The organism is Variovorax sp. LjRoot84 (genome assembly GCF_964254305.1).
In the GTDB taxonomy this organism is placed as follows: Bacteria; Pseudomonadota; Gammaproteobacteria; order Burkholderiales; family Burkholderiaceae_C; genus Variovorax.
In genome coordinates, this window is sequence record NZ_CAXUTE020000001.1 from 6,010,896 (window position 1) to 6,118,308 (window position 107,413).

Genomic DNA, 107,413 nt, shown 5'->3' on the forward strand with positions numbered 1-107,413 from the left:
CATGGCATGCATTATAGGCACTTAACACGTTCCACAAAACGCATGCCGGCCGCGGCCAAGTTCACGCCCGCCAGCGGCCCGACGGCACGGCAATCAAGGTCATGCCCTTCGGATCGCTCGGCCAGATGAACGACACAGACATGCAGGCGCTCTACCTGTACCTGAAGAGCCTGCCGCCCGGTCCGCGGGGCTAGCGTCCGGCGAGCGCCTCGCCGATGGCGCGCGCGAAGCCGTGGCGCAGGTCGTCCGGCAGATCGGGCCGATGGCACAGCGCGTAACCGAGGCTTGGCGCCTCGCCGGCCAGCGGCACGAAGCGGATGTCGGGCCGCGCGATGCAGCGCAGCGACTCGACCACCAGACCGATGCCCACGCCCGCCGCAACCAGCCCGACCAGCGAGATCGAGGAGGTGGCGCACTGGCCGATCTGCGCCGTGACGCCGGCGCGCGAGAAGTAGCCGACGATGCGATCGAAGACCACGGGCCCGACATCGCGCCGGACGCCAACCAGGGTTTCCTTGCGCAGGTCAGCCGCCCCGATGGAGGCCGCATCCGCCAGCGGATGCGCGGCCGGGACCACGGCCACGAAGCGCTCGCGCGCCACCTCGCGCACCACGAGGTCGTCGCGCGAGGAGGGCGGATGGACAAGCGCGAAGTCGAGCCGGCGATGCGCTACCGCTTCCTCGAGCTCGTCCGACAGGCCTTCGGTGAGCGCCAGCGCCACGCCGGGCTGCGCGGCCGCGAAGGCGCGCACGGCATCCGGAAAGAACGACAGCGCCGCGATCAGCGTGACGCCGATTTCCAGCCGATCGAAAGCACCGCGGCCGATGGCCCGCGCGGCTTCCTCGGTTTCGGCGGCGCGCGACAGCAGCTGCTTCGCATGCTGCAGCAGGCGGGTGCCGCTTTCCGTCAACCGCACGCCGCGCGCCTGGCGATCGAAGAGCGCGTAGCCCAGCTCTTCCTCCACGCGCTGGATTCGCACGCTCAGCGCGGGCTGCGACAACGCGAGCAGCGAGGCCGCACGCCGGATGTTGCCGATCTCGGCCAGCGTGACGAAGCACCGCCATTGCTTGAGTTCCATGCGCTGCTCACTACGTATTCGAAAAGCCGATGGCTTGCCAAAGAGGAAAGTCCATAGGCTAGCAGCCATGAACACCGTCCACCTCGCATCCACCCTGATGGCCGGCGCCTTCGCGTTCGGCGCCGCATCGCCAAGCCTCGCCACCGAAGCGCTTCCCGCCTTCGTTTCGCAGATCGACGCGAAGACCATCGCCGTGATCTCCGACGGCGACTTCCGCGCGAGCACCTACCGCGACGGCAGGCTCGCCGCGCCGTCGGCCGATCGGCGCGACCTGCTGACCCTCATCCGGCCCGGCAAGCGTCCGTCTCGCGTTGCGATCCCGGTGTCGAACTCCGTGACCGCGCCACCGGAAGTCATGGCCATCTCGCCGGATGGCCGCTTCGTCTACGTGGTCGAGCGTCTCGGCCAGCGCGGCGATTCCTCGGTGCTGATCAAGGACCTCGCGCCCGGCCGGCGCATCACCGCGATCGACATCCGCGACGCGGCGAAGCCGAAGATCGCCGGAACGGTCGAGGCCGCACCGATGCTCGAATCCGTGCGCGTCAGCCCGGACGGGCGTTTCCTGGCCGTCACCGCGAACAGCGCGCAAGACGCGATGGTGCAGATCGTTCCCACGAACGGCGGCAGGCTCGGCACGCCCCAGTCCTTCAAGCTCGGCGAGCTGGGCATCCAGCGCAAGGACGGCGCTCCGCGCGGCGGCATCGACGCCACCTTGGCGGACTGGCATCCGTCCGGGCGCTTCATCTCTGTCAACCTGAACACACGCAACCAGATCTTCTTTCTAGAAGCGATGCCGAGCGCAGACGGCAACCTGGCGCTGGCGCCCTGGGGCGCGCCGGTCGACGTGGGACGCGACCCCTTCGTCGGACGCTTCACGCCCGACGGCGGCCACTATGTTTCGGCCGACTGGGGCCGCAACTTCAAAGCCAGGGACGTGGAGGGCCGCTTGCCTGCAACGCCGTCGCGCCTGTCCTTGATCAAGCTCGCACCGCGCGAGCGCACGGGTCCCGCGGCCCGGCACGAAGTCGTGGCCAGCGTGGACAGCGACCGGTCGTCCGAGGGCCTCGCGATCAGTCGCGACGGCCGCCACATCGCGACGGTGAACATGCGCGAAACCGCCTTCGCACCCGATTCGCCGCGCTACACCAAGCAGGCTTCGATCAGCTATTTCAGCTTCGACCCCGGCCGCAGCGCACTCGCCAAGGTGGGCGACTATTCCTTCGAGGGCGTGCTGCCCGAAGGCGGCAGCTTCGATGCCGCGGGCCGGCATTTTCTGGCGACGGTCTTCGAATACGCGAACGGCAGCACGCCTGCCGGCGGCATCGAAGTCTGGCGCGTGGGCGATGCCGGCAAGCCGGGGCTGACGCACCTGGGCCGCATCATGGTGCCGCACGGCGCGCACCACATCGAGCTCACGCCCTAATCGACCTTCGCGCCCGAGGCCTTGACCACCACGCCCATCGCGTCCCAGTCGGCGCGCAGCAGCTTCTGGAAATCCTCGGCGCCGGAACTGCGCGGCTCGACGCCGAGGCGAGTCAAGCGCTCCTGCATCGCCGGCTCGGCGATCACCTTGTTGAGCGCCGCATTGATCTTGTCGACCTCGGCCTTGGGCGTGCCGGCCGGTGCGAGCAGGCCGATCCACGAATCGAACTCGTAGCCCGGCAGGCCGCTCTCCATCGCGGTCGGCAGCTTGGACAGGAAGGGGCTGCGGACCCTGCCGGTGGAGGCCAAGAGCGTGATGCGCGCGTCGCCCTGCAGGCCGATCACGCCGATGCTCGACGAAGTCACCGCCTGCACGCGGCCGGCCAGCACCTCGTTCACCGCCTCGCCGGTGGACTTCATCGGGATGTGCGTCATCTGCAGACCGGCCTTGGCGAGGAAGGAGGCCATCGCGAGGTGCGTGGCGCTGCCGTTGCCGGCCGAGGCGTAGTTGTACTTGCCCGGATTCGCCTTCACCTCGCGAATGAACTCGGCCGCGTTCGACACCTTCATGTCGCTCGCTACCGCGACCACGTAGCCGGCGTTGCCGATGCTGGCCACGCCGACGAAGTCCTTGAGCGGGTCGTAGGGCAGCTTGCTGTAGAGATGGCCCGCGATGTGGTGGCTGGCCGCTGCCAACACCAGCGTGTTGCCGTCGGCCGGCGCCTTGGCGACGATCGCCGCGCCCACCGTACCGCCCGCGCCCGCGCGGTTCTCGACGATCACGCTGGCATTGAGCGCCGTGCCCAGCTCGTTGTTGAAGGCGCGCGCCACCGTGTCCTGCACGGCGCCGGTGCCGAAGGGCACCACGATGCGGATCACGCGCTGCGCATGCGCGGGCGCCGCGGCCGCCAGGGCCAGCAGGCCGGCGGCCGCGAAGGCGGCCAGGGAACGTCGGGTGAACAGGTGGGACATCGCAGCGGCCGCTTTCGTCATGGTTGTTCTGGAAGTTCAGGCGCCGGCCGGAAGCCAGCGCTCCACCAGCTTCACGAAGTAGCTGGCGCCGATCGGAATGATCTCGTCGTTGAAGTCGAAAGACGTGTTGTGGATGATGCAAGGACCGGGCCCGTGGCCTTCGAGCCGGTGGTCGCCGTCGCCGTTGCCGAGGAAGGCATAGCAGCCCGGCCGCGCGAGCAGCATGTGGGCGAAGTCCTCGGCGCCCATCACTGCGGGGAAGTCGTCGGTCACCATGTCCTCGCCCACCACCTCGCGCATCACGCTCGCCGCGAACTGCGCCTCGGCCTTGTGGTTGACCACCGGCGGCGAGGCGCGCACGAAGCTCACCTCGGCCGTGCATTCGTGTGCCTGCGCGATGCCCTGGGCCAGCGTGCGCAGGCGCTCCTCGATGCGGTCCAGCGCGGGAATCGAGAAGGTGCGCACCGTGCCGCCCAGCGTGGCGACGTCGGGAATCACGTTCGGCGCGTCGGAGCCTTGCAGTTGCGTGACCGCGAGCAGCGCGCGCTCGGTGCTCGCGATGGTCTTCGGCACCAGGGTCTGCAGCGCCTGCGCCAGCGCGACGACGGCACCCACCGGGTCGATGCCCGTGTGCGGCATCGAGGCATGCGTGCCGCGGCCGCGCATCGTGATCTTGTAGGTGTTGCTCGAGGCCATGAGCGCGCCTTCGTTGAGCGCGAAGCGGCCGACCTCGCCCACGGGAAAGTTGTGCAGCGCAAACACCGCGTCACACGGGAAGCGCTCGAAGAGCCCGTCCTGGATCATCTTCTTGGCGCCCGCCTTGCCCATCTCTTCGGCCGGCTGGAAGATGAAGTTCACCGTGCCGTCGAAGCGGCAGCCCTTCTGCGCCAGGTGCCATGCGGCCGCCAGCAGCATCGTCGTATGGCCGTCGTGGCCGCAGGCATGCATGCGGCCCGCGTGGGTGGACTTGTGGGCGAACTCGTTGGCCTCGGTCAGAGGCAGCGCATCCATGTCGGCACGCAGGCCGATGCTGCGCGTGCTGCGGCCCTGGCGCAGCACGCCCACCAGGCCGGTGCCGGCGATGCCGCGGTGCACCTCGATGCCCCATTCGGCGAGCAGCTTGGCGACCTTCTCGGAGGTGCGGTGCTCTTCGAAGCCCAGTTCGGGATGCGCGTGGATGTCGCGGCGAATGTCGACGAAGCGGCTGACGTCTGCAAAGGAATCGGCGAGGTTCATGGCGGCGGTCGTGGGGAAGAAGCCACGGATTCTGACGCAGCTTGGCCCGGCGCGCGTCCCGGCCTAGGATGGCGCATCACCGATCCGATGAAGGCCCGCCATGAGCAACGAGCTGCGCAGAAAACTGCACGAGCTGCAGGAGCTGTCGAACAACGCGCCCGACCCCCAGACGCGCGCCATCATCGAGGCCCTGCGGCTTCAGACCGCGATCCTCAACGAGCGCCTGTTCGCCATCGAGCTGCAGCTGGCCGAGCTCGGCAAGGGCGGCCTGCCGCAGCCGGAACCCTGAGCGTCGCGCTCAGGCGCGTGCGGCGTTGCGCTTGCGCGTGGCGGCGGCCTTCTTCGCCGAGGCCGAGCGCTCCGCGGCACTGCGGCTGGCGGAGGCCGAACCGCCGATGCGGCCGCCCTTGCGCGAGGGCGCATGGCTCTCGGCCTTGCCGCGGCCCGAGCCGCTCTTCTTGCCGCCGCCGGTCTCGGCGTTCACCGTGACCCATGCGCGCCGCTCGGCTTCACCCTTCGCGACGCCGCGTTTCTCGTAGCCTTCCTCGATGTGCTCGGCCTTGCGTTTCTGCTTGTCCGAGTAGGAGGATTTGTCACCCCTTGGCATGACGATTCCTTTCGTAAGCCCTGGAATACGGCAAGGCTGCGCTTCACGAATCACCCGTAGCGCAGGCCGGCTTACCGCCTCTGCGTAGGCGATGGCTCACCGGGCTCGACGCGCCCGAACAAGGGCTGCACATGCCACCAGCCCGGCAGCAGCGCGCGGATCTCCTGCTGCGCGAAGCGGTCGTCGAGCAGGTACAGCACGCCCGCGTCCTCTTCGCTTCGAATCACGCGTCCGGCGGCCTGCACCACCTTCTGCAGCCCCGGATAGACATAGGTGTACTCGTAGCCGTCGCCGAACAGCGCCTGCATGCGCTCGCGCATGATCTCGTTGGCCTCGTTGTGCTGCGGCATGCCCAGGCTGGCGACGAAGGCACCGACCAGCCGATCGCCCGGCAGATCGATGCCCTCGCCGAAAGCGCCACCGAGCACCGCGAAGCCGATGCCCTGGCCGCCGGACGCGAAGCGCGCGAGGAAGGCCTCGCGCTCGGGCTCCCGCATGCCGCGCGACTGTGCCCACACGGGCACGCCGGGGTGCCGCGCTGCGAAGGCCTGCAAGGCGCTGTCCAGGTAGTCGAAGCTGCTGAAGAAGGCCAGGTAGTTGCCCGGGCGCTCGGTGAACTGGCCTGCGATGATGTCGATGAGCGCCGCGAGCGAGCGGCCGCGGTCGCGAAAGCGCGTCGAGACGTGCATGGCCACGCGCACCGTCAATTGTTCGCTGCGAAAGGGCGAGTCGACGTCCAGCGTGGCCGTGTCCTCCGGCAGGCCCAGCGTGTCGCGGTAGAAGGAAAAAGGCGCGAGCGTGCCCGAGAAGCAGGCAGCCGACGCGCAATCGGCGAAGCGCTGTTCGAGGAAGGGCGCCGGCACCAGGTTGCGGATCGCCAGCGCCGCGTCGCCGCCTTCGCCGAGAGTGGATTCGAAGACCGAATGCGTGCCGAAGGAATCGGCCAGGCGCAGGAAGTGCAGCGCATCGAAGAAGAAGCGCTGCAGCGGACCTTCCGCTTCGTCGGGGCGGGCGGCGAAGTGCTCGGCCATGGCCGAGACCGCCTCCTGCAAGGCGCGCTCGAAGCGCTCGGCAATGGCCTCGTGCGCCTGGTAGGCGACGGCCTGGTCGCGCTGCTGCAGCGTCCACTCGCGCTGCAGCTTGCCCAGCACCGGCTTGAGGCCGGCCGGTGCATGGCGCCACGCCTCCGCCAAGGCCCCGGTTTCCAGATCTGCGCTGTACATGCCGCGCGCGCGGCCCAGCAGGTTGTGCGCCTCGTCGACCAGGAGCGCCACGCGCCACTCTTCCTCTTTCGTCAACGCGTAGAGGAAGGCGCTGCTGTCGAAGTAGTAGTTGTAGTCGCCCACGATCACCTCGCTCCAGCGAGTCATCTCCTGGGCCAGGAAGTAGGGGCAGACCTGGTGCGACAGCGCGATGCGGCGCGTGGCCTCGCGGTCCAGCCAGCCCGCTTGCGCGGCTTCGGCGCGCGCCGCGGGCAGGCGGTCGTAGAAGCCGCGCGCGAGCGGGCAGGCCTCGCCGTGGCAGGCGCGGCCCGGGTACTCGCAGACCTTCTCGCGCGCCGCGAGTTCGAGCACGCGCAGCGGCACGCGTTCGCCCGCGAGCAGGCGCAGGCTGTCGAGCGCGAGCGCCCGGCCCGAGGTCTTCGCCGTGAGGAAGAAGATCTTGTCGATGTGCTCCGAAGGCCGCGCCTTGAGCAGCGGGAACAGGGTGGCCACCGTCTTGCCGATGCCGGTGGGCGCCTGCGCCAGCAGGCAGCGCCGCGAGGCGGCCGAGCGGTAGACGGCCTGCGCGAGTTCGCGCTGGCCGTGCCGGAACCCGGCGTGCGGAAAGGCCAGTCCGGCGAGCGTTTCGTCGAGCTCCGCGCGATGACTCGCCTCCTGTTCGGCCCACACGAGGTAGCGCCCGCACAGCGCCTCGAAGTCCTCGCGAAGCGCCTCTCGCGTCCAGGTCTCGGCGAGCGCGAACTCCTCGCCGGTGGCGAGTTCGAGGTACACGAGCGCGATCTCGATGTCGGGCAGCGAACGCTCTTCGCACAGCATCCAGCCGTAGACCCTGGCCTGCGCCCAGTGCAGCGCGCGATGGTTCGAGCGGATGGCCGCGAACTCGCCGCGAAAGGTCTTGATCTCTTCCAGCCTACCGCGCCCGGCGTCGTAGCCGTCGGCGCGCCCGCGCACCTGCAGCCGGCCGAAGCGCGAAGACAGCGCCACCTCGCACTCGTAGTCGGCATCGCGCCGGCCCTGCACCAGGCGATGCCCGGCAATGCCTTCCTGCGCGCTCGGCGCGGGCACGAAGCGCAGATCGAGATCGCCCGCCTTCGCGCCGAAGGCACACAGCGACTTCACCGAGACCGCAAGGGTCGGCGCAGTGGCAGTGGAAGAAGCGGGTTCGGTGCGCATGCCGTGATCTGGATGAATATACAGTGGCCTTGGAAGGGAAGATAAAAACCATCCACTTGGATGGTGCTAGGATGGCGCCATGCCACGAAAAAGCGCCACCCTGGCCTCCGCCGCAAAGCCAGTCGACGAAAAGATCACGATCAACGTGGGCTGCGTCGATCTCGGGCAAATCGACCTGCTGGTGCAGGAAGGCTTCTATGCCAACCGCACCGACCTGATCCGCACCGCGATCCGAAACCAGCTGGCCACGCAGATCGACGTGGTGCGCCAGGTCGTCTCGCGCAAAGCCCTGGTGCTTGGCATCCAGCACTACTCCGCTGCCGACCTGCAAGCCGTTCAAGCGGCCGGTGAGACCTTGCAAATCCGCGTGCTGGGACTGGCTGCGATCGCGCTCGACGTCACCCCTGCGCTGGCGCTGGCCACCATCGAGTCCATCACCGTGCTGGGGGCGCTGCACGCGAGTCCGGCCGTGAAGGCTGCGCTCGCCGGGCGCATCGGCTGAACCCCAACCCCTCTGAAAGACCAAGATGAACCCTGACTTCAAGCATCTGATGGCGGAAGCGAGCCGGCTGACCCGGGCGGGCGACCTTCACGCGGCAACCGCTGCGATCCAGGCCGCGCTGGGCCGCATGGGAGTCGCGCAGCCGACGATGAGCGAAATGCCGGACGTGATCGACGTCGAGGCCCGGCGAGTGCCTGAGCGTCGGCCGGCGGGCGTCGATCTGGAGGCGCCGGCCGCGTACGTCGATGTACCCGCTTCGGGCAGTTTTATCGCCGGCAGCTTTGCCGACGCAGCCGGCCGCCGCGACTACAAGCTCTTCGTCCCGCCGCAGGCCGGCGAACGCGCGCTGCCATTGGTCGTGATGCTTCATGGCTGCACCCAGGATCCCGACGATTTCGCCGCGGGCACGGCGATGAACGAGGCTGCGCTGGCGCAGGGCTTCTTCGTGCTGTATCCGGCGCAGTCGCGCCAGGCGAATCCACAGGGCTGCTGGAACTGGTTCAAGCACAGCCATCAGAAACGCGGCCGCGGCGAGCCCGCGCTCTTGGCGGGCATGACACGCGATGTGATGGCGCGTCACGCGATCGACCCCCAGCGCGTCTACGTCGCCGGGCTGTCGGCGGGCGGCGCGATGGCCGCGATCCTGGGTGAAGAGTATCCCGACCTGTTTGCGGCGGTCGGGGTCCACTCCGGTCTGGCAGCGGGTGTTGCATCCGACCTGCCGGCTGCTTTGATGGCGATGAAGGCCGGCGGCGCGATCCAGGGCGATGTGGCCAGCGGCGTGCCGACCATCGTCTTCCACGGCGATGCAGACGCCACCGTCCATGCGAACAACGGCGCTCAGGTCATGGCCGCCAGTGTGGGGAAAACGACCTCCGTCGACGTCGAACATGTGCAGAGCAACGGCAGCCGCGGCGCAACCCGGCATTCGCACCGCTCGGCCGACGGGCGCGTGGTGGCCGAACACTGGGTGGTCCATGGCGGCGCTCACGCGTGGTCGGGGGGCAGCGCCAAGGGTTCCTATACGGATGGCCGGGGCCCCGACGCCAGCGCCGAGATGCTGCGCTTCTTCTTCGAGCATCCGCGGCTGCCGGCGCACTGATCGCCGGGAGCTCAGTCGATCAACCGGTTCTTCAGCGCGTAGTACGTCAGGTCGCTGTTGGAGGAGAGATTCATCTTCTCCATCATGCGCGTGCGATAGGTACTCACGGTCTTCACCGACAGCGACAGGTGATTCGCGATGTTGCCCGCGGTCTCGCCCTTGGCCAGCTTGAGGAAGACCTGGAACTCGCGTTCCGACAGCTGCTCGTGCGACGCGGCGTCGTTCTTGCGATCGAGCTGGCGCGCCAGCAGTTCGGCCACGCCGGGCGTGATGTAGCGACGGCCCAGCGAGACGAGTCGGATCGCGTTCACGATCTCCATCGGCTCGCATTCCTTGTTGAGATAGCCGCTCGCGCCCTGGCGGATCAGGTTCATCGCGTAGTGCTCCTCGGGGTAGCCGCTCAAGACGAGGATGCCGACCCCCGGCGCCTTGGCGCGGATCATCGCGATGGCATCGATGCCGCTCTGTCCGGGCATGGAGAGATCCATGACGAGCACGTCGATCTCCGTGGTGCGCACCAGCTCGATCGCCTCGCGCCCGCTGGCGGCTTCGCCCGCCACGCGCAGGTCCACGTGCTGGGAAAAAAAGTTGCGCAGTCCCGTACGCACGATGGCGTGGTCGTCCACGATGCCGATCTTGATCATCCGATTGCTCCTCGCGGGCCTCGGGAAACGCTCGAGAAGTCAAGCGCGAGGCCCTGACGGAGGATGCGGTCCAGGCTCGGGCGCGCGCGTGAGGGCACCGCCCGCGCATGCGTAGGTCGAAGCGTCGGGTTTCCGGGCATCCCGAACCCGATGCCGTCCGACATCCGCATGCCCAGGCGCTGCGTAGCTTCCGGGACATCGCTCACTTCATCTCGAGGAATACGCCATGGAATCCTCAGACCCTCGCCCCCTCGCGCTCGTGACGGGCGCCTCTTCGGGCATCGGCCTCCATCTGGCCAAGCAGGCGGCGCAGAACGGCTTCGACCTCGTGATCGGCGCCGACGAGCCGCTCGAACAGGCCGCGGGCGAGTTGCGCATGCTGGGCGCCGAGGTGACCAGCGTGCAGGCGGACTTCGCGATGCGCGAGGGCGTCGACAAGCTGTTGCTCGCCGCCGGGGAGCGCAACATCGATGCGCTTTTCGCCAATGCGGGGCACGGCCTCGGCGGCGCCTTCCTCGACCAGGACTTCGCCGCGGTCCAGCACGTGATCCATACCAACATCACCGGCACCATCTACCTGCTGCAGCGCGTGGCGCACCACATGAAGGAGCGCGGCCAGGGCCGCATCCTGATCACCGGCTCGATCGCCGGCTTCCAGCCCGGCAGCTTCCAGGCCGTCTACAACGCCACCAAGGCCTTCATCGACTCCTTCTCCTTCGCGCTGCGCAATGAGCTCAAGGACACCGGCGTCACGGTGAGCTGCCTGATGCCGGGCGTGACCGACACCCACTTCTTCGCGCGCGCCCACATGCTCGACACCAAGCTGGCCCAGCAGGAGGACAAGGCCGACCCGGCCGAAGTGGCCAAGGTGGGCTTCGAGGCCATGATGAAAGGCGAGGCCGACGTGATCGCGGGCTGGAAGAACAAGATGCAGGCCGCGCTCGCCCATGTGACGCCGTCCGACACGCTGGCCGAGCAGCACCGCAAGCTGGCCCAACCCGGAAGCGCACGCGAGCCGGAGCGCGCCGGCCATGCCGAACGGTGACGGCACGGCAGCGGCCAAGGCCGCCGCGGAGTACCTCGAAGATCACGGCCTGGTGCTGGTGACGGCCGAGTCCTGCACCGCGGGCCTGATCGCCTCGCGCCTGGCCGAGGTGCCGGGTGCGGGCCAGGTGCTGGAGTCGGCCTTCGTGGTGTACGACCCCAAGGCCAAGCAGCGCTACCTGGGCGTGAGTGCCGGGACCATCGACCGCTACAACCTCACGAGCGAACCGGTGGCGCTGGAGATGGCCCGCGGCGCGCTCAAGCACAGCGACGCGAACCTGGCCATCGCCAACACCGGCGTGGCCGACGATGCCGACCCGGCGATCGGGCCCGGAACCCAGTGCTTCGCGTGGGCCTTCCGCGAAGGCAAGCGCACGCAGATTTTCACCGAGACGCAGCGCTTCATCGGCCGCCGCAACGAGATCCGCGAGGCCGCTGCGGACTACGCGCTGGAGCGCATCGCGCTCTACCACCGGCGCTTCAAGCACTGAAGAAGAAAGGCCCGCTTCCGCTCAGCCGACCGAAACGACCAGCAGCGCGAGCGAGGCGGCCGCCATCGCGGCCGTGGCGAGCCAGCCCAGCAGCTTCATCGCCCGGTGCCGCGCCGCGCTGTGGGACTTCGTCGAGTCTGCGCGGTGGACGCGGCCTTGGACGACAAGGTGCGGGACGGCTGCTGTCTACGGTGGTTTGCAGCAACCCCTCATCCGCAGGAGCACACAGCCATGACTTCTTCTTCAGATCCCGGCGATGTCGCCGTGCAACAGCGCAAGGTGCAGCGCGAACAGGACGCCAAGGACCGCGCCGCGCCCGACAAGCCCAAGAGCAAGAAGCCGGTGCAGGCCGGCCACCGCCCCGAGCCCGAGAACCCGATGCCGGCGCAGCATCTCAAGAAGCCCGGGCTCGAAGCGGAGATGGACCTGCAGCCGCGCTTCAAGGCCTCGGGCTACCTCGGCAGCGGCAAGCTCGACGGCATGGTGGCGCTGGTGACCGGCGGCGACTCGGGCATCGGCCGCGCGGTGGCGCTGCTGTATGCGCGCGAGGGCGCGGAGGTCGCGATCGTCTACCTCGATGAAGAGCAGGTCGATGCCGAGGAGACCAAGCGCTGCGTCGAGGCCGAGGGCAAGCACTGCGTGCTGATCCCCGGCGACGTGCGCGATCCGGCCTTCTGCAAGCGCGCGGTGGAAGAGACCGTGCAGGCCTTCGGCAAGCTCGACATCCTGGTCAACAACGCGGCCTTCCAGCTGCATGCGGCGAGCATCGAGGACATCACCGACGAACGCCTCGACCTCACCTTCAAGACCAACATCTACGGCTACTTCCAGATGGCGCGCGCCGCGGTCCCGCATCTGCGCAAGGGCGGATCGATCATCAACTCCGGCTCCGTCACCGGACTCGAAGGCAGCCCGCAGCTGCTGGACTACGCCACCACCAAGGGCGCGATCCATGCCTTCACCAAGTCGCTGGCGAGCAACCTGCTGGACCGCGGCATCCGCGTCAACGCGATCGCGCCCGGCCCTGTGTGGACGCCGCTGAACCCCTCCGATCGACCGGCCGAGGAGGTGCAGGAGTTCGGCAAGCACACCGACATGAAGCGGCCCGCGCAGCCCGAAGAGATGTCGCCGGCTTACGTGTTCCTCGCGGCACCGTGCTGCGCGAGCTACATCACGGGCATCGTGCTGCCGATCACCGGGAGCGTGGGCGCGGTTTAGTGTGCGGCCGCACATTGGCGCGGCGCTGGCGCCGGTACCAGCGCGAGGCCAGCACGTTGCCGAGCGTCACGGCGCCGAGCAGCAGCAGCTGGCGGATCAGCACGGCGCTGGCGCGCGCCACGCGCCGGTCGATCTCCGCCTGCGCAGCGGCCGTGCGGCCCAGCCCCGAATAGTCGGGCGGCGGCGGCGGCGTTTCGACCGATGCCACCGCCGCGCTGCCGTCCACGCGATCGGTGCCGGCCGCGTCCTCGGCCGCACTCACCTCGGTGGCCGCCACCGCCTTGACGCCCGAGACGGAACCATGCTCGTTGGCATAGACCTTGGTGAACTCGGCGCCCAGCAGGAAGATCTGCGCCGCGTAGTAGACCCAGGCCACCAGCACCACCAGCGAGCCCGCCGCGGCGAAGGATTCGTTGACGCCGCTCTTGCCGAGATAGAGCCCGATCGCGAGCTTGCCGAGCTCGAACAGCACGGCCGTGACGCCGGCGCCGATCCAGACGTCGCGCCACTCGATGCGTGCCGTGGGCATGAGCTTGAAGATCATTGCGAACAGCACGGTGACGATGCCCAGCGAAATCAGGATGTTGAGCGACTGCAGCATCAGCTCCCAGCCCGACACCAGGCCGCCGAACCAGCTGCCGAAGGCGGCCAGCGCCGCGCTCACCAGCAGCGACACCATCAGCAGGAAGGCCAGTCCCAGAATCAGGCCGAAGGACAGCAGCCGCGCGCGCAGCACGGCCCACACGCCCGAAGGTTTTTCTCTTTCGGGCACGTGCCAGATGCGGTCCAGCGCGCTCTGCAGTTCGGCGAAGACGGTGGTGGCGCCGATCAGCAGCACGACCATGCTGATCAGGCCGGCGACCAGCCCCTTGCCGGGCTCGTCGACGCTGCGCAGCAGCGACTCCACCGCGACGGCGCCCTCGCGCCCCACCAGCCCCGAGACCTGCGCCACGATCTGGCCTTGCGCCGCCTCGCGCCCGAAGAGCGCGCCGGCGATCGCGATGACGATCACCAGCAAGGGCGCCAGCGAGAAGATCGTGTAGTAGGAGATGGCCGCGCCCATGCTCGGCGCGTAGTCGTCGACCCAGGCCACGACGGCCTTGCGGCACAGGTCGAAGAGCTGCTTGGCTTTCATGGCGCGCGACTGTTGTGGTGGACGCAATGTCTTTCTCCGCGCGCCAATGCGCCATGCGCCAAGCTTGCGACTTGGAGTAGGCGGCGGCTCACGCCCCGCGCCGTCGGCGCTAGTGCTTCGACACGCCGCCCAGCACCCGCACCAGCTCGTCGTACACCAGCCGCACCCGCGCCGGCACCGGCGAACGCTGCACGCGGTAGACGTAGACCGGCCAGGGCTCCGGCGCCTCGGCATCGAGCACCGGCACCAGCGCGCCCGACTGCAGCCCCGGCCCGGCCAGCGGCGCGACGAGTTGGCTGAAACCCAGGCCGGCCAGCACGGCGGCGCATTCGGCGTCGGTGTCGTCGGTGACGAAGGCGGGCGCCGACACCGTCATTTGCCGCCCCCTGCTGAAGGGCCAGGGCCACGGGCGGCCGGAGCTGCGGTCGATCAGCGCCGTGAGCGGCAGGCGCGCGAGTTCGTCGATGCTTTGCGGCACGCCCGTGCGCGCGATGAGCGAAGGCGCCGCGACCACCCGCAGCGCCATCCTGCCGACCGGCTTGGCGACGAAGCGGCTGTCGCGCAAGGGGCCGGCGCGCACGCCGACATCGATTTGCTGGCCCACCACGTCGGCCAGCTGCTCCGAGAGACGCAGGTCCAGCGTGAGGCCCGGATGCGCTGCCAGCATCGGCGCCAGCGCCTGCGGGATCAGCCGGCGGCCGAGCACGCTGGGCGCCGCCACGCGCACCGTACCCGCGTGCTGCGACAACGCACGGCGATCGATGCGATGAAAGAGCTGGTCGACGCCGCCGACCGCTGCACGTGCGCGCTCGGCCAGCTGGCGGCCGAAGTCGGTGAGCTGCACGCCGCGCGTGCTGCGGTGGAACAGCGGCTCGCCCAGCTCCTCTTCGAGCTCGCGCACCGCGCGCGTCACCACCTGCGGCGAGACCGACAGCCGGATCGCCGCATCGCGGAAGTTCGCGGCATCGGCGGCGGTGCAGAACACGCGCAGGGCTTCGAGACGGTTGGACATGGAGTGTTCCGGATTGGCGAATTCTGAACTCGCCAGAGTTTCATTTACGGGAACGCCCGGATTTTCCACACTGAGGGCGTCTGTTCAACCCACCAAAGGAAAGCACCATGACATCCGTTCAAGACAACATCCAAGGCAAGGTCGCCATCGTCACCGGCGCGAGCAGCGGGCTCGGCGAATCGACGGCGCGCCACCTGGCCGCACGCGGCGCCAGGGTCGTGCTCGCGGCACGCCGCACCGACCGGCTCGAGCAGGTCGTCGCCGAGATCCGCGAAGCCGGCGGCGAGGCCATCGCGGTCGCGACCGACGTGGCGAAGCACGCCGACCTCGAGAAGCTGGCCGCCAAGACCATCGAAGCCTTCGGCCGCATCGACGTGCTGGTCAACAACGCCGGCGTGATGCCGCTGTCGCCGCTGGACAAGCTCAAGGTCGACGAATGGGACCGCACCATCGACGTCAACATCAAGGGCGTGCTCTACGGCATCGCGGCCGTGCTGCCGCGCATGAAGGCGCAGGGCAGCGGCCACATCGTCAACGTCGCCTCGATCGCGGGGCTGAAGGTGTTCACGCCCATCGGCACGGTGTACAGCGCGACCAAGCATGCGGTGCGGGCGATCTCCGAAGGCTTGCGCGTCGAAGTCGGCAACAGCGGCGTGCGCGTGACCATCGTGTCGCCCGGTGCCGTCGAGTCGGAACTCAAGCACGGCAGCAGCGACCCCGAGAGCGCGGCGGGCGTGAAGGCCTTCTACGACGCGAACCAGATTCCGGCGGATTCGGTGGCGCGCGCGGTGGTCTATGCGGTCGAGCAGCCGGCCAACGTGGACATCAACGAGGTGGTGCTGCGGCCGGTGTCGCAGGAGTTCTGAGCTTCTCGCCGGCATCAAGAAAAAAGCCCCAGGCCGCAAGGACCTGGGGCTTTCGCCAGTGGAGAACCGATCAGTCGAGCAGGTTCAGCTGCAGGTATCCGCCAGTGGTCACGTTGGATGCTCCCACGATCGTGAAGAGCTTCGTGTTGTAGGTCGCGAAGTAGGTGGAACCCGTGCCATCCGGGAACTGGCGCATGCCGGCAGGACCGAAGGCGCCCATGCCGCCATAGGTGTTGGCGTGCGCGGCCGTCGTTCCGTCGGCGTTGATCACGCTTCGGGTGTTGCCCGTCGCCGTCATGTTGATGCTGGCCCAGCTTCCCTTGGTCGCATCGCCGCTTGCCGCGGCGACGCGAAGTCCGTCGAGATGCGTCGTGGCCACGGGAGCGTGCCGCGGCGGCTCCGCGCGCGGCAAGGCCAGCACCGCCGCGGCCGAAAGGGCCAGCGCAAGACCGACGGCCGCCAAGGTCCTGACGGGACGCGCACGAAGAGCATGCGTTGCGTTCATGACGGCTTCCCTTTCGCTGCGGGGTGTTGGCATCGCGCTTTGGAGCGACGCGCGATGGAATGAATTTTTCTCGTCCGCAGGAGGGCTGGGAATCGCGTCTATGCGCTATCGCCAACGATCTCGCGCGCGGCTAACCGTCAGCGGCCCGTGCGGAGAATGGCCCAGGGGCAGGCCGCGATGCCCCTCGACAGGCATCCAGAACGCACGGCTCACATGCGCGCAGCAAATATGTACGGCTCAAGTCGGCAACTGCGATCAGACGCCGTGACCACGCCTGCCGGCACCAACGAGCATCACCCGATCAAGGTGAACGAAAATCTGCCCACCTTGCACTCGGCTCGCAGCACAAACTTCTCATGAAAATCCAGAAAGACTCCGTCGTCACCCTCCGCTACAAAGTAGCCGACGCCACCACCAACAAGCTCATCGAAGAGAGCCGCGACCCCATGGTCTATCTGCATGGCGGGTACGACAACACCTTTCCCAAGGTCGAGGCTGCGCTGGAGGGCAAGGAGGCCGGCTTCCAGACCACGCTGAACCTGCAGCCCGAAGATGCCTTCGGTGTGCGTGACGAATCACTGGTGCGCACCATCTCGAAAGCCGACTTCCCGCCGGGCGTCAAAGTGGGCGGCCAGCTCGAAGGCCGCAACGACAAGGGCGAGCCGCAGGTCTTCACCGTGATGAAGATCAAGGGCCCGCAGGTGATCCTCGACGGCAACCACCCGCTCGCGGGCAAGGCGCTCAAGTTCAGCGCGACGGTGGCCGGCGTGCGCGCCGCGACCGAGGAAGAGATTGCCCATCGCCATGTGCATGGCGAGCACGGGCACCGTCACTGAAGCGCGTCGCTCCTCGGCGCATCGCCGAAGTGCTTCACTCCGGGAGCTAGCGCGCTCTCGGATTCGGATCGATCCAGAGTTTCGACAATCCCGCCGCCACGCTTTCGCGGCTCTGCGGCGTCCCGGCGCTCGCGGCCTCATCCGCTGCGGCCATGCCGTTCTCCATCGTTTCTGCCTCCGTCGGCTGCGTGCTCACGGTCGGCATGACTGTGGGGTCGATGTCGGGGGGTGGGATGGCGATGGGCATGGCGTGACTCCTTTGCATTGATCGCAAAGTAGTCCTCGCCCGCCTGCGCGACCTGTAGGAAGCCGCCGTGGTCAGAACGGGCGGCCATCCTGGCTTCGTGTCAGACCCACCAGCGCCCGGCTGCCAGCGCAGCTCTTCCGCGTGCTGGACCACAGCCTCGCTCTAAAAGCTCACGCGCAGGCCGATGGTGCCCTGAACCGACGACTTCACCCGGGCGTCGCCGCCGGCGCTGGAGATGCGCCCGACCTCGCCGTACACGGTGGTCGCAGGTGTCAGCGCCAGCGAAAGGCCGGCCGCCACTTCCGTCGCGGTGTAGCCGCTCGCACCGGAGATGACGGTGCTGCCGGTGGTGCCGACGAAGGTCGCCACGTCGGTGCCTGAACTGGCACGGTAGACGCTGAAGCGCGCATAGGGCTGCAGCCGGCCCGCGCCGGTGGGGATGTCGCCCTTGATGCGCACGCCCATCCGGCCGATCCAGCCTGCTTTGGTGTCCTGATGGACTTGCGCGCCGGCGATCGACACGTCGTCGAAACGTGTTCTTTGGCGGATGAGCTGTGCCTGCGGCTCGATGCTCCAGCTCTCGGTCAAGGCGAAGGACTTGCCGGTTTCTATCGATGCCGAGAAGCTGCGCGCCTTGCCCGACACCGTGAGACCGCCGTCGGGCCGCACGCTGTAGCGGTGCCTGCCGGCTTGCAGCACGGCATCGACATACCAGCCGCTCGCATCGCGCCAGGTGGCATAGCCGCCGAGGTAGCGCGACTGGAGATCGGTGTTGCCGACTCTGCCGAAGGTGCCGCGCGCGTTGCCGTTCACGTCGACGTCCCCATCCAGCGAGCCGACGTAGAGGCCGGCGCGCCAGTTGTTGCCGGTCAGGAGGTCGGCGCCTGCCTGCAGGCCGCTCACTTGGCCCCGGCTGTGCGGGGCGACGCTGCCGTGCTGGCGGATGTCGAGGTCGGTGTAGACGGCATGCACCCAGACATCGCGGTTGGGCCCCGAATCGCCGACCCGGCGGTTCAGGTTGCCCAGCATCGCGAGATCCGCTTGGCGAAGTTGCGCCGGGAGGGCGGAGAAGAGCGCCATTTCGTTCCGATAGGCGGGTGCGACAGGGGCAGGCGCGATGGCCTTCTTGTCGGGCTCTGCGGCCGCCGCGGCCGCCGGCTCGCCCTCGGCGGCCGCCGCTGGGGCTTCTGCTGAGGGTGCCGGTGCAGGTGCCGGTGCCGGTGCAGGCGCCGGTGCCGGTGCCGGTGCCGGTGCAGGCGCCGGTGCCGGTGCAGGTGCAGGTGCAGGTGCCGGTGCCGGTGCCGGTGCAGGTGCCGGTGCAGGCGCAGGTGCCGGCGCAGGCGCCGGTGCTGGTGCCGGTGCCGGTGCAGGTGCAGGTGCTGGTGCCGGTGCCGGTGCCGGTGCCGGTGCTGGTGCTGGTGCTGGTGCTGGTGCTGGTGCTGGTGCCGGTGCAGGTGCAGGTGCTGGTGCTGGTGCTGGTGCTGGTGCTGGTGCTGGTGCTGGTGCTGGTGCTGGTGCTGGTGCTGGTGCTGGTGCTGGTGCCGGTGCCGGTGCCGGTGCCGGTGCAGGTGCAGGTGCAGGCGCAGGTGTCGAGCACTTGGCGTTGCCGACATCCTTGTCGTTGCCGCAGTTCGCCGCCGACGCGGTACCTGCGAAGGCGAGAAGCGCCACCGCCACACAAGCCTGCAGCCCCTTGGCCCGCGCAAACTCAGGCGCTTGGAGTTGCAAATCGGGAACCGGGGTGCCGGTCGCCGCCGACTTGCCGACGCCTGTTGCCAGCTCCGATGCCACGGCCCAAAGACCCTTGGCGGCATTCCAAATGATCCTGAAAACGCGGTTCATATCGTCTCCTCCATCCCCCGCTGAAGCGGTAATTGAATACTTTTGACTTTAGTACCGAGGTATTCAATTTCTAAGGAAGGAGTTCACACAATCGGTTACAGAACCGTGTCTTGGCGTCGAAAATGCTATGGTTTGGATAGCAACCAGGGCTGATCCCACGAGCATTCGTGAGATTTTTCACATTGCGAAGGGTGGCGCGCACCCCTGGAGGGGCGGCAAGAAGGGCCGGGAATGAAACCGAGCGCTCGGCCACGCGAGCGCCGCCCAAGGCGCCGGCCTGGGTGCTATGAGATCAGGCGAAAGCCGGCGTCAGACGCGCTTCGCTGACGCCGGCAAGGGTCAGGTTGTCGTCGCGCGGCTGTTTGGAGCCGGGCGCAAACCGGCGGTTGTCAGACCCACCAGCGCCCGGCTGCCAGCGCGGCGGCCAGGGCGATGGGGCTGGTGCTCTCGGTGGCACACCAGGCGAGCTGCGACACCTCGCCGCCGCCGGGCACGCTGGACGCAGCCATCAGCGCGAAGGTGCAGATGCCAAGGGCGTAGTAGCCCATCACGGCGAGGAAGGGGACGGCAAAGCCCATCACGGGGCCGCGCGCCTCGCGCTTGGCGGCGGCCAGGCTCGGCAGCGGCACTTCGGCATGCTGCTTGGCAGCGGTCCCCTTTGCGGGCTGCTCGCGCATCTCGAAATAGCTGTGTTGCAGTTGCTGTTCGGTGTTCATGCACGTCGTTGTTGTTTGTGAGGATCGATGGCTCCGCCGCGCGAATTGTGAACGGATCGGCGTAGCGTCCATCCAACGAACAGCCGGGATTTTCCCCTTCTGTTGTTCCGCAGATGGTGCGACTGCGTTCCACCGGCCGCACTTCAGGAACAGGGCGCCACCCCCACATGTGAGGGATCGCTCCTCTCGCATCGAACAGAATGAGCGCCCCGCAAGAAAGCACGCACGCCATGACCGCCACCGCCACTGCCACTGTCACCACCAGCCCCATCGTCCAGATCAAGGCCCTCGGCTTCCCGTGGGAGACCATCGACCCCTTCCTGTTCTGCGCCTACCACGACGACGCCTATCCCAAGGCCAACGCGCAGATGGGGCCCGATGCCTCGCTGGCCGGGCGCGACCTGGGCCAGGACTTCAGCCGCAAGGACGGCTGGAGCATGTACCACGGCAACCCCGTGCCGGGCTTCCCGGGGCATCCGCACCGCGGCTTCGAGACGGTGACCATCGTGCGCAAGGGGCTGATCGATCATTCCGATTCGCTCGGCGCGACCGCGCGCTTCGGCGGCGGCGATGTGCAGTGGCTCACGGCCGGCAAGGGCGTCGTGCATTCGGAGATGTTCCCGCTGCTCGATGCTTCCGCGCCCAACCCGCTGGAGCTGTTCCAGATCTGGCTCAACCTGCCGGCGCGCAACAAGATGGTCGAGCCGCATTTCACGATGTTCTGGGCCGAAGACATCCCGCGCTTCACCGCGATGGATGCCGACGGCCATGCGACCGAGGTCGCGGTCGTCGCGGGCCGTGTCGCGCCGGTGGACGGCGAGCCAGGCGCCGGCGGGCCGCTGGCGCCGCCGCCCGATTCGTGGGCCGCAGAGGCCGATGCGGACATCGCGATCTGGACGATCCGCATGGAACCCCATGCCTGCTGGATGCTGCCTGCCGCGGACGGCGAGGACACGCGGCGCAACCTGTATTTCTTCAAGGGCCGCTCGGTCAGCGTGGCGGGCCGGAAGATCGAGAACCACGCCGCCATCGAGCTGCGCGCCGACGCCAGGGTGGAGCTGATCAACGGCGACGAGCCGAGCGAGTTCCTGCTGCTGCAGGGCCGCCCGATCGGCGAGCCGGTGGCGCAGTACGGCCCCTTCGTGATGAACACGCAGACCGAGATCGCGCAAGCCATGGCCGACTACCGCCGCACGCAGTTCGGCGGCTGGCCCTGGCCCGACATGGCACCGGTGCACGGGCGCGATCCGGCGCGCTTTGCGCGGCATCCAGACGGGCGCGAAGAGAAGCCGCTGGAGTCTTAGCAACCCGCCGGCGGCTGCACGAACCAGCGCCCGCCTGCCCCTTGGTGCAGGTCCACGCGCGTAAAGAAGAAATCCCAGGCGAAGCCGATGTCGCGCATGTCGCCGGTCGAGATCGCGCGCAGGCTGAAGAGGCCGCCGGCTGTCGCGCGGCCCGCCGAGACGTGGGCGCCCGGCGCAGCGCTCACGGTGTTGCAGCTCGGGGGCGGTGGCGGTGGGGGTGGCGGCCCGCTGGTATCGGCCGCATGGCGCGAGAAGAAGTCCCAGACGATGTCGGGATAGCTCGGCCCGCGCTGCAAGACCCATCGGCCGTCGCGGCCGTTCTGGCCGCCGATCCAGTAGTGGCCGTGGTCGGTGTCGCCGGGGTCGGGCGTGACCGTAGGACCGTTGTAGAACACGGTCTCGACCAGCGAGCGGCTGCCCGGCTGGGCGTCGACGGTGTAGAAGACCTGCTGGCAGTTGTAGTCGGAGCCGTTGACCGGGGTGCAGGCACGCTCCCGCGCCTGTGCTTCGGGCGGGCTGTTGTGCAAGGCGTCGCCGTTGAGCAGCAGCTGCGCATCGCGCATGTTGCGGCCGGCGGGCTGGATCACGGTGCAGTCCTGGTTGTTCTGCAACACCATCAATGGGATCGGGTAGCTCGCATTGCGCTCGCGCTGCATGTCGGCCACCACCTGGCTCACGGCATGAAAAGTGGCGCTGCCGGGGCAGCCCGAGAAGGACACCGAGGCCGCGTCCTCGCCATAGGGCAGGCCCGAGGCGCTGGCCGCGGCCGCGAAGTACTCGTTGTGCGTGACCGAGAGCACCACCGCCATGGCGCCGCCCGATGAGAGCCCGGTGATGTAGCGCCGCTTCGGGTCGATGCCGAAGCGCGATTCGACCTGCCGCGCGATCTGGTGCAGGTCTTCGGGCTCGCCGCGGCCCTGGTGGCGGTGCTGGTCGAGCCAGAAGCCCCAGCAGTTGGTGTTGCGCAGCCCGTCGTAGCTGGTGATGAAGGGCGCGACGAGGACGAAGCGGAAGCGGTCCGCGGCCGCCACCAGGCCCCAGTCGCGCAGCACGTCGTCATGCGTCTGCTGGCAGCCGTGCAGCGCCATCACCATCGGCGCCGGGGCCGTGAGGCCGTCCGGCACATAGACCTTGTATTGCCGCTCGCGCGAGCCCGAATAGCTTTGCGGGGATAGCGTGAAGGCGCTGGTGGTGCCGGCCTCGGCCTGCAGCGCGGCGAGCAACAGCAGGAGGGCGGCGGCGACCCAGCGCATTCCTAGCCCAGAACGTCGTTCACCTGCTCGTTGAATTCGGCCTGGCTCAGCGCCGCGCCGATTTCCCGCGGCAGCGCATCGCGCACCGAGAACACGCCGAGGATCTTCGTCCCCGCCACCAGCGGCAGGTGGCGGAAACCTCGCTCGAGCATCATCACGACGGCGTCGGACACCAGCGTTTCCGGCGGCACGCAGATCGGGTTGGGCGTCATGACCTCGCGCGCCGTGGTGCGCTCCGGATCGAGCCCCCGGGCCAGCACCCGCGTCATCAGGTCGCGCTCGGTCAGGATACCCAGCAGGGTCTCCGGCGGCTCGATGATGAGCACGCTGCCGCAGTTGGCGTGCGTCATCACGCCCGCAGCGTCGCGCACGCTGGCCTGCGGGCCCAAGCAGGTCACATGCTTGCGCGAGATGGACTGGAAAACGGTACGTTCATCCATGGTGCACCCTCCTGCGGAACGCGCTATGTTGCGACGGACCTTCGCTTAGCGCAAGCTGGCGTTGAGCCGCTCCAGCGCACCGGCGCCGGGGCACAGCTCGGCGGGCCCCAGCGTGTTGAGCGGCCGCTCGCTGGTGTTGAGCGCCGTGTGCAGATCGGTGGCCAGCGGATCGACGTAGAGCAGGCCCGTCACCACTTCGCCCATTTCCTGGTGCCGCTGCATGTAGGCCATGGCGGCGTAGCGGTCGCCGGGGTTGTAGTCGGGATGCAGGCTGCGCAGCCGCAGCAGCGTGCCGTCGTGCTGGCGCACGTCCATCACTTCGCCCGGCGCCATGTCCACGGTGATTTCCTGGCGCTCATGGATGAAGTCGATGCGGCTCACCGCCTCGTTGTGTTCGCGCACGTAGTCGTAGCTCTTGGTGCTGCCGGGGTGGTTGTTGAAGGCGACGCAGGGGCTGACCACATCGATGAACGCGGCCCCGCCGTGGCTGATCGCACCCTTGATCAGCGGCACCAGCTGCGCCTTGTTGCCCGAAAAGCCGCGCCCCACGTAGCTGGCGCCCAGCTGCAGCGCCATGGCCACCAGGTCCACCGGGCTGTCGCTGTTGACGACGCCCTTCTTGCTCTTGGAGCCCTGGTCGGCGGTGGCCGAGAACTGGCCCTTGGTCAGGCCGTAGACCCCGTTGTTCTCCACGATGTAGGCCATGCGCACGCCGCGCCGCATGGCGTGGGCGAACTGGCCCAGGCCGATGGAAGCCGAGTCGCCGTCGCCCGAAACGCCCAGGTAGAGCAGGTCGCGGTTGGCCAGGTTGGCGCCGGTCAGCACGCTGGGCATGCGGCCGTGCACCGTGTTGAAGCCGTGCGAGGCGCCCAGAAAATAGTCCGGCGTCTTGGAGCTGCAGCCGATGCCCGAGAGCTTGGCTACGCGATGCGGCTCGATGTCCAGCTCCCAGCAGGCCTCGATGATGGCGGCGGAGATCGAGTCGTGGCCGCAGCCGGCGCACAGCGTGGAGATCTTGCCCTCGTAGTCGCGCCGCGTGTAGCCGACCTTGTTGGTGGCCAGCGTCGGGTGGCGCAGCTTGGGCTTGGCGAGGTAGGTCATGCGGGCTCCTTGGCGAGATGGGCGCTGATCGCCTGGACCACGAAACGCGCCGTGATGGGTGTGCCGTCGAAATGCAGCACGGGGACCAGCCTGGCCGGATCGATGCCGAGCTCGTTGACCAGCAGGCTGCGCATCTGGCCGTCGCGGTTCTGCTCGACCACGAACACTTGGCGGTGCCGCGCGAGGAACTGCGCCACGCTGTCCGGGAAGGGAAAGGCGCGCAGCCGCAGCGCGTCGAGGTGGACGCCGCGTTCGGCCAGCTCCTCCAGCGCCTCCTGCATGGCCGGGCTGGTCGAGCCGAAATAGATCACGCCCAGGTCCGTCTTTTCGGCGGCCAGCCGCAGCATCGGCTGCGGCACCAGGGTGGCCGCGGTCGCGAACTTCTTCAAGAGCCGCTCCATGTTGTAGATGTAGTCGGGGCCGCGCTCGGAATACCGCGCGTAGGCGTCGCGCGTCGTACCGCGGGTGAAGAAGCTGCCCTTGGTCGGGTGCGTGCCCGGCAGCGTGCGCCAGGGGATGCCGTCGCCGTCCACGTCCTTGTAGCGGCCGAAGTCCCGGCCCGCCTCCAGCTCTTCGGCGCTCATGACCTTGCCGCGGTCGTAGGCCCGGCTGTCGTCCCAGGCAAAGGGCGCGCACAGGCGCTGGTTCATGCCGATGTCCAGGTCCGTCATCAGGAACACCGGCGTCTGCAGCCGGTCGGCCAGGTCCAGCGCCGCCGCCGCGTGCTCGAAGCACTCGTGCGGATCCTCGGGGAACAGCAGCACGTGCTTGGTGTCGCCGTGCGAGGCGTAGGCGCAGGACAGGATGTCGGCCTGCTGGGTGCGCGTGGGCATGCCGGTGGAAGGTCCGCCGCGCTGCACGTTGATGAGGGTGACCGGAATCTCGGCAAAGTAGGCCAGGCCGATGAATTCGGCCATCAGGGAAATGCCCGGCCCCGAGGTCGCGGTGAAGGCCCGCGCGCCGTTCCAGCCGGCGCCGACCACCATGCCGATCGAGGCGAGCTCGTCTTCCGCCTGCACGATGGCGAAGCGGTTCTGGCCGTTGGCCGGATCGACGCGGAATTTGGTGCAGTACTTCTGGAAAGCCTCGGCCACCGACGACGAGGGCGTGATCGGATACCAGGCCGCGACCGTGGCGCCGCCATACACGCAGCCCAGGGCCGCGGCGCTGTTTCCGTCCACGAAGATCCGGTTGCCCACCCGGTCGGCGCGCCGCACCTGCAGCCCGAGGGGCTCGCCGCGCAGATGCTCCCTGGCGAAGTCGCAGCCCAGGTGCAGCGCCTGGACATTGGAGGCCAGTAGCTTTTCCTTGCCCTTGTACTGCTCGCCGAACAGCTTCTCGACCACCTCCGGCTCGATGCCCAGCAGGATGGCCAGGGCGCCCACGTAGACGATGTTCTTGAACAGCTGGCGCTGGCGCGGATCGTGGTAGACGGCGTTGCAGATCTCGGTCAGCGGCATGCCGATCACGCGGATGTCGTCGCGGAATTTCGACGGCGGCAGCGGCCGCGTGCTGTCGTAGAACAGGTAGCCGCCGGGCTCCAGCTCGGCCACGTCGGCGTCCCAGGTCTGCGGGTTCATCGCCACCATCATGTCGGTGCCGCCGCGCCGCCCCATGTGGCCGCGCTCGGTCACGCGCACCTCATACCAGGTCGGCAGGCCCTGGATGTTGCTGGGGAAGATGTTGCGCGGGCTCACCGGCACGCCCATGCGCAGGATGGCCTTGGCGAACAGCTCGTTGGCCGAGGCCGAACCCGAGCCGTTGACGTTGGCGAACTTGATGACGAAATCGTTGACCGCCTCGATTTGTGGGATGGCCCCCACGCTCGCCACTTCGTGTGCTTCGCTGCCCCCCGAGGGGGCTTTCCCGCCTTCGGGCGGCCGTGCTGCGGGAATGGCGCTCATGCCGTCACCTCCTGCCCTGCGGGCGTCATCTTCAGCAGGAACTTCTGCATGTCCCAGGCCCCCGTGGGGCAACGCTCGGCGCACAGGCCGCAGTGCAGGCAGACGTCTTCGTCCTTGACCATCACCCTGCCTGTCTTGAGCCCGCCGGAGACATACAGATCCTGCGCCAGGTTGAGCGCCGGCGCCTTCAGCCGGGCCCGCAGTTCGCTCTCCTCGCCGTTGGCGGTGAAGCTGATGCAGTCCATCGGACAGATGTCCACGCAGGCATCGCATTCGATGCAGGCGGCCTCGGTGAACACGGTCTGCACGTCGCAGTTCAGGCAGCGCTCGGCCTCCTTGAAGGCGGTGGCGGCGTCGAAGCCCAGTTCCACCTCCACCCGGATGCTGGCCAGCGCCTTCTCGGCCTTGGCCCAGGGAACCTTGTAGCGCAGGTCGTTCGAGGTGTCGTTGTCGTAGCTCCACTCGTGGATGCCCATCTTCTGCGACACCAGGTTGGTCATGGGCGGCGGGCGGACAGTGACCGGCTGGCCATGCAGCAGCCGGTCGATCGACACCGCGGCCTCGTGCCCATGGGCCACGGCCCAGATGATGTTCTTGGGGCCGAAGGCCGCATCGCCGCCGAAGAACACCTGGGGCACCGTGGACTGGAAGGTGTTCTTGTCCAACGTGGGCAGTCCATGGTTGTCGAAGTCGATGCCGCAGTCGCGCTCGATCCAGGGGAAGGCGTTTTCCTGCCCCACCGCCACCAGCACCTCGTCGCATTCGAAGAAGGCGTCCGGCTCGCCGCTGGGCACCAGCGTGCGGCGGCCCTTGTCGTCGTACTCCGCGCGGACGATCTCGAAGCGCATGCCCAGCAGCTTGCCGTTGTCGTGGACGAAGGCCTTCGGTACATGGAAGTTGATGATGGGAATGCCTTCGTGCTGGGCGTCCTCCTTTTCCCAGGGCGAGGCCTTCATCTCCTCGAAGCCGCTGCGCACGATGACCTTCACGTCGGTGCCGCCCAGGCGGCGGGCCGAGCGGCAGCAATCCATCGCCGTGTTGCCGCCGCCCAGCACGATCACGCGCTGGCCGATGCTTGTCACGTGGCCGAAGGAGACGGAGTTCAGCCAGTCGATGCCGATGTGGATGCCGGCCGCCGCCTCCTGGCGCCCGGGAAGTTCGAGGTTGCGCCCGCGCGGCGCGCCGCAGCCGACGAAGATGGCGTCCCACCCCTGCGCCAGCAGGGCCTTCATCGAGTCGATGGGCTCGCCGCCGCGGAACTCCACGCCCAGGTCCAGGATGTAGCCCGTCTCCTCGTCGATCACCGACTCGGGCAGGCGAAAGTGCGGGATCTGCGTGCGCATGAAACCGCCGGCCTTGGCGTCGCTGTCGAACACCGTCACTTCATAGCCCAGCGGCGCCAGGTCGCGCGCGACGGTGAGCGAGGCCGGCCCGGCGCCCACGCAGGCGATGCGCTTGCCGTTCCCGGGCGCCACCGCCGGCATGCGCGAACGCACGTCGTCCTTCATGTCGGCCGCCACGCGCTTGAGCCGGCAGATCGCCACCGGCTCGGGCTTGCTGGCGTTGCTCTCCTCCACCCGCCCACGCCGGCAGGCCGGCTCGCAGGGCCGGTCGCAGGTGCGCCCCAGGATGCCGGGGAAGACGTTGGAGACCCAGTTGATCATGTAGGCGTCGCCGTAGCGGCGCTGCGCGATCATGCGGATGTATTCGGGGACCGGGGTGTGCGCCGGACAGGCGTACTGGCAATCGACGACCTTGTGGAAATAGGCCGGGTTGGCAATGTTGGTTCGCTGCAAAGCGTGTCTCCTGTCTGCCGCCCGGGGCTCCCCGGGGAGGGGCCGGCTCGGGTCTGCCGCCAGTATGCGCCGCTCAGGACGGCGCAAATCCTTGGTGAAATCCCGCACCACGCCAGGGCCGATCGAAGTTCAGTTCGCCGCCATCGCAGGTGTCATGAACTTCAGACGCTCCTTGGCGTAGCGCGCGACGGCCGCAGGCGCAAGCCGCCGCCCGCAGAGCGCGACATGGCCGTCGGGACGCACGAGATAGAAGGAAGGCCGCGCAATCTTCTGGCGCTCCAGTTCTGCATCGTTGACCGGATCGGCCGGGATCACGTGCACCCGCAGCAACTCGCCGAGGCCCGTCGCGCTGCCCGCAGGCAGGTCCTGCCCGAACACGAGCAGATGGAAGTGCGTGTCCGCGAGCTTGTCGAACGAATCCTCGACCGGCCCGTCCGCGGCAAAGCGCAGATACAGCCAGGGGAAGCGATCGCCGGCGCTCGGCGCATCGGACGGCAGCGCGTCCAGCGCTGCCGACAACGGGCCCGCGCGGTAGTGGATGCCGGTCTGCGAGACGGTGCGGAACGCGAGCTTCTGCACGCGTTCGCGGCCCATCGCGAAGGCGGCGAGCCGGGCCAGCACCCGCGTGCGCAGCAGGCCGGCGAACGGCGCGTCGGAGACCACCACCCTGAAGCCCCGGTCGGTCGTCTCGAGCAGGCGCCGCGCGACGGGGAGGCGCTCGGCCTCGTAGGAGTCGAGCAGCGTCTCGCCGGCTTTGCCCTCGACCACCAGCGCGATCTTCCATGCCAGGTTGTAGGCATCCTGCAGGCCGGTGTTCATGCCCTGGGCGCCCACCGGGCTGTGGATATGGGCCGCATCGCCGAGCAGGAAGCAGCGGCGATCCCGGAAGCGCGACGCGCTGCGGTGGTGGATGCGGTAGGTGGAGAACCAGGTGCACGCCTTGGAAGACAGCCCGGTGCCGGCCTCGGCGTGCAAGGAAGGAATCACGTCCTCGAAGCGCGCGTCGTCCTTGCCGCGCAGCTCGGGCGGCAGGATGCCGACGATGCGCCAGTGGTCCTTGCCGCGCATCGGGAAGAGCAGGTGGAAGCCTCTCTTCCACAAATACACGTTGACCTCGTCGGGGACCATGCCGCCCGTCATCTCCACGTCGGCGACGAAGAACACGTGTTCGTAGGGGGCGCCGGGAAAGCCGATGCGGTTCATCTCGCGCACCGCGCTGCGCGCCCCGTCGCAGCCGGCCATCCAGGTGGCGTCGATGCGGCGGATCGTGCCGCCGGCAACTCGGAGCGTCGCCGTCACATGGCCGGACTCCTGAGCGAGCTCGATCATCTCGGTGTTCCAGTGCACCGCCAGGCCCCAGTCGCTCAACCGGTCGCCCATGATCCGTTCGTTGTCGTCCTGGCCGAGGATCAGGATGTACGGGTACGGGGTCACGCGTGCGCCGGCTTCGCCCAGGGGCACGCGCGCCATCTTCCGCCCTTCGGCCCACATGTTGGCGCCGGTGCCGCGCTTGCCGAGTTCGAGCGCGCGCTCTGCGATCCCGAGCTGGGCGTAGATCTCCAGCGTGCGCGCCTGCACGCCGAGCGCCCGGGTCTGCAGCGAGGGCCCGGCGTGCCGGTCGATGATCACGGTGCGAACGCCGCGCCGGCCGAGCTGGTTGGCGAGCATCAGGCCGGTGGGGCCGGCGCCGACGATCAGGACATCGCAATCCATGGCGGTCTCCTTGTTCTTTTGAAAGTCGTCATCGTGCGAGCTAGCCATTGAGCACCCGAAGGTCGTCATCGCGCAACTCGCCGGCGGCGCGCTACGATCCACATCGCGCGACACGCGTTCGGCAGGAGGTGGTATGGCAACGGCAGCAAGGTCGGATGGCAGCGGCACCGCGGACTTCGGCGCGGGGCGTTCCTCGTGGTGGAACTGGCCCCTGCAGCAGTGGCCATGGCCGGCTGGCGCGCCGCAGCAGCTGAGCCAGCCGATCAACTCGGGCTGGTCACTGGTCAGCGTGACCCACAACAACTCGTCGGCACCCGACATCGAGCGCGACGTGCTCCAGCAGCACAGTTATGGCCGCCAGATCGGCCGACTGATGGACGCGGTCTCGGCGCTGGCCGAAAAGCTGCCGCCCAAGGAGAAATCCGACAAGCGCATCGCAGATTTCGAGACGCTGGCGCGCGAGGTCGAGCGCATCAAGCAGAGCGCGCGGCAGCCGCGCGTCGAGCGGCTGCAGAAAGAACTCGACGCGCTCAGGCGTGAGGATCCGAACGCCTACCGGCAGTTGAAGGCGAAGCTGCCGTAAAGCCTGATCGTCCGGGAGGCCCTAGCTGAGAACGTCGAAGCTGCGCAGGATCCACGACAGCTGGTAGACCAGATTCGCCGCTTGTGGCGCCCAGGGTGCTGGACGAAACATCAGCGCACGATAGCAAAAGCAGGTGCGTATGCGTGTGCGGAGAGCATCGCCGCTACGTCAGAATGCAGCTCCCATTTCTCATCACCCGTGCCGCAGGAGCTCCTGTTGTTTTCACATGTCTTTGTGAGCGTGACCGATTTCGAGCGCGCGTTGACCTTCTACGGCGCCGTCATGGACAGCCTCGGCATCGAGCTTCGGTTCTGCGAGCGCGAGAAGCCATGGGCGGGCTGGCACAGCGCCGGGCGCGCGCGGCCGTTCTTCGTGATCTGCAAACCCTACGACGGCCAGCCGCATGAGGCCGGGAACGGTCAAATGATTGCCTTCGCTGCCGCCGACCGGGCCAAAGTCCACGCTGCACATCAGGCAGCGCTGGAACAGGGCGGAAGCTGCGAAGGACCGCCCGGGCTCAGAGAGCAGTACCACCCGAACTACTACGGCGCCTACTTCCGCGACCCGGATGGCAACAAGCTCTGCGTCGCATGCCACGAACCCGCGGGGAGCTAGCGGTCCGCTGCTCCATGAGCCTTCCATCACGCGCAGCCCGCATGCTCGGCGCGCTTGCGCTGCCGTTGTGCTGCGGCCTGACGGGCATCGCCGTAGGTCCGGCCCATGCCAACCCCGGCCAAGGCCCGAGCTGGGGCGCGATCGCGTCCGTGCACGGGTGGTACGGCTACTCGATCAACCACCCATCCCGCGGCGCTGCGGAGCTTGCGGCACGCGCCCAGTGCGATCGCGCGGCGGGCCGCTCGGGCCCCTGTGTCGTGCGCGCGTACTTCGATCGCTCCTGCGGCGCTCTCGCGACGGGCAACTTTGGCGAATGGGGCACGGCCATCGCTTCCACCGCAGCCGCCGCGGGCAAGGCGGCCGCCGGGCAGTGCGACAGCCATCTGCCGACCGAGCCTTGCAAGGTGGTCGTCAGCGTCTGCTCGTCGCGCTGAGCGCGGCCTCGCGTGAGCCGGGTCGAAGCGTCATTCAGAGCTTTTCTCACCTGCTGCTGAAGGAGGCCTGAATTTCTTCGATTGTTTGTTTTGGGTCTTGGAGATGCGGATAGTGCCCGAGACGGGGGAGAAGAGTGAATTCGATATTGGCCTTCTTGGCGAACTCGACGCCCATCTCCTTGTTGATATAGAAATCCTTCTCACCCCAGATCACCTTGACGGGCGTCTTGAGCCTCGCCAGATGGGACTCGAAATACTCCTGATCCCTGGTGAAGTGTGAGTAGTAGTGATAGAAGGCATCCGCCGAGGTGAGGCCGTCTTGACTCCATCCGCGCAGCATGTCGTCCTTGAGTTCCGGGGACAGGTCGAACTGCTCATTCTTTGGCAAGCCTCTTCTGAAAGCGTTCTCCAGAATCTCGTCGCGATTCCTGTTCATCGAGGCATGAATCAAATCGGACGATGGCTTCGACTTGAGGCCCTGCAGGTTCTCGTGCATGTACTGAGGCCTGTCGAATGGCGCAAAGTCGCCCACGATGATCGTCCTCGCGATACCCGGCTCTTCCAAGGCGAGAAGAAGCGCCGGCAGGGCACCGATGTCCGTGGCGTAGATGACCAGCCTGGATCTATCGATGCCTGCCTTGTCGATGTATGCCTTCAGCACACGCGCATAGTCTTGCGGCGCGTAAGAGAACTTGTCCGCCGGCAGTCTTGATGAAAGACCGTAGCCCGGCCAGTCGAAAGCATGGACTTCGTAGTCCTTGCCGAGCACCAAGGAAATATCCTTCCAGGCATGGAGAGTCTCCGGAAAGCCATGCAGAAAAAGCACGACGCCTTTCGGCCTTGCAGGTTGAACGACCATCCGCCTGAGCTTGATGTCGGAAGTCGCCTCTATGAATCCGATTTCTGCTTTTGAAGCTTGCTCGCGAGCATGTCGGGTGCATCCAACGAGAACTGAAAAGCCAAGCGCAAGAACAGCGATCAGTACTTTCTGCATGGATGCTCGCGACATACGCAAGGTCCTTCTTGAAGCTGGCCTCAACCCGGCGCAGGCGAAGCGCATCAAAGATAGCGCACCTCGGCCACGACCGGCGCATCGGACTGGTTGGTGTCCGCGTTGGCGTAGGCGCCGCCCTGGCGGAACCAGTAGCGGCATCCGGTGCGGCCCAGCACCTTCACGCAAGTCTGCCCGTCGTCACGGATGCTCCAGGTGCCCGCGGCCCGGCCGAGCCCGCCCACGGCTTCCACCGTTCCGTCTGCGCGGAATTCCCACTGGGAAAGCTTTCCGCTCGCGATGTTCTTCGACACCACCGTCTTGCCGAGCAGGCTGGCCTCGATCTCGGTCTTGCTCAGGTAGGTGCGCTCTTCGGCGAGGGCCGCGCCCGGCAGCAGGATGGCGAATGTCGCGAGTGCGGCGAAGGCGAACCGGATGTAGGAGGAACTGCGCATGATGTCGGCCTTTCGTCGATCGGAACCCGTGTCGCAATCGGGTTCGCCATGGCCGCTAATTTTGGGGATTCGCCTCCTTCGGCACGAGTAAGCAGCGCACGCGTGGCATGTGACGCGGTTCACATGGGGTGAGGTCGCACGCGCATGCCTCAGGGACAACCCTGCTCATTCAGCAGACAGTTGTCGATGTTTCAGGCAGTTGATTTGTCCGCATTTCCAACACTGTGCGGCCATGCCTTCGCGAGCCTCCGGGAAAGGAGGGTGCACGAGCGCAGGCACGGCATGTGCACTGTCAAGCGGCATCCGTTGCCACCCGCCCGCCCATGCCACAAGCAGAACCGTCCAGCGAAACCCTTCTCGACGCCGACATCGCGATCCTCGGCCTTTCCTTGCGAGCCTCCAACGTGCTGCGGCGCCACGACCTGAACACAGTCCGCGACGTGACGCGCGTATCGCCCCGGAAGCTGTTTGTCATGACGCGACTGGGACGCCGGTCGGTGGCGCAGATCGCTTCGAGCGTGGAGCGCCGCGGGCTGCGGCTTGCGGACGATGGGAGGAGGGAGCCGGGCGCCGTTACCGGGGCTGCGCAGCGGTGAGCGACGGGGTTCGGTCGCGGCCACCGCCTGCGCGCACTGATCAAGTCGGTCGCACGACCGAACATCCACCTGTTGCGCATCGACTTCGCACGTTCTGTATCTGTTCTTCCCCGCACTGCGCGACGAAGATAGAACCCCGTTCAAACGAGAGGTTCCATGACAGCACTGACCCGCAGCCAGATTGCCGATCAGATCGCGGCCGAACTGGGGCATGGCTTCGACGGTGAGATCCGCATCGGCGGCCACTACGTGTCCGCCGTGCGCGATGGCCGCACGGTCTACATCAGCGGCCAGGTGCCGCGGGTCGGCAGCACGGTGATGGTGACCGGCCGCGTCGGAGAACAGGTCTCGCTCGATGAGGCGCGGAAGGCTGCGCAGATCTGCGCGCTGCGCGCCCTCGCCATCCTGCGCCAGACCCTCGGCTCGCTCGATGCGATCGAGAAGATCCTGCGCATCGGCGTGTTTGTGCAATGCACCGCCGACTTCACGCAGCAAAGCGAGGTGGCCGATGCAGCCTCGGATCTGATGCACCGTGTCTTCGGCGAGGCCGGTGTGCACACCCGCACCTCCGTCGGCGTCTACGCCTTGCCGAAGAATGCAGCCGTGGAACTGGACATGATCGTCGCCGCGCGCGATGCACTCTAGGACGTGATCCGGCCAACGAAGAATCAAGGTGTGTGCATGAATGATCGAAGCGCGGTGGTGATCGGGTGCGGAATCATGGGCTGCGATATTGCGGCCATCTTCCTGGCCGGCGGATGGTCGGTGCAGCTCGTGGGGCACAGTCCCTCGAAGTGGGTGGGTGCGCAGGAGCGCATCGCGAAGTCTGTCCAGCAACTGGGCTCGCAGCGAGAGTCCGGATCACTGGTATTTCACTCCCGGATCGAAGACATCTCATGGGCCAACGTCCATATCGTGCTGGAGTCGGTCACGGAGAATATGGAGATCAAGAAGTCGATTTTTTCGACCTTGGACAGGCTGGCTCCTGCGGGCGTTCCAATGGGGTCGAATAGCTCCAGCATGCGCATCACCGACATCTGTGCGGGCCTGAAAACCGCAGAGCGCATGGCGAACACCCATTTCTTTCAGCCCGCGCATCTGGTCCCCTTGGTGGAAATCGCCAAAGGCGAACGCACCGAAGCATCGACATTGGATGCGCTCCACCAGGTGTTCCGCTCGCTGGGAAGAGCGCCGGTGCGCGTGAATCGCGACGTTCCAGGCTTCCTCGCCAACCGCATCCAGCACGCGCTGATGCGGGAGGCTTTTGCCGTCATCGACGAGGGGCTTGCGACGGCCGAGGACGTCGATGTCGCTGTTCGGTTTGGATTCGGATTCCGCTATGCAGCTGCCGGCCCGATGTTGCTCAAGGAGTTCGCGGGCTTCGATACCCAGCACGCGGCGGCGACCGTCATCTATCCGTCGCTCTGCAATGACAGCGCCCCCGGAAAAACGCTGACGGATCTGGTGACGCGCGGGCGCTTGGGCGTCAAGGCGAAGAAAGGCTTCAGGGATTGGACGGACGAGGCCATCGCCGAAGAGCGCCAGCGGTATGAGACCGCACTGATGCAGGCGGCCAACATCCTTGTTCTCAGCAGGCCGCACGCCGTTAGCGGCTCTCGCACTTGACCTCTTCCTTGAACACCTCGCGGCTGGCCTCGAGCTTGACCTTGCACGGGCCATCCCGGAACTCCTCCTTCCAGTCCCCGCGCCACGTGGCTCCGATGCCATCCTTGCACTTGACCTCCCGCTTGAACTCCCCTCGCTTTGACTCCTGCTTGACTTCGCAAGGCCTAGGCCAGCGGTCCTCGCGCCAGTCGCTGCGCCAGTCGTTGCGCCGCCAGCGCTTCTTTGAGTCGTCGTCATCGGCGAGAGCGCACGGGGCGGCGATGGCGGAGAACAGCAAGAATGCTAGAGCAGCTCGAATGGACATTTCGTACTCCTTGACTCGATACGGATGTGCGGGCGGCGGTCGTCGCTTGGCCCAGAACCTGTCACCAGACCGAGCGGCGCCTCTCGCCGCATGCAACGATAACGCGCTGACATCAACGCCGAGCGCGGAAATCGGGGGATCGAGCCACCACCGCCCTGATCTCTTGCATCAACGCTCGCGCGCCCGGTGAGGGGAATGCGCCCAGACGCTGCGTGAGACCGATCTCGCGGCGCGTCCGGTCAAGGGGGAAGTTCAGTACGACCAGGCTGCGGTCGCGAATCTCGTAGCGCAGCTGGTGCGCCGAGATCGCGGTCAGCATGTCGCTTTCCAGCAGCAAGCCGCGCAGCACCGCGAGATCGCCGGTCTCGACGGCAGGCATCGGCGGCGCCTGCCGCGCCTCCGAGAAGAAGCGCTCGAGCAACTCGCGCGACGGCGAGCCGTGCCGCGAGAGCGCCCATCTCGCCTGGCGCAACGCATCGAAGTCGATGCGCGCGGCGCGTGCGAGCGGATGGCCGGCGCGTGCGATCACCGAAATGCGATCCTCGAACAGCGCTTCCTGCTGCAGGTCCTTCGCCTCGTCGGCGCTGCGCAGTGCGCCGAGGATGAAGTCGATGTCGCCGCTGCGCAGCGATGCTGCCAACGCGTCGTATGGGCTCTCGACCGTCGCAACGTGCAGTCCCGCGTGACGCACGACCAGCGAAGCGATCGCGAGCGGCAGGATCTGTGTACGGCCGAGCGGAAGCGCGCCGACGTTCACGCTCCCCTGCAGCGTTCCTTCGCTGGCGGCGATGTCCGGGCCGATGTGGCGCAGTTCCGCAAGCACCCGCTTGAAGTGGAACGCGACGATCTCGCCCGCCGGCGTCGGCGACAGCCCGCGCGTCTTGCGATCGAAGAGCGCGACACCGAGCCCGCCTTCGAGGTCCTTCAGCGCGCTGCTGATGGCCGGCTGCGTGATCCCGAACTCGCGCGCGACCGCAGGCATGTTGCGCTTCTCGACGAGACTCGCGACCACCGCGAGACGTCGGCCGTTCAGTATCGACGTGAACAGCGGGTGGAGGTCGGCGGACGCGCCGATGCCGCCGCGTGCGACGAGCCGGGCTCGTGCGTCTTCGAACTCGCGCTCGACGCGGTGCGCACGCGCCAGCACCAGCTCGCCGTACGAATTCAGCGCCATTCCGCGCGGGCGTCGATCGAACAGCGGCCTGCCCAGCCCGCTTTCGAGTTCAGAGATGGAGCGCGTGACGCCCGAGGCCACGCGGTACAGCTCATCCGCGGCCCCCGCGATGCTGCCGGCCGCGGCCACAGCCGAGAACGCGCGCAGGTGCCGCAGGTTGATGCCGAGCGCGCCGCTGTGTGCCCTGTCGATAACTTTGTGTCTCTGATGGTCGGGCTTCACCGGCAAATCTTCTCTCTCCAAAGGAGTTGATGAATCTCAGTGTAAACCCTAGCAGATAAAGAAGTCTGATGGCAAGGCAAGCCGAATTCACGCCACGCAGCGGCGCCGGCAACCACACTTGGCGCAATGACGTAATCAACCGACTGGATTGCAAATGATCATCGACTGCCATGGCCACTACACCACTGCTCCCAAGGCGCTGGAGAACTGGCGCAATCAGCAGATCGCGGGCATCAGGGATTCCGCGCTGAAGCCCCGTGCCTCGGATTTGAAGATCAGCGACGACGAGTTGCGCGAGTCGATCGAGGGCAATCAGTTGCGCCTCATGAAGGAGCGCGGCAGCGATCTGACGATCTTCAGCCCGCGCGCGAGCTTCATGGCGCACCACATCGGCGACTTCGAGATTTCTTCCGCTTGGGCGGCCCTATGCAACGAGCTGTGCTTTCGCGTCAGCCAGTTGTTCCCTGATCACTTCATCGGCGCGGCCATGCTGCCGCAGTCGCCGGGGGTCGATCCGCGCACCTGCATCCCGGAGCTGGAGCGCTGCGTGAAGGAGTACGGCTTCGTCGGCCTCAACCTCAACCCCGACCCTTCGGGTGGCCACTGGACCAGCCCCCCACTGTCCGAGCGCCACTGGTACCCGCTCTACGAAAAGATGGTGGAGCACGACATCCCGGCGATGGTGCACGTGAGCACGAGCTGCAATGCCTGCTTCCATACCACCGGTGCGCACTACCTGAATGCCGATACCACGGCCTTCATGCAGTGCCTGACGTCGGACCTCTTCAAGGACTTCCCGACGCTGCGCTTCGTGATCCCGCACGGCGGCGGCGCGGTGCCCTACCACTGGGGCCGGTTCCGCGGCCTGGCGCAGGAAATGAAGAAGCCGCTGCTGAAGGACCACCTGCTGAACAACATCTTCTTCGACACCTGCGTCTACCACCAGCCGGGCATCGATCTGCTGACGCGCGTGATCCCGGTCGACAACATCCTGTTCGCCAGCGAAATGATCGGCGCGGTGCGCGGCATCGATCCGGAGACCGGTTTTCCCTACGACGACACGCGGCGCTACATCGACGCCACGCCCATGCTCGACGACGCGGCGCGCCACCAGATCTACGAAGCCAACGCGCGCCGGGTGTATCCGCGCCTCGACCGCGCCCTCAAAGCCAAGAGCCTTTGACCATGACCACACTCCATCAACTCGGCGTCGTCCACCGCAGCGTCACGCGCGCCGACCCGGCCGCTGTCGAAAAGCTCTCGCGCTTCGGCGTCTCGACCGTGCACGAGGCGCTCGGCCGCCTCGGCCTGATGCAACCGCGCATCCGCCCCATCTATCCCGACGCGCGCTTCTGCGGTCCGGCCGTCACCGTACTGCTGCAGCCCGGCGACAACTGGATGCTGCATGTCGCGGCAGAGCAGATCCAGCCCGGCGACGTGGTGGTCGCGGCCTGCACCAGCGACAGCACCGACGGCTTCTTCGGCGATCTGCTGGCCACCTCCTTCAAGGCGCGTGGCTGCAAGGGCCTGGTGATCGACGGCGGCGTGCGCGACGTGCGCGATCTCACAGGGATGAACTTCCCCGTGTTCAGCCGCGCCATCCATGCGAAGGGCACGATCAAGGCGACGCTGGGCTCGGTCAACGTGCCGGTGGTGTGTGCCGGCGCCCTGGTGCATCCGGGCGACGTGGTGGTGGCCGACATCGACGGCGTGGTGGTGGTGCCGGCTTCGCGCGCGCAGCAGGTGGCCGACGCGGCCGAAGCCCGCGAGTCCAACGAGGATGCGAAGCGCGCGCGTTTCGCCGCCGGCGAGCTGGGCCTGGACATGTACGCCATGCGCGAGCCGCTGACCAAGGCCGGCCTGCGCTACATCGACTGAGCGCAGACTCATGGCTCGCATCATCGGCGCCGTCGCCTGCTCGCATACGCCCACCATCGGCTTCGCTCTCGACAAGAGCAAGCAGCAGGACCCGGTCTGGGCACCCATCTTCGAGGCCTTCGAGCCCGTGCAACGCTGGCTGGAAGAGCGCCAACCCGACGTGCTGTTCGTCATCTACAACGACCACGTCAGCTCCTTCTTCTTCGACCACTATTCGGCCTTCGCACTCGGCGTCGGCGAGCGGCACGAGGTGGCGGACGAGGGTGGCGGCGCGCGCGATCTGCCTGCTCTGGCCGGCCACCCGGCGCTGGCGCGGCACATCGGCCGCTCGCTGGTGGCCGACGAGTTCGACATGTCCTTCTTCCAGGACCGGCCGCTGGACCATGGCGTGTTCTCGCCGCTGTCGCTGCTGTGCCCCCGCGAGCCGGCATGGCCGACACCGGTCGTGCCGCTGCAGGTCGGCGTGCTGCAGTCGCCCGTGCCATCGGCGCGGCGCTGCTGGCGCCTGGGGCAGGCATTGCGGCGCGCGATCGAAAGCTATCCGGAAGACCTGAAGGTGGCCGTCGTTGCAACGGGCGGCCTTTCGCATCAGGTGCACGGTGAGCGCGCCGGCTTCAACAACATAGCCTGGGATGCGCAGTTCCTCGACCTGATCGAGAACGACCCGGTCCGGCTCACCGAGATGACCCAGGCCGAGCTGGCGACCCTGGGCGGCCTTGAAGGTGCGGAAGTCATCATGTGGCTGGTCATGCGGGGCGCCCTTTCGTCCAACGTCCGCAAGACGCACCAGAGCTACTACCTGCCTTCGATGACCGGCATCGCCACCGCGATCTACGAGAACCTGGCGAGCCCGCCGGTCGCCGGCGAGGCGAAGCGGCATCGTCGCCGCATCGATGAGCAATTGGCCGGCGTGGAAGCGCTGGAGGGCACCTATCCGTTCACGCTGGAGACCAGTGTGCGCGCCTTGCGTCTCAACAAGTTCCTGCACGGCATGACGCGCCCCGAGCATCGCGCCCGCTTCCTGGCTGACGAAGAGGGCGCGTTCGAAGCGGCCGAGCTGACCCTGCAAGAGCGCGAACTCGTACGCCAGCGCGACTGGCGCGGATTGATCCACTACGGCGTCATCTTCTTCGTGCTCGAGAAGCTCGGCGCCGTGCTCGGCGTTTCCAACCTTCACATCTACGCCGCCATGCGCGGCCAATCGCTGGAAGCGTTCCAGCAAACCCGCAACGCGCCTGGCGCACTGTATTCGGTGGCCGGCAAGGACGCGGCGCCCCAAACCTGGAACAAGTCATGAAGATGCTTTCTCGCCGCCACCTGCTCGCCCTGGCCGGCCTGCTGGCGATCGGCGCGCCATTCAGTGCCGGCGCCGCCGATGCCTACCCGACCAAGCCCATCAAGATCATCGTCGGTTACAGCGCCGGCGGCGCGGTCGACCTGATCGCGCGCTCGGTCGGCCAGCGCATGGTCACCATCCTCGGCCAGCCCGTCATCGTCGAGAACAAGCCGGGCGCCGGCACCAACATCGCGGTCAAGGCGCTCACCGCCAGCCCGCCCGATGGCTACACCCTGATGCTGGCAGCCAACGCACTGGCCGTGAACCCCACGCTGTTCCAGCCGGCGCCCTACGACCTGGAGCGCGACGTGACGCCGGTGTCCTTGGTCGCGCGGGTGCCGGTGGTGGCTGCGGTGCGCGAGGACTCGGAGTGGAGGACCCTGCAGCAGCTGGTGACCGCTGCCAAGGCCAAGCCCGGTACCCTGAGCGTCGCCACGCCGGGCAACGGTTCCACGCCGCACCTGGCCATGGAGCTGTTCCAGCACACCGCCGGCGTATCGCTGCGCCACGTGCCTTACAAGGGCGGCGCACCGGCTATCACCGATGTGATCGGCGGGCATGTGGACGTGGTCGCGGTCAATGCGCTCGAAGCCTCGCCGCTGGCGAAGGCCGGCAAGCTGCGCGTGCTGGCACTGATGAGTCCCGAGCGCGCAGCGGTGCTGCCCGGCGTGCCGACGGTCGCCGAGTCGGGCTATCCAGGCTTCGAAGCCAGCGTCTGGTACGGCTTCGTGGCACCGGCAGGCCTTCCCAAGCCGGTGCTGACGAAATTGCATGAAGCCGTGCAGAAGGCGCTCGAGTCGCCGGAAGTACGCGACCAGCTCGCCGCGGCCGGCGGTGTTCCCTTGCCCGGTGCGACCGAGCGTTTCGACAAGCTGCTCAAGAGCGACGCCGTTCGCTACGGGAAGCTCATTCGCGAGGCCGGCATCAAGCCGGATTGACATGTTCTCTCGCCTACCGGCTCGTTGGCACCCATCACCATGACGACTTCGATCCGAGGCATCTGCTCGATGGCAACGCGAGCTCTGCTGGACGAGCTGGCGTCGATGTATTCACGGCTCACCGGGGTGCCGGTCTCCTTCCTGCCGGTCGGCGGTGTCGAAGCCGTACGGCGCGTGTCCGCCGGCGAGCCCTTCGACGTGGTGGCGCTTGCCTCCGACGCCATCGACAAGCTGGTCGCCGCAGGCAAGGTCGACGCGCCCGGCAAGGTCGACTTGGCCCGCTCGGGCGTCGGCGTGGCAGTGCACGCGAGCGCCGAGCGACCCGACATCTCCACGGAAGATGCGCTGCGCAGCGCTGTGCAGGGCGCCGCGAGCATCGCTTATTCCACCGGCCCGAGCGGCGTCGCATTGATGGCATTGTTCGAGCGCTGGGGCATTGCCGGCGAGATCCGGAGCCGACTGGTGCAGGCGCCGCCTGGCGTGCCGGTCGGTTCGCTGATCGCGCGCGGCGAGGCCGCCCTGGGATTCCAGCAAATGAGTGAGCTGATCGGCATCGAAAGGATCCGATTGATCGGCCCCTTGCCACCGGAGATTCAGATCATCACGATCTTTTCGGCCGCTCCGGGCATCGGCTCCGCGCAGCCCGCCGCCGTGCGCGCGCTGCTCGATTTCATGATCTCGGCGGACAGCGCCGAATCAAAGCGCCGCCATGGCATGGATCCGGCCTGAAGGGGCTCAATACACGTCGCGCCGATAGCGGCCTTGCGCGATCAGCTCGTCGAACCCGGCCGTTCCCAGCACTTCCCCGAGAGCCGCGTCCACGCCGGGCGCCATGCCTTCGAGGCTGCCGCACACGTAGACGAGCGCGCCATCGGCGATCCAGCGCCGCAGTTCGTCCGCCGCTTCGCGCAGGCGGTCCTGCACGTACCTGCGCTCGGGCTGGTCGCGCGAGTAGACGAGGTCGGCGCGCGCCAGCATGCCGAGCGCCTGCCACTGCGCGACCTCCGCGGCGCAGAAGGCGTCGTGCGCGGACTGGCGTTCGCCGTACACCAGCCAGTTGCGCCCGTGGCCGCGCCGCACCCGCTCGCGCAGGTGCGAACGCAGGCCCGCGAAGCCGGAGCCGTTGCCGATGAAGATGCAGGGCAGGTTCTCGTCTGCGAGCGCGAAGCCGGGGTTGGCGACCAGCCGCATCTCGATGCCGGCATCGAGCGGCGCGCCGGCGGTCAGCCAGCCCGATGCGACGCCCAGGCCGTTGTCGTGGCGCGCCTGCCGCACCAGCAGTTGCACGCAGCCGTCGGCAGCGATCGAGGCCACCGAATAGCTGCGCGGCGCCAGCGGCGCAAGAGGAGGACGGGCATCGGCAGTGCCGTTCGGATGAGGCGGCAGCACCTCGACCAGCGCGCCCGGCGCCCACGCTGGCGCGCCGGCACGATGCAGCTCGATCTCGAACAGCGGATCGCCCTGGCTGCCATCGTTCTGCAGGCTGCGGCGCACGAGCCGCCAGGCTTCGAAGGGACGCTCGGCAGAAGAGGCCGGATGCGAGGGCCACGCAGCACCCCGCACATCGAAGGCCTCGGCGATCGACCGCTGCCAGCGCCCGATGGCTTCGGGATTGCCGTTGTCGACCTCGACCATCGCAAACAGCGCCTGCGCCCCCTGGCTGCGCAGGTCGTGATCGAGCTTCCGGCCGAAGCCGCAGAAGGTGGCGTAGTGCCAGTCGCCGAGTGCCAGCACGCCGTAGTGCACGTGCCGCAGCTGCGAGCCCGCCTGCTGCGCGAACTTGCGCGCGAAGGCGCGTGCGCTGTCGGGCGGATCGCCGTCGCCGAAGGTGCTGACTACCCACAGCACCTTGCGGAAGTGCAGCAGCGCATCGACGCTCAGCTCGGCCAGGGTCTTGACCACGGTGCCGACGCCCGCCGACTGCAGCGCGGCCGCGGTCTGCAGGGCGACGCGCTCGGCATGGCCCGTCTGCGTGGCGAAGGCGATCAGCACCTGCTCCGCGCCCTGCGCGGCGCCGCTTCGGCCGCGGCTGAGCCGCGCGCGCTCGGCGCGCACCGCTTGGCTTGTGCGGCGGCGGCCGAGGTACAGCATCCAGCCGGTGATCGCGAACAGCACCAGGCCCAGGCTGGCGAGCATCATCAGGATGCGGCCCGGCAGGCCCCAGTAGGTGCCCATGTGCAGCGGATAGATGCTGTTCACGAGACGTCCGGCCAGCGGCTTGTCGGCATAGCGCTCGTGCTGGCTCGCCTCGCCGGTGGCGGCGTGCAGGTAGAGCCGGTTGCGCGCGCGCTCGTGTTCGGGCGCGGCGCGCAGGTAGGTCGCCTCGACCTGCGAGGCATTGCGCGCCGGCAGGCGCAGCGTGACCTGGCTCCAGTCGCCGCCGATCGTCTGCTGGAAGGACAGCCACACGCGCTGCAGGTCAAGCCGGACGGGGGCGGCGGCATTGGCGGAACTGCCCTGCATCCGCTGCGTCCGCGCGGCGCGCCCAACGCCTGCCGCGTCGTCGACCAGCGAGCGCACCCCATCGAAGGCCCAGTAGATGCCCGTGAGGCCGGACACCAGATAGGCCAGGAGCGCGATCGTCCCAGCCACGGCATGCAGGTTCCACAGGAAAACACGGCCGCTTTGCGCGAAGTCGATCCGCAGCCAGCTGCGCCACGCGAGCGGCCGACGCGGCCAGCGCAGGTACAGGCCCGACAGCGCGAGCACCAGCAGCGCCGCGGCCAGCGTGCCGGTGACCGGCTTGCCGGTGTCGCGCGGCATCAAGAGCCAGCGATGCAGGCTTTCGACGAACTCGAAGAAGGCATCGCCGCGCGGCTCGGGCAGCAAGGCCGCGCTGAAAGGATCGACCAGGCGCGTTTCGCCGCGGCGTTCGCCGGGCGGGGGTGCGAAGTTCACGCGCGCCGGCCGGCCCGGCTCGGCGTAAAGCGTCAGCGTCAGGACGCGGCGGCCGGGCTCTGCGGCCTGGAGTTGGTCGAGCAGCGCCGCCGGGACCAGCGGCATCGCTGCGGCTTGCGCCGGCACGCGGTGCAGCGCCGGATTGAGCAGGTCGACGATCTCGGCGCGGAACGAAAGCACGGCGCCGCTCAAGCCGATGACGGCCAGCACCGTCCCGGCCGTGATGCCGATGAACCAGTGGATCTGGACCCAGATGCGCCGAAGAAGAGCCATCGCAGAAGCCACCGTCTTCTTCAGAGATCGATCTTGAGCGTCGCCTTGACGCTGCGCGGCGCGCCCACCGCCAGCCGCGTGCCGGCGGCCGCCCAGAAGCGCTTGTCGCCGACGTTGTCGACGTTGAGCTGCCACAGCGTTCGCTTGCCGAAGAGCTGCGTGACGTAGCGCGTGCCGAGGGCGAAGATCGTGTAGCCGCCGATGAAGCCCTGGTTCAGGTCGTCGATCGGGCGCCGGCCCGTGTAGTAGGCGCCGCCGTTGACCGAGAGCCCCGGCACCGCCGCGATGTCGTAGGAGAGGAAGGCGCTGGCCGTGTGCTTGGCCGTGTTCTCGGGCATCTTGCCGTTGTACTGGGCGTTGATGTCGCGGAACTCGGCGTCGAGGGCTTGCGCCGACAGCTGCCAGGCCAGCTGGCGCGTCAGGCGTCCCTGCGCCGAGAGCTCGAGGCCGCGGTAGTTCTGGCGACCGTCGGCGACGAAGGTGTTGGCGCTGTTGGTGTAGGCGCCGGGCCGCTCGATGTCGAACAGCGCCGCCGACAGCAGCGTGCCCGTGCCGGTCAGCCAGCGCAGGCCGAGCTCCTTCTGCTTGCTCACGCCCGGCGGCATGCGGTTGTTCTGGTTGGCGGTGCCGGCGGGTGCGACCTCGCCTTCCTCGACGCCTTCCGCATACGAAACGTAGGTCACGAGATCGGGCGTGAACTTGTAGCTCAGCGCGGCCAGCGGCGTGGTCTTCTTCACGTCGTAGTCGATCCGCGGCAGCGTCGAACTGGCGAACTGCGTGCTCTCGAAGCGCGTGTGCCGCACGCCCGCCACCAGTTGCCATTCCGGCGAGAAAGTGATGCGGTCGAGCGCGTACAGGCCCAGCTCCGTGCTGTCCTGCGCGCCGGTGGTCGGCTGTGTCGGCAGCGCGGTCAGCGGCAGGAAGCCGATGGCGCGCGGGAAGTACAGGTTCTGCGCGGTGGTGGCGCCGCCGTAGTTGCGCTGGAAGATCGGGTCCTGGGTCTTGTCGCTGCGCGCGACGCCCAGCGTGAGCTCGTGCTGCACGCCGCCGGTCGCGAAGGTGCCGAACAGCTCGCTGCGCAGCAGGTCGGTGCTTTGCTCCAGGTGCTGCACATTGCCGGTGATGCGGCCGGCGCCGGTGCGCACGTTGTAGTTGCCGAACATCGCGAGCCGCCGGTCGCGCTCGGCCTCGGAATGCCCGGCTTCCACCATCAGGGCCCAGTTGTCGCTGAGCGAGTAGTCGGCGCGCAGCTGAGTGTTCGTGACTTCGGCTTCGAAGGTGGCCCAGGGCGGACCGATCAGCTTGCGCGGGTCGGGCAGGGCCGGCAGCGCGATCACGCCGTTGACGGCCGCCAGGCGCGTGATGCCGGCCTGCTCGGTGATGCTCTTGCGGTAGTGCTCGAGATCGGCCTTCAGCATCAGGCGGTTGTTGACGCGCCAGTCGAATGCCGCCGACAGGAACTTGCGGTTGCCGTCGACGCCCTCGATCGGCGAGCCCAGCTGTCCGCCGGCCGCGTTGATGCGCAGGCCGTACTGGTTCTGGTCGCCGAACTGGCGGCCCACGTCGGCGAAGCCCTGCGCCGTGCCGTGGTTGTCGAAAGTCATGCCGAGCGTCGCGACCGGCGTGCTGCCGGCGCGCTTGGTCACGAAGTTGACGACGCCGGCCGGCGAGGTGAAGCCGTAGTAGAGCGCCGACGCGCCCTTCAGCACCTCGACACGCTCCTTGTTCTCCATCGGGATCTCGGACACGTTGGGAATCGCGAGCGAGCCGTTGAGCCGGTAGTTTGTGCGGTTCTCGACCGCGATTCCGCGGATCACGAGCTGGTCGAAGGTGTCGCCGCCGTTCTGCTGGCGCGTGACGCCGGCCGTGTTGCGCAGCACGTCGTAGATGCTGGCCGCGCCCTGCAGCTCGATGACTTCGCGCGTCACCGTGTTGACCGTGGCCGGCACGTCCATGATGCTGGCGCCGCGGAAGGTGCCGGCTTCGACGGTGTTGGCGACGAAGCCGTTGGTGCGGTCGGACTGCACGGTCACGGCGCGGAGTTCGTCGCCGGGATTCGAGGGAGAGGGGGCGGCCTGCGCGCAGGCCAGCTGCGCCGCCAGCGCGAGCGGCATCGAGACGAAAAACTTGTGCATGGGAACGCAAGCCGACGGGCGACGATCCCGGCGACGACATCAGGAAAGAGAGATTGAGACAGGTCGATTGTAGGCGACAGAATGAGAATTATTCTCATATCTGACACTCGAAAGCGCGTCCGGCTCGCTCGATCGGCGAGCCGTCTACAAGGCCGCGAGCTTCTCGCGCGCAGGCTGTGCCTGAGATGCCAGCGCCTGGGCGATGCGCATGTAGTGGGCGAGCGGCGGCGTGGCCTGGCCCGGCACCTTGGCCGAGTCGTCGTAGCGCCGCAGGCGCACGGCCTCGGCCGCGAAGGGTTGCGTCATGAAGCGTTGCGCTTCTTCGGGCGTATGGACGCCGCCCTGCAGCTCGAGGCTGCGCTTCGATGCCGGCGACAGCGTGTCCCAATAGCCGGAGTCGATGGCGCACAGACAGCGCTTGGCATCCACGTGCAGGCGGATCGGCTCCAGCACGGCCGGCGCGAACAGGCCGCGCAGGAAGGGCAGCGCGATGTACTGGTGCAGGTCGTCGCGCTGCTGCTGCGCACGAGCCACCTCGTCCGCGCGTTCCGCTGCGAGCAGGTGGCCGAAGTCGTGCAGCAGGGCTGCGACCACGGTCTCGGATGTTTCCTCTGCTTCTTCGGCGAGCTGCGCGCACTGCAGCGCGTGCTCGAGCTGGCTCACGGCCTCGCGCCCGTACTGGCGTTGCCCTTTGGTGCCCAGCAGGCGGGTGATCTCTTCGACGGTCAAAGCCATGGCAGTGCTAAACCAGCATCTTTCGAATGCGCGCGGACACCAGGTCGATCGCGCTGACGCTGACGACGATGATCAGCATCACCCCGCAGGTCTCGGCGTACTTGAAGCCGCGGATGATTTCCCACAGCACAACGCCGATGCCGCCGGCGCCCACCATGCCGACCACCGAGGCCGAGCGCACGTTGGATTCGAAGCGGTAGAGCGCGTAGGAGATCCACAGCGGGATCACCTGCGGGATGACGCCGTAGACGATCTCGTGCAGCGCGCTGGCGCCGGTCGAGCGGATGCCTTCCACCGGCTGCGGATCGATGGCCTCCACCGCTTCGGCGAACAGCTTGGCCAGCACGCCGGTGGTATGGACCCAGAGCGCGAGCACGCCGGCGAAGGGCCCCAGGCCCACGGCCACCACGAAGAGCATGGCGAACACCATCTCGTTGATGGCGCGGCAGCCGTCCATCAGGCGCCGCATCGGCTGGTAGACCCACCACGGCACGATGTTGGCCGAGGCCAAGAGCGCCATCGGCACGGCAGTGAGCACCGCCAGCGCCGTGCCCCACAGCGCGATCTGCAGCGTGATGACCATCTCGTCGACGTACATGCGCCACTGCGTGAAGTCGGGCGGGAAGAACTCGGCCGCGTAGGTGGCCATGTTGCCCGAGTCGCGCAGGAGCTCGAAGGGCCGCATGTCGGCGCCCTTCCATGAGGCCGCGAGCAGGATCAGCAGCAGCGCCCACGCGATTTGCCAGGCGAAGCTGCGCTTCGGCACGGCCACGGTCTGCAAGGGCGGGCGGGGTTTCAGGACCGTCGGTTGCATGAAAGAGTCGGAGAAGAAATCAGTTCAGCGCACCGAGCTTCTTGTCGATCTCGGCCAGGCGGGTCTTCTTGTCCGAATCGCTCAGCGCTGCGTCGGCCTCGATCTTGGTGCGCTGGCCGAACAGGTCGAGCTGGCGGATCGGGATCAGCTGCTTGTCGCTCGATTCCTTGAAGCCCGAGAGCTTGGAGATCTTCATGATGATCTCCTTCTCGCGCGCATCGGTCTTGGCGTAGTTGTAGAAGAAGTTCTTGATCTTGGTCTTGGTCGCTTCGGGCAGGTCCTTGCGCATCACCAGCGGGTCGAGCGGGATCAGCGGCGAGGTCCAGACGATCTTGATCTCCTTGAACTTCTCGGGCGAGCGCTCCTTCACCTTGTCCAGGTTCTCGCTGTTGTTGGTGGCCACGTCGACCTGCTTGTTGGCCACGGCCAGCGCGTTGGTTTCGTGATTGGCGCTGCGCGTGAGCTTGAACAGCGACTTGGCGTCCACCTTGTGCTGCGCGAAGGCGTAGTAGCTCGGCACCAGGAAGCCCGAGGTGGAGTTCGGGTCGCCGTTGCCGAAGCTCAGGGATTTGCCGTTCTTCAGCACGTCGTCGAGCGTGTTCAGCGGGCTGTCCTTGTGCACGATCAGGTGCGAGTAGTAGCCCTGGGTGCCGTCGGCGTTGACCATCTGCGCGAAGACTTCGCCGCCGGCGCGGTCGACCGCTTCCATGGCCGACTTGTTGCCGAACCAGCCGAGCTGCACCTTGTTGAAGCGCATGCCTTCGATGATGCCGGCGTAGTCCGGCGCGAAGAAGGCCGTGACCTTGAGCCCGGTCTGGCGGCTCATGTCGTCGATCAGCGGCTGCCAGTCCTGCTTGAGGTTCTGCGTCGCCTCGGTGGAGATGATGCCGAAGTTGATGTCCTGCGCGAAGGCGCCGGTCGTCATGCCGAGGCCAATGGCCAGGGCCGCACACAGTTTCTTGATCATGGTGGGTTCCAGGTTGGAAGGAAGAAGGAAATCAGGCCGCCGCCGCCCACGGCACCAGCGCGGGTTGCGGCAGCACGTGAACGTTGGGGTTGTCGGAAGGGGCGGCGGACAGGAGTTCGTCGGCCTCCACGCCGTAGAGCTCGCGCAGCAGCGACGCGCTGAGCGCCGACGAGGGGCCGTCGTAGACCACCTCGCCCTGCTTCAGCGCGATCACGCGCGGGCAGTACTTCATCGCGATCTCGACCTGGTGCAGCGAGACGATCACGGTGGAGCGGTCTTCGCGGTTGATGCGCGCCAGGATCTCCATCACCTTGCGCGAGGATTCGGGGTCCAGCGAGGCGATGGGCTCGTCGGCCAGCACCACCTTGGCGCCCTGCACCAGCGTGCGTGCGATCGCGGCGCGCTGCTGCTGGCCGCCGGAAAGCGTGGAGGCCCGCTGCGCATGGCAATCGGCGATGCCCACGCGCGTGAGCGCATCGAGCGCGAGCGCGCGCTCCCTGGCGGTGAAGGCGCGCGTCCAGCTGCGCCACCACGGCATGCGATGCAGCGAGCCCACGAGCACGTTGACCAGCACCGGCAGCCGCGCCACCAGGTTGAACTGCTGGAACACGAAGCCGACCTGCGCGCGCACCTTGCGGATGTCGCGGTGGATGCGCCCGCGCTGCTGCACGCAGCAGCCGTCGATCTCGATCAGCGAGTCGCTGCCACCGTCGGCCGCCACCAGGCCGGCCACATGGCGCAGCAGCGTGGACTTGCCGGAACCCGAGGCGCCGATCAGCGCCACCATCTCGCCGCGCTGCACGCTGATGTTGATGTCGCGCAGGGCGTGCCGGCCGTTGGCGAAATGCTTGTTGAGCTGGTGGATGCGCAGGGCGGTTTCCATCGTCGGTCCCGAAGTCGTCTAGACAACCGGAGTCTGATCACTGGCTGTGACGGCCTCTTGACGCTTTGACGACGCCCGTGTGTCAGCCGATGGCTTTCAGGCGCAGGCCATGTATCGTGAGGTGAGCGCGATCTCTGGCGCTGCTGGGCTGAGACATGAACCTGTCGATCGAACCCGTTTCCGAAGCGCATTTCGCGGGGCTGCGTGCTGCGCTCGACACGGTGGCGCGCGAGAAGCGATTTCTTGCATTCACGCAGGCGCCTCCTGTGGAGCAGGCCTTCGACTTCTACCGCTCCATCATCGCCAACGACGGCTGCCAGATGGTCGCCTTGCTCGACGGACAGGTGGCCGGCTGGTGCGACGTGCTGCCGAGCCATGGCCAGGCCCGGTCGCATGTGGGCATTCTCGGCATCGGCCTGATTCCATCCGCACGGCATCTGGGCATCGGCGCGAAGCTGATGCAGGCAACCATCGCGGCGGCATGGGCGAAGGGAATGACGCGCATCGAACTCACGGTGCGCGTCGACAACACGAACGCCAAGGCCCTGTACGAACGGCTCGGCTTCGAAGTCGAAGGGCTCCTGCGCCGCGCTTTCCGGGTCGACGGCGAGTACTTCGACAGCTATTCGATGGCGTTGTTGCGGGGCGCAGCCGGAGCGCCGGTTCCGGCACCGGAGATCCTTGTTCGCGCCGCCGGCCTTGATGATGCTGTCGCGGCCGCGGCCTGCGTCAATGCCGCTTTCGAGCTGTACATCGAGCGCATGGGCAAGGCGCCGGCGCCCATGCTGGCCGACTATCCTGCGCTCATTGGTGCAGACAAGGTGTGGGTCGCGGTGCGCAGCGGCCAAGTGGCGGGGGTGCTCGTGCAGTACGAGACGGAGGATGGCTTCTATGTCGACACCGTGGCCGTGGCCCCGGCGTGTCAGGGCACGGGAGTCGGACGCTCGCTCTTGCGCTTTGCCGAGGGCGAGGCGCTGCGCCGCGGTTTCGAGGCCGTCTACCTGCGCACCAACGCCAGGATGACCGAGAACCAGATCCTCTACCCGAAGATCGGCTACGTCGAGTACGACCGCAGAACCGAGGGTGGGTACGAGCGGATTTTCTATCGCAAGTCCCTTGTTCCGGCCGCGTCCTCATGAGAGCGCGGCCAGCCGAAGTCGCCGGTCTCAGGCGCGAAGGAGCGATCGTCGAGATTCGAGTGGTTGCGAGCAACGATCCAACTGCTGATTGCGCCCGTTTTCGGGCCAGGATCGGAAGTTCGTCACGACCCTCCAACCGCGCAGCTCGGTGCTGTACCTTGCAAAGATACGCCCGCTCAGGTTGTAGCCGACCGCGATGGTTGCCTGTCCGACGGCGCCACCCTGGAAACGATGTACAGGGTGGGAAGCTTGGCAATGCTTGCGGCCAACCAAGGACGGTGGGAAAGCCTGCAACGATACCGGCCAGTGCGAGGGACTCTGCAACGCCGACACGTCCGCGGGTGTGAACATATTGCTGAGCGGAAGGTGCTCTGCCATAAAGGGCCCTCAGCCGTGCGACAGAGCGTTGTACAACGCAAAGCTTGCCCCTTGCCCAGTCGAGTCGTAGCACGCCTCAAATGCGGCAGTCGGCCACGAGCAGCCGGTCAGTGCTGGCGCCCCAAAGCGGCCTGCCAACCCCGCTTTCGAACCCGACGCCTGAGCGGCACATTTTCTACGTCGAAGCGGTCCCCGGGGAACTGGCGAGATAGCTATTGATGCCTCGAACAGGTGTTGCGCTCCGCCTGCAATCGGCAGATAGTCAACTGGCCGTACTCAACGTGCGCGGCGCGCCGATCTGCTGCCAGCGTGGAGCTGGAGGTCTCGCTTTCACGCGGGCTGAGCGCGGGAAGGGGCAGGACGGTACGGAGACGACGCCCGCCGCGATCGTCGCAACCTTTGACAGGAGACAAGATCATGGCACAAGCGAATTGGCGCCTCGAAGGCGAATGGCTCAAGAACTGCACCTGCGCATACGGCTGCCCCTGCGATTTCAACGCGAAGCCGACACAGGGCTACTGCAAGGGCTTCTTGGGTATGCGCATCACGAAGGGGCATTTCGACAGCACGACGCTGGATGGACTGTGCTTCTTCGCGGTCGTCTCATTCCCCGGCCCGCTGCATGAAGGGAATGGACAGCTGCAACCCATCATTGAAGAACGCGCCACCGCGGAGCAGCGCGAGGCGCTGTTCAACATCATGTCGGGAAAGAACTCGGCCGAAGGGACGCTTTTTCAGATCTGCAGCCTCATCGTGACCAAGATGCATGACCCCATCTTCGCTCCCATCACGTTCCAGTTTGACAAGTCCGCCCGGACCGCACGCCTCGTCATCCCCGGCGTGCTCGAAACCGAGGTGGAACCTATCAAGAACCCGGTGACCGGTGCCCCCCACCGAGTCCAAATCGTGTGTCCGGAGGGGTTCGAGAACCTCGAGGGCGAGGTGGCTTCTTCCAACATCCGCAGCACCGGGGCCATCAAGTTCGAGACGCAGGGTGGACACAGCACACTTGCCCACGTCGTGCAGACACCGGAAGGTGTGGCAGCGTAGCGAGGGCTCCGCCTGCGCAGAGGTGAAGAGACCGTTGGAGGCGCCCAAGTGAATGGCGGCTCACTGATCCAGGGGGCGCTGCGGCGTGACCGCCTCCTCGTCATTTCCTGCCTGTTGTTCGTTGTCGTCTTGTCGTGGACTTATTTGCTGACCGGCGCCGGGATGATGCAAGAGATGGGCGAAATGCTGATGCCCATGAGTTCAGGGCCATGGACATTCGGCCATGCGGTCATCGTCCTCGTCATGTGGGCTGTGATGATGGCGGCAATGATGTTGCCGAGCGCCGCGCCGATGATCCTGCTCTATGCCACCATCGCACAGCGCCGCAGCGAACGAGGCGAATGCGCGACTGCTTCAGGCATCTTCGCCATCGGGTACATCGCTGTTTGGGCTGCGTTCAGCTTGGCAGCGGCAGCCCTTCAGTTTGGGCTGGAGAAAGTCGCCATGCTGTCGCCGATGATGCAGACAACCAGCATTGCGTTCTCCGGCGCAGTGCTGATCGGCGCCGGTCTTTACCAATGGACGCCGTTGAAGCACGCCTGCCTTCGGTATTGCCGCTCGCCTCTGGACTTCATCATGACGCATTGGCGCCCTGGCGCGGGCGGCGCGTTCAGGATGGGCTTGCGTCACGGCGCGGTCTGTGTGGGTTGCTGCTGGTTGCTGATGTTGTTGCTCTTCATTGGTGGCGTCATGAACCTCGCCTGGATCGCGGGCATCGCCCTGTTCGTGCTGGTCGAAAAGCTCAGCCCGCGCGGCGACTGGATAGGCCGCGGCGCAGGGGCCCTCTTGGTCGCATGGGGTGTCGCGACATTGCTCGCCTCGTTCTGAAAAGTCCGATTGGCAAAATTGGCCTCGGCCCCACGTGCGAACGGCCGCTATGCGCACCTTTGTTTGACTTCCGCTGGTCGTTCAGTGACTTCAGTGAACGTCAGCTTCTCTTAAGGGTGGAAGTCAGCAACGGGCCGGCCCGATGCGGTCCTACGCCCGTCCGAGAGGCGGACGGTCACGACCTGTGGAGCGGGCTGGCGGACTGGGCTTGCGACAGGCGCTCCGCCTTGACGTCGCTGCTGCATGGATGAAGCGGCTCGCGCGTTGGCGCCTTGTCCCTCTAGCCCGGCGCCGAACCCTGCGTGGCCGTGTAGACGGCATACAGCGACTGGCTGGCCGCCATGAACAGGCGGTTGCGCTTGGGGCCGCCGAAGCAGACATTGCCGCAGACCTCGGGCAGCCGGATGCGCCCGATGAGCCGGCCTTGCGGCGTCCAGACGGTGACGCCGCTGTAGCCCACGCTGCGGCCCGCATTGCTGGAACACCAGAGGTTGCCGTCCACGTCGGTGCGGACACCGTCGGGCCCGCACTTCACGCCGTCGACCATGAAGCTGCTGAACAGCTTGCCGTTGCCGAGCTTGTTGTCCGTCCCGACGTCGAACACATACATGTCGCCCTTGCCGCCGGCGATGGTGTCACCCGGTCCCTGCCCGGTGCTGACGACGTAGAGCTTCTTGAAATCGGGCGAGAAGCAGAGACCGTTCGGGTCAGGCACGAGATCTTCACCGGCCACTTGAGTGAGCGTTCCGCTCTTGTCCAGGCGGTAGACCGTGGTCGGCAATTCGCGCTTGTACGCGCCGATCTCAGGCGGCTGGCCGAGCTTCGGGTTCAGCCGCCCGGATTTGTTTGCGGGTCCGCCCGGGGCATCGACCGTGCCCTCGTAGAGCTGGGCGCCATACGGCGGATCGGTGAACCAGTAGCTGCCATCGGGGTGAGGGACAACATCGTTGGGCGAGTTGAGTCGCTTGCCGTTGAAGGTCGAGGCGAGAACGGTCACCGAACCGTCGAGCTCGTAGCGCACGACGCGCCGCGTGAGGTGCTCGCAGGACAGCTGCCTTCCCTGGTAGTCGAAGGTGTTGCCGTTGCTGTTGTTGGAAGGCGTGCGGAACACGCTGACGTGTCCGTCGTCCTCGCTCCAGCGCAGCTGGCGGTTGTTCGGAATGTCGCTCCAGACCAGAAAACGGCCGACCGAATTCCATGCCGGTCCTTCGGCCCACAACGCGCCGGTCCACAGCCGCTGGATCGGGGCATTGGGCTGGCGCAGGCCATCGAAGGCCGGGTCGATCGTGAGCACGTCGGGGTCGGTGAAGTAGGTGGTCGGGGCCCCTCGCCGGCTGAAGTCGCGTGGCGGCTGCGTGATGGTGCTCGGCGGTGCAACCGGTGCAGCTTGCGCGTGTGCCCAGCGCGGGACGACCATCGCGGTGCCTACCGCGGCGCCCACGCCGCGAAGAAGCTTGCGACGTAATACCGAACCATTCAATTTCGGATCGAACTCTTCTTGCGCCATGACTCACCTCATGAACAACGATGGAAGAAGCTGGAAAGAACGCGAGATCGGAAAGCCGGTCGGCATGCTACGCGCTTCTCTCCGGCTGCACCAGACGACCGCGATCAACGCGATGGCGCGAGACTTTCCTCACGCGCAGGCCAGGTTTCGGCCATCGGGAAAGGCCAGCCCGGCGGACTTTTCAGCGACGCTTAAGGATCGACGAAGAGACTGATTCCACAGCAAAGGAACAGTCCCGAGCTCCACCGAAAAGGATCAGACGCCATGAAGCCTTCTGTCGCTCCCAAGCCCCTCACCCCATCGCAGATGACGCTCGTGCTCGAGCTGCTCGAGTTGCGCCAGTTGGCGCCTCAGGAGACCGCTGCGAAGTTCAACCGCTTGACCCAGGTCGGCACCTTCTCGGAAGCCCAGCAGGAGGCCATCGAGATCCTCTTCGCGCTCGATGAAGACGAGATCCCGGATGCACTCTTCCAGTTCGCAGACGACGATGCCCGAGACATCGTTCGCGATGAGCTGGCGCACGAGGCGCGGCTCACCTTCGTGACAGCCTAGAAGGCTCAGGCAGCGCGATCACCAGGTAGCTGGCGAGGATGATGGTCAGCACCATGCCCTTGTCGGAGGTGGTGCGGACTGGAGAGATGGCTTTCACTTCTTCTGGAACACTTCCTTGGCCACCGAAATGGCGGTCACCGCGCTCGGCCAGCCGGCATAGAAGGCCAGGTGCGTGATGGATTCGATCAGCTCTTCCTGCGTGACGCCGTTGTCGCGCGCCCTGACGAGGTGAGGGCGAAGCTGGTCGGGACGGTTCATCGCGATCAGCGCGCTGACGGTCACCAGGCTGCGGTCCCGCGGCGAAAGGCCCGGACGCGCCCACACGTCTCCGAACAGCACGTTGTCCGTGAGCTCCGCGAACTTGGGCGAGATGTCGCCGAACATCTGCTGGGCCGGGGTGGCACCGCGCGCGGCCGGAGCCGGCGGGGTCGCTTGTGCCTGGGCGGGCGTGGACACCGCCCCCGCCAACGCCACGGCGACGCCGGCCAGGGAACTGGCAACTGATTTCTTCATGGCTTCTCTTCTTGGGTGATCGCTCATGGCCGGCTCCCGTACTGCGTGTCGCTGACCTTCTCCAGCCAGTCGACGGCCTTGCCATCCAATTGCTCCGTGATGGCGATATGCGTCATGGCCGTGGTCGGCGACGCGCCATGCCAGTGCTTCTGGCCCGGCGGGATCCAGACCACGTCGCCCGGCCGGATCTCTTGCACCGGGTCGCCCCAGCGCTGCACACGGCCCGTGCCGGCCGTGACGATCAGCGTCTGTCCGATCGGGTGCGTGTGCCAGGCCGTGCGTGCGCCGGGCTCGAAGGTCACGTACGAGCCCGTCGCACGCGAGGGTTCCCTGGGCTCGGGGAACAGCGGGTCGACCCGGACTGTGCCGGTGAAATAGTCGGCCGGGCCCCTGGCAGAAGGCTGGGTGCCGTTGCGCGCGATCTGCAGGCCGGTGTCCTGCGCCAGCGCGGATGCGGCCATGGAAAGGGAGATGGCGGTCATTGCCACGGATTTCATGAGGGTGTTTCTTGCAGGTCGTCAGCTCGCGAGCGAAGGCATCTTGGCGAGCAGCTTGTCCAGCGTGACCGGGTAGTCGCGCACCCGCACGCCGGTCGCGTTGTAGATCGCGTTCGCAATGGCCGCGGCCACCCCGCAGATGCCGAGTTCGGCGACGCCCTTGGCCTTCATCGGCGACGAGATCGGATCGGTCTCATCGAGGAAGATCGCCTCCTGATGGGGAATGTCGGCGTGAACCGGCACTTCATAGCCGGCCAGATCGTGGTTGACGAAGAAGCCGACGCGCTTGTCGATCACGAGCTCTTCCGTCAGTGCCGCGCCGACGCCCATGGTCATCGCGCCGATGACCTGGCTGCGCGCGGTCTTGGGGTTCAGGATGCGGCCGGCGGCGCAGACGGCGAGCATGCGTCGCACGCGCGTCTCTCCCGTTGCAGCGTCCACGGCGACTTCGACGAAGTGCGCGCCGAAGGTCGACTGCCGGTACTTCTTGTCGAGATCGCCGAACTCGATCGTGTCCTCGGCCACGAGGCCCTTCTCGCCGGCCGCCTGCGCCAGCGGCACGCTGCGTCCGCCCGAGCGGACCTGTGCGTCTGCGAACACCGCATCCGTCGCGTCGAGGCCGAGCGCCTGCGCCACCGCTTCGCGAAGCTTCACGCAAGCCGCATACACCCCTGAAGTGGAGCAGTTGGCGCCCCATTGCCCGCCGGAGCCCGCAGACACCGGAAAGGAAGAGTCGCCAAGGCGCACGACCACCTTGTCGAGCGGCACGCCCATCATCTCTGCAGCGGTCTGCGCGATGATCGTGTAGCTGCCCGTGCCGATGTCGGTCATGTCGGTCTCCACCGTCACGACGCCGCGACGGTCGAGCCGCACGCGCGCGGCCGACTTCGTGACCTGGTTGCCGCGAAACGCCGCGGCGACGCCCATGCCGATCAGCCAATGGCCTTCACGCGTCTTGCCCGGCTGCGGATCTCGCTTGCTCCATCCGAAGCGATCGGCGCCGCCGCGCAGGCACTCGATCAGCCGGCGCTGCGAGAAGGGCCGCTCGGGATTCTCGGGATCGACCTGGGTGTCGTTGCGGATGCGGAACTCGACGGGGTCGAGTCCGAGTTTCTCGGCCATTTCGTCGATCGCGATCTCGAGCGCCATCATGCCCGTGGCCTCACCCGGCGCGCGCATCGCATTGCCTTCGGGCAGATCGAGCACCGCGAGGCGCGTGGCCGTCATGCGGTTGGCGCCGGCATAGAGCAGGCGGGTCTGGTGGACCGCGCCGTCGGGCTTGCCGCTCGGCAGATCGCCCGACCAGCTCTCGTGGCCGATGGCGGTGATCCGGCCGTCGCGAGTGGCGCCAATGCGAACGCGCTGGATCGTCGCGGGCCGGTGCGTCGTGTTGTTGAACATCAAGGGCCGCGTCAGCGCAACCTTCACCGGGCGCTTCGCGGCCCGCGCGCCGAGCGCAGCCAGCAGCGCGTCGGCTCGCAGGAACAGCTTGCCGCCGAAGCCGCCGCCGATGAACGGCGAGATGAGGCGGACGTTCGCCTTGTCGATGCCGAGCGTCTTCGCCATCTCGCTCGCGCCCCAGTCGATCATCTGGTTCGAGGTCCAGAGGGTGAGCTTGTCCCCGTTCCAGGCCGCGATCGACGCAGGCGGCTCCATCATCGCGTGGGCCTCGTCGGGCGTGGTGTAGCTCTCGTCGAGCTGAACCGGCGCGGCGGCGAATGCGCCCGCGAAGTCGCCCACGGCGGTGTCCGGCGCGCCGGCGGTGATGCGCGGGGGCTTGGCCGCGGCGTCCTTGACGGCCGCGAGCTCGAACGATCCTTGTGCCTTGACGTAGTCGACGCGAACCAGCTGGGCGGCCGCGCGGGCCTGCTCGAAGCTCTCCGCGACCACCAGCGCGATCGCCTGGTGGTAGTGCTCGATCTCGGGCCCGCCGAGCAGCTTGGCGGTGTTGAAGCTGCCCTTGCCGAGCTTCCCGGCGTTGTCTGCGGTGACGATGGCGAGCACGCCGGGCGCTGCCTTGGCGCGGCTCAGGTCGATCGAGGCGATCCGACCCTTGGCAATGGCCGAGCCGACCACATGGCCATAGGCCTGGTTGGGAACGACGTCGTGCCGTTCGTAGGCATAGGGGGCGGTGCCCGTCGTCTTCAGTCGGCCATCGATCCGGTCGACGGGCTTGCCGACGACCTTGAGTTGGTCGATCGGGTTGGTGGTTGCGGGCGTGTCGAACTTCATCGCTTAAGCCTTTGCTTGTGCCAGCACCGCGCCGAGCGTTCGCTCGGCCAGCATCAGCTTGAATTCGTTGTGGGATGTCGGACTGGCGCCGGCCAACAGCTGCGCCGCGACGGCACGGGCGCCGCGTGGCATCTCCGCCTCGGCCGCCTCGACGCGCCACGGCTTGTGCGCCACGCCGCCCAGGGCCACGCGGCCGGTGCCGTCGCGCTGCACGATGGCGGCGACCGACACCAGCGCGAAGGCATAGGAAGCCCGATCGCGCACCTTGCGATAGATCTGCTGGCCGCCCACCGGCTTGGGCAGCGTGACCGCGGTGATCAGTTCGCCGGGCGCGAGCGCCGTCTCGACATGCGGCGTGGCACCGGGAAGCTTGTGGAAGTCCGCGATCGGGATGGTGCGGCGCGACCCGTTCGGGCGCGTCGTCTCGACGCTCGCATCGAGCGCCCTCATGGCGACCGCCATGTCGCTGGGATGCGTCGCGATGCATGCGTCGCTCGCGCCCACCACCGCATGCTGCCGGCTGACACCGCCGATCGCCGAGCAGCCGCTGCCGGGCTGGCGCTTGTTGCAGGCCTGGTTCGTGTCGTAGAAGTAAGGGCAGCGCGTTCTCTGCAGCAGGTTGCCCGCGGTGGTCGCCTTGTTTCGCAACTGTGCCGATGCGCCCGCGAGCAGTGCGCGCGACAGCAGGCCGTAGTCGCGCCGCACGCGCAGGTCCGCGGCAAGGTCCGTGTTGCGCACCAGCGCACCGATGCGCAGGCCGCCGTCGGACGTGCTCTCGATCTTGTCGAAGCCGAGGCCGTTGACGTCGATCAGATGGCCGGGCGTCTCGATCTCCAGCTTCATCAGGTCCAGCAGGTTGGTGCCGCCTGCGATGAAGCGCGCGCCGGGTTCGCGCGCAGCCGCCGCCACCGCCTGCGCAGGCGAGCTCGCGCGCTCGTAGCTGAAGGCTCTCATGCCTTCACCCCCGCGACTTCGGAGATCGCTTCGACGATATTGCTGTAGGCGCCGCAGCGGCAGATGTTGCCGCTCATGCGCTCGCGAAACTCGACGGTCGTGAGTTGGGGGCTGGCCGTGAGATCGGCGCTGACATGGCTCGGTATGCCCTGGGCGATCTCGCCCAGCATGCCCACGGCCGAGCAGATCTGCCCCGGCGTGCAGTAGCCGCATTGGTAGCCGTCGTGCTTGACGAAGGCCGCCTGCATCGGGTGCAGCTTGGCGGGCGTGCCGAGGCCTTCGATCGTCGTCACCTTGGCACCTTCGTGCATCACGGCGAGCGTCAGGCACGAATTGATCCGCCGGCCATCGACCATCACCGTGCAGGCGCCGCACTGGCCATGGTCGCAACCCTTCTTGGTTCCGGTCAGATGAATATGCTCACGCAGCGCGTCGAGCAAGGTCGTGCGGGTGTCCAGCACCAGGCGGCGCGTCTTGCCGTTGACGCTCAGCGTCACGGTCGAAGGGCTCGGCCCGCTGGCTGCGCGCGTGGGCGCGGCGGCGACCGCCCCCGCCATCGCGGGGACGGAGGCGGATGCCGCACCGGCCTTCAGCAGGCCGCGCCGGGAAATCGTGAACACATCGGGGGTTTTCATATGGCGTAGCACTCCTTGATGAAGGCACTTTAGGTCTGCACCTGCTAGCCGAATAGACCGCGCAACCTTGAAGGACTGACAAGTTGCTGTTGATAATCGATGGAGAAAGGGCGCTCCATGCCGATCAATGAATTGCGTTCCATCGCGACCTTTGCGAAGGCTGCCGAGCTCGGCAGCCTGCGCCAGGCTGCCGCCGCCCAGGGGATGACGCCGCAGGCGGCGAGCCAGGCCCTGGCGCAGCTGGAGCAGCACCTCGGCGTGCGGCTGTTTCACCGCACGACGCGCAGCCTGTCGCTCACCGACGAGGGCCGGCAGTTCCTCGAGGCCGCGCAGCCGGCGTTGGTCGGCATGCAGCGCGCCCTTCACATGGCGCGTCAGGCCAAGGACGAGATCGCCGGGCCGCTGCGCATCGTCGGCCCGCATTCGGTCTTCGCGCCCGTGCTGTGGCCGGTGCTCGACGAGTTCTGCCGGCTGCATCCGGAAGTGCAGCCCGACGTGCAGTTGGACGACCGCATCGGCAACTGGGTCGAAGACCGCGTCGACGTCGGCTTTCGCGTCGGGCCCTCGCCGGCCGAGGGCGTCATCGCACGCAAGCTGTTTCCGCTGCAGCTCATCATCTGCGGGGCGCCGGCGTACCTGGCCCGCCATGGCGCGCCGGACAACCTCGACGCGCTCGCCGCGCACCGCTGCAGCGTCTTTCGCCGTCCGCGCAACGGCACGCTCATGCCCTGGTACGTCAAGGTGGAAGACAGCATCGTCGAGCACCACGTGGTGCCTGCGTTGTGCGTCAACGATGAGCCGCTGGAGACCGAAGCCGTGCTGGCCGGCCACGTCCTCGGGCTCCTGACCAGCGTCGCCGCTGCGCCGCACATTCGCGCCGGCCGCCTGGTGCCGCTCTTGACCAGGCACGTGGCCGATCGCTCCAGCACCTTCATCTACTACGGAAGCCGCACCGCCCAGCCCATGCGCGTCAGGGCTTTCATCGACCTGGCTCTCAAGCGCCTGGTCAACAACCCGGCCTACGTGCTGACTGCGAAGGAGCTGCAGGCTGCGGAAGCGAAGGGGCGAAAGACGGCACGTTCCTGAACTGCGTCAGGCGCCCGGCAGCTGCTCCTCGAAGTTCGACAGCAGCCGCGCCCGCCCGGCCAATACGTGACGTTCCGCCGCCGCGCGCGCGCGCGTGCGGTTCGATGCCGCGATCGCCTCGTAGATCGCGCGGTGCTCCACGTTCGAGCGGCGCATGTTGCCCGGCGCATTGAAGTACTTGCGCCGCACCAGGTGCAATTCCTTCACGTAGTCGTCGTAGGCCTGGTAGGCGCGCCGGTTGTTCGAAAGCGTGAGGATCAGCGCGTGGAATTGCAGGTTCAGCTCGTAGTAGAGCGTGCCGTCTTCCGCATCGCAGGCGGCGTCCATCGCCGCGAGCAGGTCCTCGAACTGCTTCTTGTGCTCTTCGGTCAGATGCTCGCAGGCCCGGTCGGCCGCATAGCCGAACACGAGCGCACGCAGCTCGTAGATCTCGACCATCTCGCGCAGCGACAACTGCCGCACGTACACGCCGCGGTTGGTGACGGCATTGACGATGCCCAGCCCCGCCAGCACCTTGATGGCTTCGCGGATCGGCCCGCGGCTGGTGCCCATGCGCAGGGCCAGGGCCGCTTCGTTCAACCGCTCACCCGGCTTGAACTCGCCGGTGTAGATGAGTTGCTTGAGCTCGTTGACGATGGCTTCCGACAGGGCGGAGCCACGGGTGCTTGAAGAGGGCGGGGGCATGCGCAATCCTAACTTCTGACCTGGTCGTGGACGCTTCCCCGCGCGGCCTCTCACTCGACCTTGACGTTCGCGCTCTTGACCAGCTTGACCCAGAACTTGCCGTCCTCGGCGAGGAAGCTGTCGAACTGCTCGGGCGATGCGGAGACGGACACCTCGGTGCCGTCGCGCGCCAACGAGGCCTTGACCGAGGACTGCTGCATCGCACTGATGGTCGCGTCGTAGATCTTCCGGACGATGGCCGGCGGCGTCGCGGCCGGCACGAACATGCCATACCAGAACTCGAGGTGGTAGTCGGGCAGGCCGGCCTCCTTCATGCCCGGCAGCCCGGGCACCAGCGGCGAACGATCGCGCGTGCTGACGGCCAGCGCGAGCAGCCGGCCGCCGTTGGCCATCGGCAGCACCGAGGGCGAGGTGCCGAAGGTCAGCTGCGTGTCGCCCGCCATCACCGACTGGATCGCCAGGCTGCCGCCGCGGTACGGGATGTGCGTCATTTCCGCGCCGGTCACCTGGCTGAACAGCGCGGCGCCCAGGTGCGGTGCCGAGCCGTTGCCGGAGGTCGAGTAGTTGAGCTTGCCGGGGTCCTTCCTGGCTACCGCGATGAGGTCGGCGACCGAGCGGATGCCGGTCGCCGGGTGGACCGCCAGCACCAGCGGCGAGGTGGTCATCTTGGTCACGGCCTTGAGGTCGCGTGCCGAGTACGGCAGCTTGGCATTGAGCGCCGGATTCACCGAGATGCTGCTGGGGCTCGCGATCAGCAGCGTGTAGCCGTCGGGCGCCGACTTGGCCACCAGGTCCGCCGCGATACTCGAGCCGTTGCCCGGCTTGTTGTCGACCACCACCGGCTGCCCGAGCGCCTTGCCGAGCGCTTCGCTCATGGCGCGCGCCACGTAGTCGGCCGCACCACCCGGGGCAAAACCGATCACGAGGCGAATCGGCTTGCTCGGATAGTCCGCGGGCTGCGCCCAGGCGGCGCACGCGAACGCGCACAGACCCCATGCCAGGACGAGGCTCTTGGTTCTCATCTGCTTGTCTCCTTTGTGTTCTTGGGAATCAGGCCGCGGCCGGCATGCGCAGGACGATCTTTCCGACATGGCCGCCGGATTCCATGCGTGCCTTGGCTTCTTCCAGGCGGGCGAAGTCGAAGACCCGGTCGATCCGCGGCCTGATCCGGCCTGCTGCGATGTGCGGCAGCACCTCCGCCACGAAGGCGGGCACCGCCGCTGCGCGCTGCGCCTTGCTGCGCAGCTTGTTGGACACGCCGAACACGGTGAGCCGCTTCGCATGCAGGGCGGCGAGGTCGAGCTCGGCGTGCACCACGCCGTCGACATAGCCCACGGTGGCGAGCCGGCCTTCGAAAGCCATGGCGCGAATGTTCTCTGCGAAGACCGTGCCGCCCACCGTGTTGACGACCAGGTCCGCGCCGTGCTGTTGCGTCGCCTCCATCACCGCGGCAGCGAAGTCGGGCGCGCGCGTGCAGATGGCGACATCCAGGCCGAGCGGCTGCAGCGAGGCCAGCTTGTCGGCCGAGCCCGAGGTGCCGATGACCTTCGCGCCCAGCGCCTTGGCCAGCTGGAGGCTTGCCACCCCCACGCCCGAAGACACGCCATTGATCAGGACCCAATCGCCGGCCTGGAGCCGGCCCTGCAGCACCAGCATGTCGTAGGAAACCAGGAAGGTCAGCGCGACGCTGGCGGCCTCGTCCCACGACAGCCCGGATGGCACAGCCATCGCCTCGGCCTCCTCCATGGGCGCGAACTCGGCGAACGCGCCGGCACAGCGGCCCATGACCCGGTCCCCCGGCCTGAAGCGGGTGACTTCCGCCCCGACGGCAACGACCTCGCCGGCGCCTTCCCCGCCGATCGCCTTCCAGCTGCCGGCTGCGCCGTGCAGGCCATGGCCGGCCACGAACTCGCCGCGGTTGAGCGACGCGGCGTGCATGCGCAACAGCAACTGCTGCGGGCCCGGCTGCGGCACGGCAACCTCGCGCAGTTCCAGAAGCGTTGCCGCATCGCTCATCTGCATCCAGTACGACTGCATGGTGTCTCCTTGGTTTTTCGTGGACGGCTAGCGGCCGGTGGCTAGCGGCCGGTGAAGACCGGCTTGCGCTTCTGCATGAAGGCGGTGCGGCCTTCGGTGTAGTCGGCGCTCTCGAAGCAGCCGCGGATCAGCGATGCGCACAGGGCCTCGTCCAGCGCCGGCGAGGGCTTGAGGATCTCGCGCGTGATCGCCTTGCCCGCCGCCACGGTCAGCGGCGCGTTCTCGGCGATGGCGCCGGTGTACTCGGCCAGCAGCTTGTCGAGCACGGCCGGCGCGCTCACGCGCGTCACGAGGCCGAGCGACTTGGCCTCCGCGGCATCGATGCGCCGGGCGGTGAAGAACAGGTCCTTGGCCGCGCCCGGGCCGATCAGATCGACCAGGTTCTTCATCGCGGAATAGCGGTAGCCCAGGCCCAGCCGCGCCGCCGGAATCGAGAACACCGAGTCCTCGGACGCGATGCGGATGTCGCAACTGATCGCCACGTTCACGCCGCCACCGATGCAGTAGCCGCGGATGCAGGCCAGCGTCGGCTTGGCGAAGTCGTGGATGCTCATCAGCGCCTCTTCGGCCATCGCCTCGTAGCGCGCCACGGCCTCGCGCGCGGCGCGCATGTCCTCGAACTGCGAGATGTCGGCGCCCGAGACGAAGGCCTTCTCGCCCGCGCCGGAGAAGACGACCAGGCGCACCCGGTCGTCGTCCTGTGCCATGCGAAGCAGCCGCGGCACGGCTTCCCACATGTCGACCGAGAGCGCGTTGTGCCGCGCCGGGTTGTTGAAGCGGATGTGCAGCGTGCTGGCGTCGAGCCAGGTCTGCACGCGTTTGGTGCTGGATTCGTAGACGGGATTCGACATCAATAGACTCCGGTCGCTTTCATGCGGGCGAGATCGTCCCGGCCGATACCGAGTTCGAGCAGGACTTCCTCCGTGTGTTCTCCGCGCCGCGGGGCAGCGCGGGCAATGGTGCTGGGCGTGCGCTCCAGCTGCATCGGCTGGCCGACCAGCCGCTGGGGCCCAAGCCGGGGCGAGACCACCTCCTTGACCATGCCCAGGTGCCGGACCTGCGGCTCCGCAAAGACTTCGCGCATGTCGCTGATGAGGCCGCAGGCCACGCCGCCGGCATTGAACTCTTCGATCCAGTGGCTGCGGTCGCGCGCGGCGAGGCGCCGGTTGATCTCGGCGTTGAGCGCATCGCGGTTGAGCGAACGCCCCGCCTTGTCGTGGTAGCGCTCGTCGCTGATCCATTCGGGCGCGCCGAGGATGTTGCAGAAGCGCTCCCAGATCTTGGAGCCGAACACGGCGATGTTGAGATAGCCGTCGCGTGCCTTGTAGACCCCCGTCGGAATGCTGGTCGGATGGAAGTTGCCGGCCTGCACGCCGACTTCGCCGTCGATCAGGTAGCGCGAGGTCTGGAAGTCCAGCATGTAGACCATCGACTCCAACAGCGAGGTGTGAAGCCACTGGCCGCGACCGGAGGAATCGCGCTCGAGCAAGGCCACCAGGATGCCTTGCGCCGCGAAGATCCCGGCGCACAGGTCGGCGATCGGGATGCCGACGCGCACCGGGCCGTCGCCCGGCAGGCCGGTCACCGACATCAGTCCGCCCATGCCCTGCGCGATCTGGTCGAAGCCCGGCCGTTTCGCCAGCGGGCCGGTCTGGCCGAAGCCGGAGATGCTGGCGTAGACCAGGCCCGGGTTGTCCGCCGCGAGCGTCTCATAGTCGATGCCGAGGCGGAACTTGACGTCCGGCCGGAAATTCTCGACCACCACGTCGGCGCCGGCGATCAGGCGCTTCAGGGTGGCGACGCCTTCTTCTTCCTTGAGGTTGAGCGTGATCGAGCGCTTGTTGCGATGCGTGTACTGATAGTCGGAGCCGTCCTGCCCGCCCAGGGTGTCGTCGCCGCGCATGTGCTCGGGCATCTGGACCTGGATAACGTCGGCGCCCCAGTCGGCGAGCTGCCTGCAGGCGGTGGGGCCGGCGCGAACCTGCGTCAGGTCGATCACGCGGAATCGTTGCAGGGCGGAGGAAGCAGGCAGGTGTGGCATTCGACGGGAATTTGATGGCCTTGAATGGGGTGAATTGTTTTCATCGATCGATAAAGTGTCAACACTTTTATTGAAAGAGTGGACATATTGAAAGACACTCGTATACGATATGCCGACCTACGAAGGACCTTGCATGTTGCCCTGGCTCGCCGATCCGGCCCCTGACCGCCTCTCGACCGTGCGCGATATCCCGCTGGCCAAACTGGCCCGCGACGACATGCTTTCCATGATCCTGCGGGGCGAACTGCTACCGGGTCAGCGCATCAACGAGCCCGACGTCGCCGGCCGGCTCGGCATTTCTCGCGTGCCGGTGCGCGAAGCCCTGCGCGAACTCGAAAGCACCGGCCTGGTGGTGGCACGCAAGCACGCCGGCGTCTTCGTGCGCGAGCCGAGCGCGGACGAGGTGCGCGACCTCTACGAGATGCGCGGGCTGCTCGATGGCTTTGCAGGGCGGCGCGCGGCGCGACTCGACGCCCTGCCGCGCATCGCGCTGGCCGATGCGCTCGATGCCTCCATCGCCGCCATGAATGCCGCCGCTGCCGCGCAGGACGTTCAGCGCTACTACCGCGAGAACCTGCATTTCCACTGGGCGATCGTGGAGGCCGCGGGCAACCAGGCGCTGGCCAACACCTACCGCGGCGTGGTGCAGAAGCTGCACCTGTCGCGGCTGAAGAACCTTTCGCGGGACACCGGGATGACCGTATCGATCGCCGAGCACGTGGCGATCGCCCGCGCGCTTCGGGAAGGCGATGTCGCGCGCTGCGAAAAGCTCATGGCGCGCCACGTCGGCGATGCCTACGTCCGGCTTCAGGGTGCGGTGCGCTGAGCCGCCGAACCCTCCTTCCCAGACAACTCAAGGAGCAAACCATGCAACGACGCACCTTCGTCCTCGCCCTCCCGCCGGCCTTGATCGGGCTGCCGCGGTTGGCGCATGCCCAGGCCTACCCGAACAAGCCCATCCGCTACATCGTGCCGGTGTCCGCGGGCGGCGGCAGCGACATGGTCGGCCGCACCGTGACCGAGCGCTGGGGCAAGGCCCTGAACCAGACCTTCGTGGTGGACAACCAGGCCGGCGGCGGCGGCGTGATCGCGTCGCAGAACACCGCGCGCGCGCCGGCCGATGGCTACACCCTGATGCAGGGCTACGTCGCCACCCACGGCACCAGCCCGGCCACGCGCAAGCTGCCCTACGACGCGGTCAAGGACTTCACGCCCATCGGCATGATCGGCGGCACGCCCAACGTGCTGGTGGTCAACGCCGACGTGCCGGCCAAGGATTTCAAGCAGTTCGTTGCCTACGCGAAGGCCAATCCGAGCAAGATCAGCTACGGCTCGGCCGGCGCGGGATCGCTCACCCACCTGACCATGGAGCTCTTCAAGCAGCAGGTCGGCGCGTTCATGCTGCACGTGCCCTACCGCGGCATCGCGCCGGCCTTCACCGACCTGGTGGGCGGCCAGACGCAAGCCATGTTCCCGGGCCTGGCCGCGGCGATGCCGCACATCCGGTCGCAGCGCGTGCGCCCGCTGGCCGTCACTGGTACAACGCGCCACCCGGCGCTGCCGGACGTGCCGACGCTCGAGGAGCTCGGCCTCAAGGGCTTCGATGCCATGCAGTGGTACGGCGTGGTCGGCCCGGCCGGCATGCCTGCCGACATCGTTCGCCAGCTCAACGAATCGCTCAACGCGGTACTGAAGGCGCCGGACCTGCGGGAGAAGCTCTCGATCGAGGCCGTCGAACCCATGCCCATGAGCGCCCAGCAGTTCGGCGACTACATCCGCGCCGACATCGCGCGCTGGACCAAACTCGCCCGCGATCGCAACATCCAGCTCGACAACTAGCGCGCGCTTACCCCTTTTTCTTTCAACCACTCCGCAAGACATTTCACCCATGGCCCGCAATACCCAGGTCGCCGCCGACCACAACGCCCCGCCCGTCACGCGCATCCTCGCCGAGTACGTGGCCAACCATCCATCGCGCGGCTGGAGCGACGCGGTGGACCACGAGGCGCACCGCACCTTCCTCAACTGGTTCGGCTGCGCCGTCGGCGCGGCGCGCCACGAAGCCGTCGAAGCCGCGCTGGCCGCGGTGCAGATGCTGCAGCCCGCTGCCCAGGCCACCGTGCTCGGCCGCGCCGAGAAGGTCGACATCGCAAGCGCGGCGTTGCTCAACGGCATCAGCTCGCACACCTTCGATTTCGACGACACGCACCTGAAGACCATCATTCACCCGGCCGGCCCGGTGGCTTCTGCGGTGCTGGCGCTTGCCGAGCACACTGGCGCGAGCGGCCGCACTGTGCTCGACGCGCTGGTGCTCGGCATCGACGTCGCCTGCCGCCTGGGCAACACGGTCTACCCCGAGCACTACGACCGCGGCTGGCACATCACCGGCACCACCGGCATGCTGGGCGCTGCGGCCGGCTGTGCTCGTCTGCTGGGCCTCGATGCGGAGAAGACCGCCATGGCACTCGGCATCGCCGCCTCGCAACCGGTCGGCCTGCGCGAGCAGTTCGGCACCATGACCAAGCCCTTCCATCCCGGCGGCGCAGCGCGCGCCGGCCTGATGGCCGCGCTGATGGCCAAGCACGGCTATACCGCGAGCCCGAAGGCGATCGAGGCGCCGCGCGGCTGGGCGCAGGTGGTGTCGACCAAGTGCGCATGGAATGAAGTCACGGACGAACTGGGCGAACGCTTCGAGATCTCCTTCAACAGCTACAAGCCCTTTGCCTGCGGCATCGTGATCCATCCGAGCATCGACGCCTGCGTGCAGCTGCGCGAGCGCGGCATCGCGCCGGAGCAGATCGAGCGCATCGAGCTCAAGGTCCACTCGCTGGTGCTGGAGCTCACCGGCAAGAAGGAGCCGGCCGACGGCCTGCAGGGCAAGTTCAGCGTCTACCACGGGTGTGCCGCGGGCCTGCTGTTCGGGCGCGCGGCCGAGGAAGAGTTCGCGGACGCCATCGTGACGCGCCCCGACGTGGTCGCGCTGCGCCGCAAGGTGGTCGCGACGGTGGACGACAAGATCGACGAGGCGAGCGCCGACGTGACCGCGGTGCTCACCGATGGCCGGCGCGAGCACGTGTTCGTCGAGCACGCGATCGGCTCGCTGCAGCGGCCGATGAGCGACGAGGACCTGGCGCGCAAGTTCCACGGCCTGGCCGATGCGGTCGTCGGCGCGCAGCGCAGCTCGACGCTGCTGGCCGGATGCTGGGCGCTGGGCGAGGCAGGAGACGTTCGCACGCTCACGGCCCTGGCGCGCCCCTAGGCTGCTCGTGGCGTGGACCGGTAGTTCATTCATCAAAGAAAGAAAGAGAGAGAAGCACATGAAAAGATTCGTTTCCCTTCTTCTGGCTACCGCGTTCGCAGCCGGCCTCGCCGGGTGCGCGGGCACCGTCACGCAGGCGCCGCCGGCGCTGCAGCCCACTGCACCGGGCAGCATCGCCTCCGGCAAGGCGGAAGTCCTCTGGCTCGGGCAGTCCACCATGCGCATCACCACGCCCGGCGGCAAGGTCATCGTGGTCGACCCCTGGCTCATCACCAACCCGAAGACACCGCCTCCATACAAGCAGTTGAACGCGGTGGGCAAGGTCGACCTGATCCTCGTGACGCATGCCCACGCCGACCATTTCGCCGACGCCCCCGCGCTGGCCAGGATGCACAACGCGCCCCTCTACAACGCAGGCGGCATGGGCCAGAGCATCGTCACCCTCGGCATCTTGCCTGCGGCGCTGGTGCAGCGCTTCGGCAAAGGCGGCACCGTCGCGCCCTTCGGCGCCACAGGCCCGAAGATCACGGCGGTCCACGCCGAGCACGCCTCCGAGCTGGCGTGGAAGAACCCCGCCACGGACAAGGACGAGACGCACTACGGCGGCGAGCCGGTGGGCTACATCATCGAACTGGAGAACGGCTTCAAGATCTGGCACATGGGCGATACCGGCCTGTTCGGCGACATGCGGCTGATCGGCGAGACCTACAAGCCCGACCTCGTGCTGATCCCGATCGGCGGCCACTTCACCATGGGACCGCAGGATGCCGCCACGGCGGTGCGCGACATGATCAAGCCGAAGTACGCGATCCCCATGCACTACGGCACGTCCCCGTTGCTTCGCGGCACGCCCGCCGAGTTCTCTTCCGCGCTCGGCGCCGCGTCCGCCACCCGCGTGCTGGTGCCGGAGCCGGGCCAGAAGGTCGACTTCTGATGGCCGCCACGCGCCGCGCCTTCTGTGCCGCGAGCGCGCTGGTGCTGGCCGGCTGCGCAAGCACCCGGTCCAATCCGCCAGCGGGCGCCATCGCGCAGCTCGGCGCCACCGGCAAGCTGCGCGCCGCCATCAATTTCGGCAACCCGATCCTGGCCAGCCGCGGCCCGGGCGGCGAGCCGCGTGGCGTGTCGGTGGACCTTGCGCGCGAGGCGGCACGCCGTCTCGGGCTGGCCGTCGAGCTGGTGCAGTTCAACTCCGCCGGCAACGTCGTGGAAGCCGTGAAGGCGCAACAGGTCGACCTGGCCTTCGTGGCGATCGACCCGGTGCGCGCAGCGGACATGGAATACACCGCGCCCTACGTGATCATCGAAGGCGCCTACCTGGTGCGCAACGGCTCGCCGCTGCAAGGCAACGCGGAGGTTGACCGCACGGGCACCCGCGTCGTGGTGGGCCGCGGCAGCGCCTACGACCTGTTCCTCACGCGCGAGCTGAAGACCGCCACGCTGGTGCGCGCCCCGACCTCGCCAGCAGTCACCGACATGTTCCTGGCGCAGAACCTCGAAGTGGCCGCGGGCGTGAAGCAGCAGCTGGAAGCGGACACCAAGCGCGTGGGCGGCGTGCGCCTGCTGCCCGGGCGTTTCATGGTCATCGAGCAGGCCATGGGGGTGCCGAAGGGCCGGACCGCTGCGCAGGCCTGGCTCAGCGGCTTCATCGAGGAGATGAAGGCCTCCGGCTTCGTTGCAGACGCGCTGAAGCGGCACGGCATCGAGGGCGCCGCCGTGGCGCCGCGAAGCAGCGCGGCGAATCGCACCTAAAGCACGCGGCGCCCTTCGCGCCACACGCCGCGCACCACCGCGTGCCGCGAGCCATCCGCCAGCTCGGCCATGCGCACCTGCACCAGGTCGGCACGCAGGCCGGGCTCGATCGCGCCGCGGTCGTGCAGGCCGGTGGCCTTGGCCGGTGCGCGGGTGACGGTGGCCACCGCCTGCGGCAGCGTGAGGATCTCGTCCTCCACCAGCCGCATCACGGCACCGAGCAGGCTGCTCGGCACGTAGTCGGAGGAGAGGATGTCGAGCAGGCCGTGGCGCGCCAGCTCGGCGGCCGCCACGTTGCCCGAATGCGAGCCGCCGCGCACGACGTTGGGCCCGCCCATCACGGTGGAGAGCCCGCGCTCGCGCGCCGCGCCCGCGGCGGCCAGCGTGGTCGGAAACTCGGACATGCTCGCGCCTTCGGCATGGGCCTGCTCGACGTGCGCGACGGTGGTGTCGTCGTGGCTCGCGAGCGCGATGCCGTGCGCGCGGCAGTAGTCGACGAAGTGGCGGCGGTGCGGCTCGGCGTACTGGGCCTGCAGCGTGGCGGCATGCGCGACCTGGCGCTCGAACTTCTCGGCGCTCCAGCCCTTCTTGCCGGTGTAGTAGATGCGCGCGACCTCGAGGTTTTCCCACTGGCGCTGGCCCGGCGTGTGGTCCATCAGCGAGATCAGCGACACGCGCGGATGGCCATGGAAGGGCTCGAAGAGCTCGATGGTGTTGGGCGCCGGCAGTTCGCAGCGCACGTGCAGGTGGTGGTCGGCGCGCAGCAGGTCCTGGGCGGTGCAGTTGTCGAGCGTGGCCAGCGTCTTGGTCCAGGTGCTGCCGCGCAGGCTTTCGGTGTCGGACTCGCCGACGCCGAGCGCATCGAACACGGTGGTGATGCCTGCGGCCGCCACCTCGGCATCGTGCGCCAGGAGGGCCGGCAGCTCGGCCCACTGCACCTTGGGGCGCGGCATCAGGTGGCGCTCGAAGTTGTCGGTATGGACCTCGACCAGGCCGGGCAGCAGGTAGTCGTCCTCGAGGTCGATGGTGGCCACGCCCGTATGGCCGTTGTGCAGCGCCGCGATGCGGCCGTCCGCGACCGAGAGGCTGCCGCGCACCACCTCGCCGGGCAGGACCATGCGCGCGTTCTTGAAGACGGTGTTCATGCGGGACTCCTGAAGTCGGCGACGTTGACGCGGCGTGTCGCCACGGCGGCGCCGACCTCCGCGTCATGGAAGATGCCGACCATCGCGGCGCCGCGCGCCGCGGCTTCGCGGATCAGTTCGATCACGGTGCGCGTGTTGGCCGCATCGAGCGAAGCGGTCGGCTCGTCCAGCAGCAGCAGCGGCTTGGGCTTGATCATGTTGCGTGCGATGTTGATGCGCTGCTGCTCGCCGCCCGAGAAGGTGGCGGGCGGCAGATGCCACAGGCGTTCGGGAATGGAAAGGCGCGTGAGCCACTTGCGCGCTTCCTCGCGCGCGGCTTCGAGGGCGGCGGGGTCGTCGCCCGCATCCTCGGCCAGCGGCTCGGCCACGACGTCGAGCGCCGGCACGCGCGGGATCACGCGCAGGAACTGACTCACGTAGCCGATGGTGTCGCGGCGCAGGCGCACCAGCTCGCGCGGATCGGCCTCGGTCACCTCGACCGGCGCACCGCCCGGCGGCTGCACCGTGATGCGGCCCGCGCTGGCGCGGTAGTTGGCATGGATGAGCTTGAGCAGCGTGCTCTTGCCCAGGCCCGAGGCGCCGTCGAGCACCACGCATTCGCCGGCCGAGACGCTGAGCTCGAGGCCCTCGAACACCGAGAGCTCGAGATGGTTCTGTTGATGGAGGGTGAAGCGCTTGGCCACCCCGCGCAGTTGAAGAAGGGGCGCGGTCACGGTTGCAATACCGAGGAAACGAGAAGCTGGGTGTAGGGATGCTGCGGGTCGTCCAGCACCTGGTCGGTGAGGCCGGCTTCGACCACGCGGCCCTTCTGCATCACCATCATGCGGTGCGCGAGCAGCCGGGCCACCGCGAGGTCGTGCGTGACCACGATGGCGGCGAGCTGCATCTGGCGCGTGAGCTGGCGCAGCAGGTCGAGCAGGCGGGCCTGCACCGAGACGTCGAGGCCGGAGGTCGGCTCGTCCATGAACACCAGGCGCGGCCGGGTGACCAGGTTGCGCGCGATCTGCAGGCGCTGGCGCATGCCGCCGGAGAAGGTGCGCGGCGCATCGTCGATGCGCTGCGGATCGATCTCGACGCGCTGCAACCATTCCGATCCGGTAGCGCGCAGGCGCCCGTAGTGCCGCTCGCCGAGGCCCATCAGGCGCTCGCCGACGTTGGCGCCGGCCGAGACATCCATGCGCAGGCCGTCGGCCGCGTTCTGGTGCACGAAGCCCCAGTCGGTGCGCGCGAGCAGGCGCTGCTCGGCCTCGCTCATCGCAAAGACCTCCTGCAGGCCGCCGCTGCGCGTGTGGAACTGCACGCTGCCCTCGTCGGGCCGGCTGCGGGCCGCGACCGCATCGAGCAGCGTGGTCTTGCCGGAGCCCGACTCGCCGACCACGGCCAGCACTTCGCCGGGCCAGAGGTCGAAGGAGGCGTCGGCCAGCGCGACGCGATCGCCGTAGCGCTTGCCGATGCCGCGCACGCGCAGCAGGGGGAGGGTGGCGCTCTTCATTCGACCTCCTCCAATTGCTGTGCCGGCATCGCCGGACTCAGCGCTTGCTGCCGCGACTGGCAGTAGTCCGAGTCGGAGCACACATGCATGCGTGTGCCGCTGTCGTCGGTGATGACCTCGTCGAGGAAGCTGTCGGTGGCGCCGCACAGCGCGCAGGCTGCGTCCCAGCGCTGCACTTCGAAGGGATGGTCCTCGAAGCCCAGGCTTTCGACCGCGGTGTAGGGCGGCACGGCATAGATGCGCTTCTCGCGGCCGGCGCCGAAGAGCTGCAGCGCGGGGTTCATGTGCATCTTGGGGTTGTCGAACTTGGGGATGGGCGAGGGCGACATCACGTAGCGCTCGTTCACCAGCACCGGGTAGTCGTAGGTGGTCGCGATATGGCCGTAGCGCGCGATGTCCTCGTAGAGCTTGACGTGCATCAGGCCGTACTCGGCCAGCCCGTGCAGCGTGCGCGTGACGGTCTCGCGCGGTTCCAGGCGTTGCATGGGCTCGGGCACCGGCACCTGATAGACCAGCACCTGGCCTTCGGCCAAGGGCGCCTCGGGGATGCGGTGGCGGGTCTGGATCAGCGTGGCCTCCTGCGTGCGCGTGGTGGTCGCGACACCGGTGGTGCGTTCGAAGAAGCGCCGGATGTTGACCGCGTTGACGGTGTCGTCGGAGCCCTGGTCGATGACCTTGAGCACGTCCTTGGGGCCGATCACCGCGGCCGTGACCTGGATGCCGCCGGTACCCCAGCCGTAGGGCAGCGGCATCTCGCGCGAGCCGAAGGGCACCTGGTAGCCGGGGATGGCCACGGCCTTGAGGATGGCGCGGCGGATCATGCGCTTGGTGCGCTCGTCGAGGTAGGCGAAGTTGATGTTCGTGTCTGTCATTGGGCAACCTCCCCCAGGCTTGTCACTTCGTGTACTTCGCGCACCCCCTCCTGAAGGAGGGGGCGAGCGCCTTCGGGCGGCCGGGCGGCGCTCATTCGTCGTCTCCCCGTGCGGACGCGCTGCGCATGCGGCGCACCAGTTCCAGTTCGGACTGGAAGTCCACGTAGTGCGGCAGCTTCAGGTGCTGCACGAAGCCGGAGGCTTCGAGGCTGTCGCTGTGCGAGAGCACGAACTCCTGCATCTGCGCCGGCGATTCGACCGCCTCGCCGAGCTCGTCGGCGCGCAGCGCGCGATCGACCAGGCTCATCGCCATCGCCTTCCGTTCGCTGTGGCCGAAGGCCAGCCCGTAGCCGCGCGTGAACTGCGGCGGCTCGGTCTTGCTGCCGGCGAACTGGTTGACCATTTCGCACTCGGTGATCTCCATGTCGCCGATCGAGATCGCAAAGCCCAGCTCCTCGGGTTCGATCTCGAGCGCGACGCTGCCGAAGCGGATCTCGCCGACGAAGGGATGGCTGTGCGAATAGCCGCGCTGGGTGGAGTAGGCCATCGCAAGCAGAAAGCCTTCGTCGCCGCGCGCGAGATTCTGCAGCCGCGTCGCACGATCGGCCGGAAAGCGCAGCGGCTCGCGCGTCAGGTCCACCGGGGCCGGATCGCCCGGGGGCACGGGGCGGGTCTCGATCAGGCTTTCGTGGTTGAGCAGGTCGACCACGCGCGGCGTGACGGCGGGTGTGTCGGCAGGCGCTGCTGCTGGGGCAGCCTGGCCTGTTGCGCCGCCGCCGCTCGCGAGCAGCGTGAAGTCGAGCAGGCGCTGCGTGTAGTCGTAGGTCGGGCCCAGCACTTGTCCGCCGGGCAGGTCCTTGAAGGTGGCGGAGATGCGGCGGTCGAGCTGCATGCGCGCGGTGTCCAGCGGCACGCTGGTGCCCAGGCGCGGCAGCGTGGCGCGGTAGGCGCGCAAGAGGAAGATGGCTTCGACCAGGTCGCCCGAGGCCTGCTTGATCGCGAGCGCGGCGAGCTCGGGGTCATAGACCGAGCCCTCGGTCATCACGCGGTCGACCGCGAGCTTGAGCTGCTCGCGGATCTGCTGCACCGAGAGCTCCGGCGTGGCCGGGTCGCCGCGGCGCTGCTCGGCCAGCAGGCGCAAGCTGTGGAGGATGGCGGCTTCGCCACCCTTGACGGCAACGTACATGCTCAGTGCTCCAGCTCGATGTGGGTGGTGCGCGGCAGGCCGACGATCTGGTGCTCGGTGGCGAGGAACAGGTCGACGCCGCGCGGGAAGGCCGCCTGCTGCGCGGCGCGCTGGGCGATCAGCTTTTCGGCGCGCTCCTGCGGCAAGCCGTCGACGCACAAGCGCGTCTCCGTGCGGATGCCCGGCCCGCGCAGCGTCCAGCCTTCGGCGTCGGCGCCGTCGGCCAGCGAGGGCACGTCCACCACGCAGGTGGCCGACTGGTCGGGGTAGGTGTCGCTGCCCTGCGCGAAGCGGTCGAGTGCGGGCGCTTCGTCGCCGCCGGCGATCCAGGCGAACTGCGCCTCACCCGGATCGTCGACGATCACGCAGCCGCAATGAAAGCGCAGCCAGGCCGCGGCATCGCTCTTGGCCAGCGTTGGCGAGAGCCAGAGCTTGCAATCCGGATCGAGCAGCGCGAGCAGCAGCGCGGCCGAAGCCGCATGCCCGTGCCTGGGCACTTCGGCATCGTGCGGCAGGTCGACGATGCGGCCCGGGTGCGAGAGGGCTTCCAATGCGGCGCGGAACACGGCCTGGCTGCCGAGCGCGAGATCCGAGAAACCCACGCCGACCTTGGAGAGATCTGTGGTGGTGTTCATTGGGTAACCTCCGCGCTGTGCGCTGCGGTGCTATTCGACTTGGGAGCGGCCCGGCGTCTCATGCGTTCTCCTCTTCGTCTCCATCGGCACCGCCGGCTTCGCGCGCAACGGTGAAGAACTCGACCTTGCTGCCCTGCGCACGCGCATGGCGCTCGGCGCGCTCGCGGGCCAGGTGCTGGCGCACGGGCGCGAGCAGTTGCGCATCGAGCGCGTCCTGCTGCGCCGGGTCATGCAGCAGCGCATCGGCCACCGCCGCCAGCTGCGCCTGCCGGTGCGAGCGGCCCAGCACATAGGCGACGCCGACCGCCGCGCCTTCGTGCGCGACGCCATGCAGGCGCAGCGCACAGCGCGTGACCGCGACCTCGCCGAGGTTGAAACGCTCGCCCGTGCCGCCGGCGCGGCCCTGGACCATCATGAGGCCCGTCTCGGGCGCGCGCAGCCACTGCGGCGTGCGCTGGGCGTGCTCGCCGAGCGCCGGCTCCAGCAGCGAGAGCGGCGCCCGCGCCAGCACGGCCATCCACTGCGCGCGGCTCGGCGGCCGGCTCGAAGGGTGGTTGTCAAAGGCATGAAACATGGGGGTGTTAATCTGGGAAAGTTGTATAGACAAATCGAACAACTGGCGCCAGCTTAGGGCGCACGCATGTAGCTTTCATGACAGCCATCACGACTTCTCCCGACTCGCTTCCGGCGCGCACGGCGCGCGACAGTTTCTGGACCCGCATCGCGGCCGAGCTGGCCGAATCGATCGCCCGCGGCATCTACCCGCCGGGCGAGCGCCTGCCCTCGGAGCACGCGCTGGCCGAGCAGTTCGGCGTCAATCGCCACACCATCCGCCGTTCGCTCGCCAGCCTGAGCAGCCAGGGCCTGCTGCGCGTGACGCAGGGCAGCGGCACCTACGTGGAGGAGTTCGCGGTCGACCTGGTGCTGGCCAAGCGCACGCGTCATCACCAGAGCATGGCGCTGGCAGGCATGCGCGGCGCCTTGCGCGTGCTCGCGTCGAGCACCGTGCGTGCCACGGCCGCGCAGGCACGCGCGCTGCAGGTGCCCGCGCGCAGCACGCTGCTGCGGCTGCAGGTGCTGGGCGAGGCCGAGCAGCAGCCGCTGCACATCAGCGAGCGCTTCTTTCCGCTGCCGCGTTTTGAGCAGCTCGAAGAGGTGGTGCGCGAGACCGGCTCCATCACCGCGGCCTTTGCCGCACATGGCATCGACGACTACACGCGGCACGAGAGCCGCATCACGGCGCAGATGCCCGAGGCCGAGGTGGCGGCCCAGCTGCGGCAGCCGGCCGCGCGGCCGGTGCTCTTCGTCGAGAGCGTCAACGTGGACACCGCGGACGTGCCCATCGAGTTCGCGCGGACCTGGTTTGCGGGCGATCGCGTCACGCTCACGGTGACGCATGACGAGTGATCCCGTGCATCGCTACGCCGTCTACTTCGCGCCCCGCGCCGACAGCGCCTGGTGGCGCGCCGGCAGGCGCTGGCTCGGGCGCTGCGCCTCGCGGCTCGAGCCGTTGCCGCAGGCACCGCTGCCCGGCGTGCCCGCGCCCGAACTGCATCGGCTGACGAAGGCGCCGCGGCGCTATGGCTGGCATGCGACGCTCAAGGCGCCTTTCGCGTTGGCGCCGGGCGTCGACGTCGAGAGGCTGCGCGCCGGCCTGCACGGCCTCTGCGAGGACTTCGAGCCCTTCACGATGCCCGCATTGAAGGTCGCGATGCTCGACGATTTTCTGGCGCTGGTGCCGGAGGGCGGCAGCCGCGCGATCGACGAAGTGGCCGCGGCCTGCGTCACGCGCCTGCATGCATTGGCCGCGCCGTTGACGCCGTTCGAGATCGAACGCCGCCGCGCGGCCGGCCTCACGCAGGAGGAAGACGCGCTGCTGCAGCGCTGGGGCTATCCCTTCGTGCTGGAGCGCTTCCGCTTCCATCTCTCGCTCACGGGAACGCTGCGCGATGCGGCGCCGTCGATCGTGCAGGCCATTCAGGATGCGGCGCGCGAGCGCTTCGCCGACTTGCCCGCCTGCCGCTTCGACACGCTCTCCCTGTTCGCCGAACCCAAGCCCGGTGCCGACTTCGTGCTGGTAGAACAGATGGAGCTTGGCGCATGAAGGGGCGGCTGGTCTATGTGATGGGGCCTTCCGGCGCCGGCAAGGACAGCCTGCTGGCCTGGCTCAAGGACCATCTTCCGCCGCACATGCCGGTGCACCTGGCGCGCCGCACGATCACGCGGCCGCCCAAGGCCGACGACGAGCAGCACCACAGCGTAAGCGCGCACGCCTTCGAGCAGCTCAGCGACGCGCAGGCCTTCGCGCTCCACTGGCAGGCCAACGGCCTGCGCTACGGCGTGCGCCACGACGAGCTCTCGCCCCTGCACCTGGGCAAGTGGGTGATCGTGAACGGATCGCGCGCCTACCTGCCGCAGGCGCTGTCGAGGTTTCCGCATCTGACTGTTGTGCACGTCACCGCCAGCATCGACGTGCTGCGCCAGCGCCTGCTGGCGCGCGGGCGCGAGACGCCGGAGATGGTCGATGCCCGCGTGCGGCGCGCCTTGGCATTCAAGCCGCCGGCGCATGCCATCGAGGTCCGCAACGACGGCACGCTGGCCGAGGCGGGCGCGCAACTGCTGCACGCCTTCGAGCGTCTCTAGAAGCGCGCCTTGAGGAAGGCCGAGGGCCCTTGCAGCCTGACCTTCAGGCGCGCGGTGCTGCTGATGCTGTCGATGTCGCGCTTGAGATCGATCTCGCTCACGCCGTAGGACAGGACCAGGCCGACGTTCTTGACCGGGAACCACTCGACGCCGAGGGCCGCGTTGTAGATATGGCCGTGCAGCCCGCTGCCGCCCTTGCGCACGCCCGAGGCATCGGCGAACAGGCGCAGGTCGGGCGTGATGGCATGGCGCACGCCGATCTCGAGCAGCGGCGCGAAGGCGTCGTCGCTGTCGCGCTGGCTGAAGGTCGCGGTCGCGCCGTTCACGCCTGCGAGGGCGTTGCTGTCCAGGCTGGCCCGGTAGTACGCGACGCCGGCGCCGAGGCCCAGCACCGTGTTGCCTGAGCCGATCCACCACTTGTAGGCAAACTTGGCGAACTCCAGCTTGAGGTCGAGGTTGACGTTGCCCAGCGCCGTGATCGAGGTCGGCCCGATCGCGAAGCTGTTGGCGAAGCCGGTGCCGTAGTCGCGCTTGAAGCGGTAGTAGTCGAGCGACAGGCCCTGGCTGTCGCCCAGCAGGATGTCGGCCGTGATGCGCGGCATGGTCACGTCGCTGCCCTTGAGGTCGCCCGGGTCCAGCCGGCCGAAGGGCGTGTTCAGCGAGGCGTTGAAGGTGGGGTCGGCATTGAAGGCGCCGACCGAGAGGCTGAAGCGGTCGAGGGCCGGCGAAGGCTCGGCCAGCGCCGGGGTGGCAACGAAGAAGCCGGCGCCGGCCACGGCTGCCGCAAGGGCGCACAAACGCGTCGAAGACATGAGGCAGGATCCTGAAGTGCGGCAGTCTCGGCGTGCTTTCCGCTCTGGATCTGGCGGCCGCGATGCTCCCCTGAGCGCGAACGCGAATCTATGCGTCGCGCGCACGATGCCAATGCGCCGATGCCGACTCCGCATGTAGGACTCTCCTTGCGCGCTTCAGGCCTCCTGCATGCGCAGCCCGACGGCGCCGCCGGCCATGCCGAAATTCGCTAGCTGCTAGCGCATTTTCGGGCTCGCTCGTCGCGAGACATCTGCGCAAGATGGACAGCTATGGACAAGAACTGGCTCTGCTTTCATCCTGCCCCCTCGAAGCCGCACTTCACAGCACCGCCCGGTGCGGTGGATGCACACTGCCACGTCTTCGGCCCGGGCGCGGTGTTCCCCTATGCGCCGGAGCGCAAATACACGCCCTGCGATGCCTCGAAGGACCAGCTCTTCGCACTGCGCGATCTGCTGGGCTTCGAGCGCAACGTGATCGTGCAGGCGAGCTGTCATGGCAACGACAACCGTGCGTTGATCGATGCCATTGCGCATTCGAACGGACGCGCACGCGGCGTGGCCTCGGTCGCGCCGAGCGTGAGCGACGCCGAGCTTCGCCTTCTGCACGAAGCCGGGGTGCGCGGCGTGCGCTTCAACTTTCTCAAGCGGCTCGCCGACTTCACGCCCCGCGAGGTGCTGATGAGCATCGCCGAGCGCATCGCGCCGCTGGGCTGGCACGTGGTCGTGTATTTCGAAGCGCCGGATCTGCCCGAGCTGTGGGATTTCTTCACCCGCCTGCCGACGACCGTGGTGGTCGACCACATGGGCCGGCCCGACGTCGGCCAGCCGGTCGAAGGGCCGCAGTTCGAGCGCTTCGTGCGGCTGTTGCGCGAGCATCCGAATGTCTGGTCGAAGGTGAGCTGCCCGGAGCGCCTGTCTGTCTCCGGTCCGCCGACCTACGATGACGTCGTTCCTTTCGCGCAGCGGCTGGTCGAGGAGTTCCCGGACCGCGTACTGTGGGGTACCGACTGGCCGCATCCCAATCTCAAGACGCACATGCCCGATGACGGCACGCTGGTCGACATGATCCCCCGCATCGCGCGGACGGCGGAGCTTCAGCGCAAACTGCTGGTGGACAACCCGATGCGGCTGTACTGGGCCTGAGGCCGGCGGGGAGCTCGTCGCGGGCAATGCGAGCAAGCTCTAGACTCCTTTCCATGGACCTCAAGCAGCTGGAGTACTTCGTTCACGTCGCAGAGCTGGGGAGTTTCACCCGGGCTTCGATCGTGATCGATGTCGCACAGCCCGCGCTCAGCCGGCAGGTGCGCCAGCTCGAAGTGGAGCTGAGACAGAATCTTCTGACGCGCAATGGCCGAGGCGTCATCGTCACGGATGCAGGCAAGCTGCTGCTGGAACACGCCAGAGGCATCCTGCATCAGATCGAACGCGCCAAGGAGGACCTCGGGCTGTTGCGCGGCGCGCTGGCCGGCCGCGTCGCTGTGGGTTTGCCGCCCAGCATTTCGAAGCGCATCGCCGTGCCCTTGACCCGCGCCTTCCGTCAGCAACTTCCCGACGCCAGCCTCTCCATCACCGAGGCGCTTTCAAGCGCCATGCAGGAATCGGTGACCGCAGGCCGCCTCGACCTGGCGCTGCTCTACAACCCTGCGCCTTCCGCGGAGATCGACAGCGTTGTCATCCTGGAAGAGGACTTGTACCTGGTCGGCCCGGCGCAGCCCGCCGGCGAACCGGATGAAGAAATTTCGATGCGAGAGCTGGCCTCGAAGCCTCTGGTGATCCCGACCAAGCCGAACTCCATTCGCATGCTGGTCGAAGCGGAAATGGCGAACATCGGATGCCGTCCGACCATCGCGATGGAGATCGACGGCGTGGCCGCCATCCTGGACCTGGTGATCGACGGGGTGGGACTGGCTGTCTTGTCCTCGAATGCGGTTCTCACTGCGCCTCGCCCCGAGGCCTTTGCGATGCGCCGGATCGTGGATCCTCCGCTGCGCAGCCGGCTGGCCCTTGCGCTCAGTTCTCAAAGGCCGACCACCCTCACCCAGCAGGCCGTCCTCAAGTTGATCCAGGAGGTGGTGAGCCAGACGATGAGCGGCTCACCGTCACTCGCAAAGACTTGATGCGCCACGGGCACGTGGACGCTCATTGCTTGGGGATGCCTGCCAGGCGGATGACTTCGGACCAGCGCTGAATTTCGTCCCTGAGAAGCTCCGCCTGTTGCTGCGGAGTGCTTCCCTGCGCCTCGACGCCGAGCTGGCGCAGCCGCTCCTTGATCTCCGGCGCGGCCAGCGCTGCGTTGACCTCCTTGTTGAGCCTGGCGACGATGGCGGGCGGCGTCTTGGCTGGCACCGCAAAGGCGTTCCAGGACGCGACCTTGAAGTTGGGCGCCCCGCTCTCCGCGACGGTCGGCGTCTCCGGCAGCGCGAACGAGCGCTTCGCTCCCATGACGGCAATGGCGCGCAGCGACTTCCCGCTGATCTGACCCAGGATGGGCGCCAGGATCTCGACGCCGGCATCGATCTGCCCCCCTCGCAGCGCGGTGATCAATGCGGGCGACCCGTTGAAGGGAATCACTTGCGCGTCGATGCCGGTGCTGCGCTTGAGCAGCTCGGCCGCCAGATGCTGCGTACTGCCCACGTTGATGGTCCCGATGTTGACGGTACCGGGGTGCGCCTTCGCGTATGTCAACAGCTCCTGCATCGTCTTGAATTTCGAGTCCGCGGCGGTCACGACCGCCATATCGAAATAGCCGAGCGTCGACACCGGAGCGAAGTCTTTGACGGTATCGAAGGGCAGCTGCTTGAACAGCCCCGCGCTGACGGCATTGGCGTTGGACATCAAGAGGACGGTGAGTCCGTCCGGCGGCGCCTTGGCCACGGTATCGGACGCGACCACTCCCCCTGCGCCCGGCTTGTTGTCCACGATGATGCTTTGCCCCATGGACTGCGACATCTTCTGCGCGACGGTCCGTGCCGTGAGGTCGGCAACGCCCCCGGGGCCGAAGGGCACGACGAGACGAATCGGCTTCGTCGACGATGGTTGTGCATTCGCACTCGCGCAAATGGAGATTGCGGCAACGACGAGGGCTGAATGCCGGGCAATTTTCAGGAAGGTGTTCATGGGATTCCGATTCACTTCGAGACAAGCGTGCTGGAATTTTCAGAAGCGGTGCCGCACGCCGAGCGCCACGTTTCCTGCTCGCGCGAATCCGGTGAGCTTGTCCGAGAGGTAGACCGCGTAGAGATCCGTGCGCTTGGAGAGGAAGTAGTCATAGCCGACGGCGCCTGTGGTTCGACGAGAGTCGACGATCGGCATGTCTCTCTGCGTGCGGGAAACAGAGGCCATGACCCGGCCGGCGCCTATGGGCACCGCGAAGCCGAGCTGGGTCGTCCGGGTCTTGGTCCGGATGCCAGGCGTGTCGGTATGAAAGTACTGGCCGTAGACCTTCACCACTTCGAAGTCATACGAAAGCCCGGCCATCTGCGCCTTCTGGCTCGAGATCCGGGCCGAAAGGCCCGGGCCCACCTTGACCTGCTGGGCGGAGACCACCGCAGCGAACGGACCCTTCGCGTAGTTGAGGGTCAGGTTGAAATTGCGCTCACCAACCCGGTCCGCCACTTCGCCCAGTCCGTACGTTGCGGAAACGCGAAACCCCGCTGCTTCCGGCGACGCGTACTGGATGGTGTTGTCCCAGACGCTGTCACCCAGGATCGCACGGTTGTAGCCCGTGTTCCAGACCTGCAGCATGACAGGGCTCAGATTGGCAGACGCCAGAAAGGGGTTGAAATTGCCTGTTGCCGCATAGAGCGCATTGGTCTGTCGCCCCAGGCTCACCTGGCCGTAGGCTCCGCCGAGCCCCACATAGGAATTTCGCGAGAAGTAGGGATCGGCAGCTGTCCTGCCAAAGTTCCCGCTGTCGGCTTGAAGGAAACTTTCCAGCGCAAAGAACGATTGCAAGCCTCCTCCCAAGTCTTCGGTTCCCCGAATCCCCCAGTAGGAAGTGGTCATGCCGCCGCTGTTCAATACGGTGGCGCGGCCCGCTTGATCGCTTCTGCGAAGCGAACCCGCATACTCGTCCAGCACGCCATAAACACTGACGCTGTTCGCCGACGGACTTTGTGCAAGTGCCGGGAAGGCTCCAAGCGAAGCCGTTGCGATGCCCGCAGCAAGCCAGGCGCGATCGCGCATATCCATCTTGTCTCCTCATATTTGTTCAAGCCGCCGGTGTTCGCCCGGTGTCATGAACTATCTCAACTCGGCATACAGCCTGCTAGCTGAGGAGGACACTTTTAGATATGTCGCAGCGGCATAGCTGGCGCGCTGCGTGGACGCGGCGAGAATCTCGGCCGACACCCAAACCTCAATGACGCATGTCCAGCCTGATCCGACTCACGATCCGCCGCGCCAGGAAAGAACGCTTGGCCCAGGTCGCCGGCAGCCTGACTTTCACGACAGTCCTGTCCATCGCGCCGTTTCTCGCGGTGAGCCTCGCGCTGTTCACGCGGTTCCCGATGTTCAAGCGCTTCGAGGATGCGCTCGAGGAGCACTTGTTGAGGAGCCTGCTTCCGGCAGAGATCTCACGCACGGTGCTGAAGTACCTCCATCAGTTCGCCGCCAATGCGAGTGGCCTCACCTTGATCGGCTCATTGTTCCTGCTGGTGGCGGCGATTGCGCTGATGCTCACCGTAGAAAACGCCTTCAACCAGATCTGGAACGTGAAAAGAAATCGTCCGTTCTACAAGCGAGTGGGCCTGTATTTGTTGATGCTGGCCGTGGGGCCACCGGCCCTGGGGGTGAGTCTGTGGGCGACGTCGCATGTGCTGGGTGCGTCGATGGGTTTGATCGGAACCCTGCCACCCTCGGCCAGGTTCGTACTGAACCTGGGCCCGGTGGCGCTCTGCATGGTGGTCGTGACGAGCCTGTTCTACTTCGTCCCGAACACCAAGGTTCGGCGGCGTGATGCGATCGCGGGTGGCTTGATCGCCGGCATCGCTCTCGAGTTGGGCAAGCGCGGCTTCGCGACCTACCTTCTCAAGATTCCCACCTACAAGGCCGTTTACGGAGCCTTCGCGGTCTTTCCCGTCTTCTTGCTATGGGTGTATTTTTCGTGGCTCGTGACACTGACCGCGGCACTCATTGCCGCCAACCTGGCGCACGGAGCGCCGCGACATGCAAGCAAGGCTTCGCGTGCCTAGACGCTGACGGGCCCTAGTGGTTGTCGCGCGGAATGCCGAAGGTCGCGTGGATCTTCTGGTACTTGACCGCGGGCTTCAGCACCATGCCTTCGGAGAGCTCGTCGACGACGGCGCGCTGGATCTCCTGCCACGGCGTCTGGCTCGGCGGATACGGATAGCCGCCGGCGGCTTCGAGCTTCGCGCGACGTTTGGCAAGCTCTTCGTCCGAGACCAGCATGTTCGCGGTGCGCTTCTTGAGATCGATGCGGACGCGGTCGCCGGTCTTGAGCAGTGCGAGCCCACCGCCCGTCGCGGCCTCCGGCGAGGCATTGAGGATCGACGGCGAACCCGAGGTGCCCGACTGCCGGCCGTCGCCGATGCAGGGCAGCGCGGTGATGCCTTTCTTGAGCAGGTAGTCGGGCGCGCGCATGTTGACCACCTCGGCCGCGCCGGGATAGCCGACCGGCCCCACGCCGCGCATGCAGAGGATGCTGTTCGCATCGAGCTTCATCTTCGGGTCGTCGATGCGGCGGTGGTAGTCCTCCGGCCCGTCGAAGACGATCGCCGTGCCTTCGAAGGCCATCGGGTCCTTCGGGTTCTCGAGGTAGCGCGCATGGAACTCCGGCGTGATCACGCTGGTCTTCATGATCGCGGAGTCGAACAGGTTGCCCTTGAGGTTGAGGAAGCCGGCGTTCTTCTTCATCGGCTTGGCGTAGGGAAAGATCACCTTGCGGTCGCTCGTGAATTTGCCTTCACAGTTCTCGACCAGCGTCTTGCCGTTGGCGGTGAGGGCGGGCTGGATCTTGCCCTGGGCGATCAGCTCGGCGACCACAGCGGGCACGCCGCCGGCGCGGTAGTACTCCTCGCCGAGGTACTCGCCAGCGGGCTGCAGGTTCACGATCAGCGGAATCTTGTAGCCGTGCTTCTCCCAGTCGGCCGTCGTCAGCTCGACGCCGATGTGGCGCGCGATGGCGTTCAGGTGGACCGGCGCATTGGTCGAGCCGCCGAGCGCAGAGTTGACGACGATCGCGTTCTCGAAGGCGGCGCGCGTGAGGATGTCCGAAGGCTTCAGGTCCTCGCGCACCATCTCGACGATGCGCCTGCCCGTCATGTACGCCATCTCCTGGCGGTCGCGGTAGGGCGCCGGGATCGCGGCGCCGCCCGGCAGCGTCATGCCCAGCACCTCGGCCAGCGAGTTCATGGTCGACGCCGTGCCCATGGTGTTGCAGTGGCCGGTCGACGGCGCCGAGGAGGCCACGAGCTTCAGGAACTCCTGGTAGCCGATCTTGCCCGCGGCCATCAGCTCGCGCGCCTTCCAGACGATGGTGCCCGAGCCGGTGCGCTCGCCCTCGTACCAGCCGTTGAGCATCGGCCCCGAGTTGAGCGCGATGGCGGGGATGTCCACCGTGGCAGAGGCCATGATCTGCGCCGGCGTGGTCTTGTCGCAGCCGGTGGTCAGCACCACGCCGTCGAGCGGATAGCCGTAGAGCACCTCGACCAGCGAGAGATACTGCAGGTTGCGGTCGAGCGCCGCCGTCGGGCGCTTGCAGGTTTCCTGAATCGGATGGATCGGGAACTCGAAGGCGATGCCGCCGGCATCGCGGATGCCTTCGCGCACGCGCTCGGCCAGCACCAGGTGATGGCGGTTGCAGGGCGCGATGTCCGAGCCGGTCTGTGCGATGCCGATGATCGGCCGCCCCGACTGCAGCTCGTCGAAGCCGAGGCCAAAGTTCATCGTGCGCTCGAGGTAGAGCGCCGTCATGTCGGCATTGGCCGGGTTGTCGAACCAGGCCTGGGAGCGCAACTTGAGGGCCTGCCTCGGCTTCTTGTTGTTGTTCTTCGGTTTCATCAGGACATTCCCTTCAGGGTCTCGTTGGCGTTCGGGAGCGCGCGGCAATCGTCGATGTACTGCCGGATGATGTCCGCGAAGTTCTCGTGCGGCAGCAGGCCGAGCCGCGCGGCGCGCGCGGCCGTTGCGCCGCCGGGCCAGTTGGCCACGATGCCGGCGATGCGCTCGTCGCGCTCGAAGCGCACGCGCGCCCGCACTGCCGGGCCGGCGACCTGCTCGAGCGCGTCGAGCATCTCGCTCACGCGCACGTTGAGGGCCGGCAGGTTGAGCGCGGTGCGGCCGCAGAAGGCCTCGCGGCTGGCTTCGTAGACGGCGATCAGGCCGTCCACCGTGCGTGTCGGCGAAGACATCGGGTGCGAGACCTCGGGCGAGACCGGGCAGATCGCTTCCACGCCGGCCAGCGGCTCGCGGATGATGCCGCTGAAGAAGGACGAGGCCGCGGCGTTGGGCTTGCCGGGCCGCACCGTCACGGTCATCAGCCGTGCGGCGCGGCCATCGATGTAGCCCTTGCGCGTGTAGTCGGCGATCAGGTGTTCGCAGATCAGCTTCTGCGTGCCGTAGGAAGTTTGCGGCGCGGGCAGCGTGTCGTCGGCGACCAGTTTCGGCAGCGGCACGGCCGGATCCGGCCCGAAGACCGCGACCGAGCTCGAGAACACCACGCGCGTGACCTTGCCGCCGGCATTGACGTTGGCGCGCAGCGCATCGAGCAGCGCGCGCGTGCTGTCCAGGTTGGAACGCAGGCCGAGATCGAAGTCGAGCTCGCATTCGCCGGAGACAGCGGAGGCCAGATGGAACACGCCGTCGAAGGCCTCGGTGCGCAGCGCCTCGGTCTGCGCCAGCAGCGGACCGGTGCGCGCCTCGACGCGCGCATCCGCCAGCAGGTCGGCCGGCGGCGGCGCAATGTCGGTGAGGACCATGCGGTCGATGCGCTCGCCGGCGAGCGTGCCGCGCGCGAGCAGGGTGCGGGCGAGGCGCGCGCCGACGAAGCCGCCGCCTCCGGTGATCATCAGTTTCATCTCTTCTCCTTCAATCTTCGTTTGCGGCTGGGAATGATGCCGCCCTCGACGAGCCGTTCTTCGCCGAGGATCAGGTGCCGGGTGGCGTGGTCGTGTGCTGCGACAGGATCGCGCGCGGCGATCGCGTCGACGATGGCGCGGTGCTCCAGCTGCACCGCCTCCATGAAATCCTTGCGGCGCGCTTCGTTGCCGCGCGTGATGCGCATGCCTTCGCGCAGGTACTGCTCGAGAAAGCCGAGCAGGAGGCGGAACTGCGGGTTGCCCGTGGACTCGCCGATGATGCGGTGGAAGGCCAGGTCCTCGGCCACCCCGTCGCGCCCCTCGGCGACCGCGGTGTCGATGGCCGTGAGCGCGCGGCGCAGCGCGGCGATGTGGGCGCGGGTGGCGCGCTCGGCCGCCAGCGCCGCGATCGCGCCTTCGAGCACTCGCCGCACTTCGACCACGTGCACCACGGCCTGCACGGAGCCCAGCACGGCCGGGTCGAAGGCCAGCGGCTGGTTCTGCGGCGTGGGCGCCACGAAGACGCCCGAGCCCTGGCGCGACACCACCAGCGACCTGGACTTGAGCTGGTGCAACGCCTCGCGCACCACCGTTCGCGAGACGCCGTGCGTCGCCGCCAGCTGCTGCTCGGTGGGCAGGCGGTCGCCGGGCGCCAGCTCGCCGGATTCGATGAGGGCACCGAGGCGCAGCGCCAGGCGGTCGGACAGCCGGTCGGCTGCCGACCGCAGGGGTTCGGAGGGGGCGGGCGCCTGCGCGGGCGTGGCGGAATGGAGCACGGTGATCAGGTCATCATACAAATCATCGGGGGGTTAACGCGTACCGGTTTGCCCTGATAGCGACCCGGCAACCCAGTGCCGATACTCCGCGTCTGCGATGCAGGGGTCCCGCGTCGCCTGCGACCTTCGCGCAACTTCAGGATTCCAGTGCATGGCAAGTGTCACGATCCAGGCAGTCAAGAAGAGCTTCGGCAATGTCCCCATCCTGCATGGCGTGGACATCGACATCCAGGACGGTTCCTTCACCGTGCTGGTGGGGCCTTCGGGCTGCGGCAAGTCGACGCTGCTGCGCATGATCGCCGGGCTGGAGGAGATCAACGGCGGCGAGATTCGCATCGGCGAGCGGCGCGTCAACGACCTGCCGCCGAAGGAACGCGACATCGCGATGGTGTTCCAGAACTACGCGCTCTATCCGCACATGACGGTGCGCGACAACATGGCCTTCGCGCTGGCGCTCGCCAAGCTGGACAAGGCGACGATCGAATCGAAGGTCAAGCGCGCTGCCGAGATCCTCGGTCTCATTCCTCTGCTCGACCGCTTTCCGCGCCAGCTCTCGGGCGGGCAGCGCCAGCGCGTGGCGATGGGCCGCGCGATCGTGCGCGACCCGCAGGTGTTCCTGTTCGACGAGCCGCTGTCCAACCTGGACGCCAAGCTGCGCGTGGCGATGCGCGGCGAGATCAAGGAGCTGCACCAGCGCCTGAAGACGACCTCGATCTACGTCACGCACGACCAGATCGAGGCCATGACCATGGGCGACAAGATCGTGGTCATGCGCGAGGGCCGCATCGAGCAGACCGGCAGCCCGCTCGACCTCTACGACAACCCCGCCAACCAGTTCGTCGCCGGCTTCATCGGCTCGCCGGCCATGAACTTCCTGCCGGGCACGCTGCGGCGCAGCGCCGGCACGGCGCGCGTGGAACTGCAGGACGGCACGCAGCTCGATGCGCCCGTGCACGCCGGCGGCGTCGACGGCCAGTCGGTGGTCTACGGCACCCGGCCCGAGCACCTGACGCTCGCCGACGGCAGCGGCATCCCCGCGCGCGTGGCGGTGATGGAACCGACCGGCATGGACACCTTCGTCTCGTGCCGCCACGAGGGCGCCGAACTCTCCGCGGTGTTCCGCGAGCGCCACGACTTCGCGCCCGGCACCACGATCCACCTGCAGCCCGATCTTCAGCGCGCGCATCTTTTCGACGCAGGCACCGGCGAACGGCTGGTGTCCTGAATCCATCGGCAGTCCGTTCAAAAGCACAGGAGACAACACGAATGAATGAGTTCAATCGCCGCAAGTTTCTGGAAGGCTCTGCCGGCGTCGCCGCCGCGGCCACGCTCGGCACCGGCACCGCGCTCTTCTCCACCGCCGCGCATGCGCAGTCGATGACCTTCAAGCCCGAGAAGGGCGCCACGCTGCGCGTGCTGCGCTGGAGCCGCTTCGTGCAGGGCGACATCGACGCCTACATGGCCAACGTGAAGAAGTTCACCGAGGCCACGGGCGTGCCGGTGCGCGTGGACAACGAGACCTGGGAGGACGTGCGCCCGAAAGCCGCGGTCGCCGCCAACACCGGCGCGGGGCCGGACATCATCCTGTCGACCAACGACGACGCGAACCTCTATCCGGAGAAACTGCTCGACGTCACCGACCTGTGCACCTACCTCGGCCGCAAGTACGGCGGCTGGTACCCGGGGTGCGAGGCCTACCTGCGGCCCGACGGCAAGAAGTGGATCGGCGTGCCGCTCGGCACCGCTGGCGCGATGCTGGTGTACCGCCAGAGCCACGTGAAGGCGGCCGGCTTCGACACCTTCCCGAAGGACACGAACAGCTTCCTCGAGCTGCTCAAGGCGATGAAGGCGAAAGGCACGCCCGCCGGCTTCGCGCTCGGCAACGCCACCGGCGACGGGCTGTGGACCAACTGGCTGATCTGGTCGCACGGCGGCAAGCTCGTCGACAAGAACAACAAGGTCGTCATCGACAGCCCGGAGACCATCAAGGCGCTCGAGTACGCCAAGGAGATGTACGCCACCTTCGCGCCCGGCACGCTGTCGTGGCTGGACCCGAACAACAACAAGGCCTTCCTCGACGGCCAGATCAGCCTGACCAACAACGGCATCTCGATCTACTACGCGACGAAGAACTCCAAGGACGACAAGCTCAAGGAGATGGCGCAGGACATCAACCACGCGCCCTACCCGATCGGGCCGGCGGGCGTGCCGACCGAGTCGCACCTGTTCTTCAACCAGATGGTCATGAAGTACACGAAGTACCCGCAGGCGGCCAAGGAGTACCTGCGCTTCATGATGGAACAGGAGCAGTTCGACCCGTGGCTGCAGGCCGCAGGCGGCTACATCTCGCAGCCGCTCGCGGCCTACGAGAAGAGCGCCGCCTGGACCGTCGACCCGAAGCACACGCCGTACCGCGACTGCACGAAGAACATGCGGCCGACCGGGTATGCCGGCACGCTGGGTTATGCGTCGGCCGGCGCGGGAGCGGACTTCATCGTGACGAACATGGTGGCCGAGGCGGCCAGCGGCTCCAAGTCGCCGAAGGAAGCCGCCGAACGGGCGCAAAAGCGTGCCGAACGCTATTACAAGGTCTGAGGCCGCGACGGACGCGCCCGCGGCGGCGCGTCCGTGGACGGCGCGGCTGGCCGACAGCCGCAACTTCCTCGGCCTGCTCTTCATGCTGCCGGCGGCGGGGCTGCTGCTGCTGTTTCTCACCTATCCGCTCGGCCTGGGCATCTGGCTCGGCTTCACCGACACCAAGGTCGGCCGCGGCGGCCAGTGGATCGGGCTGGAGAACTACGAGTTTCTCTGGGACGACGCGGTCACGCGCCTCGCGCTCTTCAACACGCTGCTCTACACGGTGGTGGCGAGCGTCTTCAAGTTCGTGCTGGGGCTGTGGCTGGCGCTGCTGCTCAACAAGAACATCCGCTTCAAGACCTTCTTCCGCGCCGTCATCCTGCTGCCCTACATCGTGCCGACCGCGCTCTCGGCCATCGCCTTCTGGTGGATCTACGACTCGCAGTTCTCGATCGTCAGCTGGGCGCTGATGAAGATGGGGCTGATCGACGCCTACATCGATTTCCTCGGCGACCCGTGGAATGCGCGCTGGTCCGTGATCGCGGCCAACGTGTGGCGCGGCATCCCCTTCGTCGCCATCACGCTGCTGGCGGGGCTGCAGACCATCTCGCCCTCGTACTACGAGGCCTCGGCCATCGACGGCGCCTCGCCCTGGCAGCAGTTCCGGCACGTCACGCTGCCGCTCTTGACGCCGATCATCGCGGTGGTGATGACCTTCTCGGTGCTCTTCACCTTCACCGACTTCCAGCTCATCTACGTGATCACGCGCGGAGGGCCGTTGAACGCGACGCACCTGATGGCCACGCTGTCCTTCCAGCGCGCGATCTCGGGCGGGGCGCTGGGCGAGGGTGCAGCCATTGCAATCGCGATGGTGCCGTTCTTGCTCGCCTGCGTGCTGTTCAGCTACTTCGGCCTGCAAAGACGCAAGTGGCAGCAAGGGGGATCGGACAAATGAACGCGAAGGCCGCAACGACCGACATGGTCGGCATGAGCTATCTCGAATCGCTGCCGCGCAAGGTAGTGACCGTGTACCTGCCGCTCGTGGTCTTTTTGATCGTGCTGCTGTTCCCGTTCTACTGGATGGCGATCACCTCGGTGAAGCCCGATGCCGAGCTGCTGACGCGCGAGGGCAACCCGTTCTGGGTGGTGGCGCCGACGCTGGCGCATTTCCACAAGCTGCTGTTCGAGACCTCGTACCCGCAGTGGATCTGGAACACGCTGCTGGTGTCGGTGGTGTCGACCTTCTGCTCGCTCGCCTGCTCGGTGTTCGCGGCCTATGCGATCGAGCGGCTGCGCTTCAACGGCTCGCGGCAGGTGGGACTCGCGATCTTCCTCGCCTACCTGGTACCGCCGTCGATCCTGTTCATTCCGCTCGCGAACGTGGTGTTCGGCCTCGGTCTCTTCGACACGCGCCTGGCGCTGATCCTGACCTACCCGACCTTCCTCATCCCCTTCTGCACCTGGCTGCTGATGGGCTACTTCCGCTCCATCCCCTTCGAGCTGGAGGAGTGCGCGCTGATCGACGGCGCGAGCCGCTGGCAGATCCTGGTGAAGATCGTGCTGCCGCTCGCCGTGCCCGGCCTGATCTCGGCAGGCATCTTCGCCTTCACGCTCTCGTGGAACGAATTCATCTACGCGCTCACCTTCGTCTCGTCGTCGGAGATCAAGACCGTGCCGGTGGGCGTGGTAACCGAGCTCGTGCAGGGCGACGTGTACCAGTGGGGGCCGCTGATGGCAGGCGCGCTGCTGGGGTCGCTGCCGGTGGCCTTCATCTACTCCTTCTTCGTGGAGTACTACGTGTCGGGGTTGACGGGGTCGGTGAAGGAGTGAGAGGCCTGCTCAACGCGTGGGCGCCACAGCGTCCATCAGCAGCGTGCTTCAGGTCATCGAATCTTCAAGCGGTCGTATCCGCTCAGCTCCAGAAAACCCTCGCCCGTGGAACTTCCCGTCACCTGGACGGGCCCTTCCCAATAAATGTTCGCAGTCGTTTTCTGCGAATCGAATTCGCTGTCGGCAAAGAAGGGCTTGATGCTCAACTCGCCAGAGGGGAGCCTGATGCGCCATTCGACGGGGTAGCTGATCTTCGTGCTCGGACTCGTCCATCTGTTGACGGGCACCAGCTCGATCTCGTCCGGCTTCAATGGATGAGACCCGCGTGCATTCGAGACCGTGCCGGCTGTCATGACTTGCCGGCCAGCCGTGTCGAAAAGCGCATAGAGCATCACGTCGGAACCATCCGCCAGATGCAACGCAAACCAGTTCCATCCGAGGCTCAACACATCGAAATCGCCCCATTGATGGTCGAACCACACGTCGCCGCTGACCTGGACCGGCTTCCCTCCGATGGAGACCTCGCCTTGGGCGGAAATGCGGGGACGCGAATAGTAGTAACTGATCCCGCTCATGCCGAAATCAAGCAGACCCGGGGTTTCCGAACCTGCAGCTCGATGGGGGACAGGCTGGTGCGAATCGCTCAGGTCGAGCGCAATCGAAGCACCTCCTTCAAGAGAGGCGTGCACTGCATGAGATGGACCCGCAGCAGCGACTTGCCAGCCGTCCTGCCTGAAGTCCAGGCCGTTTGCGGCGCTCTTCGCAGGAACGCCGCCGGTACGCGTTTGGCTGGAATAGCGCTGCCCGGTCTGGAGGTCGGTCAACGCCGCGTGCATGACCGTGTGCTTGACCAGCCCGTTGGCTACGAAGACAACAACGTGAAATGCATAGCGATGGCCTGTCTTCGCGTCGAGGATTCCGTTGTAGTACCACCATTCCATGCCGGACCCATGAGGCGCGTCGTCGGCCGGCAGGTTCAGGGGCGGAAGTGCGGCCGTTCGTTCAATCGGCTTCCTGCCCGAGTCGATCGATCCGGCAGACGCCGCGGAGGCCGGCAGCGGCTCGGGCGTCCATGCATAGAGAAGGCATGCGCCGATGACCGCGAAGACGGCAACCAATGGTGCAACGTAAGGTCTCAAGCCCTTGTTGCCGGAGCGTCTGCGGTATTTCCTGGCGTGGTCGTCGGCTTTCATCTGTCCTACCGGGGATGAGGGATAGGGCCGCAGCCTAGCACCGCTCTTCTTTGCAGCGGCGCAAGCAGCCTTGCCCACCGCTCGTCGAACGCGCACCATGCACTGTGGAGCGCCGCGCCTCGGCCGGCACCGAACACAGGAGCAAGACATGAAAGATCCGCTCACCCCCGCCGCAGAACTCGCGAAGAAGGCGAAGACGCCGTTCCCGGGCGCGACGGCCGAATACGACGCCGCGCGGCAAGCGCTGCTGGCGGAAGAGATCGAATTTCGTCGCCACATGACTCGATTGGGCGAGCAGCGCCGCGCGCTGCCGCCCGGGCCGGTGATCGAGAAGGACTACCGCTTCAAGGACGAGCAGGCCTTCGAGGTCGGGCTGATCGATCTGTTCGGCGACAAGGACACGCTCGTCACCTACTTCTGGATGTACGGGCCGCAGCGTGAACGGCCGTGTCCGATGTGCACCAACTGGCTGGGCGCGGTGAACGGCAATGCCGCCGACATCAAGCAGCGGGTTGGGCTCAAGATCCTGGGGCGCTCGCCCGTGGAGCGGCAATACGCCTTCGCGCAGGAGCGCGGCTGGCGTGACCTGAATTTCGTGCAGACCATCGGCGACGACTACGCCAACGACCTCGGCATCCTGATGCCCGACGGGAGCGAGTACCCGGCGCTGAACGTGTTCAGGCGCGACAGCAGCAAGGTCCGGCTGTTCTGGGCGAGCGAGATGACCAGCGAGATGGCCGACCCCGGCCAGGACCCGCGCGACGCGCCCGACATCGCCTCGCTCTGGTCCATGCTGGACTTGACTCCGGACGGACGCGGGACCGACTGGTATCCGAAGCTCAAGTACTGAGGGGCGAACCATTGCCTCAACGGTCGAGCTTCGTCTGCCCTTTCTGCAGCGAGTCGAGCAACGCCTTCGTTTCGCGAAGATCGCTGAACCCGAACCCTTCGGTGAACCAGCCGTAGAGCGGCTGCAGCATCTGCCGCGCCTCGGTGCTTTTCCCCTGACGCTGCCAGAACCCCGCCAGGTCGCGGGCCGCGCGCAATGAAAAGAGCTTGGCGCCGCGCTCCTCGGCGATGGCGATGGCGTTCTGGTAGTGCGCTTCGGCGCCGGTGTCGTCGCCGTCGATCTCCAGAAGCCGGCCGCAAAGCCGCAGCAGTTCGGTCTCGTAGAAGCGCTCGTCGGTCTCGCCCTGGGCAGCCTGCGCCTGGGCGATGAATCGCCGTGCTTCGTCGCTTCGCCCGGCCCGCAACAGCACGTCTGCCGCCTGCGCCCCGTACTGCGAGCCTTGTTGCTTTCCGCCGGCGGACCTCCAGAGGTCATAGCCCTTCCTGAGGAGAAGGATCCCGGCCTCGACATCGCCCAGCGCAACGCTGGTCCGTCCGAGGAAAATCAGGGCGTTGGCAACCCGCGTCTGGATGCCGAAACGTTCGGACAGCTCCAGCATCTGCTTCGCTTCCGAAGCTGCCTGCGCCGGCTCGCCTTTAGCCAGCAGGACCCTGATCCAGGTTTGCCTGGCCATTGCGATCGTCGGGGGATGACCTCTGGCTTCGGCGATCTGCAACGCTTGCGCCGCGAGCGCTTCGGCCTGCTCCAGATAGCCCTGCATCCCGCGCACTCTCATGCTGATGGCGCGAATCATGACCGCCGGATCCGCCCCCGCGATGGGGTGTTCATGCGTGAGCTGCACGCTGTCGTCGAGCGCCTTGGCCTCTTCCAGGTGCGCCCACGCCTCGCCGATCTCGCCGCGCAGATAGCGGGCGCTACCGAGGACGATCGATACGCTGACGCGCAACCGCGCTTGCAGCGACGCCAGCTGCGCCGGTTCGATCTCGCGGATGCTTTCGATGATTTCGCTGTTGCTGACCGAGTTCATCGTCGGCGCCGAGCCGACCCACGCGCTCACGTAGTCCTCGACCCGTCCGAGTTCTCGCGCCAGTTCGCGCGCCCTCGCGTAGCTCTGGTACGTGGCGCTGGAGGCGTAGCCCTCCGAGACCGTCAGCGCATTGCCGAGTTTCAGCTGGAGAGCCAGCTCGAGCTCGCTGCGCGCCGGCCCGGCAGGCAAGCGGGACACGAGTGCGATGGCGGCGTTGTAGTGGCTCGCTGCTTCGCGGCTGGCGTATCGGCGCTGCGCCAGGTCGCCGGCCGCCGTCCAGTACCGGAGGGCTTCGCTGCCGTGGCCGGCTTCCTGATGATGCTGAGCCAGCAGTTCGGGATGCGCAGCGACGGTCTGCGGCTCGCTGCGCTCCAGTGCGTCCGCGATCTGCGCATGCCGCAGCGCGCGCTGGCTCCTGACCATGCTGTTGTAGGCCGTGTCCCGGATCAGCGCATGCTTGAACGCATAGCCCGCGTCCGCAGGCGTGCCGCGGCGAAACACCAGCTCGGCACGAAGCAGCTCATCCAGCGCCTGGTCGAGCTGCGCGGGCGGCATCTGCAGCACCTGTGCGAGCAGCGCATGGCTGAAATCGCGTCCGATGGCTGCTGCGACCTGTGCGATCTCCTTGGCGGGAGCCAGCCGGTCAAGCCGCGCCATCAATGAATCCTGCAGCGTCGACGGAATCGCCAGCGTCTGCAGAGGACCGTGCAGCCGGTAGCCTGCCGGTGTGTCCTCGACGAGCGCGGAGGCGAGCACGGTCTTGGTCAGCTCCTCGACGAACAGCGGTACGCCGTCGGTCTTGCGGATGATCTCGTCGATCAACTCCACAGGCAGCGACTTGCCGGCGGTGACGGTTTCGATCAGCGCCGCCGACTGCCGGTGACTCAGCCGGTTCATCGTCAACCGGGTCGAAGGGTTGCCCCAGGACGGCACGTATTGCGGACGGCAGGTCAACAGCATCAGGACGCGCGCGTCGCGCAGGCCGTCAACGGCCAGGCCGATCCATTCCTCGGTCGTCGGATCGATCCAGTGCGCGTCCTCGACCAGCACGAGCAGCGGCGCCCGACGGGAAACACCGTCGATGACGTCGATCACCGCCTGCAAGGTCGCGCTTTTCTGCTGCTGCGGCGTCTGGCCGGCCGGGGCCGGCCGGCCTCCATCCGGCAGCATCATCAGCCTGAGCAGGCAACCCAGCGCATCGGGCACGAGCGATACCCCATGGTCGCTCAGATACCGTTCGAAGCTCGCGGCGCGCTGGGCCGGTGGATCGGCCGGTGTCAGGTTCGCCGCGTTTTCCAGACCGCGCACCAGCGGATAGAGAGCGCTGTTGCTGTGAGAGGGCGAGCATTGCAGCACCATCGTCTCGCGGGCTCCGGCGGCTGTGCGTTCCCGCAGGGCCTGGGTGATCCGCGACTTGCCGATCCCCGGTTCGCCGGAGAGCAGCACGATCTGGCCCTCGCCCTCGCACGCGGTGTTCCACCGCTCGAGCAGCAGCGCCAGTTCGCTGTCGCGTCCGATCAACTGGGACAGTTGTTGTGTATGAATGGCTTCGAAACGGCTTGCGGTCCGGCGCTCGCGCAGCACTTGCCACGCATGCACCGGCGCTTCGAAGCCCTTGAGCTCCAGCAGACCCAGCGAGTCGAGTTCGAACTCTTCACCGATGAGCCGCCGGGTCCGATCTGCGATGACGATGCAGTCAGGCGCAGCCTGGCTCTGCAGCCTGGCCGCCAGGCTCGGCGTTTCGCCGCTGGCGCTCAACTCGGCCGCCGGCGTGCCGGATCCGATCTGGCCGACGACGACGAGGCCCGTCGCGATGCCGATGCGGCTGTGCAAGGCGTGCTGGCCACCCGCTGCGAGTCGGCCGACTGCAGCGATCGCGTCCAGTGCTGCATGGATCGCGCGCGCTGCATCGTCCTCGTTGGCGTGCGGGTAGCCGAAATACACGAGCACCCCGTCGCCGAGCAACTGTGCGACGTAGCCGTGGTGTGCAGTCACCGCCGCCGTCACCGCGGCATGGTAGTCGCCGATGACGGCCCGCAGATCCTCGGGATCGAGCAGGCCGGCCAATTGGGTCGAACCGACCAAGTCGCAGAACATCACCGTCAGTTGCCGCCGCTCGGCGACTTGCGCTGTCGCAGGCAGGCTAGCCGCGGCCTGCGTGATGTGGCTCGTGGGGACCTCTTGGATACCCTGCGCGATCACCGACAGGATCCGCTTGCGATCGCCCAGCGCCGCGATGCCGATTTCCTTGAGGTCTGCGTCGGTGAGGCCGGCGATGACGTCCAGTTCAATGCGCTGCGCCTCGAACATCGGCGCATAGCGCTCCATGCCGATCTCAGCAAGCCACTGGACCATTGTTTGCATTGTTCGCCACCCTCTGGAGCGAACTTGCGAGGATACGCCTTTGGTTTCTGTTTATGCGAGATTCCAGCGCTCGCCAGAAGGCGGGATGCACGCTCAGGATTGACCGATCAGCGAGGCGACCGTCTCCCGGATCCAGCGTTGGCCGCTGTGCCCGTGGCTGCGCTCGTGCCACACCATCCCCACCGCGAAGCCTTCCACCGGGAACGGACAGTCGATCAACTTCAGCTGGTCGGCACGGTCGCGTACCAGCCGTTCCGGGACCAGGGCCACGAAGTCCGACTGGGACACGATATCTGGGACGACCAGGAACGAAGCCGCCGACAGCACCACGTTGCGCTTGAGTCCGAAGGCAGCCAGGGCGTCGTCCACCGGCGTAACGAAGCCGCCTCCGTGAAGGGACACGACGACATGCTCCAGCCGGGCAAATTCCTCGACAGTGATCCCGGCCCGCAGCCGCGGGTGCTTTCGCCGGCCGATGAGCACATAGCGCTCGTCGAACAGATGCCGGGTGCGAAGACTGGGCGGCGCGGCTTGCGGCGTCATGAGCGCCAGGTCGACATCGCCGCGCGCCATCTGTGCTTCCAACTCGGGGATGTCCAGATTGCGCTGCGCCACACGCACCCCGGGCGCCTTCGTCCTGAGTTGCACGACGAGCGGCTTGACCAGCGCGGCGTGCAGGTAGTCCGTGCAGGCGATGGCGACGGTCAGCCTGGCCTTGGCAGGGTTGAAGTTGCTGTGGGCGGCGACCGTGGCACGAAGCTGATCGAGGGCCTGGCGCAGCGGGTCGAGCAGGTCGACCGCCTTGGCGGTCGGCGTCATCCCTCGCTGTGCGGGAATGAGCAGCGGGTCATCGAAGACATCCCGCAGACGGCTCAACTGGGCACTGACCGCTGGTTGGCTCAGGTGCAGGCGGGCGGCCGCCTTCGTCACGTTCTGCTCCACCAGCAAGGCCTCCAGCGTGACCAGCAGATTGAGGTCGAGGCGTTTGCTATCCATTGGATGGATGGTAGCCAAACAATTTTGCGATTTCACGGATGGCTGCGAGCGACCGAGACTTGCGTGCATGAAGAAAGTCTTGATCGTCCATGCCCACCCCGAGCCCACATCGCTGACCCGGCAGCTGGTCGAGGTCTCCCGGCAGACGCTTCGGCAGCAAGGGCATGAAGTGCTGCAGTCGGACCTGTACGGCATGCGCTGGAAGGCCGTGTTCGACGAACACGACTTCCCCGCCCGTGCCGATTCGGAGCGGCTGTCCTTCGTGGACGAGTCCGGGCATTCCTATGCCAGCGGACGCCAGGCCGCCGACATCGCCGCGGAGCAGCAGAAGGTGCTTGCCGCGGACGCAGTCATCTTTCAGTTTCCGCTTTGGTGGTACGGCATGCCGGCCATCATGAAGGGCTGGCTGGACCGGGTGTGGGCCTACGGCCTCGCGTATGGCTACAAGAACGCCGGCAACACATATCGCTACGGCGATGGCGCCTTCAAGGGCAAGCGGGCCATGCTGTGCGTCGCGGCCGGTGGGCCGGCGAAGGACTATTCGCCGCGAGGCATCAACGGGCCGCTCGAGCAGCTGCTCTTTCCCATCACGCACGGCTCGCTCTACTTCCCTGGCTTCGACGTGCTGCCGACCTTTGCGGCCTATGGCGCCGGGCGCATGAGAGGGGAAGCGCTGAGCGCGACGAAGGAAGCCTGGCGTTCGCGTCTAGCGGGCCTCTTCGAGGACGCACCCATTCCCTTCCGGCGGCAGAACGGCGGGGACTATCCGGACGGCCATGTGCTGGCAAGCCATGTCGCCGTCGGCCAGAGCGGACTGCCGGCGCATGTCGAATCTGCTTGCTAGCGAAGCGCCATCAACAGCACGCCGGTGAGGGCCAGGGCCGTGGTCCAGGCCTGGCGCGGCGCCGTGCCGCTCAGCAGGCGAGGGTGCATGGCGACGCCGCGGCACACGCCGGTGGCGATGACGCCGGTCGTGACCAGCATCGCAGCCGTGTGCACGCCGACGGCCGCCAGTGCCAGGACCAGCGAGCCCGACGCGGTGATCTCGCGCGCCGGATTGTCGCCAAGGCACAGCGGCACGAGCGCCGGCACCAGCATCAGCCCGGCCCCGTGCGCGGTGGTCATCAGGAAGGACCAGAGCGCGATGCCGGCGTGGCCGGCCTGCGTGCTGATGGGCGTGCGCTGCCCGGCGCCGCGCAGCCAACGGTAGGCCGCCGCGCCGACGAGCAGTGCGCCGGCCAGGCCCTGGACCAGCGTGCGGTCCATCGACATGCCCTGTGCAAAGGCGCAGGCCACGATCGCAACCGACACGGCATGCCCAACGGCGATGGGCATCAAGGCCCGCAGCGCCTGCGCCCGATCGCGCGAACGCAGGCCCCAGGCGGCGGCCCACATCCAGCCGGTGGCAGGGTTCAGCCCGTGAAGGGCGCCGACCCCTGCGACCGCCAGCCATGGCCAAAGGCTTGCCATGACGCATGCTCGATGTCAGTGGCAGGACGAGCCGGCCGCAGCGGCCGGCTTCGCGGCCGGTGCCGGCTCGTAGCGGTCGTGGTGGCGCACCCATGCCATGCCCTGGCCAGCGTTTTCGTCGCGGCCCTTGGGCGTGAGGTCCAGCAGGTTGTAGGTGCCCATCATCACTTCCACGCCGCGCCCGTAGGTCGAGTAGGTGTGGAAGACTTCGCCCGCGTCGTCCTTGCAGAACACGCTGATGCCGGGCCACTCCTCCCCAGCGAGGGGCCACTCGCCGTAGTTGTAGTGGAGCTTGCCCTTGGTCACTTCCTCCGGCGTGAAGCTGACGCCGAAGTCGTAGTTGAAGTCGCTGCCGTTAGAGGACACCCACTTGAACTGCCAGCCCATGCGCCGGCGAAAGCGCTCGATCTCGGCCAGGGGCGCGCGCGAGATGGCCACGAACGTGACGTCGCGATGCGCCAGGTGCACGTTCATGCCGTCGGTGTGGTCGGCCATGTAGGAGCAGCTCGGGCACCCTTGCTCCCATCCCGGGCCGAGCATGAAGTGCTGCACCAGCAGCTGGCGGCGGCCCTCGAAGAGGTCGGCGAGCGCGCGGCGGCCTTCGGGCGCGTCGAAGACGTAGTCCTTCTCGATGCGCTCCCACGGCAGCGCGCGGCGCTCGCGGGCGATCTGGTCGCGCAGGTGCGTCAGCTCCTTTTCGCGGGCCAGCAGCGTCTTGCGCTCGGCAACCCATCGCTCCTTCGACACGACGGGATGGTTCACTGTGCTTGTTTCGGTGGTGTTCATGGTGTGCTCTTTTGCTTTATGACCTGAGGCCTTTCGGACGCCGCACGGCGCGGACCTTTCCGCTCGCGCCGCCGCCGCAATAGAAGAGATCGGCCCCGTCGGACTCGAGCCCGCTGACGCCGATGCCGTGCGGCATCTCCAGCCGCTCGAGCACGGTGCCGCTCTTCGGGTCGATGCGGCGGAGTTCGCTCTCGTCGCCTTCCCATGTCCCGTGCCACAGCTCGCCGTCGACCCAGGTCACGCCGGTGACGAAGCGGTTGGACTCGATGGTGCGAATGACTGCGCCGGTCGCCGGATCGATCTGGTGGATCTTGCGATCGCGGTACTGGCCCACCCACAGGCTGCCCTCAGCCCAGGTGAGCCCCGAGTCGCTCCCCTTGCCGGGCGCCGGGATGGAGGCCACCACGTCGCCGGTGGCCGGATCGATCTTGTCGATGCGTGCCTCGGCGATCTGATAGAGGTGCGTGCCGTCGAAGGCGGTGCCGGCGTCGCAGGCGTGGGCCAGCGTGCGCGTGGGCTCGCCGCTCTCGGGATCGAAGGCGATCAAGCTGGCCCCGGTGGCGGCCCAGACGCGCTGGCCATCGTGGGTCACGCCGTGCACGCTGTCGGCCCCAGGGAAGGGACCGTACTCGCGCACGATCTCGGCCGCACGCGCCGTTGCCTGAGGTCTGTCCTTGCTGGTCTTGCTGCTCATCGTTGCTCCTTGTGGTGCGCCTCGGATCGGCGCCTGGAGACAACTCTAATCAAGCGCGAGCGCAGCGGGGAGTAACAAGATCGTCGTGAATCCGGCCAGCGGCGGCGCGAGCCAGCGCTGCGCCCGCGCCCGCCCGATAGCGCGCACCCTCCCCTCTGCCTCGAGCTCGACGAGCGCGCGCTGGACGGTGCGCTGACTGGCGCCCAGGGCCAGCGCCAGGGCCGAGGTCGACCAGGCCGCGCCGTCGGAGAGCAGCGCCACCAGCGATGCCTGCTCGCCGTCGATGGGCGGCGCCAGGACGACGACATCGCGCGCGTCGCGCGGCCTGAGGACGAAGCCGCGCGCGGTGGCCTCGACTTGCGCCAGCGCTGCGACGAGCGCGCGCAGGCGGCCGATCTCGACTCGCAGGCGCGCTCGATGCGTCTCGTCGGGGTGGCGGGTGCGGAACGCGCACGCGATCAAGGCTTCGCGATCGATATCGCCGGGCCACGCCTCGGCGAGCGCACGCGCCAACGCGAACAGCACCGGCCGGCGCGCCAGCGGCCGCCACGCGTCGCCGGCACCCACCCCGCGACGGCAGGCGTCGACCACCAGCGCGTCCGAGGCCAGGAGCGCTGCGACCTCGTCGAGGCGCAGCGCCTGCTCGCCGCCGTTGGACAGGCGCCGGGCGGCGGGACGATCGAGCGCAGCCCGCGCCTCCGCCACCTCGGCCAGGAGTGCCGGCACGCGTGCACGATCGGCCGCCTCGTGCGCGCGGGCGAGCGCCGCCTGCGCCGGGCCGGGGCGCAGCGAGCGCAGCGCGAGCTCGGCCGCGGCCAGCTCGGCCACCGCCGCCAGCGACGGCGGCAGGCCGCGCGCATCGAGCGGCGCCAGCGTGGCCGCGGCCTCGTCGAGGCGGCCGAGCAGCAGGAGCCGGCGCGCCGCGATCAGCCGCGCCTGCAGCGCGTTGGCATGGTCGGCGTGCGCCTCGAGCGTGGCCGAGGCTGCCGCCAGCGAGCGCGGCGAGCCGCCGAGGTCGCGCATGGCCAGCGCCACCTCGGCCTCCGCAACGACGCAGCGAGCGCGCGCCAGCGCCTCGTGGGCGCCGAAGCCGCGGGCGGCGAGCCGCAGGAGCTCGCGGGCGCGCGGGTGCTCGCCGAGCTGGGCCATGGCGATGCCGCGCAGGGCCAGCGCCGGCGGGTCGTCGCGCAGGGCGACCCGCTTGAGGGCGCCGAGCGCGTCGCCGGCGGCGAGGGCACGCGCGGAGGCGGCGATCAGGGAGTCCATGACGACAGGCTACCCCACCTCTGATCCCGCGCCGCGGCCTGTTTGCAGGAACAGGACTTCGAAGCGCAAGCAGCTTTGCCTACCGGTCATCGAGCGCGCGATATGCACCATGGAACGCAGGCAAATGGGAAAGGACCCGCCCGCCATCGCAACGACATGCTGAAGCACGCGCATCCCGACAAGGCAGACATCGCCGCGCAGTTGGTCCGGCGAGCGGACGAGTGGATTCGCCGCGCCGAGCCGAGAGATTTGCTGCGCGTCATGCTGCGCGGTGGCCTGAGCCCGGTGATCGTCGAAGAGGGCGGCCACGTACTCACCGGCATCGATCTGAGCGACGGCCCGGGCATCCTCTCCAAGGTAGGAATGATCTGGGTCGATCTGTCGGCCGCCGAAACCCTCGCGATCTTCGCGCAGGTGTGGGGCGCTTCCGATCCTCCCGCGAGCGTCGATGCGCAGGAAGCCTGGATAGCTGCCGACACGGCGGCCCAGGCCGGAGCGCGACGGTTCCTGCACGACGAAGTCGACGAGAACATCGCGCTGTTCGGGGCTTGCGTGGATGAATGGCTCGTATCCAATCAAGCGTAGAAGCCCGCGCCAGGCGAGCGCGCGAAGAAAGTTTGACCACTCCACAGGAGCCCACGATGCCCGAAAACCCCAATATTCCACTTCCACCCGGCTTGGCGTCCCAGCGGGCGGTTTACCAGGCCCTGGCCGAGCGCTTCGGTGTGCTGGCGCCCGGCGAGACGCTGTCGAACGAACTCATGGCCTTCGCCGAAGAGGTCGCGCGCATGGCCCGGGATGACCGTGACAGCGGTCGAGGCGCGGAATGACGTTGCGCCGTCTCAACGCATGCCCGCGTGGAGGGTCGTCCTACACCTTCATGCGCAACAGGCTTGCACCATCAGGAATCAAGGCTCGCACTTTTGATGCTGGAAAGGAGCGAGCCATGAACGCCATCAATCTCCGAACCTTCTGCACCGCGGCAGCTCTTGCCGCCTGCAGCATTGCCTTCGTCGGCTGCACCACGACACGTCCCGACGACCGTGCAAGCACCGCTTCTTCGCGGACGTCCATCGACGCGCAGGTCGACGCCTCCCTGTCCAAGCTTTACGACGCCGTACCGGATTCACGCGAGCTGGTGGCCAAGTCCAGGGGCGTGCTGGTGTTCCCGTCGGTGGTTGGCGCGAAGCTGGGGATCGGCGCCGAGTACGGCCGGGGCGCGCTGCGCGTCGGCGGCCGCACCCAGGCCTACTACAGCACGACGGCGGGCTCGATCGGCTTCCAGGCCGGCGCGCAGTCGAAGGCAATGATCTATCTGTTCACCACCCAGGAAGCGCTGGACAAGTTCCGCAACAGCAAGGGCTGGACGGCTGGGGCGGACGCCACGGTAGCCGCCGCGACCATCGGGGCCAACGGCAGAATCGATACCAACACGATCCGCCAACCGGTGGTCGGCTTCGTGTTGACCAATGTGGGCCTGGAGGCCGGCGTTTCGCTCCACGGCGCGAAGATCACCGAGGTTCAGCTCTAGCGATCCAGGTCGTCGCGCAACCAGACGCTCGCCAAGGCGGACAGCGCAGCACCTGCGGCAGCAGCGATCAGCACCGCTCGCACGGGCTGCTCGATCACGAATTCGCGCGTCACGCCCAGCGCTCGATCGACATGGGCCTTGAGTGGCGCTGCGCCCACCGGTATCGGTGTGCAAGGCAGCGTTTTCGATATCACCTGCTCGTCGTCAACAACGGCACTGGCTTCATCCGCGACGGTTGGGGTCGCGTCATCGGGGTTCTTCGGATTCATCAAAGTCCCTTCGCTTGAAACTGCAGAGACAGCGAACAAATCCTCCCGACAGCGCCAGCGCTCGCGTGTCAGCGCCGAGGGATGCGCGACGTAGGAGCAGTGCGGACGAGAGATTGCACTTTCGGCACAACGGTCGGAGGACGATGTTTGTTGCTTACATCCGGAGTACATGCGACGTCGAAGGGGCCGGCAAAGTGATCTCACGCCGTCTCTCGGCCACTCGCAGAGAGGCAACCGGAGCACAGATCGTGTCCTTACGCATTTCTGGCCAGCTGGCATCACGGAAGCCGCCTGACGTTCACGGGCTCGAAGAGAGCACCGCGGTCGCTGGACAGAGCAGGCTGGATTCGCGTGCATCGGTCGCCCCTGGAACGCAGAAAAGTAGCACTTTCTGGTTACTGCTGTGTAACCCCTATGAATGGGCGCCGAGGGCCGTCATGTTCACCCGTTGCATCGTCCGCATGCCGTTGTGCATCGCGGCCATCGCTGCCATGCCCGCCATCTCCGAAGAGCCGGTGCCAGCCCAGGATCGCGTCTTTCTGAGCAAGGACGAGATCGAGAGAACCTTGATTGGCAGGGCCATCGTTTCAAACAATCTTGCGACCGGAATGATCTCGCGCTGGGAATTCCATTCGGACGGCCACGTCGACTTCGTCAACCGAAGTGGCCCCGGTAGCGCGTCGGGCACGTGGATCCTCAACGCCGATGGCTTGATGTGCGTAACGATGATCTTGCGAACCGGTTGCCGCTACTGGTTCACGAAAGACGGCGCTATCGCGAATGCAAGTACCAAGGGACCGGATGCACCGACGGTGGCCGAGATACGGTTTGAATAGCACTGCGAAGAAACTCCGCCACCGTCAGCACGTCCTCGCTCTGGTCCGTGCTGGATTTGACGCCGGACGGGCGCGGGACCGACTGGTATCCGAAGCTCAGGTACTGACCCGCCGCCGCGACGTTTTCGCGCCCTCGACGAGAAGCCCGTTCAGCAACGCCTTGAACGCCTTCACCGCGCGCTTCGACGTGGCCGCCGGATCGTCCGCATTGGCGATCCATTGGGCCGCGTGCAGCGCGGCGCCGCTGAGCAGACGGGCGGCACTCTCCGGATCGACGTCGATGATGTAGCCGTCTTTCTTCAGCGCCTTGAGGCTCTCGGTCATCGAGCGGTTGCATTCGCTCTGGCTCGCCCAGGTCGAGGGATCACCGAGCACCGCGGGGCCGTCGCGCATGACGATGCGCCGGATCTCGGGCTCCAGGGCCATCTCGATGTAGGCGATGTTTTCATCGACGAAGCCGCGCCACGGGTCCTTCGCCTTGGCAGCGATGGCGCGCAGACGTTGCGACATCTCGTCGTCGATCTCGGCGATGACCGCCTGAAGCAGCCCCTTCTTGTCACCGAAATGGTGATAGAGGGCGCCACGCGTCAGACCGGCTGCGGCCGTGAAGTCGTCCATCGACGCGGCCGCGTAGCCGACCGAGCCGAACGCCTGGCGCGCCGCATCCACGAGCTTTGCCCGTGTCTCGGCAAGCATCTCCTTGCGCGGTCTGTGTGCCATTGCTACTCCTTTCATATACGCGGCGTATGTTTTTGACATACACTGCGTATGTCATTGTGCCACTGCTCATTTGCGAGGTGTTTCCCGATGCTCAACCTCTACAGCGAGATCTTCAAGCCGCCGGGAGCCAAGGGCTTTGCGGCGGCCGGCTTCATCGCCCGCCTGCCGGTTGCCATGTCCACGATCGGCATCGTCGCCATGCTGTCCCAGACGCACGGCGCGTATGGGCTCGCGGGTGCGGTCGCCGCCACGTTCGCGCTGACCAACGCGCTCGTCGCGCCGCAGATTTCCCGTCTCGTGGACCGGCTCGGCCAACGTCGCATCCTGACGCCGGCGACGACGCTTTCGGTGGCGGGCTTCATCGGTCTGTTGGTCGCGACGCATTTCGGCGGGCCGGTTTGGACGCTGTTCGCATTCGCGCTGCTCGCCGCCGCGATGCCCAGCATGCCGGCCATGGTCCGGGCGCGGTGGACGCAGCTGTACCGCGACACACCCCAGCTCAACACGGCCTTCGCCTTCGAGTCGGTCGCAGACGAGCTTGTCTATATATCGGGATCGGCCCTGGCCGTCGGTCTCAGCGTCTCCCTGTTCCCGGAGGCCGGCCCGCTCGCCTCGACCCTGTTCCTGGCCGTCGGCTCCGCAGCCTTCATCCTGCAGAAGGGTACCGAGCCCAAGGTGCAGCCGACGGCCAAGAGCGGCGGCGCGCCGACCATCAAACTGCGCCCGGTCCAGATCCTGACCTTTGCGATGGTGGCCATCGGCGCGATCTTCGGTACGGCGGAGGTGACCGTCATTGCGCTCACGGCCGAATTCGGCAACGCGGCCGCGGCCAGTCTGGTGCTTGGCGGCTATGCCCTCGGCTCCATGTTCGTCGGCCTGGTGTTCGGCGCCTTGAAGCCCAGAATGCCGCTTTCGCGCCAATTCGCTATCGCGATCGCCATCGCGGCGGCGACGACCGTGCCGCTGCTGTTCGTAGGCAACGTTCCAATGCTGGCACTCGCCCTGTTCATCAGCGGCGCAGCGATCT

The 107,413-nt window shown here is 67.4% G+C and carries 110 protein-coding genes (2 of these 110 only partly in view); 48 read left to right on the forward strand and 62 right to left on the reverse strand.

All coding sequences use genetic code 11. The features are described from left to right. Window positions 1-12 carry the beginning of a helix-turn-helix domain-containing protein gene (locus ACSQ9I_RS29625; protein ID WP_436315536.1) on the reverse strand. It extends 336 nt beyond the left edge of the window, so the window shows 12 of its 348 coding nt (coding positions 1-12); the start codon lies at window positions 10-12; its stop codon lies beyond the left edge, outside the window. A 178-nt stretch (window positions 13-190) separates the two neighbouring features. Then, a complete protein-coding gene (locus ACSQ9I_RS29630) occupies window positions 191-1,078 on the reverse strand; it encodes a LysR family transcriptional regulator (RefSeq protein WP_436315537.1) in 888 nt (295 codons plus the stop codon). Window positions 1,079-1,145: 67 nt separating this feature from the next. Here ACSQ9I_RS29630 and ACSQ9I_RS29635 point away from each other — a divergent pair, with 67 nt between their 5' ends. Then, complete coding sequence (locus ACSQ9I_RS29635) at window positions 1,146-2,501, forward strand: hypothetical protein (protein WP_436315538.1); 1,356 nt, start codon at window positions 1,146-1,148, stop codon at window positions 2,499-2,501. Here ACSQ9I_RS29635 and ACSQ9I_RS29640 read toward each other — a convergent pair. Further along, window positions 2,498-3,493 (reverse strand): tripartite tricarboxylate transporter substrate-binding protein, encoded by a 996-nt coding sequence (locus ACSQ9I_RS29640; RefSeq protein WP_436315539.1) that lies wholly within the window; start codon window positions 3,491-3,493, stop codon window positions 2,498-2,500. The two genes, ACSQ9I_RS29635 and ACSQ9I_RS29640, sit on opposite strands and share 4 nt — an antisense overlap. A 15-nt stretch (window positions 3,494-3,508) precedes the next feature. Further along, window positions 3,509-4,708 carry a M20 aminoacylase family protein gene (locus ACSQ9I_RS29645; protein WP_436315540.1) on the reverse strand — a complete coding sequence of 400 codons (1,200 nt, stop codon included), beginning with the start codon at window positions 4,706-4,708 and terminating at the stop codon, window positions 3,509-3,511. Window positions 4,709-4,808: 100 nt separating this feature from the next. Here ACSQ9I_RS29645 and ACSQ9I_RS29650 point away from each other — a divergent pair, with 100 nt between their 5' ends. Beyond that, on the forward strand, window positions 4,809-4,997 hold the full coding sequence (locus ACSQ9I_RS29650) for a hypothetical protein (protein WP_436306060.1): 189 nt from the start codon (window positions 4,809-4,811) through the stop codon (window positions 4,995-4,997). A gap of 9 nt (window positions 4,998-5,006) precedes the next feature. Here the strand turns inward: ACSQ9I_RS29650 and ACSQ9I_RS29655 are convergent, their stop codons facing one another. Beyond that, entirely contained in the window at window positions 5,007-5,315 is a 309-nt protein-coding gene (locus ACSQ9I_RS29655) for a plasmid stabilization protein (RefSeq protein ID WP_436315542.1), read from the reverse strand. A gap of 71 nt (window positions 5,316-5,386) precedes the next feature. Further along, entirely contained in the window at window positions 5,387-7,711 is a 2,325-nt protein-coding gene (locus tag ACSQ9I_RS29660; protein ID WP_436315544.1) for a helicase C-terminal domain-containing protein, read from the reverse strand. Between the two features lie 79 nt (window positions 7,712-7,790). Here ACSQ9I_RS29660 and ACSQ9I_RS29665 point away from each other — a divergent pair, with 79 nt between their 5' ends. Both ACSQ9I_RS29665 and ACSQ9I_RS29670 read left to right on the forward strand, forming a co-directional pair. Further along, complete coding sequence (locus ACSQ9I_RS29665) at window positions 7,791-8,213, forward strand: CopG family transcriptional regulator (RefSeq protein WP_093108520.1); 423 nt, start codon at window positions 7,791-7,793, stop codon at window positions 8,211-8,213. Between the two features lie 25 nt (window positions 8,214-8,238). Further along, window positions 8,239-9,315 (forward strand): extracellular catalytic domain type 1 short-chain-length polyhydroxyalkanoate depolymerase, encoded by a 1,077-nt coding sequence (locus ACSQ9I_RS29670; RefSeq protein ID WP_436315545.1) that lies wholly within the window; start codon window positions 8,239-8,241, stop codon window positions 9,313-9,315. 11 nt (window positions 9,316-9,326) lie between these two features. Here the strand turns inward: ACSQ9I_RS29670 and ACSQ9I_RS29675 are convergent, their stop codons facing one another. Continuing rightward, window positions 9,327-9,959: a response regulator gene (locus tag ACSQ9I_RS29675; RefSeq protein ID WP_436315546.1), complete on the reverse strand. Its 633-nt coding sequence runs from the start codon at window positions 9,957-9,959 to the stop codon at window positions 9,327-9,329. Window positions 9,960-10,185: 226 nt separating this feature from the next. Here ACSQ9I_RS29675 and ACSQ9I_RS29680 point away from each other — a divergent pair, with 226 nt between their 5' ends. The 3 genes from ACSQ9I_RS29680 to ACSQ9I_RS29690 all read left to right on the forward strand — a co-directional run bounded on the left by ACSQ9I_RS29680 (window position 10,186) and on the right by ACSQ9I_RS29690 (window position 12,712). Next, window positions 10,186-11,004, forward strand: a complete 819-nt coding sequence (locus ACSQ9I_RS29680; RefSeq protein ID WP_436315547.1) for an SDR family NAD(P)-dependent oxidoreductase — start codon at window positions 10,186-10,188, stop codon at window positions 11,002-11,004. After that, a complete protein-coding gene (locus ACSQ9I_RS29685) occupies window positions 10,991-11,494 on the forward strand; it encodes a CinA family protein (RefSeq protein ID WP_436315548.1) in 504 nt (167 codons plus the stop codon). Before ACSQ9I_RS29680 ends, ACSQ9I_RS29685 begins: the two co-directional genes overlap by 14 nt. 231 nt (window positions 11,495-11,725) lie before the next feature. Beyond that, window positions 11,726-12,712, forward strand: coding sequence for an SDR family oxidoreductase (locus ACSQ9I_RS29690; RefSeq protein WP_436315549.1), 987 nt, complete (start codon window positions 11,726-11,728; stop codon window positions 12,710-12,712). Here ACSQ9I_RS29690 and ACSQ9I_RS29695 read toward each other — a convergent pair. Together ACSQ9I_RS29695 and ACSQ9I_RS29700 are read right to left on the reverse strand one after the other, a co-directional pair. Further along, window positions 12,687-13,847 carry a YihY/virulence factor BrkB family protein gene (locus ACSQ9I_RS29695; protein ID WP_436315550.1) on the reverse strand — a complete coding sequence of 387 codons (1,161 nt, stop codon included), beginning with the start codon at window positions 13,845-13,847 and terminating at the stop codon, window positions 12,687-12,689. The two genes, ACSQ9I_RS29690 and ACSQ9I_RS29695, sit on opposite strands and share 26 nt — an antisense overlap. A 109-nt stretch (window positions 13,848-13,956) precedes the next feature. Further along, window positions 13,957-14,859 carry a LysR family transcriptional regulator gene (locus ACSQ9I_RS29700; protein WP_436315551.1) on the reverse strand — a complete coding sequence of 301 codons (903 nt, stop codon included), beginning with the start codon at window positions 14,857-14,859 and terminating at the stop codon, window positions 13,957-13,959. A 107-nt stretch (window positions 14,860-14,966) separates the two neighbouring features. Between ACSQ9I_RS29700 and ACSQ9I_RS29705 the strand changes: the two genes are divergently transcribed. Next, window positions 14,967-15,725 carry an SDR family oxidoreductase gene (locus ACSQ9I_RS29705; protein ID WP_436315552.1) on the forward strand — a complete coding sequence of 253 codons (759 nt, stop codon included), beginning with the start codon at window positions 14,967-14,969 and terminating at the stop codon, window positions 15,723-15,725. Between the two features lie 70 nt (window positions 15,726-15,795). Here ACSQ9I_RS29705 and ACSQ9I_RS29710 read toward each other — a convergent pair whose 3' ends face one another. Next, window positions 15,796-16,230: a hypothetical protein gene (locus ACSQ9I_RS29710; RefSeq protein ID WP_436315553.1), complete on the reverse strand. Its 435-nt coding sequence runs from the start codon at window positions 16,228-16,230 to the stop codon at window positions 15,796-15,798. A 356-nt stretch (window positions 16,231-16,586) separates the two neighbouring features. Here ACSQ9I_RS29710 and ACSQ9I_RS29715 point away from each other — a divergent pair, with 356 nt between their 5' ends. Next, the gene (locus tag ACSQ9I_RS29715) at window positions 16,587-17,066 is read left to right on the forward strand and encodes an FKBP-type peptidyl-prolyl cis-trans isomerase (protein ID WP_436315554.1); all 480 of its coding nucleotides are present in this window, start codon (window positions 16,587-16,589) and stop codon (window positions 17,064-17,066) included. Window positions 17,067-17,112: 46 nt separating this feature from the next. Here ACSQ9I_RS29715 and ACSQ9I_RS29720 read toward each other — a convergent pair whose 3' ends face one another. The 3 genes from ACSQ9I_RS29720 to ACSQ9I_RS29730 all read right to left on the reverse strand — a co-directional run bounded on the left by ACSQ9I_RS29720 (window position 17,113) and on the right by ACSQ9I_RS29730 (window position 19,871). Further along, window positions 17,113-17,313: a hypothetical protein gene (locus ACSQ9I_RS29720; RefSeq protein WP_436315555.1), complete on the reverse strand. Its 201-nt coding sequence runs from the start codon at window positions 17,311-17,313 to the stop codon at window positions 17,113-17,115. A 162-nt stretch (window positions 17,314-17,475) separates the two neighbouring features. Beyond that, window positions 17,476-19,155 (reverse strand): autotransporter domain-containing protein, encoded by a 1,680-nt coding sequence (locus ACSQ9I_RS29725; protein WP_436315556.1) that lies wholly within the window; start codon window positions 19,153-19,155, stop codon window positions 17,476-17,478. Between the two features lie 389 nt (window positions 19,156-19,544). Then, window positions 19,545-19,871 (reverse strand): hypothetical protein, encoded by a 327-nt coding sequence (locus ACSQ9I_RS29730; protein WP_436315557.1) that lies wholly within the window; start codon window positions 19,869-19,871, stop codon window positions 19,545-19,547. Between the two features lie 230 nt (window positions 19,872-20,101). Between ACSQ9I_RS29730 and ACSQ9I_RS29735 the strand changes: the two genes are divergently transcribed. Continuing rightward, entirely contained in the window at window positions 20,102-21,175 is a 1,074-nt protein-coding gene (locus ACSQ9I_RS29735) for a pirin family protein (protein WP_436315854.1), read from the forward strand. Here the strand turns inward: ACSQ9I_RS29735 and ACSQ9I_RS29740 are convergent. The 6 genes from ACSQ9I_RS29740 to ACSQ9I_RS29765 all read right to left on the reverse strand — a co-directional run bounded on the left by ACSQ9I_RS29740 (window position 21,172) and on the right by ACSQ9I_RS29765 (window position 29,382). Continuing rightward, window positions 21,172-22,428, reverse strand: a complete 1,257-nt coding sequence (locus tag ACSQ9I_RS29740) for an extracellular catalytic domain type 1 short-chain-length polyhydroxyalkanoate depolymerase (protein ID WP_436315558.1) — start codon at window positions 22,426-22,428, stop codon at window positions 21,172-21,174. The two genes, ACSQ9I_RS29735 and ACSQ9I_RS29740, sit on opposite strands and share 4 nt — an antisense overlap. Before the next feature lie 2 nt (window positions 22,429-22,430). After that, complete coding sequence (locus ACSQ9I_RS29745) at window positions 22,431-22,868, reverse strand: CBS domain-containing protein (RefSeq protein ID WP_436315559.1); 438 nt, start codon at window positions 22,866-22,868, stop codon at window positions 22,431-22,433. A 45-nt stretch (window positions 22,869-22,913) separates the two neighbouring features. Further along, window positions 22,914-23,969, reverse strand: a complete 1,056-nt coding sequence (locus ACSQ9I_RS29750) for a 2-oxoacid:ferredoxin oxidoreductase subunit beta (RefSeq protein ID WP_436315560.1) — start codon at window positions 23,967-23,969, stop codon at window positions 22,914-22,916. Then, window positions 23,966-25,783: a 2-oxoacid:acceptor oxidoreductase subunit alpha gene (locus ACSQ9I_RS29755; protein ID WP_436315855.1), complete on the reverse strand. Its 1,818-nt coding sequence runs from the start codon at window positions 25,781-25,783 to the stop codon at window positions 23,966-23,968. Before ACSQ9I_RS29755 ends, ACSQ9I_RS29750 begins: the two co-directional genes overlap by 4 nt. Window positions 25,784-25,869: 86 nt before the next feature. Beyond that, complete coding sequence (locus ACSQ9I_RS29760; protein ID WP_436315562.1) at window positions 25,870-27,669, reverse strand: FAD-dependent oxidoreductase; 1,800 nt, start codon at window positions 27,667-27,669, stop codon at window positions 25,870-25,872. 129 nt (window positions 27,670-27,798) lie between these two features. After that, the gene (locus ACSQ9I_RS29765; RefSeq protein WP_436315563.1) at window positions 27,799-29,382 is read right to left on the reverse strand and encodes an FAD-dependent monooxygenase; all 1,584 of its coding nucleotides are present in this window, start codon (window positions 29,380-29,382) and stop codon (window positions 27,799-27,801) included. Between the two features lie 133 nt (window positions 29,383-29,515). On the opposite strand from ACSQ9I_RS29765, the gene ACSQ9I_RS29770 reads away from it, so the two are divergent. The 3 genes from ACSQ9I_RS29770 (at window position 29,516) to ACSQ9I_RS29780 (ending at window position 31,014) form a co-directional block, all read left to right on the forward strand. Continuing rightward, complete coding sequence (locus tag ACSQ9I_RS29770) at window positions 29,516-29,965, forward strand: hypothetical protein (RefSeq protein ID WP_436306076.1); 450 nt, start codon at window positions 29,516-29,518, stop codon at window positions 29,963-29,965. 216 nt (window positions 29,966-30,181) lie between these two features. Then, a complete protein-coding gene (locus tag ACSQ9I_RS29775) occupies window positions 30,182-30,580 on the forward strand; it encodes a VOC family protein (RefSeq protein ID WP_436315856.1) in 399 nt (132 codons plus the stop codon). Window positions 30,581-30,594: 14 nt separating this feature from the next. Further along, window positions 30,595-31,014: a DUF4189 domain-containing protein gene (locus ACSQ9I_RS29780; RefSeq protein ID WP_436315564.1), complete on the forward strand. Its 420-nt coding sequence runs from the start codon at window positions 30,595-30,597 to the stop codon at window positions 31,012-31,014. Between the two features lie 46 nt (window positions 31,015-31,060). On the opposite strand, the gene ACSQ9I_RS29785 is transcribed toward ACSQ9I_RS29780, so the two are convergent. Then, window positions 31,061-32,008 (reverse strand): alpha/beta fold hydrolase, encoded by a 948-nt coding sequence (locus tag ACSQ9I_RS29785; protein ID WP_436315565.1) that lies wholly within the window; start codon window positions 32,006-32,008, stop codon window positions 31,061-31,063. A gap of 65 nt (window positions 32,009-32,073) precedes the next feature. After that, window positions 32,074-32,460, reverse strand: coding sequence for a hypothetical protein (locus ACSQ9I_RS29790; protein ID WP_436315566.1), 387 nt, complete (start codon window positions 32,458-32,460; stop codon window positions 32,074-32,076). Between the two features lie 323 nt (window positions 32,461-32,783). On the opposite strand from ACSQ9I_RS29790, the gene ACSQ9I_RS29795 reads away from it, so the two are divergent. The 3 genes from ACSQ9I_RS29795 (at window position 32,784) to ACSQ9I_RS29805 (ending at window position 34,682) form a co-directional block, all read left to right on the forward strand. After that, entirely contained in the window at window positions 32,784-33,056 is a 273-nt protein-coding gene (locus tag ACSQ9I_RS29795; RefSeq protein WP_139191690.1) for a DNA-directed RNA polymerase subunit alpha C-terminal domain-containing protein, read from the forward strand. Between the two features lie 156 nt (window positions 33,057-33,212). After that, complete coding sequence (locus ACSQ9I_RS29800; RefSeq protein ID WP_436315567.1) at window positions 33,213-33,701, forward strand: RidA family protein; 489 nt, start codon at window positions 33,213-33,215, stop codon at window positions 33,699-33,701. Window positions 33,702-33,737: 36 nt separating this feature from the next. Continuing rightward, entirely contained in the window at window positions 33,738-34,682 is a 945-nt protein-coding gene (locus tag ACSQ9I_RS29805) for a 3-hydroxyacyl-CoA dehydrogenase family protein (RefSeq protein WP_436315568.1), read from the forward strand. On the opposite strand, the gene ACSQ9I_RS29810 is transcribed toward ACSQ9I_RS29805, so the two are convergent. Further along, window positions 34,663-34,986: a hypothetical protein gene (locus tag ACSQ9I_RS29810; RefSeq protein WP_436315569.1), complete on the reverse strand. Its 324-nt coding sequence runs from the start codon at window positions 34,984-34,986 to the stop codon at window positions 34,663-34,665. The genes ACSQ9I_RS29805 and ACSQ9I_RS29810 overlap by 20 nt on opposite strands. A gap of 112 nt (window positions 34,987-35,098) precedes the next feature. Continuing rightward, window positions 35,099-36,382, reverse strand: a complete 1,284-nt coding sequence (locus ACSQ9I_RS29815; RefSeq protein ID WP_436315570.1) for a LysR family transcriptional regulator — start codon at window positions 36,380-36,382, stop codon at window positions 35,099-35,101. Between the two features lie 154 nt (window positions 36,383-36,536). On the opposite strand from ACSQ9I_RS29815, the gene ACSQ9I_RS29820 reads away from it, so the two are divergent. The 5 genes from ACSQ9I_RS29820 to ACSQ9I_RS29840 all read left to right on the forward strand — a co-directional run bounded on the left by ACSQ9I_RS29820 (window position 36,537) and on the right by ACSQ9I_RS29840 (window position 41,263). Then, window positions 36,537-37,565, forward strand: coding sequence for an amidohydrolase family protein (locus tag ACSQ9I_RS29820; RefSeq protein WP_436315571.1), 1,029 nt, complete (start codon window positions 36,537-36,539; stop codon window positions 37,563-37,565). A gap of 2 nt (window positions 37,566-37,567) precedes the next feature. Beyond that, window positions 37,568-38,260: a 4-carboxy-4-hydroxy-2-oxoadipate aldolase/oxaloacetate decarboxylase gene (ligK, locus tag ACSQ9I_RS29825; protein WP_436315572.1), complete on the forward strand. Its 693-nt coding sequence runs from the start codon at window positions 37,568-37,570 to the stop codon at window positions 38,258-38,260. 10 nt (window positions 38,261-38,270) lie between these two features. Then, a complete protein-coding gene (locus ACSQ9I_RS29830; RefSeq protein ID WP_436315573.1) occupies window positions 38,271-39,557 on the forward strand; it encodes a gallate dioxygenase in 1,287 nt (428 codons plus the stop codon). Beyond that, on the forward strand, window positions 39,554-40,534 hold the full coding sequence (locus ACSQ9I_RS29835) for a Bug family tripartite tricarboxylate transporter substrate binding protein (protein WP_436315574.1): 981 nt from the start codon (window positions 39,554-39,556) through the stop codon (window positions 40,532-40,534). Before ACSQ9I_RS29830 ends, ACSQ9I_RS29835 begins: the two co-directional genes overlap by 4 nt. Window positions 40,535-40,603: 69 nt before the next feature. After that, window positions 40,604-41,263, forward strand: a complete 660-nt coding sequence (locus ACSQ9I_RS29840) for a substrate-binding domain-containing protein (protein ID WP_436315575.1) — start codon at window positions 40,604-40,606, stop codon at window positions 41,261-41,263. Between the two features lie 6 nt (window positions 41,264-41,269). Here the strand turns inward: ACSQ9I_RS29840 and ACSQ9I_RS29845 are convergent, their stop codons facing one another. The 6 genes from ACSQ9I_RS29845 to phnC form a co-directional block, all read right to left on the reverse strand. Further along, on the reverse strand, window positions 41,270-43,705 hold the full coding sequence (locus tag ACSQ9I_RS29845; RefSeq protein WP_436315576.1) for a PepSY domain-containing protein: 2,436 nt from the start codon (window positions 43,703-43,705) through the stop codon (window positions 41,270-41,272). A 20-nt stretch (window positions 43,706-43,725) separates the two neighbouring features. Then, complete coding sequence (locus ACSQ9I_RS29850) at window positions 43,726-45,840, reverse strand: TonB-dependent siderophore receptor (protein WP_436315577.1); 2,115 nt, start codon at window positions 45,838-45,840, stop codon at window positions 43,726-43,728. A gap of 144 nt (window positions 45,841-45,984) precedes the next feature. Further along, entirely contained in the window at window positions 45,985-46,575 is a 591-nt protein-coding gene (locus ACSQ9I_RS29855; protein ID WP_436310153.1) for a phosphonate degradation HD-domain oxygenase, read from the reverse strand. Window positions 46,576-46,582: 7 nt separating this feature from the next. Further along, entirely contained in the window at window positions 46,583-47,389 is an 807-nt protein-coding gene (gene phnE, locus ACSQ9I_RS29860; protein ID WP_436315578.1) for a phosphonate ABC transporter, permease protein PhnE, read from the reverse strand. Window positions 47,390-47,408: 19 nt separating this feature from the next. Beyond that, a complete protein-coding gene (gene phnD / locus ACSQ9I_RS29865; protein WP_436294213.1) occupies window positions 47,409-48,356 on the reverse strand; it encodes a phosphonate ABC transporter substrate-binding protein in 948 nt (315 codons plus the stop codon). 31 nt (window positions 48,357-48,387) lie between these two features. Then, window positions 48,388-49,239 (reverse strand): phosphonate ABC transporter ATP-binding protein, encoded by an 852-nt coding sequence (gene phnC, locus ACSQ9I_RS29870; protein ID WP_436315579.1) that lies wholly within the window; start codon window positions 49,237-49,239, stop codon window positions 48,388-48,390. A gap of 155 nt (window positions 49,240-49,394) precedes the next feature. Here phnC and ACSQ9I_RS29875 point away from each other — a divergent pair, with 155 nt between their 5' ends. The 3 genes from ACSQ9I_RS29875 to ACSQ9I_RS29885 all read left to right on the forward strand — a co-directional run bounded on the left by ACSQ9I_RS29875 (window position 49,395) and on the right by ACSQ9I_RS29885 (window position 52,634). Next, on the forward strand, window positions 49,395-50,378 hold the full coding sequence (locus ACSQ9I_RS29875; protein WP_436315580.1) for a GNAT family N-acetyltransferase: 984 nt from the start codon (window positions 49,395-49,397) through the stop codon (window positions 50,376-50,378). Window positions 50,379-51,173: 795 nt separating this feature from the next. Next, entirely contained in the window at window positions 51,174-51,806 is a 633-nt protein-coding gene (locus ACSQ9I_RS29880) for a DUF1326 domain-containing protein (RefSeq protein WP_093107289.1), read from the forward strand. A 48-nt stretch (window positions 51,807-51,854) separates the two neighbouring features. Then, window positions 51,855-52,634: a DUF2182 domain-containing protein gene (locus tag ACSQ9I_RS29885; protein ID WP_436315581.1), complete on the forward strand. Its 780-nt coding sequence runs from the start codon at window positions 51,855-51,857 to the stop codon at window positions 52,632-52,634. 280 nt (window positions 52,635-52,914) lie between these two features. Here the strand turns inward: ACSQ9I_RS29885 and ACSQ9I_RS29890 are convergent, their stop codons facing one another. Further along, window positions 52,915-54,141 (reverse strand): SMP-30/gluconolactonase/LRE family protein, encoded by a 1,227-nt coding sequence (locus tag ACSQ9I_RS29890; RefSeq protein ID WP_436315582.1) that lies wholly within the window; start codon window positions 54,139-54,141, stop codon window positions 52,915-52,917. Window positions 54,142-54,405: 264 nt separating this feature from the next. Between ACSQ9I_RS29890 and ACSQ9I_RS29895 the strand changes: the two genes are divergently transcribed. Next, window positions 54,406-54,693 carry a hypothetical protein gene (locus tag ACSQ9I_RS29895; protein WP_093107283.1) on the forward strand — a complete coding sequence of 96 codons (288 nt, stop codon included), beginning with the start codon at window positions 54,406-54,408 and terminating at the stop codon, window positions 54,691-54,693. A 93-nt stretch (window positions 54,694-54,786) separates the two neighbouring features. On the opposite strand, the gene ACSQ9I_RS29900 is transcribed toward ACSQ9I_RS29895, so the two are convergent. From ACSQ9I_RS29900 to paoA, 5 genes are read right to left on the reverse strand one after another with little or no spacing between them, the layout of a single operon-like run. Further along, window positions 54,787-55,206 (reverse strand): carboxymuconolactone decarboxylase family protein, encoded by a 420-nt coding sequence (locus ACSQ9I_RS29900; protein WP_436315583.1) that lies wholly within the window; start codon window positions 55,204-55,206, stop codon window positions 54,787-54,789. Window positions 55,207-55,229: 23 nt separating this feature from the next. Next, entirely contained in the window at window positions 55,230-55,703 is a 474-nt protein-coding gene (locus ACSQ9I_RS29905) for a (R)-mandelonitrile lyase (RefSeq protein ID WP_436315584.1), read from the reverse strand. Window positions 55,704-55,724: 21 nt separating this feature from the next. Further along, on the reverse strand, window positions 55,725-57,935 hold the full coding sequence (gene paoC / locus ACSQ9I_RS29910) for an aldehyde oxidoreductase molybdenum-binding subunit PaoC (protein WP_436315586.1): 2,211 nt from the start codon (window positions 57,933-57,935) through the stop codon (window positions 55,725-55,727). 3 nt (window positions 57,936-57,938) lie between these two features. Further along, the gene (locus ACSQ9I_RS29915) at window positions 57,939-58,889 is read right to left on the reverse strand and encodes an FAD binding domain-containing protein (protein ID WP_436315587.1); all 951 of its coding nucleotides are present in this window, start codon (window positions 58,887-58,889) and stop codon (window positions 57,939-57,941) included. Next, the gene (gene paoA, locus ACSQ9I_RS29920; protein ID WP_436315588.1) at window positions 58,886-59,524 is read right to left on the reverse strand and encodes an aldehyde dehydrogenase iron-sulfur subunit PaoA; all 639 of its coding nucleotides are present in this window, start codon (window positions 59,522-59,524) and stop codon (window positions 58,886-58,888) included. Before paoA ends, ACSQ9I_RS29915 begins: the two co-directional genes overlap by 4 nt. A 117-nt stretch (window positions 59,525-59,641) precedes the next feature. On the opposite strand from paoA, the gene ACSQ9I_RS29925 reads away from it, so the two are divergent. Beyond that, complete coding sequence (locus ACSQ9I_RS29925; RefSeq protein WP_436315589.1) at window positions 59,642-60,610, forward strand: LysR family transcriptional regulator; 969 nt, start codon at window positions 59,642-59,644, stop codon at window positions 60,608-60,610. 6 nt (window positions 60,611-60,616) lie between these two features. Here the strand turns inward: ACSQ9I_RS29925 and ACSQ9I_RS29930 are convergent, their stop codons facing one another. The 5 genes from ACSQ9I_RS29930 to ACSQ9I_RS29950 are packed head-to-tail and all read right to left on the reverse strand — an operon-like array spanning window position 60,617 to window position 65,372. Continuing rightward, window positions 60,617-61,294, reverse strand: coding sequence for a GntR family transcriptional regulator (locus ACSQ9I_RS29930; RefSeq protein WP_436294204.1), 678 nt, complete (start codon window positions 61,292-61,294; stop codon window positions 60,617-60,619). 50 nt (window positions 61,295-61,344) lie between these two features. Beyond that, the gene (locus tag ACSQ9I_RS29935; RefSeq protein WP_436315590.1) at window positions 61,345-62,316 is read right to left on the reverse strand and encodes a Bug family tripartite tricarboxylate transporter substrate binding protein; all 972 of its coding nucleotides are present in this window, start codon (window positions 62,314-62,316) and stop codon (window positions 61,345-61,347) included. Window positions 62,317-62,344: 28 nt separating this feature from the next. Then, complete coding sequence (locus tag ACSQ9I_RS29940; RefSeq protein WP_436315591.1) at window positions 62,345-63,331, reverse strand: zinc-binding dehydrogenase; 987 nt, start codon at window positions 63,329-63,331, stop codon at window positions 62,345-62,347. A gap of 41 nt (window positions 63,332-63,372) precedes the next feature. Beyond that, window positions 63,373-64,182 carry an enoyl-CoA hydratase gene (locus ACSQ9I_RS29945; protein WP_436315592.1) on the reverse strand — a complete coding sequence of 270 codons (810 nt, stop codon included), beginning with the start codon at window positions 64,180-64,182 and terminating at the stop codon, window positions 63,373-63,375. Beyond that, window positions 64,182-65,372, reverse strand: a complete 1,191-nt coding sequence (locus ACSQ9I_RS29950) for a CaiB/BaiF CoA transferase family protein (RefSeq protein WP_436315593.1) — start codon at window positions 65,370-65,372, stop codon at window positions 64,182-64,184. Before ACSQ9I_RS29950 ends, ACSQ9I_RS29945 begins: the two co-directional genes overlap by 1 nt. A gap of 133 nt (window positions 65,373-65,505) precedes the next feature. Between ACSQ9I_RS29950 and ACSQ9I_RS29955 the strand changes: the two genes are divergently transcribed. Genes ACSQ9I_RS29955 through ACSQ9I_RS29975 form a run of 5 tightly spaced genes read left to right on the forward strand, consistent with a single transcriptional unit; the run spans window position 65,506 to window position 70,380 of the window. Continuing rightward, entirely contained in the window at window positions 65,506-66,198 is a 693-nt protein-coding gene (locus ACSQ9I_RS29955; RefSeq protein ID WP_436310170.1) for a GntR family transcriptional regulator, read from the forward strand. A 41-nt stretch (window positions 66,199-66,239) separates the two neighbouring features. Continuing rightward, window positions 66,240-67,211, forward strand: a complete 972-nt coding sequence (locus ACSQ9I_RS29960) for a Bug family tripartite tricarboxylate transporter substrate binding protein (RefSeq protein ID WP_436315594.1) — start codon at window positions 66,240-66,242, stop codon at window positions 67,209-67,211. 49 nt (window positions 67,212-67,260) lie between these two features. Continuing rightward, window positions 67,261-68,631 carry an MmgE/PrpD family protein gene (locus ACSQ9I_RS29965; RefSeq protein ID WP_436306113.1) on the forward strand — a complete coding sequence of 457 codons (1,371 nt, stop codon included), beginning with the start codon at window positions 67,261-67,263 and terminating at the stop codon, window positions 68,629-68,631. A 58-nt stretch (window positions 68,632-68,689) separates the two neighbouring features. Then, window positions 68,690-69,565: a metal-dependent hydrolase gene (locus ACSQ9I_RS29970; protein ID WP_436315595.1), complete on the forward strand. Its 876-nt coding sequence runs from the start codon at window positions 68,690-68,692 to the stop codon at window positions 69,563-69,565. Next, window positions 69,565-70,380, forward strand: coding sequence for an ABC transporter substrate-binding protein (locus ACSQ9I_RS29975; protein ID WP_436315596.1), 816 nt, complete (start codon window positions 69,565-69,567; stop codon window positions 70,378-70,380). The genes ACSQ9I_RS29970 and ACSQ9I_RS29975 overlap by 1 nt, the downstream gene beginning before the upstream one ends. On the opposite strand, the gene ACSQ9I_RS29980 is transcribed toward ACSQ9I_RS29975, so the two are convergent. From ACSQ9I_RS29980 to phnG, 7 genes are all read right to left on the reverse strand, one after another. Beyond that, complete coding sequence (locus ACSQ9I_RS29980; protein ID WP_436315597.1) at window positions 70,377-71,525, reverse strand: alpha-D-ribose 1-methylphosphonate 5-triphosphate diphosphatase; 1,149 nt, start codon at window positions 71,523-71,525, stop codon at window positions 70,377-70,379. The two genes, ACSQ9I_RS29975 and ACSQ9I_RS29980, sit on opposite strands and share 4 nt — an antisense overlap. Continuing rightward, on the reverse strand, window positions 71,522-72,238 hold the full coding sequence (phnL, locus tag ACSQ9I_RS29985; RefSeq protein WP_436294195.1) for a phosphonate C-P lyase system protein PhnL: 717 nt from the start codon (window positions 72,236-72,238) through the stop codon (window positions 71,522-71,524). The genes ACSQ9I_RS29980 and phnL overlap by 4 nt, the downstream gene beginning before the upstream one ends. Continuing rightward, window positions 72,235-73,017 carry a phosphonate C-P lyase system protein PhnK gene (gene phnK, locus ACSQ9I_RS29990; RefSeq protein WP_436315598.1) on the reverse strand — a complete coding sequence of 261 codons (783 nt, stop codon included), beginning with the start codon at window positions 73,015-73,017 and terminating at the stop codon, window positions 72,235-72,237. Before phnK ends, phnL begins: the two co-directional genes overlap by 4 nt. Further along, a complete protein-coding gene (locus tag ACSQ9I_RS29995; protein WP_436315599.1) occupies window positions 73,014-73,889 on the reverse strand; it encodes an alpha-D-ribose 1-methylphosphonate 5-phosphate C-P-lyase PhnJ in 876 nt (291 codons plus the stop codon). The genes phnK and ACSQ9I_RS29995 overlap by 4 nt, the downstream gene beginning before the upstream one ends. 91 nt (window positions 73,890-73,980) lie before the next feature. Continuing rightward, window positions 73,981-75,075: a carbon-phosphorus lyase complex subunit PhnI gene (locus tag ACSQ9I_RS30000; RefSeq protein WP_436315600.1), complete on the reverse strand. Its 1,095-nt coding sequence runs from the start codon at window positions 75,073-75,075 to the stop codon at window positions 73,981-73,983. Window positions 75,076-75,077: 2 nt separating this feature from the next. After that, window positions 75,078-75,710 (reverse strand): phosphonate C-P lyase system protein PhnH, encoded by a 633-nt coding sequence (phnH, locus tag ACSQ9I_RS30005; RefSeq protein WP_436315601.1) that lies wholly within the window; start codon window positions 75,708-75,710, stop codon window positions 75,078-75,080. 58 nt (window positions 75,711-75,768) lie between these two features. Beyond that, the gene (gene phnG / locus ACSQ9I_RS30010; RefSeq protein WP_436315602.1) at window positions 75,769-76,284 is read right to left on the reverse strand and encodes a phosphonate C-P lyase system protein PhnG; all 516 of its coding nucleotides are present in this window, start codon (window positions 76,282-76,284) and stop codon (window positions 75,769-75,771) included. A gap of 77 nt (window positions 76,285-76,361) precedes the next feature. Here phnG and phnF point away from each other — a divergent pair, with 77 nt between their 5' ends. The 3 genes from phnF to phnN are packed head-to-tail and all read left to right on the forward strand — an operon-like array spanning window position 76,362 to window position 78,353. Next, on the forward strand, window positions 76,362-77,117 hold the full coding sequence (gene phnF / locus ACSQ9I_RS30015) for a phosphonate metabolism transcriptional regulator PhnF (protein ID WP_436315603.1): 756 nt from the start codon (window positions 76,362-76,364) through the stop codon (window positions 77,115-77,117). Next, on the forward strand, window positions 77,107-77,814 hold the full coding sequence (locus ACSQ9I_RS30020; RefSeq protein ID WP_436315604.1) for a DUF1045 domain-containing protein: 708 nt from the start codon (window positions 77,107-77,109) through the stop codon (window positions 77,812-77,814). Before phnF ends, ACSQ9I_RS30020 begins: the two co-directional genes overlap by 11 nt. Next, window positions 77,811-78,353, forward strand: a complete 543-nt coding sequence (phnN, locus tag ACSQ9I_RS30025; protein WP_436315605.1) for a phosphonate metabolism protein/1,5-bisphosphokinase (PRPP-forming) PhnN — start codon at window positions 77,811-77,813, stop codon at window positions 78,351-78,353. Before ACSQ9I_RS30020 ends, phnN begins: the two co-directional genes overlap by 4 nt. Here the strand turns inward: phnN and ACSQ9I_RS30030 are convergent. Further along, window positions 78,350-79,165: a hypothetical protein gene (locus ACSQ9I_RS30030; protein WP_436315606.1), complete on the reverse strand. Its 816-nt coding sequence runs from the start codon at window positions 79,163-79,165 to the stop codon at window positions 78,350-78,352. The genes phnN and ACSQ9I_RS30030 overlap by 4 nt on opposite strands. 270 nt (window positions 79,166-79,435) lie before the next feature. Here ACSQ9I_RS30030 and ACSQ9I_RS30035 point away from each other — a divergent pair, with 270 nt between their 5' ends. Next, entirely contained in the window at window positions 79,436-80,308 is an 873-nt protein-coding gene (locus ACSQ9I_RS30035) for an amidohydrolase family protein (RefSeq protein WP_436315607.1), read from the forward strand. Between the two features lie 53 nt (window positions 80,309-80,361). Next, window positions 80,362-81,282 carry a LysR substrate-binding domain-containing protein gene (locus tag ACSQ9I_RS30040; protein ID WP_436315608.1) on the forward strand — a complete coding sequence of 307 codons (921 nt, stop codon included), beginning with the start codon at window positions 80,362-80,364 and terminating at the stop codon, window positions 81,280-81,282. A 22-nt stretch (window positions 81,283-81,304) separates the two neighbouring features. On the opposite strand, the gene ACSQ9I_RS30045 is transcribed toward ACSQ9I_RS30040, so the two are convergent. Continuing rightward, the gene (locus ACSQ9I_RS30045; RefSeq protein WP_436315609.1) at window positions 81,305-82,282 is read right to left on the reverse strand and encodes a tripartite tricarboxylate transporter substrate binding protein; all 978 of its coding nucleotides are present in this window, start codon (window positions 82,280-82,282) and stop codon (window positions 81,305-81,307) included. A 39-nt stretch (window positions 82,283-82,321) separates the two neighbouring features. Next, complete coding sequence (locus tag ACSQ9I_RS30050) at window positions 82,322-83,356, reverse strand: porin (RefSeq protein WP_436315610.1); 1,035 nt, start codon at window positions 83,354-83,356, stop codon at window positions 82,322-82,324. 176 nt (window positions 83,357-83,532) lie between these two features. On the opposite strand from ACSQ9I_RS30050, the gene ACSQ9I_RS30055 reads away from it, so the two are divergent. Next, window positions 83,533-84,357, forward strand: a complete 825-nt coding sequence (locus tag ACSQ9I_RS30055; RefSeq protein WP_436315611.1) for a YihY family inner membrane protein — start codon at window positions 83,533-83,535, stop codon at window positions 84,355-84,357. 13 nt (window positions 84,358-84,370) lie between these two features. Here ACSQ9I_RS30055 and ACSQ9I_RS30060 read toward each other — a convergent pair whose 3' ends face one another. From ACSQ9I_RS30060 to ACSQ9I_RS30070, 3 genes are read right to left on the reverse strand one after another with little or no spacing between them, the layout of a single operon-like run. After that, a complete protein-coding gene (locus ACSQ9I_RS30060; protein WP_436315612.1) occupies window positions 84,371-86,185 on the reverse strand; it encodes an IlvD/Edd family dehydratase in 1,815 nt (604 codons plus the stop codon). Further along, a complete protein-coding gene (gene denD / locus ACSQ9I_RS30065) occupies window positions 86,185-87,201 on the reverse strand; it encodes a D-erythronate dehydrogenase (RefSeq protein WP_436315613.1) in 1,017 nt (338 codons plus the stop codon). Before denD ends, ACSQ9I_RS30060 begins: the two co-directional genes overlap by 1 nt. Further along, on the reverse strand, window positions 87,198-87,977 hold the full coding sequence (locus ACSQ9I_RS30070; RefSeq protein ID WP_436315614.1) for a FadR/GntR family transcriptional regulator: 780 nt from the start codon (window positions 87,975-87,977) through the stop codon (window positions 87,198-87,200). The genes denD and ACSQ9I_RS30070 overlap by 4 nt, the downstream gene beginning before the upstream one ends. A 151-nt stretch (window positions 87,978-88,128) precedes the next feature. Here ACSQ9I_RS30070 and ACSQ9I_RS30075 point away from each other — a divergent pair, with 151 nt between their 5' ends. The 4 genes from ACSQ9I_RS30075 (at window position 88,129) to ACSQ9I_RS30090 (ending at window position 92,384) form a co-directional block, all read left to right on the forward strand. Further along, complete coding sequence (locus ACSQ9I_RS30075; protein ID WP_436315615.1) at window positions 88,129-89,202, forward strand: ABC transporter ATP-binding protein; 1,074 nt, start codon at window positions 88,129-88,131, stop codon at window positions 89,200-89,202. A 41-nt stretch (window positions 89,203-89,243) separates the two neighbouring features. Next, window positions 89,244-90,572, forward strand: a complete 1,329-nt coding sequence (locus ACSQ9I_RS30080) for an ABC transporter substrate-binding protein (RefSeq protein ID WP_436315616.1) — start codon at window positions 89,244-89,246, stop codon at window positions 90,570-90,572. 82 nt (window positions 90,573-90,654) lie between these two features. Next, window positions 90,655-91,509: a carbohydrate ABC transporter permease gene (locus ACSQ9I_RS30085; protein WP_093107241.1), complete on the forward strand. Its 855-nt coding sequence runs from the start codon at window positions 90,655-90,657 to the stop codon at window positions 91,507-91,509. Next, on the forward strand, window positions 91,506-92,384 hold the full coding sequence (locus ACSQ9I_RS30090) for a carbohydrate ABC transporter permease (protein WP_093107239.1): 879 nt from the start codon (window positions 91,506-91,508) through the stop codon (window positions 92,382-92,384). Before ACSQ9I_RS30085 ends, ACSQ9I_RS30090 begins: the two co-directional genes overlap by 4 nt. A 53-nt stretch (window positions 92,385-92,437) precedes the next feature. Here ACSQ9I_RS30090 and ACSQ9I_RS30095 read toward each other — a convergent pair whose 3' ends face one another. Then, window positions 92,438-93,577: a lipocalin family protein gene (locus ACSQ9I_RS30095; protein WP_436310180.1), complete on the reverse strand. Its 1,140-nt coding sequence runs from the start codon at window positions 93,575-93,577 to the stop codon at window positions 92,438-92,440. 148 nt (window positions 93,578-93,725) lie between these two features. Here ACSQ9I_RS30095 and ACSQ9I_RS30100 point away from each other — a divergent pair, with 148 nt between their 5' ends. Further along, a complete protein-coding gene (locus ACSQ9I_RS30100) occupies window positions 93,726-94,427 on the forward strand; it encodes a DUF899 family protein (RefSeq protein WP_436315617.1) in 702 nt (233 codons plus the stop codon). 16 nt (window positions 94,428-94,443) lie between these two features. On the opposite strand, the gene ACSQ9I_RS30105 is transcribed toward ACSQ9I_RS30100, so the two are convergent. Next, entirely contained in the window at window positions 94,444-97,818 is a 3,375-nt protein-coding gene (locus ACSQ9I_RS30105) for an adenylate/guanylate cyclase domain-containing protein (protein ID WP_436315618.1), read from the reverse strand. 93 nt (window positions 97,819-97,911) lie between these two features. Then, window positions 97,912-98,814 (reverse strand): LysR family transcriptional regulator, encoded by a 903-nt coding sequence (locus ACSQ9I_RS30110; protein WP_436315619.1) that lies wholly within the window; start codon window positions 98,812-98,814, stop codon window positions 97,912-97,914. A 67-nt stretch (window positions 98,815-98,881) separates the two neighbouring features. On the opposite strand from ACSQ9I_RS30110, the gene ACSQ9I_RS30115 reads away from it, so the two are divergent. After that, window positions 98,882-99,658, forward strand: coding sequence for an NAD(P)H-dependent oxidoreductase (locus ACSQ9I_RS30115; protein WP_436315620.1), 777 nt, complete (start codon window positions 98,882-98,884; stop codon window positions 99,656-99,658). On the opposite strand, the gene ACSQ9I_RS30120 is transcribed toward ACSQ9I_RS30115, so the two are convergent. From ACSQ9I_RS30120 to ACSQ9I_RS30135, 4 genes are read right to left on the reverse strand one after another with little or no spacing between them, the layout of a single operon-like run. Continuing rightward, window positions 99,655-100,284 carry a hypothetical protein gene (locus tag ACSQ9I_RS30120; protein ID WP_436315621.1) on the reverse strand — a complete coding sequence of 210 codons (630 nt, stop codon included), beginning with the start codon at window positions 100,282-100,284 and terminating at the stop codon, window positions 99,655-99,657. The genes ACSQ9I_RS30115 and ACSQ9I_RS30120 overlap by 4 nt on opposite strands. A gap of 15 nt (window positions 100,285-100,299) precedes the next feature. After that, window positions 100,300-101,070: a DUF899 domain-containing protein gene (locus tag ACSQ9I_RS30125; RefSeq protein ID WP_436315622.1), complete on the reverse strand. Its 771-nt coding sequence runs from the start codon at window positions 101,068-101,070 to the stop codon at window positions 100,300-100,302. A 16-nt stretch (window positions 101,071-101,086) separates the two neighbouring features. Beyond that, window positions 101,087-101,764, reverse strand: a complete 678-nt coding sequence (locus ACSQ9I_RS30130; protein WP_436315623.1) for a Vgb family protein — start codon at window positions 101,762-101,764, stop codon at window positions 101,087-101,089. A 45-nt stretch (window positions 101,765-101,809) separates the two neighbouring features. Further along, window positions 101,810-103,030, reverse strand: coding sequence for a helix-turn-helix domain-containing protein (locus ACSQ9I_RS30135; protein WP_093107221.1), 1,221 nt, complete (start codon window positions 103,028-103,030; stop codon window positions 101,810-101,812). Between the two features lie 42 nt (window positions 103,031-103,072). Here ACSQ9I_RS30135 and ACSQ9I_RS30140 point away from each other — a divergent pair, with 42 nt between their 5' ends. The 3 genes from ACSQ9I_RS30140 (at window position 103,073) to ACSQ9I_RS30150 (ending at window position 104,561) form a co-directional block, all read left to right on the forward strand. Then, entirely contained in the window at window positions 103,073-103,615 is a 543-nt protein-coding gene (locus ACSQ9I_RS30140) for a hypothetical protein (protein ID WP_436315624.1), read from the forward strand. 56 nt (window positions 103,616-103,671) lie between these two features. After that, a complete protein-coding gene (locus ACSQ9I_RS30145) occupies window positions 103,672-103,860 on the forward strand; it encodes an aminoglycoside phosphotransferase (RefSeq protein WP_436315625.1) in 189 nt (62 codons plus the stop codon). A gap of 116 nt (window positions 103,861-103,976) precedes the next feature. Then, window positions 103,977-104,561, forward strand: a complete 585-nt coding sequence (locus tag ACSQ9I_RS30150; RefSeq protein ID WP_093107215.1) for a BPSL1445 family SYLF domain-containing lipoprotein — start codon at window positions 103,977-103,979, stop codon at window positions 104,559-104,561. Here the strand turns inward: ACSQ9I_RS30150 and ACSQ9I_RS30155 are convergent. Beyond that, window positions 104,558-104,830 (reverse strand): hypothetical protein, encoded by a 273-nt coding sequence (locus tag ACSQ9I_RS30155; protein WP_139191689.1) that lies wholly within the window; start codon window positions 104,828-104,830, stop codon window positions 104,558-104,560. The genes ACSQ9I_RS30150 and ACSQ9I_RS30155 overlap by 4 nt on opposite strands. 437 nt (window positions 104,831-105,267) lie before the next feature. Between ACSQ9I_RS30155 and ACSQ9I_RS30160 the strand changes: the two genes are divergently transcribed. Beyond that, window positions 105,268-105,666: a hypothetical protein gene (locus tag ACSQ9I_RS30160; RefSeq protein WP_436315626.1), complete on the forward strand. Its 399-nt coding sequence runs from the start codon at window positions 105,268-105,270 to the stop codon at window positions 105,664-105,666. Window positions 105,667-105,762: 96 nt separating this feature from the next. On the opposite strand, the gene ACSQ9I_RS30165 is transcribed toward ACSQ9I_RS30160, so the two are convergent. Then, a complete protein-coding gene (locus tag ACSQ9I_RS30165) occupies window positions 105,763-106,386 on the reverse strand; it encodes a TetR/AcrR family transcriptional regulator (RefSeq protein WP_436315627.1) in 624 nt (207 codons plus the stop codon). Window positions 106,387-106,473: 87 nt separating this feature from the next. On the opposite strand from ACSQ9I_RS30165, the gene ACSQ9I_RS30170 reads away from it, so the two are divergent. Further along, on the forward strand, window positions 106,474-107,413 hold the 5' portion of the coding sequence (locus tag ACSQ9I_RS30170) for an MFS transporter (RefSeq protein WP_436315629.1). It continues 272 nt past the right edge of the window; the window shows 940 of its 1,212 coding nt (coding positions 1-940); its start codon is at window positions 106,474-106,476; its stop codon lies off the right edge, out of view.

Bases quoted from the DNA above. Each gene is read 5' to 3' on its own strand.
- ACSQ9I_RS29935 (WP_436315590.1), bottom strand. From the start codon at position 62,316: ATGAGAACCAAGAGCCTCGTCCTGGCATGGGGTCTGTGCGCGTTCGCG.
- ACSQ9I_RS29880 (WP_093107289.1), top strand. From the start codon at position 51,174: ATGGCACAAGCGAATTGGCGCCTCGAAGGCGAATGGCTCAAGAACTGC.
- phnG (WP_436315602.1), bottom strand. From the start codon at position 76,284: ATGTTTCATGCCTTTGACAACCACCCTTCGAGCCGGCCGCCGAGCCGC.
- paoA (WP_436315588.1), bottom strand. From the start codon at position 59,524: ATGAAAACCCCCGATGTGTTCACGATTTCCCGGCGCGGCCTGCTGAAG.
- ACSQ9I_RS29940 (WP_436315591.1), bottom strand. From the start codon at position 63,331: ATGCAGTCGTACTGGATGCAGATGAGCGATGCGGCAACGCTTCTGGAA.
- ACSQ9I_RS29820 (WP_436315571.1), top strand. From the start codon at position 36,537: ATGATCATCGACTGCCATGGCCACTACACCACTGCTCCCAAGGCGCTG.
- ACSQ9I_RS30080 (WP_436315616.1), top strand. From the start codon at position 89,244: ATGAATGAGTTCAATCGCCGCAAGTTTCTGGAAGGCTCTGCCGGCGTC.
- ACSQ9I_RS30130 (WP_436315623.1), bottom strand. From the start codon at position 101,764: ATGAGCAGCAAGACCAGCAAGGACAGACCTCAGGCAACGGCGCGTGCG.
- ACSQ9I_RS29845 (WP_436315576.1), bottom strand. From the start codon at position 43,705: ATGGCTCTTCTTCGGCGCATCTGGGTCCAGATCCACTGGTTCATCGGC.
- ACSQ9I_RS30030 (WP_436315606.1), bottom strand. From the start codon at position 79,165: ATGTCTTCGACGCGTTTGTGCGCCCTTGCGGCAGCCGTGGCCGGCGCC.
- ACSQ9I_RS30160 (WP_436315626.1), top strand. From the start codon at position 105,268: ATGTTCACCCGTTGCATCGTCCGCATGCCGTTGTGCATCGCGGCCATC.
- ACSQ9I_RS29855 (WP_436310153.1), bottom strand. From the start codon at position 46,575: ATGGCTTTGACCGTCGAAGAGATCACCCGCCTGCTGGGCACCAAAGGG.
- ACSQ9I_RS30075 (WP_436315615.1), top strand. From the start codon at position 88,129: ATGGCAAGTGTCACGATCCAGGCAGTCAAGAAGAGCTTCGGCAATGTC.
- ACSQ9I_RS30105 (WP_436315618.1), bottom strand. From the start codon at position 97,818: ATGCAAACAATGGTCCAGTGGCTTGCTGAGATCGGCATGGAGCGCTAT.
- ACSQ9I_RS29635 (WP_436315538.1), top strand. From the start codon at position 1,146: ATGAACACCGTCCACCTCGCATCCACCCTGATGGCCGGCGCCTTCGCG.
- ACSQ9I_RS29640 (WP_436315539.1), bottom strand. From the start codon at position 3,493: ATGACGAAAGCGGCCGCTGCGATGTCCCACCTGTTCACCCGACGTTCC.
- ACSQ9I_RS30165 (WP_436315627.1), bottom strand. From the start codon at position 106,386: ATGGCACACAGACCGCGCAAGGAGATGCTTGCCGAGACACGGGCAAAG.
- ACSQ9I_RS30085 (WP_093107241.1), top strand. From the start codon at position 90,655: ATGCTGCCGGCGGCGGGGCTGCTGCTGCTGTTTCTCACCTATCCGCTC.
- ACSQ9I_RS29630 (WP_436315537.1), bottom strand. From the start codon at position 1,078: ATGGAACTCAAGCAATGGCGGTGCTTCGTCACGCTGGCCGAGATCGGC.
- ACSQ9I_RS29660 (WP_436315544.1), bottom strand. From the start codon at position 7,711: ATGCGCACCGAACCCGCTTCTTCCACTGCCACTGCGCCGACCCTTGCG.
- ACSQ9I_RS29975 (WP_436315596.1), top strand. From the start codon at position 69,565: ATGGCCGCCACGCGCCGCGCCTTCTGTGCCGCGAGCGCGCTGGTGCTG.
- ACSQ9I_RS29790 (WP_436315566.1), bottom strand. From the start codon at position 32,460: ATGCGCAGTTCCTCCTACATCCGGTTCGCCTTCGCCGCACTCGCGACA.
- denD (WP_436315613.1), bottom strand. From the start codon at position 87,201: ATGAAACTGATGATCACCGGAGGCGGCGGCTTCGTCGGCGCGCGCCTC.
- ACSQ9I_RS29850 (WP_436315577.1), bottom strand. From the start codon at position 45,840: ATGCACAAGTTTTTCGTCTCGATGCCGCTCGCGCTGGCGGCGCAGCTG.
- phnF (WP_436315603.1), top strand. From the start codon at position 76,362: ATGACAGCCATCACGACTTCTCCCGACTCGCTTCCGGCGCGCACGGCG.
- ACSQ9I_RS29980 (WP_436315597.1), bottom strand. From the start codon at position 71,525: ATGAACACCGTCTTCAAGAACGCGCGCATGGTCCTGCCCGGCGAGGTG.
- ACSQ9I_RS29930 (WP_436294204.1), bottom strand. From the start codon at position 61,294: ATGCCCCCGCCCTCTTCAAGCACCCGTGGCTCCGCCCTGTCGGAAGCC.
- ACSQ9I_RS29700 (WP_436315551.1), bottom strand. From the start codon at position 14,859: ATGTCCAACCGTCTCGAAGCCCTGCGCGTGTTCTGCACCGCCGCCGAT.
- ACSQ9I_RS29795 (WP_139191690.1), top strand. From the start codon at position 32,784: ATGCCACAAGCAGAACCGTCCAGCGAAACCCTTCTCGACGCCGACATC.
- phnE (WP_436315578.1), bottom strand. From the start codon at position 47,389: ATGCAACCGACGGTCCTGAAACCCCGCCCGCCCTTGCAGACCGTGGCC.
- ACSQ9I_RS29750 (WP_436315560.1), bottom strand. From the start codon at position 23,969: ATGACCTACCTCGCCAAGCCCAAGCTGCGCCACCCGACGCTGGCCACC.
- ACSQ9I_RS29995 (WP_436315599.1), bottom strand. From the start codon at position 73,889: ATGACAGACACGAACATCAACTTCGCCTACCTCGACGAGCGCACCAAG.
- ACSQ9I_RS29835 (WP_436315574.1), top strand. From the start codon at position 39,554: ATGAAGATGCTTTCTCGCCGCCACCTGCTCGCCCTGGCCGGCCTGCTG.
- ACSQ9I_RS30125 (WP_436315622.1), bottom strand. From the start codon at position 101,070: ATGAACACCACCGAAACAAGCACAGTGAACCATCCCGTCGTGTCGAAG.
- ACSQ9I_RS30000 (WP_436315600.1), bottom strand. From the start codon at position 75,075: ATGTACGTTGCCGTCAAGGGTGGCGAAGCCGCCATCCTCCACAGCTTG.
- ACSQ9I_RS30100 (WP_436315617.1), top strand. From the start codon at position 93,726: ATGAAAGATCCGCTCACCCCCGCCGCAGAACTCGCGAAGAAGGCGAAG.
- ACSQ9I_RS29665 (WP_093108520.1), top strand. From the start codon at position 7,791: ATGCCACGAAAAAGCGCCACCCTGGCCTCCGCCGCAAAGCCAGTCGAC.
- ACSQ9I_RS29895 (WP_093107283.1), top strand. From the start codon at position 54,406: ATGAAGCCTTCTGTCGCTCCCAAGCCCCTCACCCCATCGCAGATGACG.
- ACSQ9I_RS29645 (WP_436315540.1), bottom strand. From the start codon at position 4,708: ATGAACCTCGCCGATTCCTTTGCAGACGTCAGCCGCTTCGTCGACATT.
- ACSQ9I_RS29965 (WP_436306113.1), top strand. From the start codon at position 67,261: ATGGCCCGCAATACCCAGGTCGCCGCCGACCACAACGCCCCGCCCGTC.
- ACSQ9I_RS29945 (WP_436315592.1), bottom strand. From the start codon at position 64,182: ATGTCGAATCCCGTCTACGAATCCAGCACCAAACGCGTGCAGACCTGG.
- ACSQ9I_RS29840 (WP_436315575.1), top strand. From the start codon at position 40,604: ATGGCAACGCGAGCTCTGCTGGACGAGCTGGCGTCGATGTATTCACGG.
- ACSQ9I_RS29655 (WP_436315542.1), bottom strand. From the start codon at position 5,315: ATGCCAAGGGGTGACAAATCCTCCTACTCGGACAAGCAGAAACGCAAG.
- ACSQ9I_RS29710 (WP_436315553.1), bottom strand. From the start codon at position 16,230: ATGAACGCAACGCATGCTCTTCGTGCGCGTCCCGTCAGGACCTTGGCG.
- ACSQ9I_RS29780 (WP_436315564.1), top strand. From the start codon at position 30,595: ATGAGCCTTCCATCACGCGCAGCCCGCATGCTCGGCGCGCTTGCGCTG.
- ACSQ9I_RS29915 (WP_436315587.1), bottom strand. From the start codon at position 58,889: ATGAGAGCCTTCAGCTACGAGCGCGCGAGCTCGCCTGCGCAGGCGGTG.
- ACSQ9I_RS29690 (WP_436315549.1), top strand. From the start codon at position 11,726: ATGACTTCTTCTTCAGATCCCGGCGATGTCGCCGTGCAACAGCGCAAG.
- ACSQ9I_RS29705 (WP_436315552.1), top strand. From the start codon at position 14,967: ATGACATCCGTTCAAGACAACATCCAAGGCAAGGTCGCCATCGTCACC.
- ACSQ9I_RS29730 (WP_436315557.1), bottom strand. From the start codon at position 19,871: ATGAACACCGAACAGCAACTGCAACACAGCTATTTCGAGATGCGCGAG.
- ACSQ9I_RS29770 (WP_436306076.1), top strand. From the start codon at position 29,516: ATGGCAACGGCAGCAAGGTCGGATGGCAGCGGCACCGCGGACTTCGGC.
- ACSQ9I_RS29800 (WP_436315567.1), top strand. From the start codon at position 33,213: ATGACAGCACTGACCCGCAGCCAGATTGCCGATCAGATCGCGGCCGAA.
- ACSQ9I_RS29680 (WP_436315547.1), top strand. From the start codon at position 10,186: ATGGAATCCTCAGACCCTCGCCCCCTCGCGCTCGTGACGGGCGCCTCT.
- ACSQ9I_RS29805 (WP_436315568.1), top strand. From the start codon at position 33,738: ATGAATGATCGAAGCGCGGTGGTGATCGGGTGCGGAATCATGGGCTGC.
- ligK (WP_436315572.1), top strand. From the start codon at position 37,568: ATGACCACACTCCATCAACTCGGCGTCGTCCACCGCAGCGTCACGCGC.
- ACSQ9I_RS29875 (WP_436315580.1), top strand. From the start codon at position 49,395: ATGAACCTGTCGATCGAACCCGTTTCCGAAGCGCATTTCGCGGGGCTG.
- ACSQ9I_RS30060 (WP_436315612.1), bottom strand. From the start codon at position 86,185: ATGAAACCGAAGAACAACAACAAGAAGCCGAGGCAGGCCCTCAAGTTG.
- ACSQ9I_RS30050 (WP_436315610.1), bottom strand. From the start codon at position 83,356: ATGGATATGCGCGATCGCGCCTGGCTTGCTGCGGGCATCGCAACGGCT.
- ACSQ9I_RS29695 (WP_436315550.1), bottom strand. From the start codon at position 13,847: ATGAAAGCCAAGCAGCTCTTCGACCTGTGCCGCAAGGCCGTCGTGGCC.
- ACSQ9I_RS29725 (WP_436315556.1), bottom strand. From the start codon at position 19,155: ATGAACCGCGTTTTCAGGATCATTTGGAATGCCGCCAAGGGTCTTTGG.
- ACSQ9I_RS30155 (WP_139191689.1), bottom strand. From the start codon at position 104,830: ATGAATCCGAAGAACCCCGATGACGCGACCCCAACCGTCGCGGATGAA.
- ACSQ9I_RS29925 (WP_436315589.1), top strand. From the start codon at position 59,642: ATGCCGATCAATGAATTGCGTTCCATCGCGACCTTTGCGAAGGCTGCC.
- ACSQ9I_RS30110 (WP_436315619.1), bottom strand. From the start codon at position 98,814: ATGGATAGCAAACGCCTCGACCTCAATCTGCTGGTCACGCTGGAGGCC.
- ACSQ9I_RS29745 (WP_436315559.1), bottom strand. From the start codon at position 22,868: ATGGATGAACGTACCGTTTTCCAGTCCATCTCGCGCAAGCATGTGACC.
- ACSQ9I_RS29830 (WP_436315573.1), top strand. From the start codon at position 38,271: ATGGCTCGCATCATCGGCGCCGTCGCCTGCTCGCATACGCCCACCATC.
- ACSQ9I_RS30150 (WP_093107215.1), top strand. From the start codon at position 103,977: ATGAACGCCATCAATCTCCGAACCTTCTGCACCGCGGCAGCTCTTGCC.
- ACSQ9I_RS29720 (WP_436315555.1), bottom strand. From the start codon at position 17,313: ATGCCCATCGCCATCCCACCCCCCGACATCGACCCCACAGTCATGCCG.
- ACSQ9I_RS29955 (WP_436310170.1), top strand. From the start codon at position 65,506: ATGTTGCCCTGGCTCGCCGATCCGGCCCCTGACCGCCTCTCGACCGTG.
- ACSQ9I_RS29675 (WP_436315546.1), bottom strand. From the start codon at position 9,959: ATGATCAAGATCGGCATCGTGGACGACCACGCCATCGTGCGTACGGGA.
- phnH (WP_436315601.1), bottom strand. From the start codon at position 75,710: ATGAACACCACCACAGATCTCTCCAAGGTCGGCGTGGGTTTCTCGGAT.
- phnC (WP_436315579.1), bottom strand. From the start codon at position 49,239: ATGGAAACCGCCCTGCGCATCCACCAGCTCAACAAGCATTTCGCCAAC.
- ACSQ9I_RS30040 (WP_436315608.1), top strand. From the start codon at position 80,362: ATGGACCTCAAGCAGCTGGAGTACTTCGTTCACGTCGCAGAGCTGGGG.
- ACSQ9I_RS29740 (WP_436315558.1), bottom strand. From the start codon at position 22,428: ATGCGCTGGGTCGCCGCCGCCCTCCTGCTGTTGCTCGCCGCGCTGCAG.
- ACSQ9I_RS30145 (WP_436315625.1), top strand. From the start codon at position 103,672: ATGCCCGAAAACCCCAATATTCCACTTCCACCCGGCTTGGCGTCCCAG.
- ACSQ9I_RS30095 (WP_436310180.1), bottom strand. From the start codon at position 93,577: ATGAAAGCCGACGACCACGCCAGGAAATACCGCAGACGCTCCGGCAAC.
- ACSQ9I_RS29670 (WP_436315545.1), top strand. From the start codon at position 8,239: ATGAACCCTGACTTCAAGCATCTGATGGCGGAAGCGAGCCGGCTGACC.
- ACSQ9I_RS29650 (WP_436306060.1), top strand. From the start codon at position 4,809: ATGAGCAACGAGCTGCGCAGAAAACTGCACGAGCTGCAGGAGCTGTCG.
- ACSQ9I_RS30035 (WP_436315607.1), top strand. From the start codon at position 79,436: ATGGACAAGAACTGGCTCTGCTTTCATCCTGCCCCCTCGAAGCCGCAC.
- ACSQ9I_RS30020 (WP_436315604.1), top strand. From the start codon at position 77,107: ATGACGAGTGATCCCGTGCATCGCTACGCCGTCTACTTCGCGCCCCGC.
- ACSQ9I_RS29905 (WP_436315584.1), bottom strand. From the start codon at position 55,703: ATGAAATCCGTGGCAATGACCGCCATCTCCCTTTCCATGGCCGCATCC.
- ACSQ9I_RS29735 (WP_436315854.1), top strand. From the start codon at position 20,102: ATGACCGCCACCGCCACTGCCACTGTCACCACCAGCCCCATCGTCCAG.
- ACSQ9I_RS30055 (WP_436315611.1), top strand. From the start codon at position 83,533: ATGTCCAGCCTGATCCGACTCACGATCCGCCGCGCCAGGAAAGAACGC.
- phnK (WP_436315598.1), bottom strand. From the start codon at position 73,017: ATGAAGAGCGCCACCCTCCCCCTGCTGCGCGTGCGCGGCATCGGCAAG.
- ACSQ9I_RS29685 (WP_436315548.1), top strand. From the start codon at position 10,991: ATGCCGAACGGTGACGGCACGGCAGCGGCCAAGGCCGCCGCGGAGTAC.
- ACSQ9I_RS30120 (WP_436315621.1), bottom strand. From the start codon at position 100,284: ATGGCAAGCCTTTGGCCATGGCTGGCGGTCGCAGGGGTCGGCGCCCTT.
- paoC (WP_436315586.1), bottom strand. From the start codon at position 57,935: ATGAAGTTCGACACGCCCGCAACCACCAACCCGATCGACCAACTCAAG.
- ACSQ9I_RS29810 (WP_436315569.1), bottom strand. From the start codon at position 34,986: ATGTCCATTCGAGCTGCTCTAGCATTCTTGCTGTTCTCCGCCATCGCC.
- ACSQ9I_RS30115 (WP_436315620.1), top strand. From the start codon at position 98,882: ATGAAGAAAGTCTTGATCGTCCATGCCCACCCCGAGCCCACATCGCTG.
- ACSQ9I_RS30090 (WP_093107239.1), top strand. From the start codon at position 91,506: ATGAACGCGAAGGCCGCAACGACCGACATGGTCGGCATGAGCTATCTC.
- ACSQ9I_RS29950 (WP_436315593.1), bottom strand. From the start codon at position 65,372: ATGCCACACCTGCCTGCTTCCTCCGCCCTGCAACGATTCCGCGTGATC.
- ACSQ9I_RS29715 (WP_436315554.1), top strand. From the start codon at position 16,587: ATGAAAATCCAGAAAGACTCCGTCGTCACCCTCCGCTACAAAGTAGCC.
- phnN (WP_436315605.1), top strand. From the start codon at position 77,811: ATGAAGGGGCGGCTGGTCTATGTGATGGGGCCTTCCGGCGCCGGCAAG.
- ACSQ9I_RS29970 (WP_436315595.1), top strand. From the start codon at position 68,690: ATGAAAAGATTCGTTTCCCTTCTTCTGGCTACCGCGTTCGCAGCCGGC.
- phnD (WP_436294213.1), bottom strand. From the start codon at position 48,356: ATGATCAAGAAACTGTGTGCGGCCCTGGCCATTGGCCTCGGCATGACG.
- ACSQ9I_RS29900 (WP_436315583.1), bottom strand. From the start codon at position 55,206: ATGAAGAAATCAGTTGCCAGTTCCCTGGCCGGCGTCGCCGTGGCGTTG.
- ACSQ9I_RS30045 (WP_436315609.1), bottom strand. From the start codon at position 82,282: ATGAACACCTTCCTGAAAATTGCCCGGCATTCAGCCCTCGTCGTTGCC.
- ACSQ9I_RS30135 (WP_093107221.1), bottom strand. From the start codon at position 103,030: ATGGACTCCCTGATCGCCGCCTCCGCGCGTGCCCTCGCCGCCGGCGAC.
- ACSQ9I_RS29765 (WP_436315563.1), bottom strand. From the start codon at position 29,382: ATGGATTGCGATGTCCTGATCGTCGGCGCCGGCCCCACCGGCCTGATG.
- ACSQ9I_RS29785 (WP_436315565.1), bottom strand. From the start codon at position 32,008: ATGCAGAAAGTACTGATCGCTGTTCTTGCGCTTGGCTTTTCAGTTCTC.
- ACSQ9I_RS29890 (WP_436315582.1), bottom strand. From the start codon at position 54,141: ATGGCGCAAGAAGAGTTCGATCCGAAATTGAATGGTTCGGTATTACGT.
- ACSQ9I_RS29960 (WP_436315594.1), top strand. From the start codon at position 66,240: ATGCAACGACGCACCTTCGTCCTCGCCCTCCCGCCGGCCTTGATCGGG.